This window comes from Paenibacillus qinlingensis (genome assembly GCF_031455095.1).
In the GTDB taxonomy this organism is placed as follows: Bacteria; Bacillota; Bacilli; order Paenibacillales; family NBRC-103111; genus Paenibacillus_E; species Paenibacillus_E qinlingensis_A.
Map to the genome: position 1 here is coordinate 230,687 of NZ_JAVDSB010000005.1, position 115,343 is coordinate 346,029.

The window sequence follows — 115,343 nt, forward strand, 5'->3', positions numbered from 1 at the left end:
ACAATCAAGCCATCCGATTAACGGAAACAGATTATTGTTTAATCCTCAATCCAGATGTTGTCCTTGAACCAGATTATGTACTTAACATGGTTCGTGCGCTTCAAAATAACCCGGAGGCAGGCAGTGCAACGGGCAAACTACTTTTCAAGGCGGCTCCTCACAACATCGACAGTACCGGACTTATTATAAACAAAGCGCGAAGGGCCTTTGACCGCGGCGCGCATCAGTCTAGCGATTTATTTCAACAAGCAGAAGAAGTGTTCGGAGTCTCGGGTGCAGCAGCTATGTACAAACGAGAAATGATCAATGACATAAGCCTGAATGGAGAGTTTTTTGATGAAGACTTTTTTGCCTACAAAGAAGACGTGGATGTTGCTTGGCGAGCGCAATTACTAGGCTGGAAAGCACTATATGAGCCAACAGCAATTGCCTATCACGAACGTGGGTGGAAGGAAGGCGGCAGGAGCAGTAAACCGCTTTTTGTAAGAAGGTTATCCTATATTAATCGCTATAAAATGATGGTAAAGAACGATAACATTAAATCCATGATAAAACACATCATTCCATTGTTGGTGTATGAATGCCTTAGTCTTGTATATGCTCTTGTTCGTGAACCTAAGTTATTAGGGGCTTGGTTGGATTTTTATCGCAAGTATCCCGAACTGAGAAACAAGAGAAGCTTAATTCGTTCTAAACAAAGACAAGCATCGTCCAAAGTATATAAATGGTTCGTCAAATAATTCTCTAAGATTAGCAGCTGCTAGTCTTATTTTTTAGGCAAAATTTAATATTCCCGTGCTATACTAGGGGTAATTAATTAAAAAATGAGGTCATCCCTTGGATTTATCCATTATCATCGTGAACTACAAAACGAAGCATCTAACTCTAGCCTGTATTGAATCGGTTTTCTCGTCGATTACATCATACAAATACGAGATCATTCTTGTTGATAACGCATCAAACGATGGAACGATACTGGCTGTCAATGAGCAGTTCCCACAGGTAGTCACTATTGCCAATTCAGACAATGTAGGCTTCTCCAAAGCCAACAACCAAGGCATACGAATCGCGAAGGGCCGCTACGTCCTGCTCTTGAACTCCGATACCATCGTCCAACAAGATACGTTTCAGACAATGCTCTCTTTCATGGACGAAAACCCCATAGTCGGGGCCAGCGGCTGCAAAATCGTATTACCCGACGGTTCACTCGACAAAGCCTGCAAACGGGGCTTTCCAACGCCATCGGCCTCCTTCTACTATGCGTTCGGATTTGCCAAGCTATTTCCTAAAATTCACAGATTTAATCAATATCAGCTTGGTTATCTAGATCCTGACCAACAATACCCCATCGACTCTCTTGTCGGTGCCTTCATGCTAATCCGCCGCGAGGCCATTGACCAAGTAGGCATGCTCGATGAGGAATTTTTCATGTATGGTGAAGATATTGATTGGTGTTATAGAATCAAGGAAGCTGGTTGGGTAAACTATTATTACCCTAAGACACAAATTGTCCATCACAAAGGGGCAAGCAGTCGACGTAAGCCGTATAAAATCATCTATGAGTTTCATCGGGCGATGATCTTGTTTCATAATAAGCACTATCGTAGGAAGTATTCATGGCTGACAAATGCGATGGTTTATGCAGGTGTAGGTGTGAAATTTAGCCTTGCACTAGCGAAAAATAAATTACGTCCGGCGAGGTGATCCCGTTTGATCCGTCAGAGTCAAGGATTCTTGACCCAACTATACGCATTGGCTGATTTCATATGTATCCAGCTTGTGTTTCTCTTTTCATGGTGGCTAAAATTTAAAAGCGGTTGGATCCCATACGGGTCACCTCTGCCATTTAAACACTACGTCATGTGGAGTATTACTTACGCAGTTATCGCGATTTTCATTAGCTATTTGGTGAATTTTTATACGCCGAAGCGGAGAAAAAGGTTCTCTTTCGAGGTTTTGAAAATTATTCAAGTACATGCATTCAGTTTGCTAATGCTATTAAGTGTACTTTTTATCCTTAAAGAGGTCGACGTCTCACGTTCATACCTATTGCTGTTCCTAGTGAATAACATCCTAATCATAAGTTTTTATCGTTATATGATTAAAATCTCGCTCAAACGCGCCCGTCAAAAGGGTTACAACAAGCAATTCATTCTTATCCTAGGCGCTGGCTCGCTGGGGCGACAGTTCTATACAAAGTTGAGACAGCATCCTGAACTGGGCTATGAAGTGGTTGGTTTCCTTGACGATTACCAAGAGAAGCACGAAATACCTTACCAGAACTATAAACCAATTCTCGGCAAGATCGAAGAACTGGAATCCATTTTGACAGATCGCATCGTAGATGAGGTTATTATCGCGCTTCCTTTGGACGCTCATCAGAAGTTCGGAAGTATTATTAATGTTTGTGAAAAAATTGGCGTCAAAACGCTGATTATCCCTGACTTTTATGATTTCTTGCCATCACGGCCGTATTTTGATAATTTTGCAGATATGCCATTAATTAATGTGCGTGATATCCCGTTAGACGAGTTCCGCAACCGTTTGTTCAAACGAATTTTCGACATCGTATTCGCATCTGCTGCGATCTTGGTAACATCCCCCGTTATGCTCGCGGCTGCAATTGCCATCAAACTGAGCTCTGACGGTCCTATTATTTTCAAACAAGAACGTGTGGGCCTGAACCGTAGAAACTTTAAGATGTACAAATTCCGAAGCATGAAAGTGCTAGGAGACAAGGTTTCGAATACGGAGTGGACGGTAGAAAATGATCCGCGGCGAACGAAGGTCGGCACATTTTTACGTAAAACAAGTCTTGATGAATTGCCTCAATTCTTCAATGTGTTGTTTGGCCATATGAGTGTTGTTGGCCCGAGGCCGGAGCGTCCTTATTTTGTGGAACAGTTTAAGGAAGAAATACCGAAATATATGGTCAAGCATCACATAAGGCCTGGGATTACGGGATGGGCGCAGAGCAACGGTTTACGCGGTGATACATCGATTGAGGAACGGATTAAGCATGATATTTTCTACATCGAAAATTGGACTTTTTTATTTGATATCAAAATTATTTGGAGAACGATTGTAAAAGGTTTTATTAATAAAAACGCTTATTGATAAAAAATTTCTATTCACCCGCATGATTCGCCAACATTTTCCCCATACTATTGCATATACTGAGTAGGCGGGGAGGTTTTACTATGATCGATCATGAAGACGCTTATCAGGATGATCATTTGTCGATCGGCAAAGGTTTGATTGTCGGTGTGGTCTTCGGTTCCCTGATATGGGCAGGTATAATTGCGGGTATCGTGTATATATGGTAGTTGTATCACATAGGAAGAGGCTGCTGGGGCTGTGAAGCCCTTGGTGGCCTTTTTACGTTCTAACAGACGCACCTGTTCACCGATCTCTAAACCATTGCCTGAGGCTTTCTACGGCTCTCTTGCATATATTAGAAACAGAGGTGAGAGAAAGTATGAAGATTACGTCGACAACATTAGCGGGATTAGTGATCGTTGAACCTGAGGTCCATTCGGACCATCGGGGATTTTTTATGGAAAGTTATCATGCTAGGAAACTCGCAGAGCAGGGGATATCGATAGATTTTGTACAAGACAATCATTCTCTCTCCGAAGAAATCGGTGTGCTGCGTGGATTGCATTACCAGCTGAATCCGCATGCGCAGACGAAGTTGGTCAGAGTTATATCCGGTTCCATTTACGATGTGGCGGTTGATATTCGTCCAAGCTCTCCTACGTTTGGTCAATGGGTGGGTGTTACGCTCAGCGCATCCAATAAGCGGCAGTTGCTTGTCCCACAGGGCTTCGCGCATGGTTTCTGTACACTAGAGCCAAAGACGCAGGTGCTGTATAAGGTGGATGCATATTATTCGCCGCAGCATGACCGTGGAATTTTGTGGAGCGATCCAGCAATCGGCATAGAGTGGCCGACGAGCGAGCCTATTTTATCAGCGAAAGATGAAAAGCACCCTTTGTTAAAGGATGCCGAGAATAATTTTTGACGGAATTGAGTCCTTTGTTGGAAGTCGAAAGATGGTGCTTTTTAATATGAATCTGAGTTATTATAAGATAAAGTTATTGTGAAACGGAGCGTATAACATGGCTGAGATGACGGATCGGGAGTTCTTAAGTGCAATACTTGGTAGAATTAATGAAATTGGTGCAATTGTTACAGTGATGAATGATCGACTTGAAATTATGGATAGAAGATTAGGTCGTGTAGAGGACTCCGTACAAGAAGTCAAACAAATACAAACTCAACAAGGTGAGCAAATTGCCGGCATTGCAGTAACAACAATGATGGAACACGCGGCAAGCATTCGAACTTTAAAATTAGTCAAATAAGAGCAGGATTAGAGATTATTCTAATTCTGCTCTTTTCTTTCAAAACCACTATGCAACTCTTTTCCGTCCAAGCCCCAACTCGTCTGCATAATCGAACAAGTCCCCTCATATGCATGTACTATGTTGATGTTAATCATGAGTGAGGGGATGATCGAATGCGCCGGGTCACATGGGTTGTAGCAGTGGTAATGTGCGTAGCATTGGTTCTCGCAGGATGCGGGATGGGTAAAAAGGATGCAGGATCTATCGTAAAGGACTTGGATCATGTGATGGGCAAGTCGAGCAGCTATCAAGCATCAGGCAGCATGATTCTAAACACAGGGCAGCAGCCACAAGAGTATGCAGTTGAGGTGGCGTTTTCGCCGGAGCATTTCTACCGGATTTCACTGACAAATGCTACGAAGGATGTTACTCAAATTGTTTTGCGTAATGAAGAAGGTGTGTTCGTCTTGACGCCGCATTTGAAGAAGAGCTTCCGCTTCCAAAGTGATTGGCCGGAGAATCAAGGTCAGGTGTATCTGTTCCAATCTTTAGCGAAAAGTATTATTGCGGATAAGGATCGCCAATTTACGACGGACAAGGACTCCTACGTGTTCGATGTTGCCGCAAATTACCAGAATGAACAGCTTTCTCGCCAGAAGATCTGGCTGAATAAGAAAACACTCGCACCTGCGCAAGTTCAAGTGTCAGATGCGAATCAGAATGTATTGGTGCAAGTGAATTTCACGCACTTTGAGTTTGATACGGATTTTGATAAGGATTACTTCCAAATGGAGCGCAATATGACCAGCTGGAACTTGCAGCAAACGATGCCTACGTCAGCTGACGTTGCGGTGACTGATGCGGATCACCCTGCGGCAACTGGGGGCAAATCGGTAACGGACAAAAATCTGTCCGCAACAGGCGGCCAATCCGATCAATCTAAAGCTACGGGCACTACGACGAAACCAGATGCGTCGAAAACGGCACCAGCAACGGCCAAAGCACAAAGCATTGGCATTGTTGAGCCATACTACTTGCCAAAAGATGTTGTGAAACAAGACATCACGGATATGAAGTTGGGTGAGGATGCCGCGGTGCTTTTACGATACAAAGGCAAATATAGCTTCAATTTAATTGAAGTTAGACCGCAAGCCAAATCGGTTTCACTGCCTCCAGGGGACATTGTTGACCTCGGGTTCACGGTAGGGGTACTTACAGGGAATGGATCGAAGGATGAGCCGAGAACGCTGACTTGGACAAATGATGGTGTTGAGTTCCGCATGTTCACAGGCGATATGCCAGTTAATGAAATGATTCAAGTTGCGATGGCGACGGATGGACAGTCTGGGAAATAATCTCGATTTTGTGTCAAAATGAGAAGGCTCTGCACCCAAGGTGCAGGGTTTTTTCGCGCTATTAGCCACTATTTTCACAATAATTTTAAAAGAAGATTTATCCAATCCCCACGAACGGGCGTTTTTTTGGTATAATGCAACTTTGGAGCGAATAGATAATTGGAGTGTTTAAGATGAGTACAATTGATAATTTAACAATGGAAGAGCAGATGCTGTTCTGGGAAAATGAGACGATTGCCTTCGGGAAGCATTTAACGGACGAAGGTAAATTGAAAACAGAAACTACCGAAAAGCATGTGGATCGCATACGTTTTGTGACGACAGAGTATATGGTTCGTTATGACATCAGTTATGAGGATCTGCAAGGTGAAACGATTGTTGATTTCTTAGGTCGCTTTGCGATCAGTCATGTCTTGAATAGTACAGAGTCGGATATTACAGCTTATTTGACTGCATTGAAAAAATGGGTGCAATATCTCGGGCTTACATCCAAAATTTCGAAGGAACAAATCACATCACTGAATGAGGTATGTAAGCAAAAAACGTACTTCTTAGAGCGTTTTGATCAATATATGAAAGCAGATAGTGACTACGCATTGAAGCGTTGGTTGAACTCGAATGACATTGGGGCGCACCTATCCCCTGTTAAGGCAGCGTCGAAAAAAAAGCTGAACCCACTCGTGGTTGACGAGAAGCTGTATCAGCTTTGGATGGATGGTCGGACAGCTGTCCCGCAAATCGTTCAGGAGTTCAGAGCTTTTCTCGATGCTGTGCAGGCCGGAAAGAACGTAAAGTTGTCTGCTGCGCGCAAGCATTTGCCGCGTAAGTTCTGGAGTGAGTTCGATGAGGGGCAGGATTTACAGCTATTCCGTAAGCCAACGTTGAATCAAGACCAAGAGCCGGTGTATCAATTCTTTTTCTATGTAGCGTTAGTACTGGGAGTGACAGAAGAAGGAACACAGCTTACAGTGAATGCGAAGCAATTGGCGAACTACTTGGCCCTTTCGGAGCAGGAGCAGGCAGTCCTCTTACTAAACACACTTTGGAACAAGTTAGCATGGGGGATTCTGGAGGAAGTCAATGAAGGCGGACGTCCGGAAGATATTCAGGCTTGGAGAAGAGCCATTGCAAGTGTGCTTGCAAGCTGGACAGTCGGACTTGCGTATGATGTGAAAAAAGAATGGGATAAACATCGCCAATCCGGAATCCTTTTGGATACAAGCGCTGATGTATTCTTACACGCGGTAGCAACAATTTTGGTGCGTTTTGGCTTGATCCAAGCTCAATTCCTACCAGATTCCGAGATGAAATACGGTTTTGAGAGAAAGCCAGTCACGATGACCGTGCAAGAATCAGGTAACCGAGTATTCCGTTATTTTGTAAATGAAGCGGCTTATATATTAAAAGGTGCCCCTGTTTCTGCCTCTGAGCAAAGCAAAATTGGACGTAATGATCCTTGCCCATGCGGCAGCGGCAAAAAATATAAAAAGTGCTGCTTGTAAGCTAATTACGAGAGTTAACAGCATTTTGATATCGGGCGTAATATAAATTTACTTGGAAGTGGATAAAAGAGGTGAACGCTGGTGGATGCTTTTTATCGGCCCACGTGGGTAGAAATATCGTTAGATGCGCTGCGAAGCAACATTGAACATTTTCAGAAGGTACTGCCTGCGGGTATGAAGCAGATGGCAGTCGTTAAAGCGGATGCTTACGGACACGGGGCTGTAGAAGTATCCAAAGAGGTTCTCGCCGCTGGCGTGGATTATCTAGGGGTTGCCTTCTTTGATGAAGCGTTGGAGCTCCGAAATGCAGGCATTACTGCGCCCATTCTTGTACTCGGCTACACGCCGCCAGAGGGGATTAATCGCGCTCGGGAACTCGATGTGACGATTGCGGTATACAGTCGTGACGTATTGGAAGCACTGCGAGAGCAGGGTCATAAGCAAGAAAATGCATCGCAGAAAAAGCTGAAGATCCATATCAAATTGGATACAGGCATGGGTCGACTCGGTTTGCACACGGAAGCGGATGCAATTCCTTTTATAGAGGAAGCATTATTGCTGCCCAATGTGGATGTAGAGGGACTGTTTACACATTATGCGAATGCAGATGAAATCGATAAAAGCTACACGCTACAGCAATACGGTCGGTTCGAGCGGATTGTGAGCTATTTTACGGATAAAGGGGAGACGTTCCCTTATATTCACGCGGGGAATAGCGCGGCAGCCATTGACTTGCCGGGTTTGACCTATTCGATGGTACGCCTCGGAATCTCGATGTATGGTCTTTATCCTTCTAGAGAAGTGGATCAATCGAAGATTGAGCTTAAACCGGTGCTGAGTCTCAAAACAGGGATTGTTCATCTCAAAACGTTGCCTGCAGGTTCGGGTGTTAGTTATGGAACGATTTATCACACCAAGGGTGATGAGCAAATTGGGACATTGCCGATTGGTTACGCAGACGGGTACTCGCGCATGCTTTCCACAAAAGCCGAAGTGTTGGTTCGTGGCAAAAGAGTGCCGATCGTCGGCCGGATCTGCATGGATCAATGTATGATCAATGTATCTGATGTGCCTGATGTAGCTGCTTTAGATGAGGTTGTCCTCATCGGAGAGCAAGGTGAAGAACGCATTACCGCGGAAGATGTGGCTGATCAACTAGGGACGATCAACTATGAAATCATCTGTATGATTTCACACCGTGTTGCACGTGTCTACGTGCGAAATGGCGAACGAGTTGAAGCTCTTAATCCTCTCATGCGTCACCGTTACTAGTAAAGTAACCCTACTGCATGAATTTACCATGTAAATTTTGCAGCAATTGGAGAGGATTTTCAGAATAGGGTATAGAATACTATGTATTAACAATCTTATATCTTATGGTGTAACATATTTGATATACCGGAGGCATATATTCTATTGTATAATTTGGTTTTTGGAATGACATACTGGTAATATTGTCTTTGTATCGTTTCTGGGGGTGCGAGAGTGTGAGTAATGCGCATAATACGAAAAGGATCATGATTAGCTTGCCTGACAATCTGTTGCAAGAAGTGGACGGAATTGTTGAGAAGGAAAACTCCAATCGGAGTGAATTCATTCGTCAGGCAATGAAGCTGTATTTAATTGAACGCAAAAAGCGCAGTCTACGCGAATCCATGCAGCGTGGGTATATGGAAATGGCGAAAATAAATCTCAGCATGGCATCTGAAGCTTTTCAAGCGGAGGAAGAAGCGGACGGAACGCTTGATCGCTTAGTAAGCGGGGTGTAAGACGTGATTGTGAAACGTGGCGATGTATTTTTCGCAGATCTTTCGCCGGTCGTAGGATCGGAGCAGGGAGGAGTCCGTCCTGTTCTAGTGATCCAAAATGATATCGGCAACCGCTTTAGCCCCACTGTGATTGTTGCAGCGATTACAGCTCAAATCCAAAAGGCAAAGCTTCCCACGCATGTGGAAATCGATGCGGAGACGCACGGTTTCGATCGAGACTCGGTCATTCTGCTTGAGCAAATCAGAACAATCGACAAGCAAAGACTGACGGACAAAATTACGCATTTGGATGAAGAAACGATGCGAAAGGTTGACGACGCTTTGCAAATTAGTGTGGGACTGATAGAATTTTGAATAAGGTCTGGAACGGACGAGGGAGGAAAAGTACCCTCGTTTTTTGGTTTGTACATACATACACATACGATCAATAGAAGAGAGGTATGACTGTGGCAAATGTGGAGACAGAAGGACTAAAGGTAAAAGCAAGCGCTGGAGCGGCAGAAGGTCAAGCGGCGGAGAATATAGCAAACCCAAAAGCAAGTGAGTACGAGGAACCGAAGGAGAAAATCCAGGTTTCTGCAGAGAAGAAAGCGGAGATCCAGGAACGGATCCTGAAACAAATCTCCGCTGAATTACAGCTGCCTGCCGGCAAAGTAAAAACGACGATGGAGCTGCTGGATGAGGGCAACACGATTCCGTTTATCGCACGTTATCGGAAAGAGATGACGGGCGAACTCGACGAGAATCAGCTGCGGGATATCGAGGAGCGCTTGCAGTACTTGCGTAATCTCGAGGATCGTAAGATCGAGGTTGTTCGTCTGATTGATGAGCAGGGCAAGCTGACGGATGAGCTGCGGAGTTCAATTGAACGTGCTGTGAAGCTGCAGGAAATCGAGGATCTTTACAGACCGTACCGCCAGAAACGGAAAACAAGAGCCAGTGTTGCGAAGGAACGCGGATTGGAGCCGCTTGCAGCGTGGATTTGGAAGCAGCCTCGTCAAGGCTCGCTAGAAGAAGAGGCATCGCGTTACATCAACGCGGACAAGCAGGTTGGAAGCGCCGCTGAGGCGATCCAAGGCGCGATGGATATCCTAGCGGAGAATATCGCGGATGATGCGAAAATACGGGCCTGGGTGCGTCGATACACGCAGGATAACGGCATTATACGGACAGAGGCTAAGGATGCGAAGGCAGAGTCGGTCTATGAGATGTACTATTCCTATCAGGAGCCTGTGAAGCGCCTGCCGCCGCACCGTATTCTCGCGATTAATCGCGGGGAGCGGGAAGAGATCCTGAAGGTTGGTCTAGATGTCCAACCGGATAAAATACACGATTTCATGGTGCGTCAAATCGTAAGAGGCGATTCGGTCGTAAGAGATGTACTTCGTACGATTGTCGAAGACGCGTACAAACGACTGCTGGCGCCTTCTGTTGAGCGCGAGGTGCGCGGTGAAATGACGGAAGCGGGCGAGGAGCAGGCGATTAAGATTTTCGCGGAAAATCTGCGGAATCTCCTGCTGCAAGCGCCGATTAAGGGCCATGTGGTGCTAGGTGTCGATCCGGCGTACCGGACAGGCTGTAAGCTGGCCGTCATCGACGACACGGGTAAAATGCTTGAAATCGCCGTCACCTACCCAACGCCACCGAATAATAAGGTGGCCGAGGCGAAGGCGAAGTTCAAGCAGTTGATCAGCACATACAGCGTGGAGCTGATTGTGATCGGGAATGGGACGGCGTCCCGTGAAACGGAGCAGTTCGTTGCGGAGCTGATCGGTGAGATCAAGGAGCGGAAGCTCAAGTACTTGATCGTCAGCGAAGCGGGCGCGAGCGTGTACTCGGCGTCGAAGCTGGCGCAGACGGAGTTCCCTGAGCTCGACGTGGCCGAGCGCAGCGCGATTTCGATCGCGCGGAGGCTGCAGGACCCGCTCGCGGAGCTTGTGAAGATCGAGCCGAAAGCAATCGGCGTCGGTCAGTACCAGCATGACGTTTCGCAGAAACGTCTGGACGAGAACTTGAAGGCCGTAGTGGAATCGGCCGTTAACCATGTCGGGGTGGACTTGAACACGGCGTCCCCGTCCTTGCTTTCGTACGTGTCGGGGGTCAATGCGACACTTGCGAAGAACATCGTGAAGTATCGCGAGGAGAACGGCAAGTTCAGCTCCCGCCAGGAGCTGTCGAAGGTTCCGCGCCTTGGCGCGAAATCCTTCGAGCAGTGTGTCGGGTTCATGCGGATTGCCGGCGGGCGGAATCCGCTCGATAACACCCCGATCCATCCGGAGTCTTACGACGTGGTGGATCGGTTGTTCAAGGAGCTGCGCATCGAGCTTGCGCAGCTGGGCTCTCAGCAGCTGCTAGCGCTGCTGCAGACGTTGGAGCCAGAGGAACTGGCTCCTAAGCTTGGCGTGGGTGTCCCGACGATGCGGGACATCCTAGACAGCCTGCAGCGGCCTGGGCGGGATCCGCGGGACGAAGTTCCCGCGCCGATCTTCCGCACAGACGTGCTGCAGCTGGAAGACCTTGTGCCGGGCATGGAATTGACCGGCACGGTGCGTAACGTCATCGACTTCGGCGCGTTCGTCGATATCGGCATTAAGAACGATGGGCTGGTGCACATCTCCCAGCTCAAGAACGGCTTCGTGAAACATCCGATGGATGTGGTTTCCGTTGGAGACATCGTCCAAGTGTGGGTACTTAACGTGGACCAGAAAAAAGGCCGCGTCGGTTTAACGATGAAGAAACCGCAATAGCAGGTTGATAAGCGCGGTTGATTATGGCAGTTGGGCGTTCGCTCCCAACTGCTTTTTTGCGTGCAACTTGAACCTATTTCTGAGCACCACCCACCTCCTTCACCAAATAAGTCATCGTATGCTGCTGACCAGCAATAAGGGAGAGCGTTCCTTCGGTAGAGAGGCGAATGAGCCACTCGGCAGCGACACGTATATTCACATTGCACTCGGCAGCGACATCGACAAGCCGAACTTTGCCATTACGCCGATTGGCGATCTGAAGGATAAATTGTTTCCGCAACTCCCACACGTCCGCTTCAAGCTCAGTGATGCTTGGGGGCTTTGCATGATATGTAGTGGTTTGTTCCAAAAGGAGAACATTATTTCTAACTTTCAGTTGCTCATGCTTCTCCACCTGCTCTACTCCAATTAACTTTGCCTGCAACCCTACTATTCGACGATGCTTCTCACGCATTCTGCGTAACCTTAGGCTGCTATTTTGCTCCATGTCCCGAATCCTCCTTTTTTACCAAAAGCAAAAAAAACACAAACGAACTGCAGATCAATCTGCAAGTTCGAGTGTGCTTCACTCAAGGTTTGGTATTATGTTCTATCTGGTTACTTTTAATTACATTTATTTACAGTATAGAGGGCACATTTCAAATATGCAACTGTTTTTTCTGGATCTTTCTACAAGTCAGGTATCCTATGTTACTCTTTCAATCTGGGTTCTATGTACCCACGGCAAAAAAGCCAGCACTTGTGGCACAAGTACTAGCTTTTTTATCAAAATTTACGCTTACTCGGTCCGTCCGTCGATTGGCTATCAGGCCACTCCTCTTGTGAGCGGCGAGTGCGGTAAAAGTACCAGCTATCGTTCAATAATCGAATTTGTCTGCGGTTTTTGTTCTGGAAGGCACGCATTAATTGATTACAAAGCCATTGTGGCATATGCCCATCCCCTTCTTCGCCATGTACTTATAGCATATGAAGAATGAGGGAAATGGGTGCAGGTCCCGATTGTTTAGAGATCAAATTCCTCTTCGTACCATTGCTCAAGCTGAGCTTGCAACGCACGAATTTCAGTCAACAAGGAGATCAACGGGTACGATTTCTCTTGGATACCAGCGAACGTTTTCTCCAAACCATTGATGTAGTCTAGACCTTGGATAAGCGTATACGTCGTACCGATCAATTCCAAATCGTCACACTCCGCAATAACACGTGGGAGCTGGGGCACATGGTCAGCGGTTAACTTGTCTAATTCTTTGTGTAGACGTTGGTTCAAAGCCGTTAATTGATAGGAATAGGAGGAAGGCATTTCGACGAACTCTAGCTGTTGGTCAAGCTTCAAAATCGCATAGCGCATTTGTGGCATGAGGTGTTCAAATCCTTTCTGTATAGAGCATTCGATCTTCTTTTCTACTTGACAGTATAGCCGTACATACGGTACAAATTCAAGTAAGAACTTGTCTTTTGAAGTATTTATGTGTTGGTATTCAAAGTATTTAAGGCTTGTCATGAGTCCTGTTCCTGACTTGTCATTGGGAGTGTTCGTTATGGAAGATCGTGAGCTGCAGCAATGGATCGAGCAGATTTCAATGGAATCGTTCGGCAGGCCCTTCGTTCATCAGGCACGTTTTAACCGAAGATTACGATCGACGGGTGGGCGTTATTTTATGAAATCACATGATATTGAGATCAGTTGGAGTCAGTGGGAGACCTATGGGCGGGATGAAATCGAGAAGATCATCAAGCATGAGCTTTGCCATTATCATTTACATATTTTGAAGCGAGGCTATCAGCATCGGGATCAGGATTTCAAAACTTTGCTAGCCCAAGTCGGAGGTACCCGATATTGCCAATCCTTACCGCGCCCCCGGGCGAAACAGCCCTATAAATATAGGTTAGAGTGTGTGAATTGCAAGACAGAGTATTTTCGCAAACGTAAAATGGATGTCCGTAAATTTGCTTGTGGAAATTGTAGAGGGAAATTGAAATCGTACACACTTGACTTAACAGCGCCTTCATAATAAAATAATACTTGTTCATTCCCTGATAGCTCAGTTGGTAGAGCACTCGACTGTTAATCGAGTTGTCACAGGTTCGAGTCCTGTTCGGGGAGCCATATGGAGAGATACCCAAGTGGCTATAAGGGGATCCTCTGCTAAGGGATTAGACTGCGTAAGCGGTGCGAGGGTTCGAATCCCTCTCTCTCCGTCACGAAATAAGTTCAATGGCATTCATGCTGTTGGGCTTATTTTTGTTCATATCAAACTCAACCTATTCTAACAATTTTCTAATAAGTGTTAAATGTTTGTCCTCTATAGTGGAAAAAAAGCTTCACGATGGAGGATTCTGCTATTGATTCCTTCCCTTTTATATTTAGGTACGAGTGTGTATCTATTGCAGCTAAACAAATCGAATACGGATGCGCTGAGCTCCTCCTTGTATGAGACGACGGAGAAGAGTACCTCTTTCATTTTGAATGCTGATCGTGATATGTACCAAGCTTTAACGGCCTATCAATTGTTGGTATCTGGCACTTTGACTGCGGAGGAGAAGACAAGCCAGTTGAAGGTGTTGAAGGATAACATTGATCAAACGAATACAAGAGTCGGAGAGGCAATTGCGATTTTAAAAAGTAAAGAATTGTTGCAAACCGCACATACCGAGTCAAAGGTGACGATTGAGCAAAGCGCAGCGAGCTTCCAAGCGTCCTTCGATCAGTGGAGCAAAGAGGCAAATGCTGTTGTTCAAGCAGGGAATGTTGGTAAAGGGGTATTAAATGAAACGAAGTTGGCCGCTACCTTTGAAAAGGGACGCGAGGGTCTGAATGTTATTGGAGAAATTCTAGACGCCTATGCCACCCAAAGTATCAGTGATATTAAGCAGCAAAATAGTAAAACGGCACAAGGCGTCTATGCAGGTGTGGGAATCATCATTGTCCTTCTGTTTGGAGCTGGCGGATGGGTGATTAAGAAAATTATACTTATGGTTCGCAGAATTTTGACGATTACAGGCAAGGTTGCTGCTGGAGATTTGCGTCATGAGCCCCAGGCAACCTACTCGCAGGATGAATTGGGACAGATTTCAGAATCGGTTGATTATATGGTTGCGAAAATGAAGGGCTTAATCGGCACGATCGCGCACAATACGCAATTCGTGCATGATGCTTCGGTGGAGCTTTCGGATAGCTCCAAAGAGTCTGCCCATGCTGCTGAGCATGTGGCTTCGAATATTCAAGAAATGACCCAGGAAGTCGAAATACAGGCAAGAAGCAGTGAAGAGACCAGCCGAGCGATTGAGGAAATGGCGATTGGGATTCAACGCGTTGCTGAGAATTCAAGTGTAATGGCGGATCATTCATCCTTAACCTCTCAGCATGCAACACTCGGGGTTGCTCTCGAAGCTGCAGCATCAAATTGTAAATATGTTGAGCTCAGTCGAGCAGTTGTCGATGACGGTACAATCGCTAACTCGGAAGTCGGATGAGATAGGACAGATTGCATCTAGCATTACGAGCTTTGCGAATCAGACCAATCTCTTGTCGTTGAATGCTTCCATTGAGGCAGCTAGAGCTGGGGAGCATGGCAAAGGGTTTAATGTCGTTGCACAAGAAATCCGCAAACTGGCCTCACAATCCATCGAATCTGCTGACGGGATCAATCAGTTAATTTATGAGACGCGAGTCGAGATTGAGAGCGTATCACAATCAATGAACGCGACGAAGCAGGAAGCGAGCACGGGCTCGCAAATGATGCAGGAAGTGAATCAGAGCTTTGAGACGATCATGCAATCTGTGACGCATATTGTCACGCAGATTCACGAGACCTCGGCCATCACACAGCAAATGTCGGCTAGCTCGGAAGAAATCTCGGCGACCATGGATCAGTCAGCTTCAAGTTCGTCACAGATTCTCGTGCGATCTCAGACCGTAGCAGCAGCAACAGAAGAGCAGCTTGCCATGATGCAGAATATCACTGCTGCGTCGGAACAGTTGAAGTCTGTCGTGGATACTTTGAACGAATCTGTGTCTTATTTTAAAATTAAATAAGTGTGGAGCAGGGGGTTCTCATGGTTTTTGTAGCGAGGGCATGGGGACTCCTAACTTGTCTGTTATAACTGGCTGTATTTCCAAGAATTAGGCTTGTCAAAGAGGTAAGAATCCTTTATAATAACAGTTGTCGTCCTTAACGGGCTGAAATGTTCAATTGACTTTTGTTATGGCCCGTTGGTCAAGTGGTTAAGACACCTCCCTTTCACGGAGGTAACAGGGGTTCGAGTCCCCTACGGGTCATTGTTTTATTCTCTCATGCGGTCGTGGTGGAACGGCAGACACACCATCTTGAGGGGGTGGCGCTCACAAGGCGTGGGGGTTCAAATCCCCCCGACCGCATCCCAGGTTTATAAGAAAGAACCCTTGGTTATCAAGGGTTCTTTTGTTTTATACAGAGAGTGCATCGGCGTTGGGTTGTTCTTTGGCGTAGTTAGGTATTGGTCTTCTTCAACTTATTTCCCAACTTTTCTCAAATGGTGGAATAATGGCACATGTCATGGTTATTTGGTGATATTCATCCCTTTGTCTGGACCGTATACTAAGGTTGCACCAATGTCCACTTGCGGGAGGACCTTTGGTTTACCTTACTATTAGAGGAGAGAGACAAAGATGGATCCCTTATCTATGCGTGGCATTATTACGGTTTTGAACGCCCCTTTTACCATACAGAACGAGCTTGACGAAGTATCACTGCGGCGCAATGTCAGATTAGCTATGGAAGCAGGAGTCGTGGGCTTTCTTGTACCAGGTCTAGCTGCGGAACTGTATAAGCTTACGCCGGAAGAAAGGCTTCGTATGACCCGTACTGTCGTCGAAGAAGCTGGTGGACGTGTTCCTGTCATCGGAGGAGTGACAGCTGCTTCATCTGTAGAAAGGCTGCATTTTGCCGAGCAATTTATTAAACTGGGTTGTACCGGTATTCTGGCAAATATTCCGTATCAGGATGAGAATCAATATGAGCGGGATGTGTGGGAGATGGCAAGTGTTAAGCCAGGTTTTCTGATGCTGCAAGATTGGGACCCATCCGGATTCGGTGTGCCTGTGCCGCTCATCGCCAAGTTGTTCCGTGAAATTGAGGTTTTCCGCAGCTATAAAATCGAGGTCCTTCCTGCTGGCGTAAAGTATAGTCAGGTCCTTGAAGCGACCGGCGGCGGTCTGCATGTGGCTGGAGGATGGGCGGTGACACAGTTTATAGAAGGCTTGGACCGTGGCATTCATGCTTTCATGCCCACAGGCATGCATGAACTGTATACCGCAATATACAGATTGTACAGTGAAGGGAACAGAGCGCAGGCTGTACAGCTTTTTTATCGGTTATTGCCTGTATTGGCGTTTGCGAACCAGCATCTGGATGTGTCGATTCACTTTTTCAAACGACTCTTATATATGCAAGGCATTTATAGTACCCCTCTTGTTAGAGAGCCAATTTTACCGTTCGACCCTTACCATGAGCGTGTTGCGGATGAACTCATTACTTATGTCAAGCAGTTGACAAACGAGCTAGACTCTTTCTATAATTTTAATTAACATAATGATTAAGAAAATAGATGAGGGTGAATAAAATATCGGAACCAACAAAATGATTTACCTGCAGCAAGTGAAACAGCACAATCTTTCAGTCATTTTAAAGGATATATGGAAGCACAATCAGATTTCGCGGATAGAGCTGGTGGAGAGCACAGGATTAACCTCGGGGACTTTAACAAACCTCACCCATGAACTCATTGAAGCGAAGGTCATTCGCGAATATCAGTCGGTGTCGGGGACAGGGTCAGTCGGGCGTAAACGGGTATTGCTTGCCTTCGATCCGCATTTCTACCGAATCATTGGTTTGGATATTGGTCGAACCTCTTATGAACTCGTTCTGACTGATCTCACTGGTACCAAATTACAATCGAAGAACGGCAATATCGATGCGGCATTGGGCCCGGAAGGGTTCATGGCCATCATCGGGCCTCAACTGGAATTACTCAAGAGTGAAGTCTTAGCTGACGGGAAAAAAATATTAGGTTTGGGCGTTGGCATCCCTGGACCGATCGATTACGCGAGAGGAAGTCTGATTCATCCTCCCAATTTCGAGGGGTGGGACGGTTATCCTTTACAGCAAGTGCTCGAAAGCCGCTATGGCATACCGACGATCATCGAGGATGATGCACGAACATCTGCGCTTGCCGAAGGCTGGTACGGGTTCGGGAGAAACGGCATGAACCTTGTTAGTATTACCATGGGGATCGGCATCGGGGGTGGTGTCATTTCTGGAGGCGGGATTGTACGCGGTGCGAATGGCTTGTATGGGCAGGTCGGACATATGACCATTGAACCGAACGGCATCCGCTGCGAATGCGGTAATAAAGGCTGTTGGGAAACGGTGGGATCGATCCCAGGCATTCTTCGCCGCTGGGGGGGCAGCGATATGGATGCGTTCATGCGCGATGTCCGCGATAACAAAGCGGATGCTTGTGCATGTATAGAAGCGACTCTGCAGTATTTAGAGACTGCGCTTGTGAATATCTTTAATATGTACGATCCAGAAGTGATCATCCTAGGCGGTCGATTATATCCGTATCTGAACCCCTATTTGGCACTGATCCAAGATCGGATGAGGAACCGGATTTACGCCTTCGCCAAAGAGCGCGTATTATTGCGGCCATCAACGTTTGGCTCATCGCAAAGCGCGATGGGGGGGACAGCTGCTGTGTTTGAGGCCTTGATTTCAAGGCCTGTGGAAATTCTTGGCTACGTGAAATGAAGGTTTAAAATAAAGGTTTCACAAGGACGGCATAGCCGTTTATTTTGAAATGGACATTACGCATGAGGCGGAGTACAAGACATTGGAATGACGTTAGTCAAATATTTCCTGACTAAATCGGCGAAATCGTGCGAAAAAACATGAATAGTTGGATTTTACACAACTAAATGACCATTTTTCGCTGATGACGTCCGTTTGGGGCGATTTAGTTCGGCAAAATCGGAATAATGAAGGATTATAGCCGCCGATAGTGAAAATAGATCGGCAAAATCGGACTAATGGAGGTGGCGGCTGGAAACCCTCGGTCCGATATTTCCGAACAGGACTACGTATCCCTACTGTCCTTTGTTTTACAGTGAATTTTCAGCAAGGACGGCATAGCCGTTTATTTTGACTAATTATTTTAATCATTAAGAAATTATTAGGGAGGCCAACTATGAGTCAAATACTTGATCAACTGATTGTGAAATACCCTGAGCTGGAGACCTGTCTACTCGATATCCAGCGAGCAGTGGAGCTCATAAGCGATTGTTATCGCGGAGGCGGAAAAGTGCTGGTCTGCGGCAATGGCGGAAGCGCTTCAGATAGCGAGCACATTGTTGGAGAACTCATGAAAGGCTTCATGTCTAAAAGGCCGATATCGTCTCAAATTCGGGAACAATTGGAGAAGTGTTATCCCGGTGAAGGACATTTTCTTGCTGACCATCTGCAAGGGGCTCTGCCTGCCATATCGCTGGTCAGTCATACGGCACTTGCGACCGCATTTTCCAATGATGTGAGCGCCGAAACGGTATTCGCACAGCAGGTTTACGGTTACGGAGTGAAGGGAGATGTTCTACTCGGCCTAAGTACGTCCGGGAATTCTGCTAACGTCGTGCGTGCTATTCAGGTTGCGAAAGTCCAAGGCTTGACGGCAATCGGCTTAACTGGTCAAAGCGGCGGCAGGATGAATGAACTGTGTGACGTGACCATTCGTGTGCCGTCAGATCGCACACCGGACATTCAGGAACGGCATTTACCGATCTACCATGCCATTTGCATGTTGCTGGAGGAGGAATTTTTTCAATGATGAGCTACTTGGCCGGAGTCGATATTGGAGGGACGAAATGCGCGCTCAGCTTAGGAAGAGCGAACGGGGAACAGATTGAGATTGTCGAAAAAGTTAAATTCGCAACGCCGTCAACACCCGAAGCGACAATTGCTGCTTTTATCTCGGCCTTGGACGAAGTCCTGCTGAAGCATAGCATTCATAAATTAACAGCGATCGGCATCAGCTGCGGAGGACCGCTGAATAGCAGGGCAGGACTCGTACTGTCGCCGCCCAATTTGCCAGGTTGGGACTCGATCGACATTGTAAGTCCATTTCGTGAGCGATACGGTGTGCCAATAGGTCTGCAGAATGATGCCAACGCTTGCGCATTGGCCGAATGGAAGTGGGGCGCGGGGCAGGGTACCAGCAATATGGTGTTTCTTACATTTGGCACAGGCATGGGGGCTGGCCTTATTCTTAACGGCAAATTGTATGCCGGAACGAATGATATGGGCGGAGAGGTCGGCAACATCCGACTGGAGCCGGACGGGCCAGTCGGCTACGGCAAGGCAGGCTCTTTTGAGGGTTTTTGCAGCGGAGGCGGGATTGCGCAATTGGCGAAGTCGATGGCACTGCAAAGCCTGCGCGAGGGAGGTAAGCCGACGTTCTGCCCCACGGAGGCGGATGTGAACGGCGTAACTGCGCAGACAGTAGGCGAAGCTGCACAGCATGGTGATCCGCTGGCGCTCGACGTGTATCGCGTCGTCGGCAAACAACTCGGACGCGGCCTGGCCGTGCTTGTCGATCTGCTCAATCCAGCGTGCATCGTAATCGGCAGTATATTCGCTCGCCAACAGTCGATACTTGAGCCGATTTTACTTGCGGAGCTGCGGCGAGAGGCGATTCCACTCTCCCTGTCTGTCTGCCGCATCGTTCCGGCTGGACTCGGCGAGCAGGTAGGTGATTACGCGAGTTTATCGGTGGCGTTATATACGTTGCAGAATGAATAAAGATAGGGGATAGACAAGGATGACAATAAAAGCTGTATTATTCGATTTTGATGGCACACTGTCTACATTGCGAGCTGGATGGGAAGAAGTTATGGTTCCTTTTATGAAGGAAAGCATTGTTGGGAACCAGCAGTTAACGGAGGAGGAGAATGTCCGAATGGACAGGGAGATCGCTGATTATATTGATCAATCGACTGGTATTCAAACGGTGTTCCAAATGCGCTGGTTGAAAGAAAAGACGACGGCAGAAGGTTGGAATCCTGAGGTGCTGGACGAATGGGCTTACAAGGCGGAGTATAACCGCAGGCTGCTTCTTTCCGTACATGAGCGAATCAATCGCATGGCGTCAGGTGAGCTTAGACAAGAGGATTATTTAATGAAGGGCTCGCTCGCATTTCTGCAGCTTCTTCAAGATCGTGGCGTGGAGATGTATGTGGCAAGCGGGACAGACCATCCGGATGTCGTTAGGGAAGCGCAAGTATTAGGCGTCTCCTCCTTCTTTCGAGAAATATGGGGGGCTCCAGTAGGTAAGGCGGAATGCTCTAAGGAGAAAGTGATGATGGACCTGATTGAGAATAAAAAACTGTCAGGACACGAATTTGCTGTTGTTGGAGACGGGAAAGTCGAAATTCGCTTAGCGAAAGAAATCGGAAGCTTGGCTGTTGGGCTTGCAAGCGATGAAACCGTTCGTGAAGGCGTGAATCCGTTGAAGGAGAAAAGGCTGCTGGTGGCCGGAGCGGATGTTATTGTCGGCGATTTTACAAATATTGATCAATGGATCACATGGCTTGGCCTCTAGACGATGAAAGCGAAGAATAAGATTAGGGAGGCGAACAATGGAGGAACAACGCATATCTTTCGCAGATGTGAAAACGAATTCTGTCTATAACCGAACAAATCTTGTAACCATTAAGAATATGGCCGATCCTTTTGCGGACCCATTGCCTGATTGGCAGATTTCAAAGCGTATGCAGGAGCAGTTCGATGCGTTGATCGAAAGCATCGTATTGGCAAGGGCTGCCGGTCGGCCAGTTATTTGGTCGATGGGCGCACATGTGATTAAGAACGGTTTGTCGCGTTATATCATTGAAATGGTGCGGGCCGGAATTCTGACCCATGTATCCGGCAACGGAGCGACGAGTATTCATGACTTCGAGCTCGCATTCCTAGGGGAAACATCGGAGGATGTGGCGCGCTCGATAGAGGATGGCTCGTTCGGCATGTGGGAAGAAACGGGACGTTATATGAATGAAGCGATTCAGCAAGGCGCGTCTTTAGGACTTGGCTACGGAGAGAGTCTATACCGGTATTTGGCACGGCAACCGGAACAATTCCCTTATTTCGACGATTGCTTATTTGCGCAGTGCCAGGTTCTAGGCGTTCCTTATACCTGCCATATTTCAATCGGTACGGACATTATTCATCAACATCCGATCGTCGATTTTGAGGCGTTAGGACGAACAAGCGGAATCGATTTTCATAACATGTGCGAATCTGTTGCAGGTTTGGAACATGGCGGCATATTTCTTAATTTCGGCTCGGCAATTTCAGGTCCAGAAATATTTTTGAAGGCATTGAGCATTTGTCGCAACGCGGGACTGGACATGGTGGACATTACAGCAGCGAACTTCGACATTTTGCCGGTCTACGCTGATATCCAGCCAACGGAAGAGGAGTCGGAATACTATTACCGGCCACGGCGTAATTTTATGGACAGATTGGGACAAATCGGAGGGGCGGGCTACTTGTTTAACGGGCTTCATCAAATGACCATACCGCATTTGTTTCATAGCATTATGAAACGGAAGCAAGAGCTGGGCATTTCGTTTCCTCCAATTATGCGCAACCGTGCTGCGAAATTAATGCCTGAACGGCTCAAGCTGCACAACATACAACATCGGGTAAACCGCCTGCGGATCGAAGATTTGCCTGCACTTGATAGCAATTCTTATGAGGCATGCCAGACTGTCCCCGATGAAGTAGAGTTCCATGATTTTATCGGACGCTGGACAGAAGCGCGAGCTAAGAAGTCCGGGGTCCTTGTTTCCTTGGGCGGCAACGTGATTGGCAGCGGTGTGAATCGCTATTTGATCGATCTGTTGGAGAATGGTTGGATCACTCATCTTGCTGTGAATGGCGCATGCGCATTCCAAGATTTTGAATTGGCGGCTTTCGGCGGAACCGAAGAAGCCGATGATGGAGAATTGGCTGCAGGTCGTTTCGGCATGTGGCGGGAGCCAGGTGAGTACCTGCATGAAGCGCTACGGCTTGGCTATGCGCAAGGCTTAGGTTATGGTCGCAGCTTGATAGCGTATGTGCAGTTGCATCCGGAAAGGTTCCCTTATTTGGAAGCAAGTTTATTGGGAGCCTGTATGAGGCTCGATATACCCTATACCGTTCATATTACGATAGGCACAGATGCAGTGCAGCAGCATCCAACTGCTAATTTTTCCATTCAAGGCAAGGCCAGCGGCTTGGATTTTCAAAGCTATACGTATGCCGTATCGCAATTGGAGGACGGTGTGTTCGCTAATTTCGGCTCGACGGTTACTGGTCCGGAGGTCTTCCTCAAAGCGCTATCGATTTCGCGAAATTTGGGTTATCCACTAGAGAAAATCACAACGGCAAACTTCGATATCGTGAAGCTTGGCGACTACCACCGCAAGGTCGGGTACGAGGACTGGGACTACTATTACCGTCCGCGCAAAAACATTATTCACAGGCCAACTAGTCTGGGGGGCAAAGGATTTCATTTTGAGGGCTTGCATCAAGCGATGATCCCGGCGATTTGGTCAAAGCTCGCAGCCAAATAACCTCGCATACAAGGAGTTGACAGACATGGAGTTACATTATTTAGGGATTGAACGGTACACTGGATTGACCAGCAGTGGTGCGGAGCGCATTTTGGAGCACATTCCTCGCCTGAAGGCGGGCGTGATCGGCGATGGATGTCTGGATATCTACTGGCATGCAGATATGACCAAAAGCGAACTTTCACGGGAAACGCCGCATTACCCGCTGCCGATTGTGAAAGAAATTTTTTCGCCTGGGGCGGCTGGAAATGTGGCGGCAAATGTAAAGGCCCTTGGCTGCAGCGAGGTGTATTTCTGCTCTGTATTCGGAAATGATTGGCGGGGAAGCCTGCTCAGGGACACTTTCCAGCGACTCGGAATTGATGACCGATACTCGCTTTATGTAGACGAATGGCTGACACCGGCCTATTGCAAACCGATTCGGCATGGCATGCAGGGGGCGTCCCAAGAGGATCCTCGGCTTGATTTCAATAATCATCGGCCTCTCTCGGATGTGCTAGTTAGCCAGTTGGTGGTGCGTTTGGATCAGATGGCAGAAGTTGTCGACATTATAGCGGTAACAGATCAATTGCATTTTGGCGTCGTAGGTGAAGCTGTGCGAGAGCGGCTCGCCTATTGGGCGGAGCAGGGGAAAATCATTGTGCTGGACAGCCGCGATCGGATCGGAGCGTTCAAGGGCATCATTGCCAAGCCGAATGAAATCGAAGCGCTTCGCTGGGCGGAGCCGAGTCTAGATCCATACGACGGTAGTTGGAGTCACTGGCTGTCTGCTGCACGGAAGCTATCCGAGCACACTGGGGCTCCATGCTGTCTAACTTTGGGAGATAAGGGATCGCTCTGGGTTGAGAAGGGCCGTGCTTATTGGACAAATGCACGTAAGACAGAGCCCCCGCTCGATATCGTCGGGGCTGGTGATTGCTTCGCATCCGCGTTATTGTGCGCACTCGGGGTCGGCTCAAATGGCATGGAAGCCATGGCTTTCGCACATGCTGCCGCTGCAGTTGTCGTCCGCAAGATTGGGATGACCGGGACAGCGACGCCGCTTGAAATATTAGAAAGTGTGAGGTTGGATCCAGCATGAGACTATATGGGGAAAAATGGACGAGGCGGGAACTTGAAGCAAGGGTTGGCCGTATTGAGCAAGTCGGCGGGATTCGCAGATTTCAGCTTTCGGAAGGAACAGAAGCTGGCACAGAGCAGATTCAAGTAAGGACAGGGGCTGGCTTATGCTACTATGTGTCCGCTTCGCGAGGGCTGGATATATCGCTAGCGGAGTATGCAGGGGTTCCGCTGAGTTGGCAATCGCCCAACGGTGATGTCCACCCCGCCTATTTCGATGCGCGCGGTGTAGAGTGGCTGCGAACGGCAGCAGGCGGACTGCTTATGACCTGCGGGTTAACGCAGGTGGGATCTCCTTGTGAAGATGAGGGGGAAGCTTGCGGCCAGCACGGTCGTATTCACCATCTTCCGGCGCGGCAAGTGTCGGCGGAGGGCAACTGGCATGGTGATGACTATGAGATGCGGATTCGCGGAGTCGTCGAGGAGAGTTCGATATTCGGACATCAGTTATGTTTAACGCGTGAAATCTGTAGCCGTTTGGGTGACAATCGAATTGTGATCCGCGATCGTGTGGAGAATCGGGGATTTAAGCCTAGCCCGCACATGATGCTGTATCATTTTAATTTCGGTTTTCCCCTGATGGATGAGCATACGACGATTTCATTCCCTAACGGGCAGGTGCGAGCCCGAGAGTCAGAACTGCCACTGGAAGGGTATGATACGTTTCAGGAGCCAGGTGTAAATTACCGGGAGCGCGTTTATTATCATACGCCAGATATGGCGGGGAGACAGGACGGTAAGGCATCCGTTGTCATTCGCAATCCTAACTTCCCGTTAAACGCTGGTAATCCCGGAATTGAGGTGGCTCTTACCTGGTCAGCCGACACATTGCCCCGTCTCGTTCAGTGGAAGATGCCAGGTGCAGGTACTTACGTGCTAGGCATTGAACCCGCTAACTGCTGGGTGGAAGGACGTGCAGCGGAGCGAGAGAGAGGTTCCCTCGTCACACTTGAGCCTGGGGAATCGGTAAGATATGAATTGGCGTTAGAAATACGAGGAATTTAAAGTGCATAAGTGTATTGAAACTGGGAAGAGTTTCTACTAAACGGTCTATAACCCGCTCCATAAAGGAGCTTGGGAATAGACCGTTTTTCATTCTAGATGTGAATACGCCAAAATGACTCAACCGATGAGGTCAAATGAATCTAGTAGAAATATGAACCATGAGGTGGAGATATGGAACATACCTATGGAGGCACTTTCTACAACGAGGAACGGCATTTTGTATCATAGCGGAGAAATGAATCAAGGCTTAAATAGTGGAAAAACGGTACTTTAAACGCCGATTTGGATATTCAAATGCTCAAAACTGCTGTGCTATGATCCTCGTGTAAAAAACAAACCAATCACATAGGGGGATTCAGTCTATGGAATCAAACTAGGGAATTGTGGAGATTCTCTGATTCAGATGTAAACGTTTACAGGTTCAGAACACTATGAAAGGGCGTGCCCCAATTTGAAGAAAATGAAATGTTTAGGCCTCCTATTAACTGTCAGTTTAGCTTTTGGTTCATTTAGTACTGTAGTTGCGGATGCAGCAGTGCCGCCAGTACCGGAAGGCATTACTCATTCTAAAATGATGCCATTCGACACGATTGCCAATCACGGTTCCACCATGGTGGAATTGCCGGATCACACATTATTCTCTGTATGGTTTAGTGGAGCTGGAGAAAGAGACGGGAATCAAACGAAATTACTAGGTGCTCGCTCAAATGATGGCGGAGTAACTTGGACACAACCATTTGTCGTTTATGATACATGGGATTTCCCAGATAACAATCCGGTCCTTTTTGTAGATAGCCAAGCGAGATTATGGCTGTTCTATGGTGTCATATACAACGGACAATGGGTATCTACACAAACGAAATATATGTACGCAGATCCAGGCAGCTATGAGTATACCGTTCGCGATGGCGGCAATCCAAAATGGCACTTCCCGCAACCTTTGTACACGAATGTTGGAGATCCAATGGTTGGCAAATCGACTGGCTTCTCTGGTGGCAAGTGGAACTATAATATCAAAGGTTCTGAAATCAAATATGTACTGCCAAGTCAAGTAAGTACGACAGTAACCGACGCTACTTATCTTGATCCATCCAAGTATGTAGCCGTAACTTCGAAATTTAATCCTACTGATACGCGTTATATTACAGACAGCTTTGTTGTCTCGATGCGAAATAAATATGATCAGTATCTTTCCTATTTGGAGTCAGCGAAGCCTTACGACGATATTTATACAGGTAGAACGAATGAAATCATCAATTTGCTTACCACGGGGGTTTTTACATCGAATGGCAGTGGTGGCTATTCCAAATATGAGCCGCCAGCGATTAAAAATTCAATCGAACGCGCTGCGGGTGCGGATAATAACGTTGCTGCTTTTGGAGCAATGTACCGTAGACTTGGATGGCAAACCAAAAATAAACCAATTGAAGTGTCACTTGGAAATGGCAAAACGAGATTAATTTTACCTCTATATTCCGATTCATTATCCAATTCTGTATGTGCATATACCGATGATCGAGGGATCACTTGGAAATTTAGTGATGCCATTGTAGGATCAGGTACGATTCAAGGCTCGCTGATTGAAAAGGCTGATGGTACCATTCGCGGTTACTTTAGAAGCGGAAAGTTAGATGGCAGAAACGGTCGCATGGCATGGCATACAACATATTCAGAGTCAATCGATAAGGGAGCAACGTGGAGTGTTCCGAAAGTCGATCCAAATTTGAAAAACGATGGCGGCTTTGAACTTGCCAAGCTTTCGAATGGCGACTGGCTGCTCGCTACAAATCAAGAGACTGCTCGTGGCGTAGTCAAGGCTCAACAAGACGGAAATAGAAGCTCTTTTACATTGTTACGCTCTACTGACGAAGGTCAAACTTGGAAGCAAGTTATGATTAAGGACGGTATGAACAACGGAGAGACCTATGAATACCCATCGGTTATGGTTGATCATAATGGGAACGCATTGTTTAACTACACGTATAAACAACCTGGTCTAGCATCGATTGGCTTCTCCAAAATTAAGAGCAACGAAATTGTAACACTAGTTGATTCTGTCATATCAGCAACTTACGGTGCTCAGCAATCTCCTACTACAGTGGATGTAACTTTACCGACGATTGGACTGAACGTAGGAGGTACGACAACACTCAATTACGACCTAACCATAGGCGGGAGCACATCAGCTGCAGCGATCAATACACTTACTTTGACTTCCGACGCACCTGCAGTAGCTACAATTAATCCAACAACTGGACTTGTAACTGCCATTAAAGCGGGCACTGCTATGATAACGGCTGTCAGCAACAAATACGGAACCATTTATAAATGCATCATTGAAGTTAGATAAGCTAGCTATTGAAGGGAGTCATGTAGATGAAAAGAAAATTCAAATTACTAACTACACTTACAGTTTGTGCAGCGATCTCAGTTACAAGTATTGTGCCAGCTGCCTTGGCTGCTGCTCCTACGGGAACATTTAACTATTCGGATAAAGCTGTAAGTATTTTCAATCCAATCAAGGATAATGGGGCCGCAGGAGATCATATACATGGTTCTAGTATTGTAGAATTGCCAAGCGGAGAGTTGTTATGTGTATGGTTTCAAGGAAATGGCGAACGAGATGCGACGACGACACGCATTATGGGAGCGCGCTCTGCTGATGGCGGAAGAACATGGAAAACACCATTTGTCGTGACCGATGCACAAGATATTGCTGATATTAATCCTGTCGTCTACATAGATTCCGGCGACCGACTTTGGTTCTTCTGGTATCCTGTATTGGCTGGTAAATGGGAATCTTCCCAACCTATGTATGCTTACGCCGAAAAAGGCAGCTACGAGTTTGACAAAGTTGGAAATGCCAAGCCGAACTGGACATTTTCCGATAATGTTGGGATTAAAATTGGTAAAAATATTGGCGGTGTAGTTAACCCAGATAGTCCGGATGATAATATTAGTATTTCTTTTGATGAAAGATCTGGTGTTTTACCGCAAAATAGACCATCTTGGGCTTCTGCCCCTATTGTAGGGCGTCCGGAGTTGGCGAAAAGTTTCGTGAAAACGGTAAAAGACAAGCTTGCTGAGCAAAAAACGTATTTATTTAAACCAGTTGCAGAAGGCGGAGCTGGTATGAGCCGTAAGGCGAATGAACCTGAATTTGATGGGCTATACGCACAGACGATGCAGCTTATTGGCGGCGACCCAACGAAATATTTGTACGCTCCGACTGTTGCTGACGTCATTTATCAAGATCGTTCAGGTTACCCGTATGCACGTCGTTTCGGCTGGCAGACCAAAGATAAGCCATATGAGGTAGCTCTGGGCAACGGTAAAGTTCGTTTGATTCTGCCATTGTATTCAGACTCTGTAGAATTAAGCATCATGGCATTCACGGAATACGATCCTTCCAAACAGCTTGCGGACAACTCGGTTCGTTGGGAAATGAGCGAGCCTATTGTCGGGGTAGCCAATATTCAGGCGACGATGGCACAAAAGAGTGACGGTACACTTGTTGCTTATATGCGAGATAACGGTCCAAGACCTTATCGTGTGGTCGCTTCCGAATCGAAAGATAAGGGATTGACTTGGTCCACGGTTAAGGACGTACCTGAATTGCAGGATCCAGGTGTAGGGCATGACCTTTTGCAGCTTAAGAACGGAAATTGGGCATTTGTTCACGTCGATACAGAATCCAGTCGAAACACGTTGGCTGTCGCCCTTTCCGACGATGAAGGTAAAACGTGGAAATTTAGAAGACATCTTGCCCTGGATACAAGAAGCAGTATGGGAAGTTACCATTATCCTGCGATTACGCAAGCAGATAACGGGGATATCCTGATCAGTTACAGCCGGTTCTACTCTTCGCTTGATAGTGACGTCAATAATCCAAACTTGTCCAGTTTTAAAAATATTGCCTTCGCAAGAATTACGGAGGACTGGATTAAGCAAGGTGATGTTGTAAATATCATCAGAGAATACGAAAGCATTGATCGTGAAATTGCTGTTCCTGCGTCGATAAATAGTAATTCGTCGGATGCAGAACTCAAAGCACTGTTCCCATCCACAGTTAAAGCTTACCTGTCGTACAAGTCGGGGGCAAACAATGCGATTCTGCCTTCCGTAGAGTTGCCGATTAACTGGGATGTTGCGTCGATTAAAACGAATATCGGCACGAAGAATACGTTACTTGATAAAAAGATCAAGGGCACGATTGATGTTAACAATCTTCCGTCAGGCGTAACAGCGGATATGCTTCCAGCGACTGACCCTGCATTCCGTGTCTATCTCTATGCTGCAGTTGCTGCAACAGGAGTTAGTCTGAGCACAACAAGCTTGAGCCTAACAGAAGGACAATCTAGTACACTAACTGCTACAGTAGCTCCAAGTGAAGCAACCAATAAGAAAGTAACCTGGACTTCAAGCAACGAGAACATTGCGCGAGTAAATAACGGTGTAGTGACCGGCGTAAGTGCAGGACAAGCAACGATTACAGCAACAACACTGGACGGAAGCTTTGTGGCGTCAGCGACAGTGAACGTTAGCGCATCAGATAGCGGTAGTGGAAGTGGCACAGGATCTGGAACTGGGTCGGGGTCTGGAACTGGAACTGGAACTGGAACTGGAACTGGAACTGGAACTGGAACTGGAACTGGATCAGGCACTGGCACAGAAACAAATCCTAAACCTGAAGATAAACCTACAACTCCAGTGGAAACGCCAGTATTCACAGATGTTGCTAACGGTTACTCATGGGCCCAAGAAGCGATCAACGAACTCGCTGAAATTGGCGTCATTCAAGGAACTTCTGAGCATACGTTCTCACCTGAGAAAAATATCTCCAGAGCCGATATTATGACAATGGTCGTTCGTGCTCTAAAACTGGATGCGAAAGTTGATTCCAACTTCGATGACGTTGACCAAAATGCTTACTACGCGCAGTCACTAGGTGTAGCCAAAGCATTAGGCATCATTGAAGGTTCTGGTTATAACAAATTCAATCCGACTGAAGAGATCAGCAGACAAGATTTGATGGTGCTTGTTTACAGAGCATTGAAAGCACAAGGGAAATTGCCAGTAACAGGCACAGGGGAAGATTTGAAAAAATTCAATGATATTTCTGACATTTCCGATTATGCTCTGGAAGGTGTTGCGACGCTTGTGAAAGCGGGAATTATTGAAGGCAGCGGCGACGAGCTTAATCCAAACGGAAAAGCAACGCGAGCTGAAGTTGCCATCATTGTGCACCGTATTTTGAACAAAATGAAGTAAGCAGTAAGCGCCCTCACCGCCTGTAAGACTTTTACTGGGCAGGTGGGGGTTTCCATTTATTTTCCATTAGGAGGTATTCACATGATTCTAGGAGATATTCGCTATTATGCAGAAGAAAGGCATTTATATCCTGCTTGCATTCAAAAAGGAATCGATTGGGTTATAAGCAGCAATCTGTGCGAAGCGGTAAACGGGAGGTACGAGCTGGATGGTGAATGGATGTTTGCCAACGTACAAGAGACGAATACGCAGGATCCATCCTCTTTCAAGCCGGAGTCTCATCAACTTTACGCTGATATTCAATTTCTAGTATCGGGCGAAGAAAAAATCGGTGTTTCTCGTTTGTCGCCGCAACATCAGATTGTAGAGGACAAATTGGATTCACATGATATCGTGTTTTACGATGATAGCGTTAAAGAAGAATCGGTGCTTCATTTGCAAGCTGGCATGTTTGCGGTTTTCTTCCCAACCGATGTTCATCGCCCATGCTGCCTTGCAGGAGAAAGCTCTGAGATCAAGAAAATCGTGGTCAAAATTCATAAGAAATATTGGCACGGAATAACGAGCAGCACCATTTGACCCCCTGTTTCATTTCTCCACTGACCAAGAAGCTAAGCGGTTAATCCCCGTTTAGCTTCTTTCCTTTTTGAATCCGTGATGGGATGGATTTTTGCATCATAGAGGAGAAATGAATCATGCGCTAAAAAGCGGAGAAACGGTACTTTAAACGCCGATTTGGCTATTTTAGAGAGCAAAAACGGTGTGCTATGATTCGAAATGTAAAGCAAGCCAAACACATAGGAGGATTTGTTCAATGAAAGTTAAAAAGGGGATTATGGCAGTAAGCGGATCACTTCTCTTGGCATCAACCGTATTAAGCGCATGCGGAAATAGTGAATCGACATCTTCTACTAGTACGACGGATCCTAAATCAACGACAGCAGCTGCGGGCACAACGGCACCAGCGGCGCCGCTAACACTAACGTGGATGAGATATGAGCATCCTTCCCAAGCAATCGTGGCCAACTCGAAAGCCGTACAAGAAATTCAGAAGCGTAAGAATGTGAAATTGGAACTCCAAAGCGTTCCGCAAAGTAACTATGATGATAAGAAGAAAACGTTGATTGCAACGAATACGCTGCCAGACGTCATGCTGGTTAAACAAGATGATATTCAAAACTTTGCAGATGCAGGCACATTCCTTGATTTGACACCTTATTTGGATAAAATGCCGAATCTGAAAAAAGTCATCGCTGCCCAGCCTGAGATCAACAAAAACAAAATTGACAATAAGCTTTACGGATTCCCGCTTGTTGCGAACTGGCAGCAAATCGGCGGCCAGCTTCCAATGATGCGTATGGACGTATTGGAGAAAACAGGTTTGCAAAAGCCGAAAACATATGATGAATTGTATCAAGTATTTAAGAAAATGAAGGAAGCCAATCCGGATTCCTATCCATTCACAGCTCGTGCTGCAAACGGTCTAACAGGAACAGAGAACTTAATCAATCCGATTGCTTTTGGATTTGGAAGCGGATACACCACATTTAATGGAACAAAAGTATACTACGAGCCAAAAGATAAAACGTACAAGTTCGGCCCATCCATGCCGGAATTTAAAGATGCTGTCACTTACTTGCGTAAACTCTACAAAGAAAAACTGCTTGATCCGGATTATGCAACTGCAACATCCCAAATCTGGCAAGAAAAGCTGAACTCTGGTAAAGCTTTCTACTTCCAAGACAATAACGGTTTCGGCACTACGTTTACACAAAATCTTCAAAAGAAGGATCCAAATGCGAAGTTTGACATGCTGGATACGATGTCATCCCCAAGCGGTACGAAGCGCAATCTGATTTATGCACTTGGCCACTTGTCTGAATCCTATGTGATTAATGCGAAAGTAAAAAATCCTGAGCAAGTTGTACAATTCATGGATTGGTTCTACGGCCAAGAAGGTATCGAGATTACTAACTTCGGTATTAAAGGCGAAGACTTCACTGGCGATAATGGCGATTACAAGTTGACTGACGCGATTGTGAATAAGTACAAAGACAAACAACCAAGCCCTGTATACGCTTACCAATCCGAATATGGCGCTGGTTACCTTGGTCTTGGTATTAGCAACGACGATCATGTCTTGCTTCCTTGGAACCGTCCTGAAGTAACAGAGTGGAGTGCAAAATCGGCTAAAAATCTAGCTGCAGGTGAAAACGTTGCTTTCGTGAACGATCCTCCGTTTACAAAAGATGAGCGTGAGAAACTAAAACAACTTCGTACACAACTTGACGCTTACCTGGCACAAAACATGGATAAGTTCATCACGACAGAAGGTGCACTGAACGATTGGGATAATTTCGTGAAACAATTGAAATCCAAAGGTGCAGACGATATCGTGAAAATTTTCAACGATGCCTTAGCACGTGTGAAGTAAGAAAAATATCAGTGAATGGGCAGGTTACCACGGATACCTGGGCAGCCTGCCCTCTTTATATGTAGAAAGGAGTGGAGAAATATGTTACCAGCTGTGGAAGTAAAAAAGAGAATTCGTAAAAGCATGCCTTTGTATCTGATCTTTTTATTACCATTTGTTTATTTTCTCATTTTTCACTATGCACCGATGGTCGGGAATTTGATGGCTTTTGAAGATTACTCGATCGTGAAAGGATTTTTTGGAAGCCCATGGGCGGGAACGAAGTATTTTCGTCAATTTTTGACGGATCCATATTTCTGGAGCGTCGTTCGCAACACGTTACTTATTAACCTGTATTCACTCATTTTTAATTTTCCTTCTTCACTCATCTTTGCCTTGTTACTAAATGAGCTAGCGCAAAAGTATTTCAAACGAATTGTGCAAAGCGTTACGTATATTCCTCACTTTTTATCCACCGTTGTCGTTGTTGGTATGTTGGTTAACTTTTTATCCATCGATGGTTTATTTAATGAAATCATTAAGTTTTTTGGCGGGGAACCGCAAACCTTTATGTCGATGCCGCAATGGTTCCGAACTATTTTTATCGGTTCCGGCGTTTGGCAAGATCTCGGTTGGAACGCGATTATTTATTTGGCGGCGCTCACAGCCATTGATCCACAGCTTTATGAAGCTGCGACTGTAGACGGTGCTAATCGTTGGCGCAAACTGCTTCACATCACATTGCCGGGTATTTCGACGGTCGTGACCATTATGCTTCTTTTAACATTAGGCAAAATGCTTTCCGTAGGTTTTGAGAAAGTTCTACTCATGTACAGCGGACCTACCTATGAAACCGCAGATGTGATTCAAACTTATGTGTATCGTCGAGGCTTGATTGACAGCGACTTTAGCTTCGCTTCGGCTGTTGGTATTTTCCAATCCGTAATTTCATTTATTTTGGTCGTTTCCGCCAATGAAATTGCAAAAAGAATTAATGGATCAAGATTATTTTAGTGGGAGGGCATCAAGATGCGAAGCAAGAAAATCAGTCTTTTCGATTCGATTAATATTATTTTCATGTTGCTATTGATCTTTGTTACCCTATATCCACTTTATTATATGGGCATCATTTCAATTAGCTCAGGGTCGGCAGCCAGCAGCGGTGAAGTATTTTGGCGTCCGGTCGAAATCGACTTTAAAGCCTATCAGGTTATTTTAAATGACGCATCCATTGTGCGTTCATATTTCAACACCATTTTCTACACGGGTGCAGGAGTAATTGTAAATTTGCTGATGACGGCGCTTTGTGCCTATCCGCTTTCACGTAAACATATGTATGGACGCTCTTTTCTTGCGCTGTTTGTCGTGTTTACCATGTTCTTCGATGGCGGGTTGATCCCGCGTTATATGGTGGTACATTCCCTAGGCATGGTGAATACGGTTTGGGCCATTTTAATTCCGACCGCGATCAATGTCTTCAATATGATTCTGATGCGAACTTTTTTCGAAGATATTCCGGAAGCGCTGCATGAGTCAGCTGTTATTGACGGATACGGCGAGTTTAGAATTTTTTATAAAATCGTACTTCCACTCTCGCTGCCTGTTATGGCTACCATGTTCCTGTTTTACGCAGTCGCACATTGGAATAGCTTCTTCCCAGCGTTGATCTATTTAAACGAGAAACAGCTGTACCCGATGCAAATCATTCTACGCAATATCGTTATTGCCGGCGACATGGCTTCACAATCAGCTGCGCTTGGCTCGGCAGAGGCGGGCTTGTCCGTTATGACAGAAAACATCAAGTATGCCTGCGTATTCGTTGCGATCTTGCCTGTCCTTATTATTTATCCGTTTGTGCAAAAGTATTTTGTGCAGGGCGCCATGCTTGGCTCTGTAAAAGGTTAATCGTTAAACATCATGACGAACGAAGGGGATAACATGACAGTCGAAACGAAGCTGCACTTAATTGGTAATGCCCATCTGGATCCAGTATGGCTATGGCGTTGGCAGGAGGGATACGCAGAGATCAAAGCGACATTCCGTTCTGCTTTGGATCGATTGAACGAGTTCCCTGATTTTGTCTTCACATGTGCTTGTGCCGCTTACTACAAGTGGATCGAAGAAAATGCGCCTGAAATGTTTGCCGAAATCAAAGAGCGGGTTGCAGAGGGGCGCTGGGTCATTACAGGAGGCTGGTGGATTCAGCCAGACTGCAACTTACCGTCGGGCGAGTCATTTGCAAGGCATAGTTTATATGGACAACGTTACTTTTTGCAAAAGTTTGGTGTTATGGCAAATGTCGGCTATAACGTCGACTCGTTCGGTCACCACGGCATGATGCCGCAGATCTTAAAGCAAAGCGGGATGGACTCCTACGTATTCATGCGCCCTGAAGCGCATGAAAAGGCGTTGCCACATGACTTGTTCTGGTGGGAGTCGGAAGACGGCAGCCGCGTGATGACTTTCAGACTTTCTAACAGCTATGGCAATTGGGCAAAGAACGGCATGGAGGATAAAATCGTAAACCACAGGAATACGGCCATATCCGACGGACATGCCATCATGTCCTTCTACGGTGTCGGCAATCACGGCGGTGGACCTACGATAGAGAACATTCATCTCATCCATGAAATTCAGCAGCGTCCTGATATGGACGGTATTCGGTTGAGCTCGCCTAACCATTACTTCAAAGAAATGATGCAGATCGGGCCGGATATTCCTGTCGTGAAGGATGAAATGCAGATGCATGCAGTTGGATGCTATTCCACGCATTCGGAATCCAAGGCGGCTAACCGCCGCGTTGAGCATCGGATGCTGACAGCAGAGAAGTTTGCTACTCTGGCGAATATCATGCTTGGTTTGCCTTATCCATTGGAAGCGCTCAATCGGGCTTGGGAAAATGTCATGTTCAACCATTTTCACGATATTATGGGCGGCTGCAGCATCAAGGAAGCCTATAGCGATGTACAAGAATTTTATGGCGAATCGTTAAGCATTGGCGCCAAATCCATCAACGCTGCGTTGCAGAAGATGTCCTGGTCGATCAACACGATGAAGCCAGGCGTCAAATCATTAAATAAAGAAAAGGACTGGCAGCTATGGGAGCAAGGCAATCTCGGCACGCCGCTAGTCGTCTTTAACCCGTTATCTTGGGAGGTTGAAGCCCCAATTGCCATCAATAAGAAACTTGCTGGCGTAACTGACGCAGCGGGTAACCCGCTGCCGCTGCAGACGGTTAGGGCGCCCCAAACGAATATCGCTGATAAATGGGATACGTTAATATCCGGTCGAATCCCGGCATTTGGCTATCAAGTATTCTGGGCCTACCGTGATCAAACGTTCGAAACGAAGGCACCAGAAGGCGCTGCACATACTTCGGGCTGTATGCTGGAGAATAATCAGCTTTACGTCGAGCTTCATGCGGATACCGGATACATCAAGCGAATCATAGACAAGCGTAATGGATTCCGGGAAGTATTCGCTGGAGACGGAGCGGTGCCGATCGTTCTGGATGAGACCCACAGTGATACCTGGGGACATGGTCTAGCGCAGTATCGGGATGAAATTGGCCGATTTAATAAAGCGGAATTGAAAGTGATTGAAGAGGGACCGCTACGGGCGACGATTAGGGTCATTAGCCATTATGGAAACTCTGTTCTTCGTCAAGATATCAGCTTGTTGCATGATAGTGCGGATGTGCATGTGAAGGTGAAGCTGGACTGGAGAGAACAGCACAAAATGCTGAAGCTTGCCTTTCCTGTCAATGTCACAAAGCCTCGCGCGATATTTGAAATTCCTTACGGTTTCATTGAGCGTCAGACGAATGGACACGAGGTGCCCGGCCAAATATGGGTAAATGTATCGGGGCAAGAGTCTAGTACCACTGAAGGCAATGAACTGTCAACGTTCGGTCTCTCTCTGATCAACGACACCAAATATGCTTATGATGTGCTCGGCAACGAATTAAGAATAACTGTCGTACGCAGTCCGATTTATGCGGATCATTTTGGTGAACGCGATGATCAAGTGGAGTTTATGGATCAGGGCGTACAAGAGTTCAACTATGTTCTCTCCCCTCATGCTGGCTCTTGGCAGGATAGCGGGGTCGTACGCAAAGCTTACGAACTGCATGCGCCGCTTATGCAAATTTGGGAAACGTACCACGAAGGTGCGCTGCAGCAAGTATCGGAGGGCATCACGATCTCTTCGGACAATGTGATTGCTGTCGCATTTAAACCTGCGGAAGAGGGGAACGGATGGATTCTACGGTGTCAAGAGACCTATGGAAGAGAAGCGGTGACGCAACTGTCCATTCCAACGTTGAATCGCAGCTGGCAAACCACGTTTGGCAAATGTGAGATTAAGACGTTTTTTATCCCAAATGGTGAGCATGATCCTATCCAAGAAGTGAATTTTGTGGAATTGACTAAAAACAAATGAGAGTGAGAGATATCCTATGAAAATTAATAATCCTAACGGCGTTTGGCCAACGATGATTACTTTATATAACGAGTCCGGAGAAATCGACTATGAGGCGATGGGGCGTTTGGTCGAATGGTTTATTCAAAACAAGGTAGACGGACTATTTGCCGTTTGTCAATCCAGTGAAATGTTCTTCCTAAGTTTAGAAGAGCGCGTGAAGCTGGCAACTTTTGTTGTCGAGAAAGCTGCGGGAAGAGTTCCCGTGATTGCTTCAGGACACACGGCAGACGCCATTGAAGACCAAGCGAAAGAGTTGACGGCGATGTCAGAGACAGAAGCCGAGGCAGTTATCCTGATCTCGAACCGCCTGGCCAATGAGAATGAATCTGACGATGTGTGGATTGCTAACGCCCAGAAGCTTCTGGATCTGCTGCCAGCTCACGTTGCGCTTGGTATCTATGAATGCCCATATCCGTATAAACGTCTATTAACACCAGCTACTTTGAAATGGTGTGCGGATTCCGGCAGATTTTTCTTCTTGAAGGATACCTGCTGCGATACAGCGACAATCAAGGAACGACTTGAAGTCATTAAGGGGTCTCCACTCAAGCTTTTCAACGCGAATTCAGCTACTCTTCTAGAGACGTTGAAGCTTGGTATTGACGGTTACAGCGGGGTTATGGCTAATTTCCATCCAGACCTGTACGTGTGGCTCATGAAGAATTGGGAAAAGCAGCCGGAAGAAGCGGATCGCTTGATGAATTTGCTGAGTGTGGCTTCATTTATTGAACGTCAACTGTATCCGATAAATGCTAAATACTATCAGATGAAGGAAGGCATTAGTTCAAATTACACCTCGCGAGCAAGAAATCACGACGAGTTTACAGCCACGAATAAAGTGGAAGTTGATCAACTTTACCGTCTTTCAAAGGAATTATCTCAACAATTTTCAGTTACTGCTGAATAAGAACGAATAGAGGAATGAGGTAAATCCATGCTCCCTAAAAACTTCCATTTAGCTGATAAGAAATTGGAAAAACGAATTTTTGAATTGGAACAATATCGATATATCGATCAAAGACTGATCTCCAGCTATCAATTTTGGGTGGACGAAGAAGCGAACGTAGCGGCTATGCCGCCTACGAATGCGGAGTGGCGTACCATCCTTCTTGGCGAACGTTGGAGTGGATGGGATATGACCGCTTGGTTAAAAACAGAGGTAACGATTCCAGAGGAGTGGAAAGGGAAGAAGTCGCTAGGGCTATTCGATTTCGGCAAAACGGGGGCTGGGCACAATTCAGGGTTCGAATCGCTCATTTATCTGAATGGAGAGCCGTATCAAGGAGTTGGCGGCAACCATCCTGAAGTGTTTTTTCCAGAGAAGCTGATAGGACAAAAGGTTGAGCTGCTCTTTAAAGTGTGGACTGGTTTAAACGGCATGACCGGTGATAAGAGTGAGCTGGAGCATCGTATCCAGGTGTCTAAGCTTGCTCTTCTTGAGGAAGATACGGATGACCTGTATTACACGGCGAGCACGGTTTTGCAAACAATTCAATTGCTTAATGAGAACAGCTGGGAACAAAAAAGCCTGTTAAGTGCGCTAGACAGAGCCTTTCACCTTATTGATTGGCGTGTTCCCGGAGATGGGAAATTTTATGTCAGTGTGAAAGAAGCGAATGCTAAGCTAAAGGAAGAGCTAGCTCTGATTCCTAAACATAGCGAAGTCACAGTGAACTGTATTGGGCATACCCATATCGACGTTGCTTGGCTCTGGCGTCTAAAGCACACCAGAGAGAAGTCAGCACGATCCTTCTCCACGGTCCTGCGCTTTATGGAACAGTTTCCAGAATATACGTTCTTGCAGACACAGCCGCAGCTTTACAATTATCTGGAGTCGGACTATCCCGAGCTTTACAGCCAAATTTCCGAACGGATTAAAGAAGGCCGCTGGGAAGCAGGCGGGGCGATGTGGTTGGAATCGGATTGCAACGTTCCGTCAGGCGAGTCGTTAGTTCGTCAACTTTTGTATGGAATGCGCTATTTCGAACAACAGTTTGGGGCAAAATGTGAATATTTATGGCTTCCCGACGTGTTCGGCTACAGTTGGGCCCTTCCGCAAATTTTGCGTAAGGCTGGCCTACGTTATTTCATGACGACGAAGATTAGTTGGAATGTGTACAATCGATTCCCGCATGATACATTCTACTGGCAAGGGATTGATGGCAGCAAAATTTTGACGCATTATATCACGACGACAGCGCCGGATGCTGAGCCTGGCACCACGTTCTATACCTATAATGGGCTAGTTACGCCGGAAACAGTAACCAGTGTCTGGGAAAACTACCAGGATAAAGAGCTGAACAGTAATATGCTGCTCGCCTTTGGTTATGGAGACGGCGGAGGCGGGCCTACCCGATCGATGCTGGAAGTAAGACGAAGATTAGAACATATGCCGGGCTTGCCTAAGGTAACGATTGGCCGTGCAGACGAGTATTTCAAGCAACTAGAAGAAACTGTTGCCAGTACGGATCGCTATGTGCACAAGTGGGACGGGGAGCTGTACTTGGAGCTTCATCGCGGCACTTATACGTCTCAAGCATACAACAAAAAGATGAACCGACGAATGGAAAATTTGTTGCATGACACGGAGATAATTTCCACTTTCTTAGGTTCTCTGGCGGGCTTCTCTCATTATCCAAGTACACAAATCTATGATAGTTGGAAGATTGTGCTGCGCAACCAGTTTCATGATATTTTGCCAGGCTCATCGATTGCAGAAGTGTATGAGGACTGCCGGGTCGAGTATGCGGAGGCCGAATCGCTGGCTTTGGAGGCGAAAACGGGAAGCTTGCAAGCACTTGCCGGACGTATCAGCGGTGGGACTTCTCCAAGCTGGGTCGTCATGAACACGTTGCCGTGGGAGCGTAAGGATCATATGGCTCTGACATGGGAGACGCAGTTCGAAGGAAAAGTTTGGTATGATGCAGAAGGTCGCGAACTTCGGACGCAGAAGACTGTCGATCCCAACCTTGGGAACATTTTGCTGATTGAGGTCGACCGTATTCCGGCTTTCGGGTATACTACGATTCACTGTAAGAACAACACGGAGGATGTAGGTGTGGTTGAGAATTTGATTCGTGCTACGAGCTGTTCAGCTTCAACACCTTTCTATGAAATCGAGTGGAACCTACAGGGACAACTGACTCGGTTGTTCGATAAACGGGTGTTTAGGGACGTGCTCCTGCCTGGCGAGCTCGGTAATCGATTCGACGTTCATGAGGATAAACCGCTTGCCAACGATGCTTGGGATATTGACATTTTCTATTACGAAAAGGTGCGAAACATTACGGATTTGACTTCGGTCGAAATTATAGAGCAGGGCAATCTCCGCACCGTCATCCGGTTTGCATGGAGGTATGAGCAGTCCCAACTGGTACAAGACATGGTACTTTATCCGGACAATCCTCGCATTGATTTCAAAACATGGGTTGATTGGCAGGAGCGGCAGCAATTGTTGAAAGTAGCATTTCCTGTTGATGTACGGGCTACTAAAGCAACGTATGAGATCCAATTCGGAAACGTGGAACGTCCGACGCACTGGAATACTAGCTGGGATTTGGCCAGTTTTGAAACGTGCGCGCATCGATGGATTGACTTATCAGAAAGAGGGTTTGGTGTGAGCCTCTTGAATGATTGCAAATACGGTCATGATGTGCGGGACAACGTGTTGCGCTTGACATTACTTAAATCAGCGATCAATCCCGACCCGACGGCTGATCTTGGCGAACATACATTTACGTACTCCCTCCTGCCGCATGACGGTGACTGGTATACAGCTGGAACTTCACTCGAAGCACACAAGTTGAACATCCCAACTTCTGTTGTGAAACTGCCTGAGTGCAACGCGGATTCGGAACATGCAATGCCGGCTTCAATGAGTTTCTTTGAATGTGATGGTGAAAACGTAATCGTGGATACAATCAAAAAGGCGGAGGATTCTGACGCATGGATTGTTCGGTGTTACGAATTCGGAAACAAGCGTGGAACCGTAAACTTCAGATCAGGTTTCAACATTGCCAAGGTGGAGGAAGTTAACCTCATGGAACGTGAAGAACAAGCTATTTCACATAGTGACATAGCATTTACCGCATGTTTCAACCCATATGAATTGAAAACGTTCCGTATTTTCTTGGCCTAATTCAACCATAATTAGTAAAATTCATCCCATACAAACGCAGTGACTATGCACGTTGGTCTCTGCGTTTTCTACTATGTCCCAGAAATTGCATAACCTTCTAAACAGGACTTATTTAGTCTTTGGTGAAAATATGATATATAGTTAATTTGCAGATGCTAACTTGGCGCAGCCTTGGCCCTATCCATCTCTTATAGGCGGCACAGTTTTTATATATGAAATCATTGGGGGAATTTGTTTTGAATTGGATGCATCTGAAGCAATCATGGACTAAAAATAGACTTTTTTTTAAGATTCTGCTTTATTTCGTCTCTTTGCTAATTCCAATTGTCATTATTGGTATCATCGCCTATTTTAACGCAGATCAGATCATAAAGAAGGATACTTCTGAGAAACTGACAGATAACTTGAGTGCCTCTTCCAAAACCATTGATATTTATTTAAGCATGGCTCAGTCCACCAACAATAGTTTGCTGCTCAGCGAGACGATCCAGCAATCATTGCGGCCGTATCCCCTACTATCGGATGAAGAGAAAGTCAAATTGCCATCCATTTTGAGAGCGATTGCAGGGAATCGAAATCCGATCAGCCATTTTGTCGATAGTATTTTTATTTTTGTAGATGATCAACGTATTTATCTCAGTGATGGTATCGCTGATTTTGATGTGTTTTTTGACAAGTTTTATAAATTTGAGGACTTCAATAAAGATTTTTGGCGAGAACGCTTACACCAAAGCAGCTTATTCGAATTACTGAAACCTACCCGAGTGGTCAATGCAGATATGAATACGTATCGCGAAGTAATACCAAGTGTAACAACACAGTATTTGAGTGGACATTTGGCAACGATGGTAACCACCATCTCGATTCCTACGATCCAGACCACCTTGCAGAACAACTCTATTTTCGCGGCTACCCAATATATGGTGTTAGATAAAAATAATAACGTCATTTTGCATAGCAGCGGGTTAGATGAGAGGGCAGAAAATGATATTATCGCTTTAGCTTCACCAGAAAAACAAAGCAATCGTGCGTTTAAGAACGGTGATGAGCAAAGCTGGCTCGTTCAGACCACTTCCGATTACGGTTGGAAGTATATATCCATTACTCCTGTACATGCCTTTAATCAGGAGTCTTCCAGCATTTTAACTTTGATCATATGGATTTGTATCAGCTTACTTGTCATTGGCGTGGCTTTCTCTTTCATTTTTAGTTTCCGCTTATATAATCCAATTAAAAATATTCGAGATATTTTGCAAAAAAACGATAACGTGGATGAATGGCAACAGGAAACTCGCCGCAGCGGCGAGCTTCAAATGATTGGAAACAGCGTCAATCAACTGATCCAACGGCATATGGATGACAATATTAAAATTAGTACGTTTTCGGAAGAAATTCTCGAACAGTTTTTCACCAATTTGCTAAAAGGATATCGAGGACCGCATCCGTATTCCGTGAACACGATCTTAAAAGAAATTGATTTCCAAGACGGCAGTTATTTATGCTGCTGCTTTATCATTGATTTTAAGGATCGATTTTACCATGAGATTGTGGAAGCGGATCGGTTATTAATTTTGGAAAAGATGAAGCGTTTGCTTCTGGGCATTATGAAAAAATACGTGAACTGTTATTTAACCGAATACGAGCCTAACTTATATGTGTGTATGGTCAATTTAAAGAGTGAGGAAGATCGTGAGCAACTCGAACAAGGACTTGATATGGTCAAAACGACTTTCGCATATGACATGATTTATTGCGAGCTCATTATTGGTTTAGGTAAAACGTATGAAAAAATCGAAGAGTATTCCAAATCTTATAGCGATGCGATTACTGCAATTGATAAGCGGACCGACGCCTCCAAGATGGACATTCTGGATGCGAATCACTTTGAGATCGAACAAAATTATTATTACTCCTTCCTAGATGAAAATAAAATCGTCAACGGCTTGAAATCAGGCGACATCGAGGGTGTTAAGGCTGAGTTGGAAGGCATCATTGCTTTGAACAAATCAAGAGGTGTGTCTTTTCACTATCTCGGGGCTTTGCTTGTGGAATTTTTTAAAACGGGTAATCGCTATATAACGGATAAGAAACAGAGTGTCTACGATTTTCTTGATGACCATGAACATGCAAGCTTGAGCCAGCCGGAACTATTGCCAAGCGAGCTGGATCGCAGATTGAAACAGATCATTGATTTTTACGATAAAATCATTGCCAAGACATTTTCTAAGCCTGAAAGCAAATCGGGTACATTAGTTTCATTTATTACTGATTATATTGAGAAGCATTATGAGCAAGATTTATATCTTGAAGTGATCGCGGGTGAAATCGGACTATCCGCGAAGTATGTCTCCCGCATGTTTAAAGAGTCGACGGGGACGAATATCTCGGACTATATCAGTTTGGTTCGGATTGCCAAAGCGCGAGAATTGCTAGTGAACACAGATATGAAAATCAGTGATATCGCGGATAAAATCGGCATATTCAGCCGAACAACCTTCCTTCGCTTATTCAAAAAATATGAGGGGATTTCGCCCAATGAATATCGCAGTGCTCACGGAGTTAAAGAAAAGTAGGCGTTATGTGGTTTCTTGAACCATAAGGGAATAATGAATCATCGTGATGGATGTGGAAATACGGTTCATTTCCTGCTGTTTTGGTTCTTTCCTTGCACGTAGATAAGCACGTAAACTAGCACTACCAGTGCAAATTCAAGATTTTGAGGGGGGACAACGTGGCTATTCACATAAGAAAAATGCTTTCCGCTTGCTGTTCACTGGTAGTAGTCGGAAGTCTAATGGCAGGTTGCAACAACACGGACGATCTATCCTTGTCTAAGCGTACGACAGATTCAGCTAACAAGAGAACGCTCTCATGGATGAGATATGAGCACTCTTCTCAAGCGTTACATGTAAACTCAGTCATTTTAGAAGAAATCGCAAAACGAAAAAATGTCAAGCTAGACTTACAAAGTGTGCCGCAAAGTAACTATGAGGACAAGAAGAAGACACTTATTGCGACGAAGGCTTTGCCTGATGTAATTATGGTCAATCAGAATGATTTATTGAATTACGCGGATTCAGGTGTTTTCCTCGATCTCACGCCTTACTTGGATCGGATGCCTAATTTTCGTAAGCTGATCAGCCAGAAGCCTGAGATCAATAAGACCAAAGTCGATGATAAGTTGTACGGCTTTCCGCTGTTAACCAAATGGAGTTTACAGTCCGGTCTGCTTCCGATGATTCGTACGGATTTGTTGGCCAAACATAATATAAAGACGCCGACAACGTATGAGGAACTCTATGAAGTGCTCAAAAAACTGAAACAGGCTTATCCTGATTCTTATCCTTTTACTAGCCGCGCAGCGAATGGAAAAACAGGCACGGAGAATTTGATTAATCCGATTGCTTTCGGTTTTGGCAGCGGATATACCAATATCGCGGGGACTAAAATTTATTTCGAACCGACTTCCAAGAAGTATAAGTTTGGGCCATATTCACCCGAGTTCAAGGAAGCCATTACTTTTCTGCATAAGCTGTACAAGGAAAAACTGCTAGATCCGGATTATTCCGTTGCTACCTCGCAAGCGTGGCAGGAGAAATTAAGCACCGGCAAATCGTTCTTCTACCAAGACAACAACGGCTTTGGTGGTAATTTCAACAAGACACTCCAGTCTCAAAACCCTAGTGCCAAGTTCGAATTATTGCCAGCTATGGCAAGTTATACAGGGGGCAGACGTAATTACGTTTACCAACTTGATCATCTGGGTGAAATGTATGCGGTCAATGCCAAGGTGAAAAATCCGGAAGAAGTGATCCAGCTGATCGACTGGATGTATGGCGACGAGGGGACGAATCTGACGAGCTTTGGTGTAGAAAATGTTGATTACACGCTTGTTGGCGGGGAATATAAGATTTCTGAACAAACGCAAGCCAAGTTCAAGGATAAGCAGGATCCATTCCGAGCGATGCAATCTGCGCTTGGAACGGGTTACCTCGGTTTAGCCTTGCATTCGGATGATCATCCGCTTGTGCCTTCTTCCTCCCCTGATCTCATCAAGTGGTCTGAGAAAGCGATCAAGGATCTGGCTGACGGCATTAATTTCAGAGAAGTGAATGATCCTCCTTTTAATAAAGAAGAACGAGAGAAGCTGAAGCAGCTCCGCACGCAGTTGGATACGTTTGTCACGATGAATATGGACAAGTTCATTATCCATGACGAATCCTTAAATGATTGGGATAGTTTTATCAAGCAATGCCAAGAAAAAGGCGCATCTGAAATTGAAAAAATTTACAACAATGCATTGGCAAGAGTGAGTAAATAACTAGGATGGTGTGTTGGCGATGACGAAAAAGTACGCGATTGGTATCGATTACGGAACGGAATCCGGACGAGTACTTCTTGTGGATATTGAAAATGGGGAAGAAATAGCGGCGCATGTAACGCGGTACCCTCACGGTGTGATCGACGAGCGTCTGCCGAACTCTGATATCGTGTTGGAACCCGATTGGGCGCTTCAGCAGCCTGACGACTATTTGGCTGTACTAAGACATTCGGTGCCGGCTGTACTGCAAAGCTCAGGTATTGATCCGAAGCAAGTGATCGGAATCGGGATTGATTTTACTGCGTGTACAGTACTTCCTGTTGATGAAAAGGGAGAGCCATTATGCTTCCAAGAGGAGTTCCGGAATGAGCCTCACGCTTATGTCAAGCTGTGGAAGCATCACGCGGCGCAGGAAGAAGCCAATCGGATTAATGAAACAGCGGAGCGCTTGGAAGCTTCCTTCTTAAGCCGTTATGGCGGAAAAACCTCATCCGAATGGATGGTAGCCAAAGCGTGGCAAATTTTGAATGAAGCGCCAGTGATTTATGATAGAGCGGATCGCATCATGGAAGCGGCAGATTGGGTTGTTTTACAGCTAACCTCGAGTTCTATTCGAAGCAGTTGCTGCGCGGGTTATAAAGCTTTGTGGCATAAGACAGAGGGCTATCCGTCTAAGGACTTCTTTCAAGCTTTGGATCCTAGACTTGAAAATTTTGTCGAAACGAAATTGCAGGGTGAGATTTGTACGCTTGGCTCCAAAGCAGGCGAGCTGACTGCGGAATGGGCAGCCTTGCTAGGACTTGAACCTGGCACTGCGGTAGCGGTGGGGATCATTGACGCACATGCTGGCGCAGCGGGTTCAGGGGCTGTGCACGCAGGCCAAATGGTGATGGCGATGGGCACCTCTTTATGTCACATGCTGCTGAGCGATAAAGAAATTCATGCCGAAGGCATTTGCGGCGTCGTCGAGGATGGGATTGTTCCTGGGTTGTTTGGCTATGAAGCGGGACAACCAGCAGTCGGTGATCTGTTCGGTTGGTTTGTTGAGCAGGGCGTACCCGACTATGTGAAGGTAGAAGCTGCGAGAGAAGGCATTAGTGTACATGCGTATTTGGAGAAACTGGCAAGGGAGTTGAAACCCGGACAGACAGGTTTGCTTGCCTTGGATTGGTGGAATGGCAACCGTTCGGTACTCGTCGACGCGGATTTGAGTGGACTGCTGGTTGGGATGACCTTGCAGACAAAGCCGCAAGACATCTACCGATGCCTGTTGGAAGCGGCTGCATTTGGAACACGCAAAATCATTGAGACCTTTGAGCAAGCTGGAGTAAAGGTGAACGAACTGATTGCATGCGGTGGTCTGCCTGAGCGCAATCGATTGCTCATGCAAATCTTTGCAGATGTAACTGGCCGTGAGATCAAGGTGGCTGATTCAACGCAAACTACAGCACTTGGTGCAGCTATATTTGGTGCTGTTGCTGCAGGTGCGGAACGTGGCGGCTATGAGAGTATTGTGGAAGCAGCTTCTCGTATGACTCGTGTTCGTCAAGAAAGCTACAAGCCGAATCTTGAACATAGCTATGTATATGATGAATTATACATGGAATATAATCGTCTACATGAACTGTTCGGACGAGGTGGTTTTGATGTGATGAAGGCATTGAAGCGAATTCAACTAAAGCAAGAAGAACTCGCATCGCCATAGTTGTAGCTGCTCTCAAAAATAACCTATCGAATGAACATTCGATAGGTTATTACAGATTTTTGAAAAACAAGAAGTGCAAGTTACACTGACTTTGCCTCTATTACTTTAAAGTCCACAATTTAGGGTTAATACCTACTGCTTTCATAAGCAGTTCTAGATAATAATAGTCTCCCCATATGGTATAGCTATGCATCTCACCTAATGTGGAATCCCGCACAAAACAATTTGGCAAAATGCCCTCCACCGTCCAATCCATAGCTTTTGAATAGTTGGTTCTCAAGGATTCTAGAATTTTGTAGGCAGATGCTTCATAGAATTGCGATTTTTCAGCGTCAGGCTCCAAGGCTGCGATGTCCAGCATTCCGGAAGCAGCGATCGAAGCGGCTGAAGCATCCTTCAGGGCATCCGTAAAGTCGGGAAGCTTGAAATCCCAGTAAGGGATGACATCTTGCGGCAGGTTGTTCAGGTAATAGTCCGCAAGGTTTTCTGCCGCTGTTAGGTACTTGTCTAGGCCGGTATGTTCATAGGAAAGGACAAAGCCGTAGATTCCCCAGGCCTGGCCTCTTGACCAAGCGGATTCGTCGGCATACCCTCCTTCATTGAAGCCCCCGACAGGTTCGCCGGTGTAGGGATTGAAATCATAGGTATGGTACGTTGAATTATCTTCGCGTATACAATAGTGACAGGTGGTATCCGCGTGACCTTCTGCGGCCAGGAAATATTTGATCTGCCCTGACATTTCCGAAGCACAGTAGAGTAGCGGGAGATTCATCATGCAATCCATGATGAGCTTTCCTTTACGATCTTCTTCCTCGAGTCTTCCCCATGCGCGTATAAATTTTCCTAGGGAATTATATCTTTTCAAAAGTTCTTCCCCAGCTTGCACGGCTAGCTCTTTCGCCTCTTCGTTTCCTGTGATTTTATACAAGGCAGTAGCGTACAACTGATACAAAAAGCCCAAATCATGGTCTTTGTAGCCGGTTTCCAGTCTTTGACGGAATACAGGCATATAATTGAATAGATAATCCAAGTATTTCTTATCCTCTGTATACACATAGGCGAGCAGTACCATCCCCGTCCAAAAAGACCCGGTCCAGTTTCCATCCAAATTGAGAGAATCTGAGTAATTTCCAGTGGCTGATTTATGAGGAAACTTGTTTTGAAATTTAAGCATATTGGTATCAATTTTTCGAATAATAGCTTCAATTTCTGCTGTAATCACTTTTTTATCTGGCATACGCACTGTGACGCTCATGATCATTCTGTCCTCCAAATCTATTTAAAATGTTCGAGACGATTGCCTGTATTAAAAGGAAAATGCAGCTTCATACGTCTTGCCGATAGAACCTACGGTATCGATCTCTACTCGAACCCCGGAAGCTGTTGCTGTAACCGTCATAGAGTCATCTTTGGATACAAGTTGAAGTGAAGGCTGGTTAATCTCAATTACAATCTTTTGCTGTTTTTGCGTGGGATCGGATGCCGAAAAGACAAGCTTGTTATTGTCCATCTTTAAACCTACAGCCGCAGAATTGTAACTGTGAATGATGCCCTCTTGGCCAGGCTGCCAGAAGATATACGCTGTCGTATTGGTGTTGTCCTCATGAACGGCTTGAACATTCGCATCATTCCTCAGAATCTGGATATCCGGATCTGCAGCATATTGTGCTGTCTGAGCGGCAGTCTTGTTCGGCAGAAGAACATAGGAATAGCTGCTGTTCGTAGGCTGCGTGCCATGATTAAACCATATATTCATGTAGTTCTTCGTTTTTGGCGTCGTGCTGCCATAGCTTGTGTTTTTATTAATGTCGGACCATGCACCTGTTCTGGTCTCCCGAAGAAACTGAACGGTACCCGCTTGAGGGAAATAGTAACCGATGTTTGTTCCTGGGGCATTGCCCTCCAAGTTTGCCCACACCGTATTTGCAGTACTTTCGGAATAAGGGATTGCCGACGATTTCTCAACACCGTTAACGATGAGCTTATTAGCTCCGCTTGCGTTTAATTGACGGTTTTCAACAATGGTTTCAACGGTATAGTTGTCACTGCTGGTGATATCCGCTCCTAGGCTTACGATTTCATCATCGAAGACAAACCACGATTTCTTAGCTTTCAGATTGGAATTATAGGCATCTAATTGCATAGCGGAAGCACCATATAACCCACCGATCTCCACTCCGCCGACAAAATCCTGACCTGTCGTTTTACCGGAGCCTTCGCCATCCGCCTTAGGTCTGTTATCCACCGTGATCCCCGGCAGCCTGTAAGGGTTAATGGTAGGCCAATAATCGTTGGAATATTGCTTCAAATCGTTGTAGAGGTAGGTCATACCTTCATTCTGATACCAGTTCCTGACGTTTTCACCGCTGAAAGATTCGAAATTGCCAATTCTGGAAGACGACATCGTCACAGCAAAGGCGTAGCCATCTCTTCTCATCACAGCTTCATCCATGGCCGCATATTGTTTGTACAGCTCCAACGGAGCTTTCGCCGGGATGCTGGCATCATTCACGATTTTCTTAGCTTCCGTAACGAGATAGAAAGGGGCGGAGGCAAAAAAGTTACGATCCGTGTCTCCCAGGATCCAGCCTTTAGCCATAGATTGAAGCCACGGCTTTAAGCTGTTAGGCGCAAACATGGATGTCGTGACAACACCTCGAATGACCCTGTTTCCAATATAATGGTCGTCGTAGGGCTCTCTTGCGAGTTCACGGCCGCTTGCCATCCACATTCCAACGCCTTGATACATTAAAGGTTCAAAGCCATCGCGAATCCAGTCATAGACGTTATTCTTGCTCGGCGATGAAATTGCAAAGAGGGTATTTTCAAAGAAGTACATCGCACTGGATAAATCAAGCAGCATGGACTTTCCATAGCCCATGGTGTAGGAATGTTTTTGATGCTGGATAAAGGATCCGTCCTCATAGAAACCGTCCCCTTCTGTTGTGTAATCAAAAACAGCCATCAGGGCGTCTCTTCCCGCAATAACCTTATCCACATCCTGGGCAATAATTGCACGGACAGCAATAGCCATCGCGCGCCAAACCAGATTTGCCCCTGCATCGCCATCAGGCACTCTAGGAATGTAATAGTCGATCGCATCCGTATTTTCTTTGATTTGCGCCGCTGTTAAATCATCATACATGAGGACAAGGATGTCATTTAACGTCCCAGGCGTACCGATTTCCCATTCCCACCAGTTATCATAAGGCGGCTTATCTTTTCTGTAGCGATTGTCATTCAGCCATTCAAGCGCAGCAATGATATCAGCTTTCAGTGCTTGGTTCATATACAGCCCACTGCCAACAAGATTATAAGCAATCGCCATTTTTTTAACTCTGTCGTAATTTTGTGTGACAAATTTGGATAAATCCGTTCTTTTGGTGTCGTCGTTCCACAGATAGCTGCGTTCACTGCCACCTTTGATGAGTGAGTCCCATACGCTTTGTGCAGAGTCATTCGCTGCCACGACCATGGCAAGAATATCTGGATCGTTCATATCATGGGTACCGTCACCGATGAGACGATATTTCCATTTATCACGAAGCTGTTCATAGACTGCCGGTGTCAGCTGGCTTACATCAATCGCATTGTAGGTAACAAGTGTATAAAGATCCTTTAAGATGTAGGCGTCCTTCACAGGGTCAAAAATATTCACAGTGGAGCTGAAGATGATTAAATCTTGACTGCTGATAAATAATTGTTTACCGATGACTTGTGCAAACTCCGCTGCCGGCACCAAAACAGCACCATCACCGGCGATCGCTTCGACAGAGAAGCTTCCGCTGTTCCCGTTATATGAATAGCTCTTGCTGCCTGCTGTGGCGATAAAACTTCCGCTCACATGAAGCTTCTCCATAAGGAACTGAGCAGGGACGTAAATTTTTCCGTCTTTGCTTATAGGCGTTAGTAAGGAATTCGTGGAAATCACGGTCTTTACATCATCGACATAGGCATTTTCCGATCTAGGAACCATGACGACGGCATGCTTGATTTTGTTATGCATGATTTGCTCATCTGTTAATCTTTCGTTCTGCCTGGAAAGCAAGGTGGCAAACTGTTCAGCCGTAAGCGGCGCTGAGCTCTCATACATTTTGATATCATCATAGAAGGAGATTCCGCGATTCCAGGACTTGAAAGCGACTGAGAAGACATTATCAATAGCTGGCTCTGGGAATGCATAATCGGTAAGAATCCTTACACCATTCATATAGAGGTCAAATTTCTTCGAATCAAGCTTGGCAACGATGTGAAAAGTGGTCCATTTCTTCGCTTCATAGGTAGCCACTTGAACCTTATCAGGCATCGTTTTCACTTTGCCGTCTTTATCAAGCAAAAGGAATATATTCTCTTTGCCAGCTGCATCCTTGACCGCATAGAGAACGCGTTCACTGATTGTATCGTCAGGATATACGCTGACTTCCATGACCACATTGCCGTTTAGCGGCGATTTAAAAGATTTCAGAATGTTGACGTCCTTGGTATCGGTAGTGGGTTCCGTTCTAAAGCTGATCCCATGAGCGGTGTCAACGGTGGAGGGAGACATTTGAGAACCGCCAGTGGCCTGCCATCCTGTAGGCGCGCCGCTTGCATAGCTGGTGAATCCCTCATTTAAATAGACGGCAGCGACCGCCTGACCTCCAGGATTTCCGACGCCAGCGGTTGTGAATTTTAGCGTGCTTGGGACTGCTTTGTACCCGAGCAGATTCTTCACGCCGTTTGTCAGTGACAGCGTATAGGTTGTTGCCGGCTCAAGAGAAGATAGGCTCAGTCTGCAGGTGTTTCCTGAACAGCTGTAAGTCGCTGTGCCGGGCACTGTAGGTGAAATCATCACCGTACCTGAATTAAAAGTACTTGGATTCATGTTCGCTTCAGAGAACACGATGTCTACGTAAGTTCCGGTAGTCGGCACGCCGATATTGCCAACTGCCGCTGCAGCGGTGCCATTAATCTTGTAGCTTGCAGTAATGGTAGAATCGGATGTTGTAAAAGAAAAGCTGCTTGGCGTTGCGCCTTTCCCATAGCTACTCTTCACGCCATCGGTAACCGAAACGGTATACGTTGTAGCCGAATTGAGTTCCGTAAAATCAAGTCGAAGGTGATTATCTGTCACTGTGTAAGATACGTTCCCTGGAGATGCGGGAGATACGGTGACCGTACTATTGTTTATCGTGCTTTCCGTTACATCCCAACCACTGAAGGCAATATCAACATAAGTACCAATAGGGGGCAACCCGGTATCCCCACCTGTTGATGCTGCGCCATTCAGCATATAACTGGATAAAATGGGAGGATCCACCGTTGAAAAGGAAAAGCTTTTTGGCGTCACTTTTTGCCCAAATACATTCTCCACCCCGTTACTGACAGATACGGTGTACGTTGTTGCAGGCTGGAGAGTCGCAAAGCTGATTTGGTAGGCACCATCCGTACCAATGGAAGTTACTGCACCAGGCGAGGCTGGAGAGATCGTAATATGGCTAGAATTGAAAGTGCTTTCATTCATATGCAGATCACTAAAAGCGACATCGAGCGTAGTTCCTGTGACGGGAATATCAGACGCGCCGCTTGTGACACTATTACCATTGAGCTTAAAGCTTGCGTCAATAGAGGTTTCTGGTGTGTACCGGATTAATTTGAAATTATCGATATCAAAGGAGGGACCAGCAGAGTTAATAAATTGCACACCTTGCAAGGTTCCATCGATAAGAGGGATCTTTGAAGATATTGCCTTTCCATCAAGAAATGCTCTTGCGCCGAATGTACTCCGGTTGTTCAGATCTAAGGCAACCTTGATGTTATGCCACTGGTTATTGAGAACGTATACCGATGAAGCAACCGAATTAAAAGCATCGGCATCGAAACTTTTAATGACACCTGTTGAGAACAGCTCAAGGGGCTGGTACCAGGTCGAGCTTCCAACTTTAAAACCCAAAGCTTTTCCCGTAAAGGGGGATCCCATTTTTACATCCGCACTCAAGATGACTTTTCCTGTTGAAGCATTGAGTGGCGTGTAGAGGGGAAACCCTGATCGAATCTGAAAATCTCCTGCTGTACTGGCGATTCTGGCAACCTTATTCGTCGTGGAGCTTTCCGTTTCAATTGTTGTTCCATTTGCACGCCCCCAGGCGGCGGCAGCTTCCGTTTTGGATGGGTAGTCAAAGGTGTCTGAAATCGCGATCGTCGTTGCACCAAGAACACTTATCGGCAAGGATGACATTAATAACAAGCCTGCCATTATGGTTGCAATACACTTTTTCATCATAATACCTCCACCATCATAGAGTTTGAAAATGTTGAATCTCCGAGCGCTTAACCTTTCATCGATCCATCGGATACGCCGGAAATAATGAACCTTTGCAGGAAGAGATAGAGCAGCAAGGTGGGAATGAGGACCGTTACAATGGCAGCCGACATGACTGGCCAATCGGTCGCATTTTCGCTGGAAAAGGAGTTAAGAGCGACGGTGACTGTTCGCAAAGAGGTCTTCGGCATAAACAAATATGGATTCAGAAAGTCGTTATAGATAGAAATCGTCTTTAGAATAATGACCGTTGCGATGCCGGGCATCATCTGAGGCAGAATAACGGACCAGTAGATGCGGAAGTAGGAGGCACCGTCTATCTTAGCGCTCTCGTCCATATGCTTCGGGATCTTCTCCAGGAACTGAAGGAAAATATAAATGCCCACGACATCCGCGCCTGTATACAGTAGAAAACCTGCCTCTCTTGTATTGAACAACCCCAAGGATTTGATAACCATGAATGTAGACACGGATGTTAGCACATGGGGAATCAGGACGGAAGCGACAAATGCTGTAATGATGATTTTCTTGAAGCGGAAATCAAAACGGTTCAGGACATACGAGGCCATGGAACCAAGGAATACGCTTCCGGTTACACCTACCGCAACTTGGACTGAGGAATTTACGAAAGCTGATAGCATTTTACCTTGCTTGATTGCCATGATGTAGTTATCGAAGTTAAACAGATTGTCAGGTAAAGCCATAAAGCCTTTCAGCCCATACTCCTCACTGGTTTTCAACGAGACGTTTAGGATGATGAAGAGCGGCAACATAATAATGGCCACCCCGATCAAAGCCATGGCATAATTGAACAGCTTTAGAAGAGGGTGGCTAATTTCCAGCCCGATGTCGGTAGCATGTTTCTTCATATCTGCCGCTCTCCTTTCGATAACCATAATCTTTGCAGGCCAACGACGATAGCTACAATGATTAGCATGACCACAGCCATTGCAGCGGCTTTACCATAATTGCTGAATTCGAAGGCGATGGCCAAGGACTTGGAGACGAATGTGTCGCTCAGGCCGTAAGGACCGCCTTTTGTCAGGACAAAGGGTTGGAAGTAGGCTTGCAGTGCACCGTTAATTCCGAGGAACAGATTAAGCTCAAACACGGTGATGATGTTAGGAATAATCATATAACGAATCATCTGATGAAAGCTGGCTCCATCGATACTGGCTGCTTCATAGACGTCCTTTGGAATGGACTGTAAGCCGGCCAGATAGACGACCATACACCAACCTGTGAACATCCATGTGCCGATGAAGGCAAGGGAGAAGTTGATCAAATAATTCTCCGGCAGCCAGTGCACGGGATTCATGCCGATCCACTTCAGAGCAGCGTTTAGTGGACTGTTGGTGTAGTTGTACAAATAATTGAACATGAATGCGATCGCGATGCCGTTCAAAATATTAGGCATAAACAAAATGGAACGAAAGAAATTTTTTCCTTTCATTTTGGTGCTGAGGATGATAGCAAAATACAAACCAATCACGTTCTGAACGAGCATGGCCACAATATAAGCCCCATTGTTTTTGACCGAAATCCAGACATCGGTATCTTCGAATACATCTAAGTAGTTTTTGATCCCGACAAACTGCATATCTGGGGAGATGCCATCCCACTTCGAAAAACTCATTTGAAACAGTTTAAGGGCAGGCCAATAGGTAAATGTAATTAGGAGCACGACCGGCAAGACCAAAAACGCCAGTATGGTCAAACCTTTCTGATAGTCGTATCTACGTACCCTTCTGAAGGTGTTCTCTCTCATAACTCCATCCTTCTTTATCCAGATTTTAAAACAAAAGATGGATCCAAGTTGAACCCATCTTCTGAACGGTGCACTTACATTATTTCCCTAGAACTTCCATGCGTGCCTTTTGCCATTTCTCATTGTACTTTTTCACGACATCGTCTGTATTTTTGCTCAACATAAATTCTTGAACGACCTGCGATAAATTGATTTGGGATTTGTTCAAGGTTTCTTGGAATTTGATATCAACCGCTGTGTCTTCAATAATAGGCAGCTTGGATGACAGCAATTCTTCTACGCCTGGAATGACGGCTTTATCTTGCTTGATGGAAGAGTTCACACCACTTGCCTGTGCATAACGGCTGTTGGTGAGCATGAATTTGACGAACGCTTTACTGGCCTCCGGGTATTTCGTGTTCTTGGATACAACAAATGGTTTGTCTGGTCCGACATATACGGCTTTCGATCCTGGGTGAGGGAACATGCCGACTGCATCGGATTTAGCACCTAGGTCGATTAACTGTGGAACAAGCCAATCCGCCATAAACATCATACCGACTTTGCCTGCCGCAAGATCCTTCTTCGTCTGTTCCCAGTTCGCCGACATCAGATCAGGTTCTGTAAAGCCCTTCTGATAAGCGTCCCTTGCCAGATTGAAGCCTTTCAAAAACTCGCTGTTGAACAGATCCCCAGCTTTGGCAATCAAGTCGTTTCTCCAATTCGCGTTACCTGTGCTCACATGTGTGTATTGGAAGAAATAAGGATCCAGTGTAAACGCGTCTTTAAAACCCGTACCTAGAGGAATAATGCCTTTGTCCTTCAGCTTTTGGAAGGCAGCGAACAACTCATCTGTGGTTGTCGGCGTTTTCGTAATTCCTGCCGCCTGGAAGGCGGTCTTACTGTATACAACACCTAGGTATGCCGCACCGGAGTTGACCTTGTACAGCTTCCCGTCATCACCTAAACCGCTTGCATGAAACCACAGGTTATCCTTGTTATAGCCCAAATCGTCCAATGGCATATAATACTTAGGTAGATCAGCCTTCGTAATCTCGGGAAGGGCAATCGTAACATCCGGTAATTCACTGGCAGCCGCACGCGTCTTTAAGATTTGCTTCCAATCTTTATAAGATTCAATCGTAACTTGAACCCCTGGATTCGCTTTCATAAACTCGTCTGCAAGCGCTTTAATTTTAGTTTCGGCAATATCCGTTCGATGGGTACCAAATACGATCTTGCCCTGCAAATTAGCAGCCTCAGTAGTCGGCTTGGCAGCGGTTGCAGGTGTGGCTGCTGGTGTGGAAGCGGGGGACGCGCTTTGGCCATTGCCACAGGCGACGATCGGCACAACTAAACTGAGAGAAAAAACGAGACTGAGTAATCTTTTCATAGTGACCTCCTTGTATGTCTGTTCTTGTTCAACAGGATGCATCCTCTGATACCCTTATTTTAAGCGTTTTCAGGAGACCAAATGAATGACCGGATATTGGATTTCTTAACAGATCATTTGATTGGTCGTTTACTTGATCTTTTTTCTGTATTCCGTAGGGGAAACGCCCACTAATTTCTTAAAGGCTCGGCTGAATGATTCAGGTTCCTCATATCCAACCATTCCTCCCACTTCGTATACCTTAATTTCGGGCATAGCCAGCAGTTTCTTAGCTTCCTTCATGCGAGCTTCTATGAGAAAATTCGTAAAGCTTTTTCCAGTCTGATCTTTGAATAGCTTACTGAAATAAAATGGATTTAAACATACCCGGTCCGCAACGCTTTGAAGCATCAAGTCCTCGCGGAAGTGCTGCTGAATATATTCCTTGGCGATTTCGATAATGCGAATGCTTCTCTCGCTTTTACGATTCTGAATCGTGGTTGTCCGATCCGTGAAATCCTCGGCGAGCAGGCCGATCAGATCCTTCATGGTGGGAACGAGATCGATAGCAGCAAACAGATCTTGCCCGTTCGCCGTCTTGTTGGAGGAGGCTTCAGCAAATTCCCGACATGCAACTTCCATGCGGGTAACCATTTTTTTGCAGACATCCTTCACGTTTACAGGTCTCGCCTGAAGCATCTCCAAACGAACCAACAATTGCATCAGTACATCCTTGGCCTGGTTAAAATCCCCAAGCTCCATGAGGCTAGTAATTTGTTGAACCTCTGGCTCCCAGGGAAACGATGCAATCGTTGACATGTTCGATTCATCTTGCGAAGTAAGAAATTTCGCGCCTGCATTTTCGTAGAAGCCAGTCTCCAGAGCACGCTCCGCCTCCTTAGCTCCATTGGGCAGTTCATCTAGGAGTGTAAATACATCACTAATGCCGCACGAAACTTTAGTATCTGGTACTGATTTCCAGTTGTCTGCCTGTATGTTCAGTGCGTCCTGCACCACATTCTTGAAATGGACGAATTCCTTATTTCCGCAAAAAACAGCAATAACCTGAGTACCACGTAAAGCAAGCATGACACGAACCATTGGGGCCATTTGTGGTACTAGTGAGAGCACATCGTTCTTGATTGTTTCAAGAATTAAAGGATTATTCTGGTGAACCTGTAGGATGGCGATCAGAAAATTCCCGCTGTCTGCCAGTCCACAGTCTCGCAGCTTTTGCTTACATGGCTCTACATCTTGTGCTCTAGCATGGAGGAATTGCAGCAATGCTTTCTCCTCGACTAACAGCTGCGCTTCCTCCGATCTATCCTTCAGCAGCCCGTCCCGCCGAGAGGATTCCTGCTCCAGCGCATGGTCATCCCTGATCTTCTGCAGCAATGCCACAATATCCGGTGTGGGGATCGGCTTCAATAAGTAATCCACTGCACCCTGACGTAAGGTCTCCCTGACATACGGGTATTCACCGAACCCGCTCAGCACGATGATCTTCATCCTATCCAGTGGATCCTGTTGCGCCTTCACCTTCCGAATCAGCTCCACGCCGTCCAGAACAGGCATCTTGATATCCGTAATTAACAAGTCCGGCTTGCACACCAAGATGTCCTCGTAGGCCTGTTGTCCATTCGACGCCTCACCGATGACCGTCCATTCCGGGCAATTTTTCTCGATAATTTTTCTCAGACCGGTACGAATGATTCTGTCGTCATCTGCAATGAATACGTGATACATCGTTTAGCCTCGTTTCTAAAATGGTCTAGGTCATGATGGGAATTTGAAAAAATACCGTCGTTTGAACCTTCTCCACACTTCGAATTTGTAAACCATATCCGACTCCATAATGCAAGCCAATCCTTTGATGGACGTTTTTCATCCCAATACTACCAGGCGATTCATTCATTCCGTTCAAGTCATCCATCGTTTGTTTAAGTTTGTCTACGGAGAAGCCGCCCCCGTTATCTGTTACCTCGAAAACAACATGGTTCTCAAGCTTTCTTACAGATATGGTTATGAGTCCGCCATCGGAGGTATATTTCAAACCATGGTTGATTGCATTCTCCACCAGTGGCTGTAGGACCATCTTGGGAATTGGAACATCCTCAATTTCTTCCTCGACATGGATAACGATTTGAAATAAGTCGCCGTATCTGACTTGCTGAAGCAAGACATACTCCTTCAGATAATGAATTTCATCCCGCAATTGCACCTTGGACAAAGGGTCGGTAATGCCATATCTCAGAATGCCGCCAAGGGCAACAGCCATCCGGGATGCTTCATCGTCATCATTGATTTCTGCCATCATCCTTATCGATTCAATGGTGTTGTACAGAAAGTGGGGGTTGATCTGGTTCTGAAGGCTCTGAAGTTGTAATTCCTTCTTCCGTAGTTTGTCTATGTATACTTCCTGAATAAGATCTTGAATTCTGTCTGTCATTCGGTTGAATGACGAGCCCAAGGCACCAATTTCATCCGCTCTGTTATCTTGGACTTTTACCCCAAAATTGCCTTTCTCGAATTTCTTAATTGTATTAATAAGTGTTCTAATCGGATTCACAATTTGTCTGGAAATTATAAAGAGAAAGAAAAAGGAACCCGCGATGGCTAGAAAGGTAAAGAACATCGTCACTTTGCCTGCTTGATTAATCTGCCGGAACAATTCACGCTCCGGGATGATGGTTAGAATCGTCCATTCGTTCACTTCGGAAGTAAAGCTTCGGACAATGGAATGCGTACCATCAATGTTGCTTGCCTGACTTAGCCGTGCTTTGGCTATGTTTTGCAGATTCATATCGGCGGGACTGCCAATATTCGGAGAGTGGGTATCGTATATGGTCTGACCATTCTTATCCACGATAACAACCCTTTGGTTGGGAAAAAGCATTAAATTTTTAATTTGTTCGGCCAAGTAATCAACCTTTGTATTGACAAGCAGCACTGCCGCTACGGCTCCTGCATTAACGTCCACAAGTCCTCTAGCCACTCCGAACACTTGAATGGGCCGAGTCCTCTGATCGGATACATTGGGTAAGTGATAGGTGGAGACGATCTGCGGCCTGCCGAAGCTCTCGATGCTTTTACGGAACCAAACTTCTCGAACAGGATCAAACGGGCGCAGCAATGCCGTATCCAACACCTTGTATTCGCTCATTCCGTTCAGGTTAAACAAGAAAATGGAGTGGATGTCTTTTTTGAACAGAAACATCTTATTGAATATCATGTCAGCTTCCCGCTGAAAATCCAGGCTGACTTGATTATTCTGAAATGATTTCAGGTTCTGAAAAAAATTATCTTTCGAATTCTGTTCCATGAGAGGGATGATGGTGATAGAAGACAAATCCGCCAAATAAGAGTCGATTCTGCCCATTGTTTGCTTATTGGCCAGATCGATTGCTTCCAGCGATACAGCTTCCTTATCCTTCTTGTAATTCATAAAGTGACCATAAGACAGAAGAATCATAAGAAATGACAGGAACAAGAAACAGATGCTCAGTTTATAAAATAAAGGAATGTTGGACAGCTTCCACATTTTCCTATTAAAGGGAGTGAACTTGCGTTTCTCCACAGCCATACGCCCCCATCTATCATGTTGTCATCCCACAGTGAAAACGCCTACAAGATGCCCTAGTAACAATAGTGATAATACCCCCTTTCCAGAAAACCCGCAACAGGCTGAGCAACGATACAAGTTAGACAGAAGAGGGCACTGCTTTTTTTTATCCGAACTGCTGAATCGGCAAAAACGGCACAAAAAAGCAATTTCATTTCTATATTTGCCGCTGTTTTCGTGTAAAGATGGGTTCGCAGCAGGAAATTGTAAAACGCAATCGCTTACATGATTACGTTAAATGAGTTTTAACGCCTAGCTACATTTCGGAAAGGGGAATAACAAGATGAAACCTGCAACGAACGACGCCATGCCCCAGACGCTGATCCGGGTACCGATGGCTGCGGTCAAGCGGCACAAAACCTGGAAAAAGATGAAACGCTTCATTCCGCTTTACCTTTTATTCTTACCCGTGCTGGCCTATTATGCCATCTTTCATTACGCACCGATGACCGGGGTCATCATTGCCTTCAAGAAGTACACGTTCATGGACGGCATTTTCGGGAGCGAATGGGCGGGACTCGCACATTTTAAAAGATTTATTGAGAATGGTGACTTCTGGATCATTTTCCGTAACACACTGCTTTTGGCTTTCTACCGCCTTTTATTCGGATTTCCGGCACCGATTCTATTCGCACTGCTAATTAACGAATTGCGTTTTACGAAATGGAAGCGTTTTTTTCAAACCGTCTCGTACCTACCGCACTTTGTATCCTGGGTTGTGGTATACGCACTACTGTACAATTTATTCTCGGAAAGCGGATTAATCAATCTACTGCTTAAATCTTCGGTTGGTCACACCTTTGAATTTCTGTCATCCACCGAATATTACCGGATGATGTTTGTAGGCAGTGCCATATGGAAAGAAATCGGTTGGAGCGCCATTATCTTTTTGGCTGCTTTAACGAGGGTTGATCCCGATATGCTTGAAGCCTCGGCGATTGACGGTGCAAATCGGTGGCAGCGCTTATGGCATATCACCTTGCCAAGTATTAGAAGTGTAATCAGCATTATGTTTGTGCTGAGCTTAGGCGGCATTCTCAGCGTAAGCTTCGAACAGACGCTGGTCATGATCAATCCGCAAGTAGCGCCAGTAGCTGAGGTCATCGACTACTATGTGTACCGCATTGGTCTGCTCAATACGAATAATTACAGCTACGCAACGGCCGTTGGTCTGTTCCGTTCAGCGATCGCGCTTGTTCTCGTATTGGTTGCCAACTATGTATCTAAGAAAATTGACGAGGAGGGGGCGATATGGTAAACGGAAAGTCCAAGTCATTATCCCAGCCGGGAATCGTCGACTATATCATCTGGTTCTTCTTGGTTCTGCTCTGCGTGAGCACCCTGTACCCATTTCTGAATGTACTCATTGTATCGTTCGCTGACATGAAGGATTACGTGAAGCAAGGAGGGATCCTGCTCTATCCACGCTCGATTCATTGGGATAGTTATCGTTACGTGCTTCGCCACTCTGGGCTGGTTGATGCCTATGGCGTCACCATCTTTATTACAGTTGTTGGTACGTTAATCAATTTGATTATGACAGCCCTAGGCGCTTATGTGCTATCCAATCGCGAGTTGCCAGGGCGCAATGTGTTAATGACGATTATCGTCATTGCGATGTTGTTTAATGGCGGATTGATTCCTACCTATTTGGTTGTCCGTTCCCTGCATATGGTTGACTCCGTATGGGCTCTGATGATTCCATTCGCAATCAATGCCTGGCTGTTGATCCTCATGCGCAACTTTTTTCAGGGCATTCCAGTTAGTCTTAGCGAATCGGCCCGATTGGACGGCTGCTCAGAGGTCGGTATACTCGTTCGCATCATGCTGCCGTTGTCTCTTCCAATCGTAGCCACGCTAGCTCTGTTCTATGGGGTGGGACACTGGAATGAATATATCAATGTCATTATTTATATCAACGATCCGAAGCTTTCGACGCTGCAACTGATCTTACGTAAAATGTATACGGTTTCGATTGAACAGCTCGACGGCGACAGCCTGCCGCCGCCTGTAGAGACGATTCGTGCCGCTACGGTGATTCTGTCAGCTTTGCCCATCATCATTGTATACCCGTTCTTGCAGAAGTACTTTGTGCAGGGAGTTATGGTCGGGTCTGTGAAGGGCTAAGCATGGACTTATCATAAGAAACGATCCAAATAACTAATCAAAGGGGAGACACAAAACAATGAAAAAGCAATCAACTAAACGCATTATTGCATCCTTATGTACGGTTTCGGTGGCAACAGCAATAACCGCAGCTTGTAGCAGCACGGAAACGAGTAAACCGGCAACCACTGGGGAAAGCACCAAGGCACCCGCAACGGCAACGGCATCCGCTGCCCCTGTAACGATCTCGCTTACACAGCCTGATGGAGGTCGTGTCTGGAAAGACGACAATATAGCTACCAAAGAAATTGAAAAGAAAGCTAATGTCAAATTGAACGTAACCATGCTGCCTAATAACGACTTTAACGCTAAGTTCAATGTACTTGCCGCTTCTGGCGACATTCCAGATATGAGCAGACTCGGCGCATTCGACTATCAGAAGTATGTGGATCAAGGCCTGTTCCTTGATTTGACGAAGTTAATCGATCAATATGCGCCGAATTTGAAGAAGAACCTGAAGCCTGAGCTTTGGGAGCTAACGAAGCATAAAGGCAAACAATTCGTTATCCCTTATGAGAATGGGGCAGGCAAGGAAGTACCTGCGGTTCGGAAAGACTGGCTGGACGCTATGAATATCAAAATGCCTACCAATCTAGACGAATTTGAGCAAATGTTGAAAGCGTTCACGTTCAATGACCCAGACAAAAACGGCAAAAACGATACGTACGGTATGGGCATGGCGAACAGCTTCGCGGAAACGTTTATGCCGATATTTGGCGCATACGGCATTGCACCAGGTATGTTCGCTAGTAGTGTGCCTATGAACAGTTATCTGAAAGACAACAAGATTGTACCGGTTGCTGTATCCCCTGAATACAAGGAGGCAGTGACGTATATCAAAAAGCTTTGGGACGCTAAGGTAATTGATCCAGAACTTTTCACAATTAAAGCGGATCAGGCGCAGCAGAAAATAGCGCAAGGGAAAATCGGCTACTTTACAGCTTGGTGGTCCACAGCTCCTCAAACGCTTATTCAGCAGCTCAAAATGAAAGAGATTGTGCCTAATGTGAAATGGGATCCAATCGCTCCTGGCATCAAGGGGCCTGATGGAAAGAGCGGTATGCTATCTTTCGGTAATGTAGGTGCAACGATCGCGGTTTCTGCTAAAACTAAAAATCCTGAAGCGGTATTAAAATTCCTTGACTACATGTCCACAGACGAGGGCTGGGAGCTTAACCACTACGGTATCAAGGGTACGCATTATACGAACATTAATGAGGCGCGTACACCTGAGGGTCAGAAAGCGTTTGACGAGAAATGGCTAGATCCGCTGAGCCAGATCGTTTCCCGTGTCGATATTCAGAATAAAATCAATGCCGCTACGAAGGATCCCGTTGCCATTGAAAACAACCGCTTTATTGATGCAGCAGCTGGCTATACTTTGATTTCAGATATCTTCTACGGCATCCCGGCAACGGATGAGCAAAATACACTAGGACCAGATGTTGCCAAATATGAAGTGGAGATGTTCTTGAAGTTCGTCACAGGCGCAGAGCCGCTGTCAAACTGGGATGCTTATGTAGATGGATGGAAGAAGAAGGGCGGCAAATCCTTATTGGATTCCAAAATCAAAAAGTATAACGAACTGAAATCAAGCAGTGTTAGCGCTGGTATCTAATCATGAATTGTAGCCCAATATCGTCACCTATACTTCTAAAAGGAGATCACAGGCGAGCTTATCGAGACCCATGTGCGCTTTATCAGGATGGCATTTGGTGGCTATATTATACCCTTGTGGAGACAGAAGAGGATGGCCGAGTCTTCTTGTATATGGCGATGAGCCGGAGCGAGGATCTTCGGCAGTGGAGCGAGCGGCTTCTTCTAACTCCGAGGGGTCAGAACCTGAATTTCTCCAGTCCTGGTAATCTGATTTACGTCGATAACCGATGGCGGATGTGCTTGCAATCCTATCCACGTCCCAATGGTGAGAAATATGGCAATGGGGATTGCCGTATTTGGATGATGGAAAGCGAAGATCTAGTTAACTGGACGGCTCCTGAACTCCTTCGCGTCAAAGGGGAACATGTGGTAGTAGAGGATATGGGTCGGATGATCGACCCCTATTTCATCGCGAATGCCAACAACCCCGGGGAATGGCTATGTTTTTACAAGCAAAATGGCGTCAGCCTATCGAAAACAAGTGATTTTCAGCAATGGATTTATTGCGGCTCCGAACAGGCGGGAGAAAATGTGTGTATCATCCGGCACCAAGAGGAGTATGTGATGTTTCATTCTCCTGAAAATGGGATAGGTATGTTGAGATCGCACGATCTAGTTCATTGGCATCAGGAGGGCGACTTACTCACATTGGGTCAGCAGCAGTGGGAATGGGCGCAAGGGCGGTTGACCGCTGGATTCGTCCTGGACCTCAGAGGTACGAAAGGCATAGAGGCATTTGTGATGTTTTTTCACGGCAGCGGTCCTGAAGATGAGAGTGTGTTATTTGATACGCATGCCTCGATTGGCATAGCTTGGAGCCGAGACCTGAAGATGTGGGATTGGCCGGGCAAAGTGTAAATGATATCCGTGCATGGACAAAGAATGGAGTCATTAGTTGGTCAAAGGGCTGCCGCCATGGCAGCCTTATGATCAAAATTATTTTTCTTAGGAGATTGTAAGCGTTAACATGAAAGTGGGGAAATTGTGCTAGAGGTCATACTGAATACCTAATGAGTTGGAGGAGAAGATCTGTGAAAAAACGTTTGTCATTGATATTGTCATATCTATTTGTATTCATGCTTATTCTTCAAGCAGTTCCAGCGTTTGCTTCGGGTGAAACAGTGACAAGCCCAGAACAAATTGTTGTTAGAGTTGAGGGGGAGAATTATACCGCCAAAGTTGGAAACGAGATAACAGGGACAAAAGAAAATTATTTGAATATCCCTCGGAGCACGCTGAGCAATGGTGACTTTTTGTATATCAAAAGCTTAAGTGGTGTCCCCGTGTCAAATTACAAAGTTGACTATCAAGTGACCGTTTCCGTTCCCGGTATTTATGGGATGGAGATCATGTCGAGCCCGATTAACTTGACCTCTTTCCCACCTTATGAAATGAAAATTAATGACGGCAATTATGTTACTGTAAATAGCACTTTAGCCACTAAAATTGGGCAAATTGATACGCCGGCGAATGTGCTCCATAAGTTCAATCTAGGTCCGGTGACGCTTAAAGCCGGTAGCAATACAATCTCCTTCCGCATCCCGAACGGGAGAGCACAGGACGGGCGCATCTATTTTTACCTTGATTATATGCAATTTACGAAGCTCCCGTGGGGACTGAACAAGATCACAACCAATGCACCTAACAACCTTTTTGAAGAAAGTGACGTGAAGGAGTTATCCATCGAATTTACCGATACCGCCAGCAAGGGGCATGTCGTTGCATATAAGGTGGAAGATTATGATGGGAGTGTCGTTGTTCAAAATAGCGTAACGATGGACGTGTATGCGCCATCTTATAAGGTTACGTTGCCGCAACTGCAACGGGGCCATTATACAATAAAAGCGGAGGCAGATCAGAATGGCAAACCAATCATCGACTATTTCTCTGTCGTGATGAATGCTTCTGATCGCCATACAAGCAATAACCCCTTTGCCCTGGATGTGGCGGGAGGTTCTCTGATTCCTGTCGACCAAGCGGCGAATTACGCTCGGGCGGTCAGGCTGACCGGAGTCGATTACGTGCGGGAACGAATGCACTGGAATTCCATTAGCAGCGCAAGTGGCACCTACGATTTTAGTAAATATGATCCTTACAACAGCGCCTATGCGGCTAACGGCATTCGAGTCCTGGAGTTAAACCATATCGCTCCGACATGGGCGAAGGATACAGGCAAAAACCTGCCGCGCAACCTGCTGGATGCCTATCAACTAGCCAAAACAAGCGCTACGCATTATGGGGCTCAGTCGGATTGGGAGTTTTGGAATGAACCGGATATCAGCTATACGACCGACAGCGAGCCAGCCGATCAATATGCCGCATTCCTGAAGGCGACTACGATCGCAGCGAGGGATTCGGGGTCAGGCACTCGGGTAGCACTGGGAGGGATCGCCTATCCGCCAGGGGGATATACAGAGCTTCTCATGGAGAACGATGTCGCTCCTTATATGGACATTTATAACTATCATGGTCACCGTAGCGATAGTGCGAGTCAGAAGATATTGGATATGCCACCTTCCTTCGCGGCACATACGGAGTTTATTCAAGGCTACGACCTGGATACGAAACCTATTTATGTGACAGAAGCAGGGGTAGCCCAAACGTTCTCCGACAGCACACAGACACTGTACGGTGAGCAGTTGCGGACGCAGGCACGATACTTGACCACCTCCACGATTCAATCTATCGCTTCTGGTGTGGATAAGCATTTCTGGTTCGTGTTTCCGAATTATCAGGAAACCATTGGGAACTATGGCAGCTTCACTTCCAGAGGAACGCCATACGCTGCTGTGAATGCGGAAGCTGCGATGACGCATGCGCTAGGTGAAGCCGTTTATCTAGGCAAGCTAACTGGATTGCCTGACGGAGTGGCGAATTATGTGTTCAAGGACGGAACGGACAGTGTTGTTGCCTATTGGAGCGAGCATACGACACCTCTGAACGTGACTACAGGTACCGGCACAGCGTTATTGACAGACATTATGGGGAAAGAGCAGCAGCTGACATCCACAAACGGCAGTTATCCGCTGACGTCGGGTCCAGACATCCATTATTTGCGGATTGCCGGCAGCATTCAAAACTTGACCACGTCCGTGTTTGCAGCACCTGTGCCTAAAGCTGCTGAACTTTCAACAGCGGACCGGATGGTCATCACGCAGAAGTATCCCGAAGCTACAGCTGCTAAAGCTAAGTCCAAGGGGTATCTGCTAGATAAGAACACAGCAACAGACATTCAGGTGGATGTTTATAATTTTAACTCGTCAGCAATGAGTGGGACAGTCAATGGTTCCGTAAATGGCGGATGGAGCTTAGTGTCGCCTTCCCGAACGGTAACGGTTGCTCCGTATTCCAAAGCGACATTGACCTTTACCCTGACAGGAAGCCAGGAAATAGCGGCAGATGTGAAGTTCCCGGTCATATTCCAGGGTACATTCAGCGGGGAGGCTACTTCCAAGTCGGTGACGATGATTGCCTCGAATGAAAACAAGGCAGTAACGCCAAGTCTGCTCCTACCGGATTATGATAATCCTGCCCAGTGGGGGGAGAATATTTCGCCAGGCTCCACCGCCACGGTGACTTCACCATCTCCTGGGGAGATCCAGTTCAACTATCTCTTCGGCAGTGGGGATAAGTGGACATATCCTAATTTTTTTGTACCTCAAAATGTGACATTCGCTGGATCAGAAGGGGTGACCTTTGATGTGTACTTCCCAGCTCCGATCGAAGGCGTGGTTGTTCGAAGCTTTATCTATGAAAGCAATGGTTCCGGCTATTTCACTGGAACGGGGGTTACACCTGTAGGCGGCTGGCAGCAAGTCAAATTACCTTGGTCGGATTTTGCGGCGTTTGGAACGCCAGATGATAATTTCCATCTCGATTCCGATCAGATCACTAGGTTCAGTATCGGGATAAATTCCAGGACGGCAACCGATGTTTCGTTCAAGCTGCGGAATGTCGGCATCTATACCCAGCCTGACACAGGTCTGTACAGTAAAATCGTCAATTTGGTTCCTGCAAATAATCAGGAACTTGTCGCAGGAAACGTGACGATTTCCGCCGATTTGGTGCAAGGCGAGATTCCTATTGCAGCGGGTAGTGCTGAGCTTCTGGTGGATGGAGCAGTAGTTCCTTACTTGATGAACGGCCAAACCCTTACGGCCTCTACGGTGCTAGCCCCTGGCACTCACAGCGTGAAACTAAAAGCCTTCGATGCGATCGGACGACTGATGTCCGTTAAATCCAGTGTGAGCGTGATTGCAAATACCGTAAAACCATTATCCAACGGAGCTCCAGGTATACCTGTTTTATCCTCCGACAACGGTTATTCTGGTTTAAAAGATGGCAACTACACAATTACGATGAACATGTGGTATGGCAATAATGGTACATTGTTCAAACTGTACGAAAATGGTGTTCTCATTAATATGAAAACACTATCGGATGCTTCCCAATCGGCACAACTCGTCAAAGTGGGAGTATCTAATAAACCCAACGGCACTTACACCTACACCAGTCAACTTATCAATAAATTTGGTACAACAACCAGTCATCCTCTTGTTGTCACAGTCACAGATGTGTCACCAGGTAAACCTGTTTTATCGCAGGATAACTGGGATGGAGATGGCAACTATACAATTACAATGAACATGTGGTGGGGTACCAACGCGACAGGGTATCGCCTCTATGAGAATGGTGTGATGATTGATAACCATAGCTTGCAAGCCAATTCTCCTCATGCTCAAAGGGCAGTTACAGCCATTTCCGGCCGCACAAATGGTGTGTATCAGTATCGCGTCGAACTGTTCAACGCCGCAGGCGTGATCTCCAGTGATATGTTAACTGTGAAAGTCACGAAGTAAGAGGAACAAACAGGCACGGTCTACGCAATGAGTTAAACTATACTTGCCAGACTTTCGGCATATCCGGAGGTCAGGCAAGTATTTTTATTTTCAATGAAAAGAATCGCTTTTTTTTATCCAAACTGACGAATCGGCAGTACGGGCACAAAAAAGCACATTGTCATCTATATATGTAATCGCTTTCGTGAAAAAATAGGGGTACAAAGTTTTACTTTGAATCGTGGTGCAGTTTTTGAGAATGGGAAAGTCTGTGATCCTAGACAGATTTGGCTTATAATAAACCAAACAGGACAAAAGGGGGAGATGACGATTAATGAAAACCAATTCAACTAAGCGTGTAATCGCTTTGCTAGGTATGGTTTCGTTGGCCGCAGCTCTGGCCACAGCCTGCAGCAGCACAGAAACCAAGAATCCGCCGGCTAGCGGTCAGGCATCGGCTTCTCCAGTGACGCTTTCGCTCATACAGCCAGATGGAGGCAGGGTTTGGAGAGATGATAATCCAGTTACCAAAGAAATAGAGAAGAAGGCGCAAGTAAAGCTCAACGTTAATATGCTGCCCAATAATGATTTCAACAGTAAATACAACGCACTTGCCGCTTCTGGAGAAATTCCAGATATGAGCAGGCTGGGCTCGTTCGACTACCAAAAATTTGTGGATCAAGGCTTGTTCCTAGATTTGACTCCCTATTTAAACCAATACGCGCCTAACCTGCTGAAGAATCTGAAGCCTGAGCTGTGGGAGTTGACGAAGCACAAAGGTAAGCAGTACGTTATTCCTTATGAGAATGCGCCAGGCAAAGAGGTTCCGGTAGTCCGCAAGGATTGGCTGGATGTCCTGAATATGAAGATGCCCACCAATTTGGATGAATTTGAGCAAATGCTGAAAGCGTTTACTAAGAGTGATCCTGATAAAAATGGCAAGGATGATACGTATGGTATAGGTAACGCTAACACGTATGCGGAAAGCTTTATGCCAATTTTTGGGGCATTTGGTATTTCGCCCGGGATGTTTGCCAACAGTGTGCCGATGAACAGTTATCTGAAGGAAAACAAGATATCCCCCGTTGCTATTTCTCTCGAATATAAGGCTGCTTTGGGTTATATCAAGAATCTATGGGATGCCAAAGTCATCGATCCTGAGATGTTTACGATCAAGTCTGATCAGGCGATACAAAAGGTGGCACAAGGGAAAATTGGTTATTTCAATGCTTGGTGGTCCATCGCTCCACAGACGCTGGTTCAGCAGCTTAAAATGAATGAAATTGTGCCAAATGCGCGCTGGGAGCCGATCTTTCCGGGCATAAAAGGGCCAGATGGCAAAAGTGGTATGTTGTCCTTCGGAAATCTAGGCGGAGTGATAGCCATTTCGTCCAAGACAAAAAGTCCGGAAGCTGTCCTGCGGTTCCTCAATTATATGTCGACTGACGAGGGTTGGGAGCTTAGTCATTACGGGATCAAGGGTGAGCATTTTCGCGACATTACAGAAGCACGGACGCAAGCAGGACAAAAGGCATTCGACGAGAGATGGTTAGACCCGCTGAGCCAGATTATTTCGAGACAGGAACTCGTAGAGAAAGTGAGCGCAACATCCAAGGATCCAGTACAACTTGATAATAACCGATTTTTAGAGAAGGCAGCTCAGTATACCTTGTATCAGGATGTCTTTTATGGGATTCCACTGACCGATGAACAAAAATCATACGGCCCCGATGTAGCCAAGTACGAAGAGGAGATGTTTATCAAGTTTGTTACGGGTAAGGAGCCGTTGTCCAAATGGGAGGAATATGTGGCTACATGGAAAAAGAAAGGCGGCAAAGCCTTGCTTGAATCCAAAATAAAAACATATAACGAGCTGAGATCGGGCAATGTGAGCCCAGGTATCTAGTGTGGGGGCAGTAATAATGAAAGAAAAACGGTTCATGAAGAGCAGCTTATTTGAGTACTTCAACTATTTTCTAGTGCTTTCATTGTTAGTGGCGGCAATTTCTGGCGGGGCATTGTATTATTCATCCTCGTCCTTACTTTGGAGGGATGCGATCCAGAACAGCAGTAATACGCTTCAGCTACTTAAGAATGGGCAGGAAATTGTCCTTGCTGAAGTCGACAAGGCCATGGAATCAGTATTCTTAGATTCATCCTTTCTTCATTATATGGATTATTATGAGCAAGCCGATATCTACATGCAGCTGCAGCTGAGGCAGCGTCTCGAGAATGTTGTCTTATCCAGTGACTACATTCACTCCGTTTCCATTTACTATACCAGCTCGCAGTTAATTCTGTCCTCGCTTCAGGGGGCTGTGCCGCTCAGCGGTTTTCAGGATAAGGATTTCATCCGCTCGATGGCAGGGCAGACACCGAGCAAATCGCTCGTCCGTACGCGAGCTTTGCCAGGAATTTCTTCAGCCAAAGAAGAAACCGTCATCTCCATGGTCAAGACGCTGCCCATCATTCATGCAGGTACGCCATCTGCTTATGTGGTGATTAACATCAAAGGAGACTACTTGGCCCAGATTATGCAGTCATTGAATACGAATCCCGATGTTCAATTGATTGTAACGGACCAGGAAGGACATATTCTTTCGCAGAAAGCAGCAGAAGAGGGGATGTTCGATAACAGTCAACTCCTTAGCGACTTGGATATTTCCCAATTTAATGGGTCATCAGGCAGCTTGATGACCCAAGTTCGCGGGATAGACACGTTGGTTTGCTATGTTACATCTGTAACGAGCGGCTGGGTGTATACGTACATGATTCCGAAGTCCGTGGTGACTCACAGTCTTCACTTATGGAGCCGGATGACGGTTATCATCAGTGTGATGGCGGTAGTACTCAGTCTGATCGGTTCGCTGCTGCTGTCCAAAAGAATTGTAAACCCGATGAACCGGCTGTTAATTATGATGCGTGGCACGGATCAAAAACCCGACGATAGGAAGGCTGAACATGCCAAAGAGATCGTTCAGATAGAACGCAACGTAAGCCGTCTGATGGATCAGAACCGGGATTTAACGACCCTGCTGAAGGACTATGAGGTACAGAGCAGGAACAAATTTCTACAGCGACTGGTTTGCGGTGACGAGCAGATATCGACGCAGACGATGGAACGTCTGGCTTACTATGGCCTAAATCTGCCTGAGAGAGGGGATTTCGTAGTTGTACTCGTCTCTATGGATCAGTACACGAAATTCTCACAAGAGGTTCACGAATCTGAGCGGAATACGCGGCTTTTGCAGTTGTCCGAAGGACTGCAAGAAGAGGCTTTTGGACAGCAAGGGTATCAAGGCTATCTGGTAGAAGCGGAGCCGAATGAAATGGTGCTTGTCCTCCATTTAGGCAAAGAAGAGAACGAATCGGAACTGCTTCCTGACAGCCTGCGCACTTGGCTGCGCCAGCTTTTGGTGTTACTGCGCAAGGAGTCAACGATGACTTTCACGATTGGTGTAAGTGCCTTGCACACGTCCATTGAGGAGCTTAGTGATTGCTATCAGGAAGCGGGCTCGGCTTTACGACAGAAACTCGTGTATGGCGGCAATACGGTCATTTATTATGAAGCTGTCCGGCCGGAAGCGGGAATTGTCATGTATCCACTGGGTCTTGAGAAGCAATTACTAACGCATTTCAAGACGGGTAACCGGGAAGGGGTCACAGCTGCCTTACATGAGTTTGAAGCTCATATGGTTGAGCACCATGCGAGGCAAATCGAGGTTGTTCGGCATTACTTCCTGCAGTTGTTCTCCTCGTCGCTGCGCTGTGTTTACGAAATTGATGCCAATCTCGGCTTTCAGCCGGTTATTCAGCAGTTGAGGCATACTGATTTATTAGAGAAGGAAACGATGCAAAGCATGGTCGGATACATGCAGTCGCTGTATGAGCTCGTACTTGATCAGCTGGAGCAGAAACGATCACTAAAAAATCAGGAATTAGCGGATGGCATTACAGCCTATATTGACGCGCATCTTGCGGATGACTTAACGATCGAACGCTTGAGCGAAATTTTTGCCATTAGCACTTCGCATATGCGTAAAATCTATAAGGACGAAACCGGTATGACGATTAAGGACCGCGTATCGGAACGCCGGCTTGCAGCAGCCAAAACGCTTCTTGGCGACCAGCGCCTGAAGATCCAGGAGATTGCAGATCAAGTAGGTTACTTGACGGTTCAGTCATTTACAAAAGCGTTTAAAATGGAGACCGGTAAGACGCCCGGGGAGTATCGCTCAGAGCTGTTGCGAATCCATGCGTGACCACGCTGGTCTCCCCCAAACATTGTAGTCTGCAAAATAAATAAAAGAACGCGAGCGGCCCATACAAGCTGCTTGCGTTCTTTCTATTATCCGACTAGGACGACGGATAATAAATTAATGTCTTGTACACGGCTGTCGAATCCGACATGTTCGTATACGTATGTGTCCGATCGGCAGTGAAGTGCAGGGCATCCCCAGCGCCAAGGAGATAGCGTTCGTCAGCCAGCGTGAGCTGCAGTTCACCGGACACCATCAGGATGTACTCCTCAACGCCATCATTATGCGGTTCAGAGACGTGAATGCAGCCGGACGCCATCTCCACCGTGTACACTTCAAAGCTTTTCTGCGGATGAAAAGGGAACAATGGAAAGGCTTTGTACTGCCCGTCCTCTTCCTCAAAAGCGGTGAGCTCCGCTGCGCGGATAACCGTGACCGTTGGCTCGTCATCTTCAATTAAGCTGGTAAATGAAATCTGCAGGCCATTCACAATTTTCCAAAGCACCGAAATCGTTGGATTCGAATCGCCGCGCTCAATTTGCCCCAGCATAGCCTTGCTGACACCTGTTAGTTCAGCCACTTGGTCTAAGCTTAAGCCCCTCGTTTTACGAATAGTCAAAAGCTTCCTGCCTACTAATTTATGTATGGGTTCGTTCATTTCAGTCACTCCTTCTGGGTCTAAACCACGATCAAAAAATGCCTATTTACAATATAACATACATTCGTGTAATATCATAAACATAAAATAACGCACGAACGTATAATATATTGGACAAAGATGAGGGTGATGAACATGCAGGCGACGATGATGGGATTGGTGAAAGAGCATCGTGGACCAGGGGCCAGCTTGAAAGAAGTACCTGTTCCGACGTGTGGTGCTGATGAAGTGCTCATTCAGGTTAAAGCAACCTCGATCTGTGGAACAGATGTGCATATCTACAAATGGGATGCCTGGGCAGACAAAACGGTACTAACCCCGAATGTGTTCGGCCATGAGTTTGCTGGTATCGTTGCCCAAGTAGGGGAAAGGGTAACTGGTGTTGGGATTGGTGACCATGTTTCCGCAGAAGGGCATATGGTTTGTGGAACGTGCAAAGCGTGCCGAACTGGAAATGCCCATGTATGCAAAAATACGAAGAGCTTTGGCATAACGGCACCGGGTTGTTTTGCTGAGTATGCCGTAGTGAAGGCTAGTAATATTATTCAAAATGATCCAGCGCTGCCCTTTGAAATCGCCTGTCTGCAGGACCCGTTGGGGAATGCCGTGCAAACCGTTTTGTCGGGGGATATTGTAGGCAAAACAGTGGCCATTATCGGCGTAGGACCGATTGGACTTCTCGCAATCAAGGTGGCTAAAGCTTGTGGAGCTGGAGCTGTGTATGCGGTGGATATTAATCCGAATCGTTTGCAAATGGCGCTGGACATGGGCGCGGACGACGTTGTTAACGCGTTGGAAACTTCGACTTCGCAGGCTTTGCGTGCTTTTACCGATGGGGAGGGCATCGAAGTCGTACTGGAAATGTCCGGGAGCCCGAAGGCGATTGTGGACGGATTTGAAGCTGCGGCGAATGCGGGAAGAGTGTCCCTACTCGGCATTCCGACCAATGAAGTCAGTATTGACGTTACGAATCATATTATTTTCAAAGGGCTGAAGGTAGAAGGGATTACGGGGCGGAGAATGTACCAAACCTGGTATCAAATCAAAGGGCTATTAAATCAAAAGCGAATCGATCTTGCATCCGTCATTACGCATCGATTTACACTTGATCAATACGAGGAAGCGTTTCAACTAATGGCGTCTGGACAATGCGGCAAAATTGTATTCATTCACTAAGGAGGATCCTATGAGCTATTTAACTGATTTGGCAACGGATATCGAGAAATTAAAACAGGACGGAAGATACCGTCAGATAAAAGTGTGGGAGAGCGGTTCCGATACGTGGATGCATTTAAAGGGCCGACGGATTCTCCAGCTCTCATCGAATAATTACTTAGGACTTACCCATCATCCGAAGCTAAAAGAAGCAGCAATTGCTGCTATTGAGAAGTATGGCGTTGGCAGTGGCTCTGTACGGACGATTACGGGCACGCTTGATATCCATGATGAGCTTGAGATGGAATTAGCCTCCTTCAAAGGCACGGAAGCAGCGCTTGTGTTCCAATCCGGCTTTACAACGAATCAGGGCGCGCTGTCCGCGATTCTAGGTGCGGATGACGTCGTCATCAGCGATGAATTGAATCACGCCAGCATCATTGATGGTATCCGGCTAACCAAGGCGAGCCGTAAAATTTTTGCGCATAAGGATATGAATCAGCTTGAAGCAGTTTTGAAAGAAACGCAGCACCACAGGAAACGCGTCATCGTTACCGACGGTGTGTTCAGCATGGATGGGGATATTGCTCCGCTTCCGGACATCGTTCATTTGGCCGAAACTTATGATGCCATTGTGTATGTGGATGATGCGCATGCGAGTGGTGTTTTGGGCAAAAACGGGAAGGGCTCGACCGATCATTTTGGTCTGCATGGGCGTGTGCACATTCAGATCGGCACCTTGTCTAAAGCCATCGGTGCTGTAGGCGGCTATGTGGCAGGGGCTCAGCTGCTGAAGGATTATATGATTCACACAGCGAGGCCGTTCCTGTTCAGCACTTCACAAACGCCAGCGGTTGCTGCGACTTGCCTGGCAGCTATCCGAGTGCTGAAGGAGAGTCCCGACCTTGTCGCGAAGCTTTGGGACAATGCCAATGGCTTCCGGGCGAGCTTGCAGCGCTTAGGTTTCGATACAGGAGCAAGTGAAACGCCGATTATCCCAATCATTGTCGGCGATCCGGCTCAGACGATGCGCTTTTCAGACCGACTGCTGGAGGAGGGGATCTTCGCGCAGGGGATCGTTTATCCGACGGTTGCCATGGACAAAGGCCGCGTTCGCCTGATCGTGACGGCGCAGCATACGGAGGCGGATCTTGCTTTTGCCTTAGCTACGTTAGAGAAGGTTGGCAGGGAGTTCGGGTTGATTTGATGCCGTGCCACAAAGTCGTAATGTCCACTGGCGTGTTGAATAGAGCGCCGTTTGCAGTAACGGCCGTCATTCATCTTATGAATATGGAGAGACATGATGCCCAGAAGGTCGTCGTTGAGGTGTGGGATTGGTCGACTTGTGCGACCCCTTCACGTGTTACGTTGCGGATGGGGGCAGATGAGCCAGCTATGTTGCCCTTCCATCTTGAAGCTCAGAGCCTCGCAGTCCTGTATGCCGAAATAGATGAATCCATTGAGCTGTACGAAATTCGTCTAGTTGATTGGGAAGAGCAGCAAGTGATGACTAGCGTTTGGAAGAAACGTTCTCAAGGGCATGAATCCTATTTATTTCAAGAAGGACACAAATCGTTACAGCCTTGTTAGCAAAAAACAGTAAAATCTCATATAATCGGGAGTATACAATCCGCAACGCGTTAACAAAGGAGCACCCGATGGATTCCAAAGTGAAACAAACTTTAGATACTATGCTGCATAACTGGCAGACCATGACCGCTTATCAAAGCGATGAGAAAGAAGCTGTGGCTGATCAATTTCAGTCTTCGTTCTATGTATTCATTGATGCCGTCCGCGATTGGGCACTCCGTCTAGATCCCATGCCTCTTACGCTAGATGAAATGCTTGAAATGGCGATGATCCAAGAAATATTCGACGTATTGCCTGCTCCGCTGCATTTGAATTTGGAGACGGAATTAGAATTGATATTAGACGGTGTAGAACGTGAAGATGAAGAAAAATACGATTGAGGAGTGACTCGACCCTAGCTGTGTAGGGGTCGAGTCTTTTTTATTTCGAAGGCCGGGGAGTGCTCCCGTAAGTCGAAAAAATCGACTTAGGGAGCTCGAAAGGCCGAGGAGTGCCCCCGTAAGTCGAAAAAATCGACTTAGGGAGCTGGAAAGACCGGGCAGAGCTCCCGTAAGTCGAAGAAATCGACTTAGGGAGCACGAAAGGCCGATCAGCGCCCCCGTAAGTCGAAAAAATCGACTTAGGGAGCTGGAAAGGCCGATCAGCGCTCCCGTAAGTCGAAAAAATCGACTTAGTGAGCTCGAAAGGCCGAGTAGCGCCCCCCTAAGTCGAAAAAATCGACTTAGGGAGCTCGAAAGGCCGAGGAGCGCTCCCGTAAGGGCTGCACATTTTGGTGTAAGGCGCTCGCCGTTGACCAGATGGAAGGTAAGATTGGTGAGGTCATTTGAGTAATTTTTATATTTTCCATTGGTTGTAATTTTTAAAAAAGTGGTTGTAAATCTTCAATTAATCCTAGGCCATCACATGTATTATAAGGATAACGCTTTCATTTGTAGAAAGTGAAAATTAAATAAAGGGGCGCACCTGATGAGTATGATATCTACCTCAACACCTGTTCAATTAAAGAACGTGATCATCCAGGATAACTTCTGGTCCCCTTATATTTCATTGATTCGCGATGTTGTCGTACCTTACCAGTGGGAGGCATTGAATGATCGAATCGAAGGCAACGAGCCGAGTCATGCCATCCAGAATTTTAGAATCGCTGCTGGATTGGAGCAGGGCGACTTCTACGGAATGGTATTTCAAGATAGTGACGTGGCCAAGTGGCTCGAAGCCGTTGGTTATCTTTTGGAGCAAATGCCTGATCCAGATTTAGAAAAAGTAGCGGACGAAGTCGTCGATCTGATCGCTAAGGCGCAGCACGCAGACGGATACGTAAATACGTATTTTACACTGAAAGAAAAGGCAGGCAGATGGACGAATCTCGCGGAGTGCCACGAGCTCTACTGTGCGGGACATCTGATCGAAGCAGCAGTCGCCTATGAGAAGGCAACGGGGAAGGGCAAGATTTTAGAAGTGGCTTGCAAATTGGCTGACTGCATCGATGCGACGTTCGGGCCAGAAGATGGCAAGATCAAAGGTTATGATGGGCACCAAGAAATTGAGCTGGCGCTTATGAAGCTCTACAGAGCCACCTCTAACGAGCGATATATGAAGCTGGCGAAGTTCTTCTTGGACGAGAGAGGGCAGAGTCCCCACTTCTACGATGTAGAGTTCGAACGCCGGAATGGCGAGACTCATTTCCAAGCGCTGAAGATAGCCAAGGACAAATCTTACAGCCAAGCGCACATCCCGATTCGCATGCAGGAGACGGCTGAAGGTCACGCGGTGCGGGTCGTATATATGTGCACAGGTATGGCCGACGTCGCGGCAGCGACCGGAGATGAGGATTTGTTGAAGGCATGCCGGGCACTCTGGCAGAACATCGTGAATAAGCGGATGTACATTACAGGATCGATTGGCTCGATGTCATACGGCGAATCATTTACGCTCGATTACGATTTGCCGAACGATACGGCTTACGCTGAGACATGCGCATCGATCGGTCTCATCTTTTTCGCCCAGCGCATGCTGCAGATCGAGCTGAGAAGTGAATACGCGGATGTCTTAGAGAGAGCGCTTTATAACACCGTTATCGGTGGAATGTCTCGCGACGGACAACACTTCTTCTACGTGAACCCGTTGGAAGCTTGGCCAGAAGCTAGTGGTAAGAATCGTAATTTTGATCACGTGAAGATGGAAAGACAACGATGGTTCGGCTGCGCTTGCTGCCCGCCGAATATCGCTAGGCTGCTTGCCTCTCTTGGCAACTATATCTACTCGTTCCATGGGCGTGCCTTATATGCTCACTTATATATTGGGAGTGAAGTTACGGTGGATGTGGATGGCGGCGCTGTTGGGATTACCCAGCATTCCGAGCTGCCTTGGAACGGTAACATCACATTCAAGCTAACGATGGATGCGCCCAAAACCTTCTCCTTAGCTCTGCGGATACCAAGCTGGTGTGGGTCTTGGGAGGTCAAGGTGAACGGGCAACCGGTAGCGGAATCCCATATGCGCCTAATTAACGGATATCTGCATCTGGAACGGACATGGAACGCAGACGATATCGTCGAGTTAGTTCTACCGATGAAGGTCAGCCCAATGAAAGGCAATCCGGATATTCGCGAGACTATCGGCATGGTCGCCATTCAGCGGGGGCCGATGGTGTACTGCTTGGAAGAAGCCGATAATGGCAAAGGGCTGCATAAGCTGATCCTCCATCCGGGCTTTAACAGTCAAGTTAGCTTCGACGAAAACTTGTTAGGCGGATTGCTCACCATTGACTTAACGGCTTATCGAATTGGAGACGAGGGCTGGAAGGATCGACTGTACCGAGTGAAAGGCGAGGATCATCTAGAACAGACGACAGCCCGATTTATCCCTTACTTTGCTTGGGCGAATCGTGGAAGTGGTGAAATGCGAGTGTGGATCAGAGAAAATACGGTTTTACCCTCATGAGGTGCAAGGATAGATGTCAATGGTGGACTCTGGTCAAGGAGGGAAGGGAGCAGACGACTCGATAGCAGTCCTTATAGACAGACGAAATATTCCCTGCCAAGGCGGGAGGAATTAAGGATTGACGTTGAATTATATATGATGGAGGGGTTAATGTGAAAACAATGAAAAAAGAATTCATGTTTAGCGTGTCTATGGTATTAATTTTAAGTTTGGTCGCTGGATGCTCCACAAATACGAATACGGATAAACCAAGCGCATCGCCTGCGGGTGAAACAGCTACAAAAGCACCAGAGAAAACGGCAGCTCCTTCCACGGAGAAGGTTAAAATTACTTATTCGATGTGGGGAAGCGAGGCTGAAGGAAACGAAACCCAAAAAGCAGCGGATAAGTTCAACGCTTCTCAAAACAGAATCGAAGTCAAAGTGCAAGCGATTCCTTGGGAAAGCTACATGACGAAACTAAACACGCAGGCAACGGCAGGTCAATTACCGGATACAGGGATATTAAAAGAGGATGCCGTCATCCAGTGGTCCTCCGATGGTATGCTCAAAGATGTTAGTGAGATGTACGCGGGAAGTGACAGCAAGCCTCTAGATAGCTTGGCTTATAAATATCAAGGCAAAACGGTAGCCTATGCCGCTGCCAATGAAATTCTACTCCTTTATTACAACAAAGACATGTTCGATAAAGCGAAAGTACCTTATCCGCCAAACGTTCTAGATAAAGCATGGACATGGGACCAATTCGTTGCAGCAGCCAAAAAGCTGACAGTCGACAAGAGTGGCAAACATGCTGACGAGGCTGGATTTAATCCGCAGAGTATCGTTCAGTACGGCGCATCCGTCGAAAATCTGGCATGGCAATTGGAAACCTGGGCGCTCAGCAATGGCGGCGGCTTCTATAACAATGATGGTACAGCGGTGAGAATCGGGGAAGACGCTAGTATGGAAGCGATTCAGAAAGTCGCGGATCTGTACTTGAAAGACAAAGTTGCTCCGTTGTCGGTTGGACAGACGGATGATGGCATTCAGCGTACGATCATCGCGGGAACGGTCGCCATGGCCACGAACGGCCAATGGAACATCGGAACTAGCTTGAATGCAGCCAAGGAAGCAGGATTGAAATATGGTGTTGCCGTATTGCCTTACATGAAGGAAAAAGTTACCCTCAACACGGGCGGTGCCAATGTCGTATTCTCCCAAACCAAGCATCCGAAAGAAGCGATGGAATGGTTGAAATGGTACACAGCTGAAGAGAACAACTGGGGACTGATCTCATCCGGTATTTGGATGCCAACACTGAAGAAATGGTATACAGATGAAACACTTACACATAAGTGGGTCGATAACAAGAACTTCCCTCCGTATGCCGAATACAAGTCCGCTGTCGTCGATTATGCGCAATCATCAGCAGCAAGACCAGCTTCTTGGTTCTTTACGAATCATACGACGGATTTTAACACCTTGCTAGGATCGGCTTTAGGGGATGTATGGACGGGTAAAGCTACCGCGAAGGATGCCATTACCAAGAATCTCGAAGCTTTGAAAGCAGCCAATAAAGGAAAAAAATAACGTATCTGGAGGATGGCCGCCAATGTTAGAGCGCGGTGGCCATCCTTCACATATGAGGTGGGGGGCAAGATATGGAAACCTTTAACAAACCTCAGCAACGCCGTTCCCGCTTTTTTACTAGCGAGGCACGTGTTGCTTACATATGCTTGATTCCAGCAATACTCGGATTAATCTTCCTGACCTATCTACCTCTTCTCGGCGTGTTGGGCATTAGTATGACGAATTGGACGGGGCTGAAGAACCCTGAATTCATCGGCTTCAGCAATTACATCACGCTATTTACCACCGATCCTTACATTAAAGATTCCATTATCGCGACGCTGTATTTTGCCTTTTTATCCGTAGCTGGGAGTATGATTTATTCGCTTTTCATTGCGATGCTGTTGAACCGTAAAATCCCCGCAAGAGGTTTTTTCAGAGCGGTATTCTATGTGCCTTTTGTTCTGCCTGCTGCCGCTATATACGTAGGCTGGTCCTGGCTGTACGAGGCGAACTTTGGTTTCTTCAATTATCTCCTCTCGGAAATCGGGTTGAACAAAGTTCTCTTTATAGCTGATTCCAATTTCGTAGTCCCATCACTTTCACTAATTGCAGTCTGGTTGTCGGGGAATTTAATCGTTATCTTCTTGGCTGGGCTTCAGAGCGTTCCAAGCGTCTATCATGAAGCGGCTGAAATGGATGGCGCGAACGGATGGCAACGCTTCCTACATGTCACTTTGCCTTGTATGACGCCGATTATCTTTTACAACCTGTTGCTGAGTCTGATCGCCAATCTCCAAGTCGTTACGCCGGCTCTTGCACTGACCAATGGAGGTCCGGGGAATTCCTCCCGATTCATGACTTATCTGATGTATGATCAGGCTTTTGTTAATTACAAGCTGGGTTATGCCTGCGCGACGACCTTTATTATTTTCGCCATTCTTGCCGCTTTTACTGCCGTGTTGTTTAAGACGTCCAAACGGTGGATCTTTTCCGAAGGAGACGACGATAAATGAGCGAAGTCGCATACGCCAGTTATAAGAGCAAGAAACGCAATGAACGAACAATGAACGTGCTTACACTGATAGTCGTCATTGGATTTGCCCTGATCGTGTTCTTCCCGATTTGGTGGATATTCCGTACGTCACTGATGACGAATCCCGAGATTTACAAGTATCCGCCGTCTCTCATACCGCAGAACTGGTTGTTCTCTAATTATGAAAAAACATTGAATGTATTTAAATTCTGGAAGTACTTATGGAATACGATGATCATTATCGTGCCTTCCTGCTTGGGGGGGACGTTCACGGCTACCTTGTGCGGGTATGCTTTTGCGAGGTTGCGGTTTAGAGGCAAACAATTGATTTGGATGCTTTGCGTCGGGTCTATGCTCTTGCCTGCCATGGTTACGCTCATTCCCCTCTATATCGGATGGACACGGGGTCTTGGGCTCCACGACAGCTATCTGCCATTGATTTTGCCCTATTTCTGTGGCGGAGGCGCTTTCAATATCTTTCTGATTAGGCAGTTCATTCTCTCCATACCGAGAGAACTCGACCAAGCGGCGACGATTGACGGCGCAGGGTACTTCCGAATTTTGTTCAGCATTATTATGCCAGCAATCAAGCCTGCGATGATCGTCGTCGCCTTGTTTATTTTCATCGGACTATGGAATGATTTGCTCCAACAGATGATTTACATTAATTCAAGCGAGAAATTTACGATAGCGTTGGGGCTTACCAATTTTAAAGGTCAATTAAAGCAAGATTGGTCGATGACGATGGCAGCCACGTGCCTATCCTTTGCGCCAGGCGTTATTTTCTACCTAATCGGTCAAAAGTATTTTGTAGAAGGAATCACGTTGACTGGTATGAAAAGTTAGTATTCAGCCATATGAAACGAATTTGAAAACCCCCTTAAAGGTCAATCCTTTTGGGGGTTTTTAGGTTGATATTTTTAAAAAAAGTTCGAGGTAACTTTAGTTCATATACTGTAAAAATAGGTTGTAAAAATGAAATTAAATCGCACAAATTTTAGATATGATAATAAATGTAAGCGCTACAAATTTTATGAATGAAAGGATGTGCGCCGCAAAGAATGACAGCACGATACAGCCAGGATTGAAGCTCAATGGTAAGAAGAATCCCTGCTAGATGTCGAGTTAATTTAAAATGAGAAAGAGAGGCTATCTAATGAAGCAAATGCTTAGTCAGTATTGGAATAAGATGTCGAAGTCACAACGCTTGCAACTGTTTGCAGCTTCAACGATTACTGCAGCAGCCATCCTGTTGGTGCCGCAACTCGCTTCGGCTAATACCATTACGAATAGTAATTTTACGGTACAGACGGGCACGAATGGCGAAATTACTTCTCTACAAATTGGCGGAGATACGTATCCAACTAACTATGTCATGAATGCAACGAATGCCCCTAATCAGAATACGGCCGATCATCAATGGGTCGGGGAGCTGATGTTTACGTACAAGCTTGGAACGGGTGCTTGGACGCAAGCGCTATCGAGTAAATCAGCGGATGGTAGAACGGTCTCCCAAACTGGCAATACCGTTAACATTACATATCAGAATTCTTCCAATAGTGCAGGTATTAAAAACTTTAAAGTGGATGAATCATATTCCCTCGTGAGTGATTATTTGAAATGGGGAATCACCGTTACGAATACGAGCACGCAAACGTTGGAAATCGGAGATTTCGGCCTCCCGCTCCCCTTCAATGAATTTTTCACTGCTGGCAATAATGATCCCATTTATGAAACACGTGTCATTACACATGCTTTTATCGGTAACAATAGCTCTTATATCGTGGCGCAGCGCCCTAGCGGCATCGGTCCTTCCTTGCTCATGGTGCCTGACACGACGACGGGAGCGGGGTTCGAGTATCAAGACAATTGGCGCGTTCAGGAGCACCCGGGCAGCATGTGGGCAGCGGATCAAGGCGGTTATGCGAAGGGGCTGAATGTCTACTACATTCACTCCAATGTGATTAAAAGCAACGGTCGTGGCTATTTGCCGAACACCAGTTTGACACTTGCGCCAGGCGCTAGCAAAACGTATGCCTTCAAATTTTTTAAAGCTGCAGATGAGTATGCCGTTCAAGACAGGTTGTACAGCGAAGGAATGGTTGATTTCAATGTGGTCCCTGGCATGATTGTGCCAACCAATCAGACGGTTAAATTTGATTTACACACGTCGAAAACAATCACGGCTGTTACGCCACAATATCCATCTGAGACAACGATTACCTCTTTAGGTACGACGGGTACAAATCACAAACTATATCAGATGACGATGACTCATTTGGGACAGAACAATGTAACGGTTACGTATGGTAGTGGAGAAAAAACAGTTCTCCAATTCTATGCTATTGAACCTATCGATGCGGCTTTACAGCGGCATTCGACGTTCATGGTGAATAATCAACAATGGAATGTGCCTGGAGATATTCGTGATAAAGTGTTTGACGACTGGATGATGCAGACCAAAGCGAAGCGAAACAATTTCGCAGGATACTGGGGCTGGGGAGATGATTGGGGGCTTACACATGGTCAATTCCTTGCTGAGAAGAATGCTTTAAACCCAGTCGCTTCAGAAGTGACAGCGGTGGATAATTATTTGGAAACGGCGGTATGGACGAATCTGATGAATGGTCATCATACCGATTATCTTGTACCCGACTTCCTAATGGCACAGCCGAACACAACACCTACCTATCGGGGCTATGCGTATCCGCATATTTATAACACGTACTTCAGTATGTATAAAATCGCAAAGCTTTACCCGAATCTTGTCACTTACAAGAATCCTAAGAATACGTATTTGCTGCGTGCCTATAATGTGTTCAAAGCCCTGTATGATGGACCTGTTGCTTACAACTGGGAGACAGGGTTAATGGGTGAGTTAACAACGCCAGACATCATTAAAGCACTGCAAGACGAAGGTTATACAACACAAGCGAATGATATTATTAGCAAAATGGCAACGAAATACAATAATTTCTCGGCAAATGCTTATCCGTATGGCTCTGAATACAGCTACGATAATACAGGGGAAGAATCTGTCTATATGCTGGCTAAGATGAATAATAACAATACCATTAAGAGTAAAATCAATGCCAAAACGAGAGCAGCACGTGGTCATATGCCAGTGTGGTATTACTACACAGATCCTGTAACAATTACGGGGGACAACTGGTGGAATTTCCAATACAGTACGTCGCTTGCAGGCTATGCAATGGATGACTGGATTCGTTCAAATTCTACGACACCTGAGAGAGAACAGCGGTTATCCTATGCGGCCAAAATAGCGAATATCAGTGCGATCAATTCCGGTCAAATCAGTAGTGATCCGGCGAATATCGGTGCTGTGTCTTGGACGTATCAAGCAAGTAAAGGAAATAACGGCGCGCTAGGTCTAGATGGCGGTCCTCTATTCAATGGCTGGCGCGGGATGAGCGGAGAGGCAGATCTGGGGTTGTTCGGTGCTTTGAAAATTCTAAGTGCAGATGTGGCCGTTGACCCGATCTTTGGCTTGTATGGCTATGGGGCGGATGTTACCTCAAGTAATGGGAAATACACGATCACACCGAAGGATGGTTTGTTCAAACGATTGCATCTCATTACGGAGAGGTTCTCCATGGAGCTTGAGCGTGACCAATATACATCAGCTATTGTGGCCATAGCGAAGAATGACGTTAATTTTACGTTGAAAAATTCCATGACAACAGCTGCCCACACGACGAAAGTTACCTTCACGGGGCTTGCAGCAGGTACGTACAATGTACTTGTGAACAACGTGCAAGCCGGCACCGTAACGGCTGCGTCAGGTGCTAAAACGATTGTGAATCTCAGCATTGGAACGAATGCTACGTATGATGTGAAACTGCAAGTAGGTACACCGTCAGGTCCTCAGGATGTTGCACCGCAAGGGACAGCGACGACTTCGTTCGTATCTTCGTGGGAAAGCCTGGCAGGACTGAACGATGGGTATGCACCAACAAGTTCAAATGACAGAGGGCACTCCGTGTATGGAAACTGGGATAATCCAGGTACGACGCAATGGGTTCAATACGATTTTGCATCTGCGAAAACATTATCCAGTACAGCGATTTATTGGTTTGATGATGACCAAGGTATCGATCTACCAGCTTCCTACACGATCCAGTATTGGAATGGAACAGCATGGGTCAATGTAGCAAGTCCATTGGGTCTAGGCGTTGCAGCTAATCAATACAACACGACGACATTTACACCTGTTTCTACGACCAAAATCCGTGTCAACATCACGGCCAAATCGACCACATCTACAGGCATTGAGTCCTGGCGAGTATTCGGAACCTAATTCAGTTATGAGCAGCTGCCCCTCAGATCTTCGTTGATCTGAGGGCAGCTTTATAGGAGGAAGAGAGAGATGACGACCATATTAAAGGCGACGATGAAGTTGGATAAAGACTTTCGAAGGGCTGAAGTCGATGAGCGTATGTACGGATCTTTCATCGAACACTTGGGACGCGCAGTTTATGGCGGCATTTATGAACCTGAACATCCGGCAGCAGATGAGCAAGGTTTTCGGCAGGATGTTAGGAAGATGATTGAAGAAATCGGTGTCCCTATTGTTCGTTATCCTGGCGGGAACTTCGTCTCTGGGTACAACTGGGAGGATGGTGTCGGACCAATTAGTGGAAGACCGGCCAAACTGGAGCTGGCATGGCGTGTTCTAGAGCCTAATTTATTTGGAACCAATGAGTTCCTAGCGTGGACCAAACAAATCAAAGCGCAAGCCATGATGGCCGTTAACTTAGGTACGAGAGGGATAGATGATGCCAGAAACTTGGTGGAGTATTGCAATCATGCCGGTGGTTCGTATTGGAGTAATTTAAGAAAGGCTCATGGTTATCAGGAGGCTTATGGCATTAAGACGTGGTGTTTAGGGAATGAGATGGATGGTCCCTGGCAAATTGGTGCCAAAACGGCAGACGACTATGGTCGATTGGCGAATGAAACAGCGAAAGCGATGAAATTCGTTGATCCGACGATCGAGTTGGTGGTATGTGGGAGTTCTTTCCGAAGTATGCCAACCTACGTGGATTGGGAAGCCACCGTGCTGGATCATACGTATGAGAATGTCGATTATTTATCCTTGCATACCTACTATGGCAACGCAGACAATGATACTGCTAATTACTTGACCAAATCGCTGGATATGACAGCTTTTATACAAGAGATCATTGCGGTGTGTGACTATATAAAAGCCAAAAAAAGAAGCAAGAAGAACATGATGCTTTCCTTCGATGAGTGGAATGTATGGTTTCATACGTTGGAATCTGATAAAAAGATGGAACCATGGCAGTTTGCACCTCCGCAACTTGAAGATGTGTATACGTTGGAAGACGCGCTGATGGTAGGTACGATGCTGATCACGCTATTAAAACATGCGGATCGCGTGAAAATTGCCTGCTTAGCGCAACTAGTGAATGTCATCGCCCCTATAATGACACAAACGGGTGGACCTGCTTGGCGTCAAACGATCTTTTATCCATACATGCACACATCCGTTTATGGAAGAGGAACCGTGCTGCATTCGTTTGTAGAGGCTCCTAAATATGATACGAAGGACTATACGGACGTACCTTTCCTAGATACGGTTGCCGTTCATCAGGAAGAGAAGGAAGAACTTACGATATTTGCAGTTAATAAAAGTTTGGATTCTTCCTTAGTATTGACGTGTGACTTGCGCAGTTTTGATGGATACCGTGTGGTGGAGCACATTGTATTGGAAAATAAGGATGTGAAAGCCGTGAATGCGATGAATCAACCTAATCGCGTTACACCGCATAGTGGTGGCGATGCTGCCATTTGTGACGATAAGCTGAGGGGGACATTGCCAAGCTTGTCTTGGAATGTAATACGACTGCGGAAATGATAGGAAAGCAAATAGCCAGTAACCTTGAGATGTCTAGGTTGCTGGCTGTTTTTGTATCCAACGTTAGGGTATCGAGTGTCCACGCATATCGGGCATGACGGTCATGAATGGCCTGTATAGTTTTTGCGAAAATTTAATGGTGAGATCCCTTCTTTGGTCGAGAAGCAGTGTGAGAAGTAGGAGGCATGCTGAAAACCACTCTCTTCCGCAACTCTGGCCATAGTCCAATTCGTTTGAATTAACAGCTTCTTGGATTGTTCGATACGAAATTGCAGCAAATAATCATTAGGGGTCATCCCGAACACTTTCAACATACATTTGGCAATGTAGTTAGGATGATAATTAAGATGCTCTTGCAAGAGGGAGTTGGATATTTTTTTCGTATAATTCTGGCGAATAAATAGCTCGACTTTCTCAGCTAAATGAAACGCAGTCATGTCGGTTGTTGATATTAATTCACGGTTAATATGCTGCATAAACAATTGAAACGTATTCTGTTTCCGCCAGTTGCGTTGGGAGCGCGATTCCTGTTCCAAATCGAAGAAATATTCTAAGATTTCTAAGGCTTTGTTGTTGAGTTTCATATATTTGGGGATGAATATGGAATTCACTTCAGCATGATTGAGGAAAGCCTTTTGTTTGTGATCCTCAATCAGAGTGTTTTGATTCTCTAAACATGCATCCATATCCATGTACTCATCCCAAGCACCATACGTATGGAAATGGATCCAAAGGATTTCGGATTGTTGCTCACAAGGAGCAGTTCCAAAATGCGAAAGATCGGGTCTTAGAATGATGGCATCATTCTGTTGGAGCGTCCACTCATTCGTACCTTCGCCGATGAAAATAGTGCCCTTCTTGACGACGATGAGGTCGAAAGCACCGATGTTAGTTCGACTTATATGACTTTCCCCGATATCGTAGTAAGCGCTTCCGCAATCTAAAAAATAAGGAATCGGTGGAGCGATGAAGTGAAGAACGGTTGGTTTCATAGCTTACCTCTATAAGATCGATTTTGTATCCAACGTGAATGTGATGGATATGCTTAGTTATATTTTACGTGATGTGCCCTGTGAAAGGAAGAAGTTTTGGCGATATATACGAAGAAGTTGGGGGGATGCCCACTTGACATCTCCATTTAATATGTCATAATGATAATATCAAAACGACATTAGTACTGTGAAAGCAGGTGCCACAATGGACACGAACGAAAAAGAGTCAAATTACTCCTCCCATAAGTATCGGACACCGGACGGTGCACCGAGTGATATTGTTATTTTCACCATTACCTCAACGGAAAAGAACACAACCAAAAAGGCGCTGCCGATTAGAGAACTAAAGGTTCTGCTCATACAAAGAAAACAATGGCCATTCGAGGGCCAATGGGCTTTACCTGGCGGGTTTTGCCAAGAGTCAGAGAGTATGTACACCTGTGCTAAGAGGGAGCTCCAAGAGGAGACGGGCGTCGCGGATGTTCATATGGAATATTTAAACGTCTACAGCGAACCTGGACGTGATCCCAGAGGATGGATCATTTCCCACGCTTTCTATGCTTTAGTTCATGAGAAATTGTTGGCTGAAAGGCGTGCCGATACAGATGCGTCTGATGTTCACTTATTTACGGTGGAGGAAGCGCTTGGGCTGACGTTGGCTTTTGATCATCGGGAGATATTGACGGATGCGTTGCATCAGATTCAGAAAAAGATGCTAACGACGACCATTGCCAAAGAATTTCTTCCGGAAGAGTTCACCATCGGTGAGCTGTACCAAGTGATTCAAACGGTCGTGCCGCAATTTGAGGAAAGTAACTTCATTCGCAAAATCACCTCAACGCAAAGCCGCAAAGGCATTATTGAAGAAGCGGTGGATCGAGGCGGAGAGCCGAAACTCTCCAATCGGTACTCGCAGAGAGCTGCACAGCTTTATCGTTTCACGGATCTGACGCCTCAGCTGTCCATTTATAGCTAGGCGGTTCTCTTTTACCTTTTGATAATGTCATATTGATAGTATTATTTGCTGGGAGTTAAACTTAAGGAGGCGTTATGTATGAGAAAAGCATGGACATTTGTGGCCTTATTCCTTGGTATGGTTGCCATAGCAATCTACACGTCATCAACCGCAATCGAAATCATCGCGACGACGACAGGCTTGTTGTGCGTATGGTTAACAGCAAAGGAAAACATATGGTCATGGCCAATTGGACTGGTCAATGTAGGTTGTTTCTTCGTAATGTTTGGGGAAGCAAAATTATATGCGGATACGATGCTGCAGGTGTTCTTTTTCATATTAAGTGTGTATGGTTGGATTATTTGGTTAACGAAAAGAGAAGGTACTAAGGTGCGTCCGACTAGAAAAATAACCAGGAAACTCACGTTTACATTAAGTGTATGTATGGTAGTAATGACCCTGTTATGGGGCTATGTTCTACAAACATACACGGACGCCTCAATTCCCTATGCGGATGCTTTCATTGCTACGTTAAGCCTTATTGCCCAGTATCTGCTTTCGTCCAAAGTGTTGGAAAACTGGCTCATCTGGATGACTGTCGACGTGATGTCGGTAGCGATGTACGCGTATAAAGAATTGTATGCAGTGGCCTTCTTATACCTTATTTTCTTGTTCATCGCTGCTGCAGGATATGTTGGATGGAAACGGGCGTTACACATGGAGGATCGGAGGAATCTCATATGTCAGAACACAACAGAACAGGTTTAACTTTAGGTAAGTTTGCACCCCTGCATGCGGGTCATCAATTTATGATTGAGACTGCAATCCAAGAGATGGATGAAGTCATTCTTGTCATCTACGATTGCCCAGAAACGACGGATATTCCTTTACCTGTGCGTGCGAATTGGATTCGTACCCTTTACCCGCAGGTGCATGTTATCGAAGCGTGGGACGGTCCCGTTGAAATCGGCGATACGCCAGCGATTAAAAGAATGCATGAGGCCTATATCCTGCAGAAGCTGGAGGGGCGGAAGATCACACATTTTTATTCCAGTGAGTTCTATGGTGATCACATGAGCGCCGCTTTGGGGGCAGTGAATCGCCAGGTGGATCCAGATCGGAACACGTTTCCGGTCTCGGGCACGCAAGTGCGGGGAAATCCTTTTGACAATAGAAAATTTCTGAGTCCAGTTGTATATAAAGATCTGATAGCGAAGGTCGTATTTCTTGGCGCACCCTCGACAGGAAAATCCACACTTACCGCTCACATGGCGAAGCAGATGCGAACAAGTTGGATGGCGGAGTACGGACGGGAATATTGGGAGAAGCACCAGGTAGATCGCAGATTGTCGTTAGAGCAGCTGGAGGAGATTGCGGAGGGGCATTTGGAAAGAGAAGAGCTTCTAATCAAGGAGGCACGAGATGTTCTCTTCGTGGATACCAATGCGATTACAACGTATATGTTTTCCCATTATTATCACGGTACAGCTACGCCACGGTTAACTCAACTGGCTGTGGATGCGGCGTCGCGGTATGATCTGGTGTTTGTATGCGATACGGATATTCCCTATGACGATACTTGGGATCGTTCGGGGGAGGTGCAGCGGTTTGTGTTCCAGAAGCAGATTATTGCTGATCTCAAAATGAGGCAAATCCCCTATTTCCTATTACAAGGAACTCTTGAGGAGAGAGCGGTACAAGTAAGTAAGATTATGAGGACTTATCATAAATATCATAGTTTGAGCGAATGTATAATGAAGCCAAACAGGTAGTGGGGGAAGGGAGTAATCAGCATGAACGAACACGACTTGTTGAATAAAATCAAAGGCGGTCTCTACGGCGTCGCAATCGGTGATGCGTTAGGCGGCACGACCGAGTTCATGAATATCCGAGAAATCCAAGCGAGATATGGGTATTTGACGGAGATCATTGGCGGGGGCGTCTGGCGACTGGAGCCTGGTGAAGTGACGGACGATACGATGATGACGTTGTGTGTGGCTGAGGGGATTTTGGAGAAGCCACAAGACCCTTTGGCTGCGATCGGTGAGCAGTTCATGACATGGTATCAAACGAGGCCGAAGGATATCGGAAATATCATCAGACATACATTTGAAAATGTGAAGGAGAGTTGGTTTGAGGCGGCATACATCACGCATATTGAGATGGGCCAAAGTGCGGGCAATGGGTCACTCATGCGTTGCTTGCCAGTCGCGCTTGCGTATACAGACTGGAAGGATATTGAGCGAATTTCCCATATGCAGTCGAAAATGACGCACTATGACGAGAGATGCAATGAAGCTTGCATCCTCTATAACCGCATTGCTTATCGCCTGCTGCAGGGAGAAGAGATGAAAACAGTGATTCAGCAGGAGCTGATCGGAACGGAGTATGAACGTATACTTACGTCCGAGCCTGGTTGTGAAGCGACAGGTTTCGTTGTGCATACGTTCTGCTGGGTGCTCCATCTTTTGCTGGAAGCTTCCGACTTTAGCGATGTTGTTCAAAGGGCGGCCAATTTGGGCGGAGACTCAGACACCATAGGTGCCATTGCTGGTGGGCTGGCGGGTATTTATTATGGCTATGAAGGGATACCGGCTGCGTATGCGGAAGCGATCCTGATTAAGGAGCGGTTGGATGAGATTGCGGTGAGGTTGGTTGGGTTGAGGGATGGGTTGTAGCGAAATGCAAATAACTTACGGACAAAGTGAAAGCACCTGAAAAAGGTTGCGCTCACATATTGTCCTTTTTTCTCAGGAAATAGATGTAGAAAATCCAGTTAATCACCGTAACCCACCCAGACCGGAAGAGGTAAGTTGGCTATAGGGCATAGAAATGACCCAATTCCCCACCTACTTAATATCTTGTAAGAAATTCTAGAAATCACAGAAATTTATCCGATTAGCGGATGCTAAGATACACATATAAACAAAGACGAGGTGATGACATGCAAGCAAAATTGGCAACGGACACCATTCCCACCCCGAAAAAGCGGGATTCATGGATAAGAACGATAAGCAGATACAGAGTCATGTATGCGCTCTTATTTCCGGCATTAGTGTACTTTGCCGTGTTCAAATATATTCCGATGGCAGGAATCATTATTGCTTTTAAAAACTATAACCTAGCTTTGGGACTATGGGATAGCCCATGGGTGGGACTTAAGAATTTCAAAGATTTTATCAATGGCGTTTATTTCTGGGACATTATGCGAAATACGATCATCATATCGCTGTATAAGCTATTGTTCGGTTTCTCTGCGCCTATCGTACTGGCTTTACTTCTTAATGAAGTGTATACCCAATGGTTTAAGAAAATTGTGCAAACGATCACATATCTACCCCATTTTCTATCATGGGTCATTGTTTATGGACTGATGGTTGCGTTATTAGCCCCAGGGGATGGCCTATTTAACATGATTTTTAAGCAAAATGGGATTCAGCCGATCTCCTTCCTAACGGAACCTGCCTGGGGTAGACTGCTGATCATCCTATCTGAAATATGGAAGGATATTGGCTGGGGAGCGATCTTGTACCTTGCCGCATTAGCGGGCATTGATCCAAGTTTATATGAAGCAGCTCGCATGGATGGAGCTTCCAAGTTGAGACAGTTATGGCATGTCACATTACCCGGCATTCGAGGTGTCATTATTCTGATGCTGATCCTGAAATTAAGTCATATTCTGGACGCTGGATTTGACCAAATATTCATGTTTGCCAACAGCTTTAACCAGGAAAAGATCGATATTATTGACACATGGGTATACCGTGAAGGGTTGGAGCGTCTGAAGATTGGTTTGGCTACGGCTGTGGGATTGTTTAAAGCGATCATCGGATTTGCTTTAGTTTTGGCTGCGAACAAGATTGCCAAAAAATTCGATGGGCAAATTTGGTGAGGTGGTTGTATACATGATTAATCTAACCTTCGGGGAAAAAATATGGCAAGTAGTCGTCTATTCTATTCTTATTATACTAGCACTACTTTGCTTACTTCCCTTTTTATATGTGATTGCAGTATCCGTGACGCCAGAATCGGAAGTAGTAAGAAAAGGGATTGTGATCATACCAGAATCCTATACGTTCTTAGCTTATAAAGAGGTATTCATTTCGCATGGTATAGGGCAGGCGTATCAAATTACGCTATTTCGAACGATCGTAGGCACGGCGCTTAATGTGCTTTTTACGGTACTAGCGGCTTATCCATTATCCAAAAAATATTTGCCAGGGCGCAGCACATTTTTAATCTTCATTGTGTTTACGATGATGTTCAGCGGAGGATTAATTCCGACGTATTTGTTAATCCGCTCACTGGGATTGTTAAACAGTCCATGGGTATTAATTATTCCGACTCTAATTAGTGCATTTAATTTGGTTATTATTAAAGGCTTTTTCGAGCAATTACCTGCTGAAATTGAGGAATCGGCGAGGGTTGACGGTGCAAGTGAACTTCAGTCGCTTTGGAGAATTATTTTACCCCTCTCAATGCCCGTCCTTGCCACGATATCCTTATTTTACGCCGTGAGTCATTGGAACAGTTATTTCGATGCCATTGTTTATTTAAATGATGCGAACTTAATGCCACTGCAAGTTGTCTTGCGCAACATTCTGCTTAACATTGCATCAGAAAGCGCTGAATCGATGGCTAATTCCGGTACGGTGAGCAAGTTTGCTGTGCAAATGGCTGCTGTCGTCGTGACGACGGTTCCGATCTTGATTGTGTATCCATTTATGCAAAAGCATTTTACTAAAGGTGTACTTATGGGATCCATTAAAGGGTAAAAGGCAATTCCTACCTAGGTTGTTACGGGGACACCGTGATAATATAGATACAAGCAAAAGGAGAGGTCAATATGCAACGTAAGAAGATTACATTTACTGTTCTGGCTGCTGTAGTAGGGCTCGGAACGCTATTGTCAGCATGCGGGAGCCAAGAAGAAGTTAAGCCTGCAGCTTCGAGCAGCACACAAACCGAGGCTAACAAGTTTGCGAACAAAATAAAAATTTCGATGTTTAACCAAGGTACGTTCAATGCTGCCGCTCCAATACCTCCACGTGAGGAGGATATTCAACGTCAAATGCTGGAAAAAGCGATGAACATCGACTTGGATATGACGATTCCTCAAGCTGGGCAGGCGACTACCAAACTGAATACCCTCATTGCAGGTGGGGATATTCCTGATTTGCTCTTCTTGAAGAGTCGATCCGATCTAGCGCAATATTATGACCAAGGCGTTCTTGCGGATTTGACCCCATACTTGGATCAATTTCCGGAATTGAAGAAGCGTTTTGCTAAAGATTCCTGGGAGGCGACATCTTATCAAGGTAAAACGATTGGGATTCCCGGTTATGATAATGTAAACGGTATCAGTCGTAGCTTCTTCATCCGTAATGATTGGTTAAAAAAGTTAGGCTTGAAAGTGCCGACAACCCCTGACGAATTGTTCGAAGTGATGAAAGCCTTTACGGAGAAAGACCCAGATGGAAATGGCAAGAACGATACGTACGGATTCATAGGCGGTATGAATAAAGAAGGCAATCTGCAAACCTATGGTTTTGATAGCTTAATGTGGATGTTTGGCGTTAATCCTCCCTCCGCCATTGATGTGAAAGATAACAAACCAGTGTACTTATTTATTGATCCTAAAATGAAGGAAGCACTCGCTTACATCAATAAAATGATGACAGCGAAAGTGGTGGACCCAGACTGGGTGACGATGAATACCCCTGATCTATTGGACCAGAAGTTATTTAAAGGTAAAGTTGGCTTTATGATTAGAGATGCCCGCAGATTGGAACCGGATTATCAGCAGAAAATGAAAGAAATCGGCGGAGAGGTGCCAGAATGGATCGTTATTCCTCCAATGAAGGGGCCTTACGGGGATCAAATCGTAGAGAGAAAATCGTTCCAAGGCAATTCATGGGCTATTTCCAAGAAAGCGGATAAGGAAAAAATTACTCGAATCTTGTCTATGCTGGAATATATGTTTACGGACAAAGAAGCCTATCCGTATTTCGCATACGGCGTTAAAGGGATTCAATGGGATATCGTAGACGGTAAGGTCAAAAATAAAAACTCTGAATTATCCAAGGAAGTAAAAGAGAAATACTTATGGGTGGATCATTACAGAATGCCGCGCCGTGGCGATGATGCCGAGTACTTCTCCTTCCAGAATCCAAAGACGGCAGAAGCTTTCACGAACAATCAGCAATATGTCGGTCTTACTTTGCCTGGTAACTTGTTGACGGCAGATCCGAGTGATTCTTTGGCAGCTGACCGCACACGTTTTATTAATGAAAGTTTAGTCAAATTCATGTCGGGCAAAGATCCTCTAACCAACTGGGACAATTTCCTCAAAACATTGGATACGAAGTTCGACATGCAGAAATATAAGGATACAGCTGTTAAACAATTTAAAGAAGCAGGTTTAATTAAGTAAGATGAACGAAGAGAGTGGCGATAAATCGCCCCTCTCTTTGTTGTCCTATGCTATGCTTGGTTTAATAAAGATGTAAAAGGAAGATGACCGATGCGAAGAAGAATCAGCTTGCCTATTAAACTATTTATGATCGTGTTCGCGTTCGTATTAAGCTGCATCATCTTAATAAGCCAATTGTCCTATCGCTATGTCCAAAAGGAAATCAGAACCAACGATATTTTTTACACAAATCAAATATTGGATAAAGTTGACCAGTACTTAACGGTTAATTTTTCCTCCTTCCAGACAATCATGTTCTCGGTCGAAACATCGGTGAAAGCCAACATAAATACGACAGAAGTGATTAAAAAGCAATTAAGAGAGCTCTATGAACTCAACAGTAATTACGTTAGTGACATTTACTTGATCAATAGTGATTTATCCATTCTAGGCGGAAGTATGCCTACAAGAATTTTCGATGAACCTTTATCGGATAGAAAACCTTTATTTGATGCGGCTGACAAGAACAGAAGGACTACCTTTGTCAGTGATCCTTATAAATCGAAGTATTCCGGCTGGACAGTTACAATGGTGCGATATCTGAACGGCACTCCGACTCCTATGGCGATTGCTGTGGATTTGGATCTCAATGCGATTGAGGAAACGTTGTTTAAGATTAATAAAAAAGAACAAATGAATCTGGCTTTAATTACCACATCGGGTAAAATCATTGCTGGATTTTCGGAAAATAGAGGCCCTCTCAGTATTCAAGATCATACTTTCGCAATCGGAGACATGTCAGCAGAACAAATTCTAGATACGACGGGAACTAGCCTTCAACTCCATACCAAAGATGGCTTACCCGTCTCCATTCTGAAGAAGCCGACGGAGAAATTCAACTGGTTCCTCATCTCGATGAACGATGAATCACGCTTGGAAGCGGCGTTGTCCAGATTGGAAAATTATTATCTCGGACTTCTCGTTGCAGGCCTGATCTTAAGTTTGTTCATATCCTTTTTTATCGCCAAATATATAAGAAATCCGCTCTATGCACTCAAAACAACGATGAAGCGGGTAGAGCAGGGAGATCTGACTACGACCGTTATCATTAAGCGAAATGATGAATTCGGGGACCTTTCCCGCGCATTCGATCGCATGCTGCAGCAGATTGTAGAGTTGATTCGTCGAGCAGAGCTTCATAATGAGCTGGAGAGGAAACTGGAAATTCAGGTGTTGCAATCGCAAATAAACCCTCATTTTCTATATAACACACTTGGATCCATTAGCAATGTCATACGTCTCGGACAAATAGAGAAAGTAGATGTGGTGATCGGGTCTCTCATTTCCTTATTGGAATACGGAATCGCCGACGCTGCAGAGAAGGTTTCACTACGTCAGGAGTTGCGCAATGTATCCGACTATATCAAGATTCAGAACATCCGTTATAATAGGCACTTTGACTTAGTTGAGCAAATTGAAGACGGGTTATTGGACTTTCCAGTGTTTCGCATGCTGTTGCAGCCCATTGTGGAGAATAGTATCTTCCATGGCTATAACGGAGGGGGAATCGAAGGCTCAATTACGATTCATGCCTACAGGGAGGGCAGCTTCGTCATCATCGAAGTCATTGATCAAGGCGAGGGTATTCCTGCGGATCGTATCCCACATATTTTAAAGGAAGACCCAAATAACCCCGAAGTAAAAAGGAAAAGAATCGGGTTAAATAACATTCATGGACGAATAAGACTTCACTACGGGGAACAGTTCGGGCTCCAAATTATAAGCAAGCCTCAGGAGATAACCAGTGTCCGCGCCGTATTCCCGGTAGGTTCGTTTAAAGGAGATGCATGAAACGTGAGAGATTACACCTGCTTCATTGTCGACGATGAGGATCTCATCATTCAGCGATTGGAATTATTTTTTAGCGAGCTCGCTCATAAAGAAAGGAAATTTCATTTAGTGGGCAAAGCGAATAACGGGCAGAAGGGGATCGAGGAGATCCTCAAGCTTAAGCCGGATATCGTCATCTCCGATATCGTTATGCCGAGAATGGATGGCATAGCCATGATTGAGCAGTTAAAGCCCGAGCTGCCTCATACGCAATTCATTCTTTTGACCGCCTATTCCACATTTGAATATGCACAGCGAGCTATTCATGCCAACGTATTGGAGTACATTGTGAAGGTCCCGTTGAATGAAGCGGATTTGGATAAAGCGTTGGGTAAAGCAGCCGGAAATTTGGATGAGTTTAAGAAAAAAGAAGAGGAATTTCAATCGTTAAACGTATCCATTCTTGAAAATAAATACAGGGTCCGCAAGCAATTTTTTAATGAACTGATTAGAGGCGAAATACCTTCTCATCGCGTATCGAATTTTGCGGGGAGCATGGAGTCCCAGGTCTTTCAAGCTAACTACTGCTGCTTTATTGTTGAAATGAATTTATATGAAAATTTTCGCAATGAATATTCGGCGGTTGACCAAAACATCTTGAAATATGCGATTACGAATGTCATCGAAGAAACGGTGATGAACTGTGGCAGGGGTGTAGCTACGGATCTATCCGATAATCGGTTTATTGGTTTTCTTGCTTGGGAAAATAATCGAAGTAGCATGGATACGGAGTATGCCTGCCAGACTTTGGGAAGTCAGATCGTCTCCCATTTGCAGCAGTTTTTGAATCAAAGGGTATCTGTCGCTTTTGGGGGTCCGTATCGAGGTTGGGAATCCATCAAACAAGCTTATACGGAAGCTCGTAATGTGAGTGAGGATTTCTATTATCATGGGGAGAAAGTAGTCAAAACCCCTTCGCATCGCTTTCAATATCAAAATGACAGAAGAGTAGATTTTCAACAGAAACTGACTGATTTTCTAGCATGGGTGCAAAGACAGGTTTCCAAGGAAGAGCTGGAGAAACAATTTGCTGATTTAAACCAATTTGCTTCCGATCATAAAATCCATAGGTCCATCATGGCGCCTATGCTTCGAGACTTGTACAGGGACATTGTTATGAAATTTAAATCTGGGAACATATCGACCACGGAAATAGCCGAATTTCCGATTGAATTTATGGCATTTCGCGAGCAGCTTGCGTATATCAGCGACTTCACATTTGAATATGTACACGCTGGCCAACTTGTACATCGGGCAGAAATCATGAGAGCCATGAGGTTTATCGAGAATAATCTGAAACAGCGTTTAACGCTGGAGGCCATCGCTGAGGATGTGAACTTAGCGCCATCGTATTTTAGCAGCCTATTTAAGAAAACAATGAATGAAGGCGTAATTAGCTACATCAATCGTAAAAAAATCCAATTGTCGCTCGAATTGTTGAAAGTACAGGATTATTCGATACTGGAACTGTGCGAGGAAGTGGGCATTGTCAATGAAGGGTATTTCTGCAAACTGTTCAAAGAATACACGGGTGATACACCTAAGCAATATCGGATCAAAATGACACGGTATGAATCTAAATAAACTATGAGTTTTTCTAGAAATCCTGTAAGAAAAACGGGCTTAAAAAGACTACCATGATAGATGTATCTTATCATGGAGGTTATCAAAATGGAGCTTATTAAAGCGGATGTAACTGTCGTCGGCGGGGGGATTGCGGGGATTTGTGCTGCGATTGCTGCTGCTCGTCAAGGGCTGCAAGTGTCACTTATTAATGATCGACCAGTGCTTGGAGGAAATGCCAGCAGCGAGGTTAGGGTTCATATTAACGGGTCGGCTTATCTCGGTAAAAGTCCATCCTATTATGCACGTGAGGGCGGGTTAGTGGAAGAACTCAAGTTGAAGATCTTTCACTATAATCCGTTATATAACAAAAAGCTTATGCTCTCCCTTTCGGATACGGTCTTGTTGGATATGGTTTATGCGGAGCCTAACATTGCGCTATTTCTGAATACATGCGTGCATGAAACAGGCATGGAGAACGGTAGAATCGCATGGGTGGAGGGTATTCAACTAGCTTCTGAAAGGAAGTTTCGTTTTGAGAGCCGAACCTACATCGATTGCTCTGGCGACGGGATCGTCGGATTTCAGGCAGGTGCTCACTTCCGATGGGGAAGGGAAGCGAAGCATGAGTATAACGAAACCTTGGCGCCTGAAGTGGCGGATCATTACACCATGGGAGATACGATTCTTTTCCAAGCCCGTGATGTAGAATATTCCGTTCCTTACAAGAGGCCCGGCTTTGCGTATGATATTACGAAGCTGCCTTTTTTTGAAAGTATCCGAAGGGGTTTGAATCATCGAGCATTCCCTAGGAAGATCAATGGTCTTGGCGGATTGTGGTGGCTGGAGTACGGCGGGCATATGGATGTTATCGCCAACAATGAAGACATCGCACTGGAGCTGCGGAAATTGGTATACGGGATTTGGGATTATATCAAAAATAGCGGCGAATTTGATGATGTCGATAATCTTATCTTGGATTATGTGTGTCCCATTCCGGGCAAGCGCGAGTCGAGGCGGTTTATTGGCAATCACATGTTGTCTCAGAATGATCTGACCACAAAGCCGCATTTCGATGATGCTGTATCCGTGGGTGGCTGGTATATGGATTTACATGCAGCTAAGGGCATCTACGATGAAGGACCCGCTACAGCATGGAATTTCGTGCCTGGCCTGTACAATATTCCGTTCCGCAGTTTATTTTCGCAAAATATACCTAATCTCATGTTCGCTGGTCGCAATATAAGTGCTACCCATGTTGCTTTTGGTTCTACAAGGGTAATGGCAACCTGCGGTTGTATGGGGCAGGCCGTTGGAACGGCTGCTTCTTTATGCCTGAAATATGAGGTAGACCCCGCAGATATCGTCGAAAGGCATATGGGAGAGCTGCAAGCGTTGTTGCTTCGAGATGGGCAAACGATTGTAGGGCTTAAAGAAGAGTTGGATCCTTACTTCGCTGATGGATTAAGCGTAAGTGCCTCATCTCAGCGCAGCTATGACAATCTTCATCCGACCGAAGCGATTTTCTTGGAGCAAGGGGTATGCTTGGTTCTGCCGATTCAGACCGCTGTAGCGGAGAGTGTACAGATTAGAGTTAAAAATAGTTCCGAGCATGCAGAAACGCTGCATGTGAAACTGTTCGGCGGGGATCGGAAGGAAAACTACATTCCCACCAGCCATTTGAAAGCGTACAGTGTGGATATTCCTGCCGGCTATGACGATTGGATCACGTTGGACTTGGGGTGCGTGAAGCCAGCGGACGATAAAATATACATCGTACTGGAAGGTACGGCGAGCCTTGCCGTATTCGGTAATGAAGAGAAACTAACAGGAGCGGTCTCTTTCCATTATAGGCCGGAAGAGCCGTCCAGGCTGAAGAAGTTTAATAAGAGCATCTGCTTCAAGGATCTGCTGCCAGCGCAGGATATGTACAATCCTGAAAATGTCGTCAATGGTTACTCCAGACCGTATGGTCTGCCGAACGGCTGGATTTCCGAACGTACGGAAGGACAGGAATGGTTGGAACTCTGCTGGGCAAGCCCTAAGAATCTCGATGAAATGCATCTCGTTTTCAATTCACAGTTGGATTTAGAGCATTTTGACGATCCAATCGAACCGCTTATGCAAGATTATGAAGTGACCTTGATCTTCGAAGATGGAACTGAGAGGGAAATCAGTATCCGTGGTAATTATCACACGTTGAATAAACATAAGGTTGATGCGAAAGGTGTAACTCGAATCCGAATTCATTGCTGCGCAACTTACGGTTCACCTTATCATGAAGTGTTTGCTGTCAAATTGTTTGCACCTAAAAATGCTCAGTGAGGTCAGGTGAAGTCGTGATGCAGGAATTTTTCCCTCGAAGAGGGTTACCTAATGTCATTCAGAAGTTGGAAAATGGGGAAGCCGTGACAATCGTCTATTTTGGCGGCAGTAATACACGTTCTCAGGGATACAGGGTCATGACGGCGGACTGGCTGCGGGGGCAATACCCCAAGGCAGATATCCGCACTGTGAATGCAGGCATTGACGGTACTGGATCGGATTTGGGCTGTGCCCGTTTGGAGACGGATGTGCTAAGCCATCAGCCTGATCTGGTATTCGTTGAATTCGTCGGTAACGATGGCGGAGTGCCCGAGTCCAAGGCGCGGATCGAAGGCATTGTCCGTCAAATTCGCAAACAGAGTCGGTTTACCGACATTCTATTTGTTTATACACTGAAGGAGCGGGATGTGGCCGGATTTCAAGCTGGGGAATACCAGAAGGGAGCTCTTATGCAGGAGGAAGTGGCCGATTATTATGGTATTCCCTCCATTCATTTAGGCGTAGCGGTCAGTCAATTGGTGACGGAAGGCAAGCTCGTTTTCACTGCAAAGGCAGGAGAGTCCTTTCCCGGGGCTATTGTTTTTACGCATGATGCGATCCATCCACTAATCCCTGAAGGACATCAGATTTACACGGATACGATCACTCGGTCCTTTGAGCAGATTCGTGAACTTGGGGATAGCTCGGGAACTGTTGAACATAACCTGCCAGAGGAACCGCTGGTTCCGGCCAATCCGTGGGAGTACGCTGCTATGCGGCCGCTGGAAGGGCATGCTCAATTATCTTCAGGGTGGTCTTACGTGACGCCTGATGAATTTGAGCTAGCCCGCAAGTACGATTGGTTGTTTCCCGGCCTGTGGCGAGCAGTCGATCCTGGAGAGGCAATCACGGTGCAGTTCACAGGCACGCACATCGGACTGTTCGATATCGGAGGACCTGATTCCGGTAGATTAAAGGTGACGGTGGATGGTGGGGAGCCCTTCCTTGTCGACCGATTCACCTTCTACAACGATCATAATCGCAATCAGTTTGTGTTTTTACCAGAGCTTCCGAATGGGAGTCATACGGTTCGTTTCGAGATCGATTCGGAGAAGATAGACAAAGCGGCTGTGTTTGCGGCAGCCGGCAATGAGCGGAGCAAGCAGCATGTTCAGGAGCATCCGGATTGGTACGATCAAACGGTGATCCAGCTTGGGAAGTTGTTGTTGGTGCAGCCGCCACTATAATTTGTTGGAAACCTACATGGTGTTTGACTGCTGCCCAGCAGTCTAATCACAAGTAGGTTTTTCTTTTTGCGCTAGGGCAGGGGATCCTAGATACCTTATTAGGCTGGAGTCGGCTGAAATTGAATCTAAGGGGAACGTAGATGCGCTAATTGGTTGAATTGAAGTTATTTATCGTGGTTTTCGGCAAAATAGAGCATTGTAGTTCCTCTCCGGTGATGATTGCGCCTATTTATCCGCAAATAAGACATCCACGTTCCCTTTCGTGGGAGAACATAAGGGACATTTCACTTAAAATCTTATAAGAAATTCTAGAAATCAAAGAAATTTCACGCTGAGGTTACATGCTATGCTAAAACGGACGGAGGAGATTTAGCCTGACAGATAGGGCTTATTGCTTCTTTCTCATCATTTCAATAAAGGAGGAAAATATTGTTTTGAAAGCGCTGTCAATAAATGGGAGGAAGTGAGTTATATGATAAAAAAGAAGCTGCTCTTAATCGTTTTGATGATAACGATGATAATGCCACTAAGCTTTTTTGGAAAAGGAACTGCTAGTGCAGATACCTTACCGTATAAGACAATCATCATCGATGACGGGAGCATCACGGTTGATGGTGTTGTGACCCCTGATGCGGATAACATGAATAACGGATACTCGGCTCCGAATTGGACCACAAGTACCGGTGTGAAGGGGTATGCGAATTCCAGCTCCAAATATACAAGTACAGTAGGCAGGACGATATCGTGGAATCCGCGATTAGACGCAGGCACGGCGAGAATATCATTATACAAGCTAGATTGGGCGGATAAAGCAGATAGCAATGTGAAAATTGAAATTGTTCATAACGGCACGACGGATGTTCAATTTATAGATTTGAGACCTTCATTCGGGGCGCCTGTAGGATGGGTTGACCTAGGAGAGTTCTATTTTTCAGGGATTGGTGAAGAATATGTCAAGTTGACTCGGTCGACCAGCAGCACCAGCACCATACTTACGCGAGCTGATGCGGTCAAATTTGAAGGAAATATTGGGCAAAAAGAGCCGCATAAGACAATCATTATTGATAATGGCAGCATCACAACGGATGGTGTGGTTACTGTCGATGTGGAGAACAAGAATAACGGATACTCCGCTCCATATTGGAGCACAAGTACAGGCGTGAAGGGGTACAACAATTCCAGTTCCAACTTTACAGATGCTGTAGGAAGAACGATTACATGGAATCCGCGGTTGGAAGCGGGTACGGCGAAAATATCATTTTATAAGTTGGATTGGGCGGATAAAGCAGATAGTAATGTGAAAATTGAAATTGTGCATAATGGGATGACGGATGTCATGTTTATGGATCTAAGACCTTCATCAGGTCCCGCCGCGGGTTGGGTCGATTTGGGGAGCTATTACTTCAGCGGTGATGATACAGAGTTTGTTCGGCTGACGCGAACGCAACCTACGACGGGAACGATTATTACGCGGGCTGATGCGGTCAAGTTCGAAGGGAATATTCGGCAGCAAGCGCCACCGTTGCCTCCGCTGCGCAGCCGTACACTGGCGAATCTCAGTTATACGGAGAAAGGCAGTATTGAAAACACTAACTATAAGGCGACTTTCTATGAAGCCGCTTGGGATGGCGGGAAATCCATCGTTCGTGATCTGTTCTACAAGGACACGGGTACGGGGAACTGGGTACCTATCAATAATGTGGCAGAAAGACTGGAAGAACAATGGGTCTTATTGGATGGGAATGCAGGGAGTCGAACGAATTACTACGATACGATGAATACACGTTGGCTTACATTTGACGGGATTACTTTTCCGGATAGCCAGACTGCCGTATTAACCGATTCGTTGCATGGCAGCGATTACGATTTTCAGGTGAATTGGTCTATGTCAGGGGATAAACCGGATGTTTCTTACAACTTTACACCTCGTCGGAATGGCAACTATGTGATTGGCTATCAGTCTTTCACAACAGAGTCAGTCTCTGGTGTCAATGAAGTGTTAAATGGCTTCAGGTCGCATGCCAAAATGGTAGGTTCGGTCGAATCAACTAGCTTGCGTGAGCTAAGTGCTCCGATGAGTCTGGTTGAGAAAAATGACGGAGCGGGAAATGCACTGACGTATGGCGTATTTGTACCATCCGAGCAGCTTCCGGTTGAGTTTGAACCGACAGGAGGTGTCTCCCAGCAGCGGCTTGGGATGAGTCTTGTCAATAATGAAGGCAGTGTACAGCCGATTATTTATGCGCCACAACTAGGGACGTATTCGCAAATGACTGCGGAAAGCACGTATCAGTTCCATATAGGGTTAATAGCTCAGAAAAGCAAACTGTATGATGCTTACGAGGACATTCTCCGCACGGAATACGAATATATGGCATATCGGGAAAATGTGGCCGATCATTCGCTTACTGACGCGATGTTCAATATGATCGATCTGCTCAAGATAGAGCCTCAAGGGGACGATTCTGTTAATTATGTCCCTTCGCCAAGCGGATGGTGGAGTAGGGCCAAGGGTTTCATCGATATCGAGAATGAGGATAGTGTACGAACTACATCGAATGCGGCTCTGCTTGGGGCTTATTATTTGACCGGAGACGACCAGCTTTACGATAGTAGGGCGTTGCCGTTGATCCAGTACGGGGTATCACGTAATGGTATCGGCTGGTCGCCGACACAGAAGCCTGTATACAGCGTTCCCTCATTATGGAAAATGGCAACCTTGCCGTTCGATTTTTCAAGTGTAGCTGCTGTCAATCAAATGCTGGGCACTTCGGCAGGCATTGGGGCGCTGGGTCAGGAAGAGTACCTTGTGCGAGATCCTGAGCAGAAGGACAGAGGGCCGGTCATTCAACCCCTTATGATGTATCGCATGACAGGTGATGCCCAGTATCTACAAGATGCTAAGGATGCGGCCGACAGCTATATCGCTCAAAATATCGATATACCTGCAACCACGAATGTGAGTAAAAATGAGTTTATTTATTATTATAGCAAGCTGTGGATGGAGATCTTGGAGCTGTATGAGGAAACGCAAGATCCTAAATACTTGAATGCTGCATACAAGGAAGCCAAACAGTACGCCACGATGTTCGTGGCTCGTCCGGTTCCCGAAGGCACTGTGACGATTCCACAGCCGGAGACGTATAATTACGCGGAGTCGTTCCACTGGCCGGAAAGTGGGAAATACGACTATCCTAGAAGCAAGCTCCCTGAAGATGTAGCCGGAGGCGTACAAGCGGAAAGTTGGCTTGTTTCACCCAATGGGTTGACGTTTGAAGCGGGGAGTACAACGGGCTATTATCGGATGAATGCGCAGGAGGCTCCGTTTATGCTGAGGTTGTCGCTCTATACCGGCGATAAACTACTGCAAGATATCGCTCATAATGCGGTTATCGGGCGCTATTCCAACTATCCAGGGTATTACTATAAGGGCTTCGCCGTAAGTCAACTGGAGCCGGATTTTCCACTGGAAGGTCCAAGCGGAGCTACATCCATCTATTACCACCATATGCCGGCGCAGCTCGGGCAAACGATGGATTATTTGATCACCGAACAATCGCTGAAATCGAATGGAAGTATTACATTCCCTTCCGTATTTGAAACGAATTTCTTATGGTTCAAATATCACCTCTATGGGAATAAACCAGGCCAATTTTACGGCAATTCCAACGTGTGGCTCTGGATGCCGAAGGGGATTATTCAGACTAACCATCCGCAATTAAACTGGATAACGGGAGAAAGCGGAAATAAATTCTACATCAGTCTAAGTAACGAATCGACATCTGAGGTACAGACTCCGATCCAATTGAATGCGCAAATGATCGGGTTCAACCCAGCGCAAGATTATAACGTCACCATTATCCGCGATAACGGGGCACCACAGCAAGCGGTTATGAGTGGTGGAGTCATTCAGGCAACAGTTTCGGCCAAGGGAATAACAGCCCTCATCGTGGAAGGACTCGACATTGATGTGCCGCTGCATCAGGTTCGAACAGCCGATACATCGGATGCAAGCTATTTCTTCGATGTGCACAGTCCAATCGATGCTGTGAAAGGCATGCTCATCGTCAAGCCAGATGAAACGTCCTACGATGCTTACGTGGAGGCCAAAACGACAAAGCCAGCGACAATCCACTACTCCTTAGATGGCGGCGCCACCTACACGACTGTTCCAGATACGATTTATCCCATGGAATGGTCGATACGGGTAAATGATTTATCAAAGACTTTCACCTACTATGTGGAATCGGACGGCAAACAGACTCGCAAGCGGACGCTATATCTAGCTGATCATGTTGCAGCAACGCCGGTTCAACCGGAATGGCAGGGTGGCTCATCCATCATTGTTGATAATACGGAGGCGGATACAGAAGGCGTCTGGATACGAGATACCACCGCCAATGACTACTACTACGATAACTATGTATATGCCAAATCGACCACAGGCACAGCAACAAGCACAATGAAATGGCGGCCAGAGCTGCCAGAGAGTGTTACTTATAGCGTGTATTACATGTTACCGCAAATAACAGCCACAAGCGAAAATTGGGCAACCAATGCTTCTTTTACCGTGTATTATAGCGGTGGTTCGGAGACGGTTACCGTTGATCAGACAACGGCCAGTGGGGCGTGGGTGTTCCTAGGCGCTTATCCTTTTGCAGCAGGGGATAGTGGGTATGTCGAATTAACGAATAAGGCTAACAAGTCCAGAGTAGTTGCCGATGCCATGATGTGGGTAGACCCGAATAGGACACTGCAATTGGAGTCCGTGGTCATCCAATCAGATCGGGACGAACTGCAAATGACGCAAGCGGCTCAACTGAGTGTAACCGGCTATTTGGACAACGGATTGATCGGTGATTTGACACAGGCAAACGTGCAGTATTTTGTTGATAGAACCGATCTGGCTACGGTGGACAGTAACGGTTTGGTGACCCTTCAAAGCTTGGATGGTGTAACCGATCACATCGAGGTGTGGGCCACAGTGACGTTGGATGGAGTGACCTTATCAACACCACATTTGACCATAGCGATCAGGGATCTGACGGTTATCGTCGACAGCACGAATACGGCAGGGTTATACACGACAGAAGGATCTTGGAGCCAGAGCAATTTAGCTGGTTACAAAATTGGCGTGAAATCCCGTTACTCAACCGTTCAAGGATCGTCGGCGACATGGAAAGCTCAGTTTCCAGAGGGGAGATATACGGTTTCTATTTACAAGCTCGTCCATACAACGGCCAACGATAATCATGTCAAAGTCGAAGTGAAGCATCAGTCGGTGACTGAGGTCACGTATCTCGATGCGACAGTCGGCTCGTCGGGCTGGGTTAATCTTGGTACGTTCGATTTTACAGGAGACGGCAGCGAGTATGTTCGTTTGACTAGGGAGACTGCGACTACCGTAGATCCCCCAACACTTCCTGCGGATATGATTTATACGAGGGCTGATGCCGTTAAGTTCGAGCGGCAGTCGTTTAGCTCAGCATATGCCAACAACGTACTCGCACCAGCTAAACCGATACTATCGGACAACAATGTTGTTGCGACAGGCTTGCAGGATGGAAATTACGAGATTACGATGAATATGTGGTGGGGGAATAATGTAAAATAACCCGAAGAGCTGAGTGGATGAGTATGATCCATTCGGCTCCTTTGTTTTTTTAAAAGAAAATATTGACAATAAGAAAATGGATGGTATTATATACCATCTGGAGTAACTAAATAAGTCTGGGAGGTATGTCATTGCAAAAACAACTCTCTACTGCGAACAAAATGGCATGGGAAACGAAAGCGTATCAAGCATGGGTTCAACATTTTGGAACACCAGAAGAACTTGCAGCGGAATTGAAACTAGAACACAAACATCATTTGCGTTACTGGCTAAAGTATATGGGTGATCCAGCAGGAAAGCGCGTTCTTAACCTTCTAGGCTCACACGGTAGAAAGGCAATTTCTCTGGCATTGTTAGGTGCGGAAGTGACCGTGGTGGACATATCGGAAGAAAATCGGTTGTACGCGATGCAGGTTGCTGCAGCTACTGGGGTTCAAATTGATTATATCTGCTCGGATGCTTTGGATATCCCCAACGAAGAAACGCTAGGCCAATTTGATATCGTGTTGATGGAGTTTGGTGTTTTGCATTATTTTACAGATCTCCATGCTATTTTCAGCGTGGTTCAACGTAGACTAAGGAACAAGGGCCGGTTTATTTTGACCGACTTTCATCCTTTTGCACGGGCATGGCTGAATACATATAACCTGCCAGAGCCAACTGGCAACTACTTTGAGGATCGCATTAAGGAAGGACAAGTGGCGTTTGCTAAGCTGCTTCCCGAGGAAGAACGTTCTGAGCTGCGTAATGTGTTAGTACGAAGCTGGACTGTCGGTGAGATTATAACTGCGATTAGTGCAGCGGGACTATGCATTCGAACATTTGAAGAGATCGCAAGTAAAGCAGATCCAAGATTTCCCGAGTTCTATACGCTAATTGCTGATCGAATCGATGTGGAGTTATCTCCGCTATATCCTTGAGTGGAAGATGTTGCAGACCGCATTCGTGATTAGATGTATAATCTACAGCTAATTTGCTCGTATTTACCGTATTTTCGTGATTAGATGTATAAAATACATCTAATTTGGTCGAAATTTGAAGAGTCGAGCAGATCGAGGAAATTTAACTACAGAAAATACAGGTAATCTTACAAATTCGATAAATTCGCTACAATTAGATGGAGAAAATCCAGTTAGATTGCGGGAAGCGGGGATACTACTATTACGCGTCGGTCATATGCAAAAAAGAGGCTATTTCATAAGGTCTAAATTGACTTTTGAGATGGCCTTTTTAATTTTTGCTCTTTAGAGAAACGGTGAAGCAAAGTTTTTAACAATGCGTAATCTCACAAATTCGTGTCAGAAAATGTTCAATAGAGAGCCACATCAGGAAGAGCCCTCCTGTAAGTATAAAAATGGCTCCCGCAATCGCAATCCAAATATGCGACTTGTTTCTTCCGATTTTGTTTGTATGGCCGTTATCCCTATCATCCGCAGGTTTTATATAGCTCCCTCCTTGTCCTCGTCGACCGAGCTTACTCCGTAACGCGCCAAAGCCTTCGTCGCCGACTCCAGCATACGTCTTTTCAGAAAATCCCCCTCGACCACACGAACGCGCTTTCCAAGAAAACGGACCTTGGAAAGCAGATACTCCGTTTCGTCCCCAAGAATAGTTACCCTGACTCTATAGATATCATTTTCGGTATCATAGGCAACGTCTTTTTCAAAACTGGAAAGGGCATATAGAATACGAGACAGCTCTCTATTGTAATCACGAACGACTTCAAGGAGGGTTTCGCCTTTTCTCGCATCTAGAGCTTTTTTGCTCTTCATCAGAATGCTATCTGCATCCTCTGTTTTCAATGCCTCAGCAGTGACACTTATAATTTTGTCTAATTTAGTGCGCATGATTGTGTGATGCCGAAAATCATACCAAAGCAGGTACCATTCTCTTTTGACCATGGAATATTCTAATTTATAGGGAAGCCCAGATTGATCTGATTGCATGCGTCCGCTTTTAATCTCATAGGTTAAGCGTATTCCAGTTCTCTCCGAAATAAGCCTGCGTAAAACCCGTAAGAGGGGGTGGTAAACTTGTTTCTCCCTACTGCGGGCTTTTTCAATGAGGTGGTCCGAGGTGTCCATAACCTGATCTTGACTTAGGATTACTCGTAGTTTATCCAACGTTTCGGAATTGAAAGCCTCATTAGCTGCAGGATGCCCAAGCATCGTCTTTAGCCATGCCCTCTCGTGTGAAGTGACCATGAACGTACCTGAATCCTCTAGCCGGGAAATAATCTGGTAATTAAAAATTTTCTCAAACAGATTCATAATAAGCTTGAATCTCCTTCCATTCGGCAATCATTTCTCTGCGGAATTGAGCAGGTTCGAGTATTTCACAGCTAGACCCGAAACTGCGCAGCCATGGCTTAATTTCTGTCGTCCCGTTCACCAAGATCTCATAGATAAAAGAGTGCTCGTCCTCTTGCACGATTTGTCCCCATTGACCTTGCAGCATGACTCGCTCCCTAACAAAGTTAGGCGCCGAACCTTCTGGATTGTAAAATCGAGCACGAACCGTCACAGGCCGCCCCGTATCAATCAGCCAGCTATACTGAATTTTCTCCTGCAGCTCGTTCATTCTAGTCTCAAAAGCAACCTCGTCCACGGATTCATCCTCTTCGATCTGCGTTAACCCTTCTAAGCGATACTTTCGTACGCCTTCTCTGCCACTTCCGAGCAGATACCATCGCCCGTACTGATGATCATAGACCACTTTCAGCGGGATCGTTTTCTCCACTTTTCCGTTCGTATCCCGCTCGAATAGCGGATTGGTGTTCTTAGAGGCGTAGCTTTTTTCAGATTTCGGTGAAAAATAAAGGAATTGAACCTTGCGCCGGTTACGGATTGCACGAAGGAGCGTGAACAAATGCGCTTCATCTAGGATTCTAGAATAATAGTGATATTTATATAAAAAAGGCTCAATCGCGTGTTTCTCCGCTTGTTGGCGAACAAAATGCTTCTTCAAGCCATCGCGCAGCAAATAACCCTGAACAGAAGGGACCTGCGTGTTCGCCATGACATCTACAAAATCATAGAGATCATAAAGCTCATCGTCCGTCAGTCCGTGGATCAAATCGTTTTGGATACGGTAGCGATAGGGACGAGCACCTGCTTGTCTTGCAATGACACCAACTTCTTCCAAATACTTGAGGTCAGAACGAATGGTTTTCTCATCAGGCAAGGATAGATCGGATGATTGACTGGTACAACAGATGTCCAATAGTTCCATGGCTGTCAGAGCTCTTTCGTTCATGGCGGCTAAAAGCAAAGAGATTCTCTGCGATTCCGATTCTTTCAGCGATTTGGCGCGAAATAAAAACAGCAGCATCGGATCGGTGGACTCGTAATAGCTGAAGCGAATCGTTTCGGCGAACTCTTTGCGCTCCTCCTGCGGTAAGTGCTGATACGTCGAGCTAACGATCTCTTTTAACCGTCGAATCGTCTTGTCAAAGGTATGGATAGAAATGCCCAGTCGCTCTGAGAATTGCTGTCTATTGTAGGCGCCACTCGTCAACACGAGCATGCGAAGAAACTGGATTTCTTTATCAAAGCTTTCCTTAGCCACCCTACTCCTCCGTTCCATCTACATCGTATTTCCATTGTAACAGGGGATGGAATTGGGCGAAATGGGAAACTTTCTCTGTTGTCGTAATACTTTCGCCATGTTCGATGGGATGAAAAAGAGCGAAGATAGGTACATAAGGCCGACGCGATATTTAGAATATTGGAAATAATTAACAATGTTTGATTGAATACATACATGTACCAAAGGAGGAAGAATCATATGTCCGATGTTCATCAACAAATCCTTGAAGAATTGAAAATGATCGAGAAGGAAGAAGGCGTCCGCATCTTGTATGCACCACTATTTGCACATGGCGAAAGGGAATTATCGGGAATATTTGCAGGGTGATCATGTTAAAATTAAAAAGTATTTCTATGTCCTGCGCCCGATCTTGGCCTGTGAATGGATTGAGGGGCACAATACGATGCCACCTATCGCGTTTCAAGAATCCGCCATGCAAGTTGGTGAAGGTGGTCAGGATAGCGAGCTTGACGCATTATTTCGAGCAGCATTGAAGGAAGTATGGGGATAGGAGTTTTAATTTTCACTTACAGGAGATGAACAACATGGCGTATCAAAATATAAACGGCGTACGAGTCTGGGGACAACCCGATGAGGGCGCTTTGTCACAGGCAAAAACATGTTCAGAAACAGGAAGAGTCGTTCAGACACTCCTCATGGCTGATCATCATAAAGGGTATAGCCAGCCGATAGGCGGAGTTGTTGTATACGACGGTCAATTATCGCCATCAGGCGTAGGCTATGATATAGCCTGTGGAAATAAAGCAGTAAGAACCAATCTCATGGCTAGCGATTTGAAGCCTCGCATGGCGGGCATGATGGATCAAATTGCACGCAAAATTTCCTTTGGTATCGGTCGTGTAAACAATGAGAAGGTTGATCATGATTTGTTCGATGACCCGGATTGGGATGTGTATAAAGCAATTGGTAAACAAGAGCACGACAAGTTAAAGGCACTTGCTCGTGATCAGCTTGGAACCGTGGGCAGCGGCAATCATTTTGTGGATGTGTTTGAAGAAGTGAGCACGGGTCGGGTGTGGGTGGCGAATCATTTTGGCAGCCGTGGGTTCGGTCATAAGACAGCGAGCGGTTTCATCAATCTGACGGCTGGCCGTGACTTTCTGGGCAACGCACCAGGTGAAAAGATGGACCAACCGCCGATTCTTCTGGATTTGTCGAGCGAAATGGGAGACATGTATTACAGGGCCATGACGCTGGCAGGGCGGTATGCCTATGCGGGGCGAGATTATGTGATCGAGCAGGTGCTCGTTATTTTAGGAGCAGAAGCGGATTTCGCGGTGCATAATCATCATAATTTTGCGTGGAAAGAGGTCCACAATGGTAAGGATACAATAGTAGTTCGAAAAGGGGCTACGCCTTCTGCCCCAGGGCAATTAGGCTTTATTGGGGGGAGTATGTGCGATATCTCCGTGATCGTTAGAGGGAAAGATACCGATGAGAATCGGGATGCTTACTACAGCACGGTGCATGGCGCCGGCAGGGTGATGAGCCGGACACAAGCGGCGGGCAAAATGAACTGGAGAAACCGCACCCGAAGCGGCGGACAAATTACACCAGAACGCATGATGAATGCGGTCAAGGATTACGGTGTGGAGCTTCGTGGAGCGGGAACGGACGAGAGTCCTTTTGTGTATCGTAAGCTGGAAGATGTGCTGCGTGCGCATGAGGAGACGATTGAGGTTCTGCATGTGTTGAAGCCGATCGGTGTTTGTATGGCTGGTGCCGATGAGTTTGATCCGTATAAGGATTAAGAGAGCAACCATAAACAATAAAAAAAGCAGTCCCCAAGTAGTAACCTACTTACTTCGGGGACTGCTTTTTAGTCATTCAACGCATCCTCTAATTCCCACGTATCGCCGATGCCGCTCACTTTGTAGCAAGAACCCTCTAACGAAATGCAAGCTTCCAGACCAAGTTGCGGGAAAGTTAATAACCAGCTTTCCTCGTTGTTCTCGTATGCAATCGGGAGCACGTCATGCAGGTGCCGGATGAAATCGAAGATGTTCGTGTCATCGCCTGTCCCTCGCTTGAAGTCAACCCAAGCTCCCGTGACCTTTCGATCGCTCACCGCGGTGAGGAGATCGATTAACCAAGAAGGAGCTGCTCCCGCTTCTTCAAGCTCATTTTCTGCAATGTGCTCCGCTA

Annotated in this window: 82 protein-coding genes, 4 tRNA genes and 2 pseudogenes (2 of these 88 running past the window's edge); 73 read left to right on the forward strand and 15 right to left on the reverse strand. The window is 46.0% G+C overall.

Features of this window, described 5'->3' with window-relative positions; all coding sequences use genetic code 11:
- The 12 genes from J2736_RS16835 to J2736_RS16890 all read left to right on the forward strand — a co-directional run.
- Nucleotides 1-740: the 3' portion of a glycosyltransferase family 2 protein gene (locus J2736_RS16835; protein ID WP_310499759.1), read on the forward strand. 211 nt of this gene lie to the left of the window's left edge; the window shows 740 of its 951 coding nt (coding positions 212-951); its start codon lies off the left edge, out of view; it ends in the stop codon at nt 738-740.
- 97 nt (nt 741-837) lie between these two features.
- Nucleotides 838-1,704 (forward strand): glycosyltransferase family 2 protein, encoded by an 867-nt coding sequence (locus tag J2736_RS16840; protein WP_310499760.1) that lies wholly within the window; start codon nt 838-840, stop codon nt 1,702-1,704.
- Between the two features lie 6 nt (nt 1,705-1,710).
- Complete coding sequence (locus J2736_RS16845; protein WP_310499761.1) at nt 1,711-3,117, forward strand: undecaprenyl-phosphate glucose phosphotransferase; 1,407 nt, start codon at nt 1,711-1,713, stop codon at nt 3,115-3,117.
- An 83-nt stretch (nt 3,118-3,200) separates the two neighbouring features.
- On the forward strand, nt 3,201-3,326 hold the full coding sequence (locus J2736_RS16850; RefSeq protein WP_310499762.1) for a hypothetical protein: 126 nt from the start codon (nt 3,201-3,203) through the stop codon (nt 3,324-3,326).
- Between the two features lie 152 nt (nt 3,327-3,478).
- Complete coding sequence (gene rfbC, locus J2736_RS16855) at nt 3,479-4,024, forward strand: dTDP-4-dehydrorhamnose 3,5-epimerase (RefSeq protein WP_310499763.1); 546 nt, start codon at nt 3,479-3,481, stop codon at nt 4,022-4,024.
- A 97-nt stretch (nt 4,025-4,121) separates the two neighbouring features.
- The gene (locus J2736_RS16860; RefSeq protein WP_310499764.1) at nt 4,122-4,367 is read left to right on the forward strand and encodes a hypothetical protein; all 246 of its coding nucleotides are present in this window, start codon (nt 4,122-4,124) and stop codon (nt 4,365-4,367) included.
- Nucleotides 4,368-4,522: 155 nt separating this feature from the next.
- Complete coding sequence (locus J2736_RS16865) at nt 4,523-5,704, forward strand: LolA family protein (RefSeq protein WP_310499765.1); 1,182 nt, start codon at nt 4,523-4,525, stop codon at nt 5,702-5,704.
- A gap of 173 nt (nt 5,705-5,877) precedes the next feature.
- The gene (locus tag J2736_RS16870) at nt 5,878-7,206 is read left to right on the forward strand and encodes a YecA family protein (RefSeq protein WP_310499766.1); all 1,329 of its coding nucleotides are present in this window, start codon (nt 5,878-5,880) and stop codon (nt 7,204-7,206) included.
- Between the two features lie 81 nt (nt 7,207-7,287).
- Nucleotides 7,288-8,478 carry an alanine racemase gene (alr, locus tag J2736_RS16875; RefSeq protein WP_310499767.1) on the forward strand — a complete coding sequence of 397 codons (1,191 nt, stop codon included), beginning with the start codon at nt 7,288-7,290 and terminating at the stop codon, nt 8,476-8,478.
- A 215-nt stretch (nt 8,479-8,693) separates the two neighbouring features.
- Nucleotides 8,694-8,975 carry a CopG family ribbon-helix-helix protein gene (locus J2736_RS16880; RefSeq protein ID WP_028553892.1) on the forward strand — a complete coding sequence of 94 codons (282 nt, stop codon included), beginning with the start codon at nt 8,694-8,696 and terminating at the stop codon, nt 8,973-8,975.
- Nucleotides 8,976-8,978: 3 nt separating this feature from the next.
- Nucleotides 8,979-9,329, forward strand: a complete 351-nt coding sequence (locus J2736_RS16885) for a type II toxin-antitoxin system PemK/MazF family toxin (protein WP_028553893.1) — start codon at nt 8,979-8,981, stop codon at nt 9,327-9,329.
- 212 nt (nt 9,330-9,541) lie between these two features.
- A complete protein-coding gene (locus J2736_RS16890; protein WP_310499860.1) occupies nt 9,542-11,722 on the forward strand; it encodes a Tex family protein in 2,181 nt (726 codons plus the stop codon).
- Nucleotides 11,723-11,795: 73 nt separating this feature from the next.
- Here the strand turns inward: J2736_RS16890 and J2736_RS16895 are convergent, their stop codons facing one another.
- The 3 genes from J2736_RS16895 to J2736_RS16905 all read right to left on the reverse strand — a co-directional run bounded on the left by J2736_RS16895 (nt 11,796) and on the right by J2736_RS16905 (nt 13,079).
- The gene (locus J2736_RS16895; RefSeq protein ID WP_310499768.1) at nt 11,796-12,209 is read right to left on the reverse strand and encodes a hypothetical protein; all 414 of its coding nucleotides are present in this window, start codon (nt 12,207-12,209) and stop codon (nt 11,796-11,798) included.
- A 278-nt stretch (nt 12,210-12,487) separates the two neighbouring features.
- The gene (cmpA, locus tag J2736_RS16900) at nt 12,488-12,652 is read right to left on the reverse strand and encodes a cortex morphogenetic protein CmpA (protein WP_141692697.1); all 165 of its coding nucleotides are present in this window, start codon (nt 12,650-12,652) and stop codon (nt 12,488-12,490) included.
- 73 nt (nt 12,653-12,725) lie between these two features.
- On the reverse strand, nt 12,726-13,079 hold the full coding sequence (locus J2736_RS16905; protein ID WP_310499769.1) for a hydrolase/acyltransferase: 354 nt from the start codon (nt 13,077-13,079) through the stop codon (nt 12,726-12,728).
- Nucleotides 13,080-13,260: 181 nt separating this feature from the next.
- On the opposite strand from J2736_RS16905, the gene J2736_RS16910 reads away from it, so the two are divergent.
- The 27 genes from J2736_RS16910 to J2736_RS17040 all read left to right on the forward strand — a co-directional run bounded on the left by J2736_RS16910 (nt 13,261) and on the right by J2736_RS17040 (nt 47,817).
- Nucleotides 13,261-13,734, forward strand: coding sequence for a SprT family protein (locus tag J2736_RS16910; RefSeq protein ID WP_310499770.1), 474 nt, complete (start codon nt 13,261-13,263; stop codon nt 13,732-13,734).
- Nucleotides 13,735-13,753: 19 nt separating this feature from the next.
- Nucleotides 13,754-13,829: transfer RNA gene (locus J2736_RS16915), tRNA-Asn, on the forward strand.
- Between the two features lie 3 nt (nt 13,830-13,832).
- Nucleotides 13,833-13,921: transfer RNA gene (locus tag J2736_RS16920), tRNA-Ser, on the forward strand.
- 144 nt (nt 13,922-14,065) lie between these two features.
- Nucleotides 14,066-15,196 carry a methyl-accepting chemotaxis protein gene (locus J2736_RS16925; RefSeq protein ID WP_310499771.1) on the forward strand — a complete coding sequence of 377 codons (1,131 nt, stop codon included), beginning with the start codon at nt 14,066-14,068 and terminating at the stop codon, nt 15,194-15,196.
- The gene (locus J2736_RS16930; protein WP_310499772.1) at nt 15,135-15,758 is read left to right on the forward strand and encodes a methyl-accepting chemotaxis protein; all 624 of its coding nucleotides are present in this window, start codon (nt 15,135-15,137) and stop codon (nt 15,756-15,758) included. The genes J2736_RS16925 and J2736_RS16930 overlap by 62 nt, the downstream gene beginning before the upstream one ends.
- A gap of 171 nt (nt 15,759-15,929) precedes the next feature.
- Nucleotides 15,930-16,001, forward strand: a tRNA-Glu gene (locus J2736_RS16935).
- A gap of 17 nt (nt 16,002-16,018) precedes the next feature.
- Nucleotides 16,019-16,100 (forward strand) — tRNA-Leu (locus tag J2736_RS16940).
- 270 nt (nt 16,101-16,370) lie between these two features.
- Nucleotides 16,371-17,288 carry a dihydrodipicolinate synthase family protein gene (locus J2736_RS16945; RefSeq protein WP_310499773.1) on the forward strand — a complete coding sequence of 306 codons (918 nt, stop codon included), beginning with the start codon at nt 16,371-16,373 and terminating at the stop codon, nt 17,286-17,288.
- A gap of 52 nt (nt 17,289-17,340) precedes the next feature.
- The gene (locus J2736_RS16950; protein ID WP_310499774.1) at nt 17,341-18,510 is read left to right on the forward strand and encodes an ROK family protein; all 1,170 of its coding nucleotides are present in this window, start codon (nt 17,341-17,343) and stop codon (nt 18,508-18,510) included.
- Nucleotides 18,511-18,946: 436 nt separating this feature from the next.
- Nucleotides 18,947-19,579 carry a D-sedoheptulose-7-phosphate isomerase gene (locus tag J2736_RS16955; protein WP_310499775.1) on the forward strand — a complete coding sequence of 211 codons (633 nt, stop codon included), beginning with the start codon at nt 18,947-18,949 and terminating at the stop codon, nt 19,577-19,579.
- Nucleotides 19,576-20,550 (forward strand): ROK family protein, encoded by a 975-nt coding sequence (locus tag J2736_RS16960; RefSeq protein WP_310499776.1) that lies wholly within the window; start codon nt 19,576-19,578, stop codon nt 20,548-20,550. The genes J2736_RS16955 and J2736_RS16960 overlap by 4 nt, the downstream gene beginning before the upstream one ends.
- A gap of 19 nt (nt 20,551-20,569) precedes the next feature.
- The gene (locus J2736_RS16965; protein ID WP_310499777.1) at nt 20,570-21,349 is read left to right on the forward strand and encodes an HAD family hydrolase; all 780 of its coding nucleotides are present in this window, start codon (nt 20,570-20,572) and stop codon (nt 21,347-21,349) included.
- Between the two features lie 37 nt (nt 21,350-21,386).
- A complete protein-coding gene (locus tag J2736_RS16970; RefSeq protein WP_310499778.1) occupies nt 21,387-23,363 on the forward strand; it encodes a GSU2086 family protein in 1,977 nt (658 codons plus the stop codon).
- Nucleotides 23,364-23,388: 25 nt separating this feature from the next.
- Nucleotides 23,389-24,444 carry a bifunctional heptose 7-phosphate kinase/heptose 1-phosphate adenyltransferase gene (locus J2736_RS16975; protein WP_310499779.1) on the forward strand — a complete coding sequence of 352 codons (1,056 nt, stop codon included), beginning with the start codon at nt 23,389-23,391 and terminating at the stop codon, nt 24,442-24,444.
- Nucleotides 24,441-25,487, forward strand: coding sequence for an aldose 1-epimerase family protein (locus tag J2736_RS16980; RefSeq protein ID WP_310499780.1), 1,047 nt, complete (start codon nt 24,441-24,443; stop codon nt 25,485-25,487). The genes J2736_RS16975 and J2736_RS16980 overlap by 4 nt, the downstream gene beginning before the upstream one ends.
- 460 nt (nt 25,488-25,947) lie before the next feature.
- Complete coding sequence (locus tag J2736_RS16985; RefSeq protein ID WP_310499861.1) at nt 25,948-27,837, forward strand: exo-alpha-sialidase; 1,890 nt, start codon at nt 25,948-25,950, stop codon at nt 27,835-27,837.
- 26 nt (nt 27,838-27,863) lie between these two features.
- Nucleotides 27,864-30,758 carry an exo-alpha-sialidase gene (locus J2736_RS16990; protein WP_310499781.1) on the forward strand — a complete coding sequence of 965 codons (2,895 nt, stop codon included), beginning with the start codon at nt 27,864-27,866 and terminating at the stop codon, nt 30,756-30,758.
- 81 nt (nt 30,759-30,839) lie between these two features.
- Entirely contained in the window at nt 30,840-31,337 is a 498-nt protein-coding gene (locus J2736_RS16995; protein WP_310499782.1) for a NanQ anomerase/TabA/YiaL family protein, read from the forward strand.
- A 235-nt stretch (nt 31,338-31,572) separates the two neighbouring features.
- Complete coding sequence (locus tag J2736_RS17000) at nt 31,573-33,192, forward strand: extracellular solute-binding protein (protein WP_310499783.1); 1,620 nt, start codon at nt 31,573-31,575, stop codon at nt 33,190-33,192.
- A gap of 81 nt (nt 33,193-33,273) precedes the next feature.
- On the forward strand, nt 33,274-34,185 hold the full coding sequence (locus tag J2736_RS17005; protein WP_310499784.1) for an ABC transporter permease: 912 nt from the start codon (nt 33,274-33,276) through the stop codon (nt 34,183-34,185).
- A gap of 15 nt (nt 34,186-34,200) precedes the next feature.
- The gene (locus J2736_RS17010; protein ID WP_310499785.1) at nt 34,201-35,076 is read left to right on the forward strand and encodes a carbohydrate ABC transporter permease; all 876 of its coding nucleotides are present in this window, start codon (nt 34,201-34,203) and stop codon (nt 35,074-35,076) included.
- Nucleotides 35,077-35,109: 33 nt separating this feature from the next.
- Nucleotides 35,110-37,611, forward strand: a complete 2,502-nt coding sequence (locus tag J2736_RS17015; RefSeq protein ID WP_310499786.1) for an alpha-mannosidase — start codon at nt 35,110-35,112, stop codon at nt 37,609-37,611.
- Nucleotides 37,612-37,627: 16 nt separating this feature from the next.
- The gene (locus J2736_RS17020; RefSeq protein ID WP_310499787.1) at nt 37,628-38,560 is read left to right on the forward strand and encodes a dihydrodipicolinate synthase family protein; all 933 of its coding nucleotides are present in this window, start codon (nt 37,628-37,630) and stop codon (nt 38,558-38,560) included.
- An 84-nt stretch (nt 38,561-38,644) separates the two neighbouring features.
- Nucleotides 38,645-41,791: an alpha-mannosidase gene (locus J2736_RS17025; RefSeq protein WP_310499788.1), complete on the forward strand. Its 3,147-nt coding sequence runs from the start codon at nt 38,645-38,647 to the stop codon at nt 41,789-41,791.
- 245 nt (nt 41,792-42,036) lie between these two features.
- Complete coding sequence (locus J2736_RS17030; protein WP_310499862.1) at nt 42,037-44,364, forward strand: helix-turn-helix domain-containing protein; 2,328 nt, start codon at nt 42,037-42,039, stop codon at nt 44,362-44,364.
- A 158-nt stretch (nt 44,365-44,522) separates the two neighbouring features.
- Entirely contained in the window at nt 44,523-46,112 is a 1,590-nt protein-coding gene (locus J2736_RS17035; protein ID WP_310499789.1) for an extracellular solute-binding protein, read from the forward strand.
- Nucleotides 46,113-46,131: 19 nt separating this feature from the next.
- Nucleotides 46,132-47,817: a ribulokinase gene (locus tag J2736_RS17040; protein WP_310499790.1), complete on the forward strand. Its 1,686-nt coding sequence runs from the start codon at nt 46,132-46,134 to the stop codon at nt 47,815-47,817.
- Between the two features lie 100 nt (nt 47,818-47,917).
- Here J2736_RS17040 and J2736_RS17045 read toward each other — a convergent pair whose 3' ends face one another.
- From J2736_RS17045 to J2736_RS17075, 7 genes are all read right to left on the reverse strand, one after another.
- On the reverse strand, nt 47,918-49,072 hold the full coding sequence (locus J2736_RS17045; protein WP_310499791.1) for a glycoside hydrolase family 88 protein: 1,155 nt from the start codon (nt 49,070-49,072) through the stop codon (nt 47,918-47,920).
- Between the two features lie 51 nt (nt 49,073-49,123).
- A complete protein-coding gene (locus J2736_RS17050) occupies nt 49,124-54,079 on the reverse strand; it encodes a polysaccharide lyase family 8 super-sandwich domain-containing protein (protein WP_310499792.1) in 4,956 nt (1,651 codons plus the stop codon).
- Between the two features lie 47 nt (nt 54,080-54,126).
- Nucleotides 54,127-54,987, reverse strand: a complete 861-nt coding sequence (locus J2736_RS17055) for a carbohydrate ABC transporter permease (protein WP_310499793.1) — start codon at nt 54,985-54,987, stop codon at nt 54,127-54,129.
- Entirely contained in the window at nt 54,984-55,886 is a 903-nt protein-coding gene (locus J2736_RS17060; protein WP_310499794.1) for a carbohydrate ABC transporter permease, read from the reverse strand. The genes J2736_RS17055 and J2736_RS17060 overlap by 4 nt, the downstream gene beginning before the upstream one ends.
- A 79-nt stretch (nt 55,887-55,965) precedes the next feature.
- On the reverse strand, nt 55,966-57,258 hold the full coding sequence (locus J2736_RS17065) for an ABC transporter substrate-binding protein (RefSeq protein WP_310499795.1): 1,293 nt from the start codon (nt 57,256-57,258) through the stop codon (nt 55,966-55,968).
- 129 nt (nt 57,259-57,387) lie between these two features.
- Nucleotides 57,388-58,983 (reverse strand): response regulator, encoded by a 1,596-nt coding sequence (locus tag J2736_RS17070; RefSeq protein ID WP_310499796.1) that lies wholly within the window; start codon nt 58,981-58,983, stop codon nt 57,388-57,390.
- 25 nt (nt 58,984-59,008) lie between these two features.
- Nucleotides 59,009-60,814 (reverse strand): cache domain-containing sensor histidine kinase, encoded by a 1,806-nt coding sequence (locus J2736_RS17075; protein ID WP_310499797.1) that lies wholly within the window; start codon nt 60,812-60,814, stop codon nt 59,009-59,011.
- Nucleotides 60,815-61,142: 328 nt separating this feature from the next.
- Between J2736_RS17075 and J2736_RS17080 the strand changes: the two genes are divergently transcribed.
- The 7 genes from J2736_RS17080 to J2736_RS17110 all read left to right on the forward strand — a co-directional run bounded on the left by J2736_RS17080 (nt 61,143) and on the right by J2736_RS17110 (nt 73,784).
- Nucleotides 61,143-62,117, forward strand: a complete 975-nt coding sequence (locus J2736_RS17080; protein WP_310499798.1) for an ABC transporter permease — start codon at nt 61,143-61,145, stop codon at nt 62,115-62,117.
- The gene (locus J2736_RS17085; protein WP_310499799.1) at nt 62,111-62,986 is read left to right on the forward strand and encodes a carbohydrate ABC transporter permease; all 876 of its coding nucleotides are present in this window, start codon (nt 62,111-62,113) and stop codon (nt 62,984-62,986) included. The genes J2736_RS17080 and J2736_RS17085 overlap by 7 nt, the downstream gene beginning before the upstream one ends.
- Before the next feature lie 58 nt (nt 62,987-63,044).
- Entirely contained in the window at nt 63,045-64,643 is a 1,599-nt protein-coding gene (locus J2736_RS17090) for an extracellular solute-binding protein (protein ID WP_310499800.1), read from the forward strand.
- Nucleotides 64,644-64,759: 116 nt separating this feature from the next.
- A complete protein-coding gene (locus J2736_RS17095) occupies nt 64,760-65,542 on the forward strand; it encodes a glycoside hydrolase family protein (RefSeq protein WP_310499801.1) in 783 nt (260 codons plus the stop codon).
- Nucleotides 65,543-65,715: 173 nt separating this feature from the next.
- Nucleotides 65,716-69,543 (forward strand): hypothetical protein, encoded by a 3,828-nt coding sequence (locus J2736_RS17100; protein WP_310499802.1) that lies wholly within the window; start codon nt 65,716-65,718, stop codon nt 69,541-69,543.
- A 313-nt stretch (nt 69,544-69,856) separates the two neighbouring features.
- Nucleotides 69,857-71,428: an extracellular solute-binding protein gene (locus J2736_RS17105; RefSeq protein WP_310499803.1), complete on the forward strand. Its 1,572-nt coding sequence runs from the start codon at nt 69,857-69,859 to the stop codon at nt 71,426-71,428.
- A 16-nt stretch (nt 71,429-71,444) separates the two neighbouring features.
- On the forward strand, nt 71,445-73,784 hold the full coding sequence (locus tag J2736_RS17110; protein WP_310499804.1) for a helix-turn-helix domain-containing protein: 2,340 nt from the start codon (nt 71,445-71,447) through the stop codon (nt 73,782-73,784).
- Nucleotides 73,785-73,878: 94 nt separating this feature from the next.
- Here the strand turns inward: J2736_RS17110 and J2736_RS17115 are convergent, their stop codons facing one another.
- Complete coding sequence (locus J2736_RS17115) at nt 73,879-74,439, reverse strand: helix-turn-helix domain-containing protein (RefSeq protein ID WP_310499805.1); 561 nt, start codon at nt 74,437-74,439, stop codon at nt 73,879-73,881.
- A 135-nt stretch (nt 74,440-74,574) separates the two neighbouring features.
- Between J2736_RS17115 and tdh the strand changes: the two genes are divergently transcribed.
- The 11 genes and pseudogenes from tdh to arfA all read left to right on the forward strand — a co-directional run bounded on the left by tdh (nt 74,575) and on the right by arfA (nt 88,612).
- Nucleotides 74,575-75,615, forward strand: coding sequence for an L-threonine 3-dehydrogenase (gene tdh, locus J2736_RS17120; protein WP_310499806.1), 1,041 nt, complete (start codon nt 74,575-74,577; stop codon nt 75,613-75,615).
- Nucleotides 75,616-75,625: 10 nt separating this feature from the next.
- On the forward strand, nt 75,626-76,801 hold the full coding sequence (locus J2736_RS17125; RefSeq protein ID WP_310499807.1) for a glycine C-acetyltransferase: 1,176 nt from the start codon (nt 75,626-75,628) through the stop codon (nt 76,799-76,801).
- Nucleotides 76,802-76,821: 20 nt separating this feature from the next.
- Nucleotides 76,822-77,184 carry a hypothetical protein gene (locus J2736_RS17130; RefSeq protein WP_310499808.1) on the forward strand — a complete coding sequence of 121 codons (363 nt, stop codon included), beginning with the start codon at nt 76,822-76,824 and terminating at the stop codon, nt 77,182-77,184.
- Between the two features lie 68 nt (nt 77,185-77,252).
- On the forward strand, nt 77,253-77,564 hold the full coding sequence (locus tag J2736_RS17135) for a hypothetical protein (protein WP_310499809.1): 312 nt from the start codon (nt 77,253-77,255) through the stop codon (nt 77,562-77,564).
- Nucleotides 77,565-78,150: 586 nt separating this feature from the next.
- Nucleotides 78,151-80,127: a glycoside hydrolase family 127 protein gene (locus J2736_RS17140; RefSeq protein ID WP_310499810.1), complete on the forward strand. Its 1,977-nt coding sequence runs from the start codon at nt 78,151-78,153 to the stop codon at nt 80,125-80,127.
- A gap of 161 nt (nt 80,128-80,288) precedes the next feature.
- On the forward strand, nt 80,289-81,698 hold the full coding sequence (locus J2736_RS17145; protein WP_310499863.1) for an ABC transporter substrate-binding protein: 1,410 nt from the start codon (nt 80,289-80,291) through the stop codon (nt 81,696-81,698).
- Nucleotides 81,699-81,769: 71 nt separating this feature from the next.
- Nucleotides 81,770-82,693 carry a carbohydrate ABC transporter permease gene (locus J2736_RS17150; protein ID WP_310499811.1) on the forward strand — a complete coding sequence of 308 codons (924 nt, stop codon included), beginning with the start codon at nt 81,770-81,772 and terminating at the stop codon, nt 82,691-82,693.
- The gene (locus tag J2736_RS17155) at nt 82,690-83,559 is read left to right on the forward strand and encodes a carbohydrate ABC transporter permease (protein WP_310499812.1); all 870 of its coding nucleotides are present in this window, start codon (nt 82,690-82,692) and stop codon (nt 83,557-83,559) included. Before J2736_RS17150 ends, J2736_RS17155 begins: the two co-directional genes overlap by 4 nt.
- Before the next feature lie 343 nt (nt 83,560-83,902).
- A pseudogene (locus J2736_RS17160) lies at nt 83,903-86,573 on the forward strand (DUF5695 domain-containing protein); the annotation flags it as partial.
- 140 nt (nt 86,574-86,713) lie between these two features.
- Entirely contained in the window at nt 86,714-87,031 is a 318-nt protein-coding gene (locus J2736_RS34370; protein WP_463675859.1) for a galactose-binding domain-containing protein, read from the forward strand.
- A 69-nt stretch (nt 87,032-87,100) separates the two neighbouring features.
- On the forward strand, nt 87,101-88,612 hold the full coding sequence (gene arfA / locus J2736_RS17165) for an arabinosylfuranosidase ArfA (RefSeq protein WP_310499813.1): 1,512 nt from the start codon (nt 87,101-87,103) through the stop codon (nt 88,610-88,612).
- 101 nt (nt 88,613-88,713) lie between these two features.
- On the opposite strand, the gene J2736_RS17170 is transcribed toward arfA, so the two are convergent.
- The gene (locus J2736_RS17170) at nt 88,714-89,604 is read right to left on the reverse strand and encodes a helix-turn-helix transcriptional regulator (protein WP_310499814.1); all 891 of its coding nucleotides are present in this window, start codon (nt 89,602-89,604) and stop codon (nt 88,714-88,716) included.
- A gap of 205 nt (nt 89,605-89,809) precedes the next feature.
- Between J2736_RS17170 and J2736_RS17175 the strand changes: the two genes are divergently transcribed.
- From J2736_RS17175 to J2736_RS17235, 13 genes are all read left to right on the forward strand, one after another.
- The gene (locus J2736_RS17175; protein ID WP_310499815.1) at nt 89,810-90,580 is read left to right on the forward strand and encodes an NUDIX domain-containing protein; all 771 of its coding nucleotides are present in this window, start codon (nt 89,810-89,812) and stop codon (nt 90,578-90,580) included.
- 78 nt (nt 90,581-90,658) lie between these two features.
- Entirely contained in the window at nt 90,659-91,327 is a 669-nt protein-coding gene (gene pnuC / locus J2736_RS17180) for a nicotinamide riboside transporter PnuC (protein WP_310499816.1), read from the forward strand.
- The gene (locus J2736_RS17185) at nt 91,300-92,331 is read left to right on the forward strand and encodes an AAA family ATPase (protein ID WP_310499817.1); all 1,032 of its coding nucleotides are present in this window, start codon (nt 91,300-91,302) and stop codon (nt 92,329-92,331) included. Before pnuC ends, J2736_RS17185 begins: the two co-directional genes overlap by 28 nt.
- Nucleotides 92,332-92,352: 21 nt before the next feature.
- Entirely contained in the window at nt 92,353-93,237 is an 885-nt protein-coding gene (locus J2736_RS17190; protein ID WP_310499818.1) for an ADP-ribosylglycohydrolase family protein, read from the forward strand.
- A gap of 266 nt (nt 93,238-93,503) precedes the next feature.
- The gene (locus J2736_RS17195) at nt 93,504-94,451 is read left to right on the forward strand and encodes an ABC transporter permease (protein ID WP_310499819.1); all 948 of its coding nucleotides are present in this window, start codon (nt 93,504-93,506) and stop codon (nt 94,449-94,451) included.
- Between the two features lie 13 nt (nt 94,452-94,464).
- Nucleotides 94,465-95,334, forward strand: coding sequence for a carbohydrate ABC transporter permease (locus tag J2736_RS17200; protein WP_310499820.1), 870 nt, complete (start codon nt 94,465-94,467; stop codon nt 95,332-95,334).
- Between the two features lie 71 nt (nt 95,335-95,405).
- Complete coding sequence (locus J2736_RS17205) at nt 95,406-96,992, forward strand: extracellular solute-binding protein (protein WP_310499821.1); 1,587 nt, start codon at nt 95,406-95,408, stop codon at nt 96,990-96,992.
- A gap of 90 nt (nt 96,993-97,082) precedes the next feature.
- Nucleotides 97,083-98,822 carry a sensor histidine kinase gene (locus J2736_RS17210; RefSeq protein WP_310499822.1) on the forward strand — a complete coding sequence of 580 codons (1,740 nt, stop codon included), beginning with the start codon at nt 97,083-97,085 and terminating at the stop codon, nt 98,820-98,822.
- Nucleotides 98,823-98,825: 3 nt separating this feature from the next.
- On the forward strand, nt 98,826-100,445 hold the full coding sequence (locus J2736_RS17215) for a response regulator transcription factor (protein ID WP_310499823.1): 1,620 nt from the start codon (nt 98,826-98,828) through the stop codon (nt 100,443-100,445).
- 87 nt (nt 100,446-100,532) lie between these two features.
- Complete coding sequence (locus J2736_RS17220) at nt 100,533-102,749, forward strand: FAD-dependent oxidoreductase (RefSeq protein WP_310499824.1); 2,217 nt, start codon at nt 100,533-100,535, stop codon at nt 102,747-102,749.
- Nucleotides 102,750-102,766: 17 nt separating this feature from the next.
- Nucleotides 102,767-103,975 carry a GDSL-type esterase/lipase family protein gene (locus J2736_RS17225; RefSeq protein WP_310499825.1) on the forward strand — a complete coding sequence of 403 codons (1,209 nt, stop codon included), beginning with the start codon at nt 102,767-102,769 and terminating at the stop codon, nt 103,973-103,975.
- 505 nt (nt 103,976-104,480) lie between these two features.
- On the forward strand, nt 104,481-109,589 hold the full coding sequence (locus J2736_RS17230; RefSeq protein ID WP_310499826.1) for a golvesin C-terminal-like domain-containing protein: 5,109 nt from the start codon (nt 104,481-104,483) through the stop codon (nt 109,587-109,589).
- Between the two features lie 131 nt (nt 109,590-109,720).
- Nucleotides 109,721-110,509 carry a class I SAM-dependent methyltransferase gene (locus tag J2736_RS17235; protein ID WP_310499827.1) on the forward strand — a complete coding sequence of 263 codons (789 nt, stop codon included), beginning with the start codon at nt 109,721-109,723 and terminating at the stop codon, nt 110,507-110,509.
- Nucleotides 110,510-111,028: 519 nt separating this feature from the next.
- Here the strand turns inward: J2736_RS17235 and J2736_RS17240 are convergent.
- Entirely contained in the window at nt 111,029-111,859 is an 831-nt protein-coding gene (locus J2736_RS17240) for a WYL domain-containing protein (RefSeq protein ID WP_310499828.1), read from the reverse strand.
- Entirely contained in the window at nt 111,846-113,156 is a 1,311-nt protein-coding gene (locus J2736_RS17245; RefSeq protein WP_310499829.1) for a helix-turn-helix transcriptional regulator, read from the reverse strand. The genes J2736_RS17240 and J2736_RS17245 overlap by 14 nt, the downstream gene beginning before the upstream one ends.
- A gap of 219 nt (nt 113,157-113,375) precedes the next feature.
- Here J2736_RS17245 and J2736_RS17250 point away from each other — a divergent pair, with 219 nt between their 5' ends.
- The 3 genes and pseudogenes from J2736_RS17250 (at nt 113,376) to J2736_RS17260 (ending at nt 114,949) form a co-directional block, all read left to right on the forward strand.
- The gene (locus J2736_RS17250) at nt 113,376-113,504 is read left to right on the forward strand and encodes a hypothetical protein (protein ID WP_310499830.1); all 129 of its coding nucleotides are present in this window, start codon (nt 113,376-113,378) and stop codon (nt 113,502-113,504) included.
- Nucleotides 113,443-113,688, forward strand: a pseudogene (locus tag J2736_RS17255) (DNA polymerase beta superfamily protein); the annotation flags it as partial. The gene J2736_RS17250 and the pseudogene J2736_RS17255, both read left to right, overlap by 62 nt.
- A 34-nt stretch (nt 113,689-113,722) precedes the next feature.
- Entirely contained in the window at nt 113,723-114,949 is a 1,227-nt protein-coding gene (locus J2736_RS17260) for an RtcB family protein (RefSeq protein WP_310499831.1), read from the forward strand.
- A 68-nt stretch (nt 114,950-115,017) separates the two neighbouring features.
- Here the strand turns inward: J2736_RS17260 and J2736_RS17265 are convergent, their stop codons facing one another.
- On the reverse strand, nt 115,018-115,343 hold the 3' portion of the coding sequence (locus J2736_RS17265) for a hypothetical protein (protein WP_310499832.1). Its footprint extends 97 nt past the window's final position; the window shows 326 of its 423 coding nt (coding positions 98-423); its start codon lies beyond the right edge, outside the window; it ends in the stop codon at nt 115,018-115,020.

Coding starts and splice junctions, on each gene's coding strand:
- J2736_RS16850 (WP_310499762.1), top strand. CDS start 3,201: ATGATCGATCATGAAGACGCTTATCAGGATGATCATTTGTCGATCGGC.
- rfbC (WP_310499763.1), top strand. CDS start 3,479: ATGAAGATTACGTCGACAACATTAGCGGGATTAGTGATCGTTGAACCT.
- J2736_RS16860 (WP_310499764.1), top strand. CDS start 4,122: ATGGCTGAGATGACGGATCGGGAGTTCTTAAGTGCAATACTTGGTAGA.
- J2736_RS16865 (WP_310499765.1), top strand. CDS start 4,523: ATGCGCCGGGTCACATGGGTTGTAGCAGTGGTAATGTGCGTAGCATTG.
- J2736_RS16870 (WP_310499766.1), top strand. CDS start 5,878: ATGAGTACAATTGATAATTTAACAATGGAAGAGCAGATGCTGTTCTGG.
- J2736_RS16895 (WP_310499768.1), bottom strand. CDS start 12,209: ATGGAGCAAAATAGCAGCCTAAGGTTACGCAGAATGCGTGAGAAGCAT.
- cmpA (WP_141692697.1), bottom strand. CDS start 12,652: ATGCCACAATGGCTTTGTAATCAATTAATGCGTGCCTTCCAGAACAAA.
- J2736_RS16905 (WP_310499769.1), bottom strand. CDS start 13,079: ATGCCACAAATGCGCTATGCGATTTTGAAGCTTGACCAACAGCTAGAG.
- J2736_RS16910 (WP_310499770.1), top strand. CDS start 13,261: ATGGAAGATCGTGAGCTGCAGCAATGGATCGAGCAGATTTCAATGGAA.
- J2736_RS16930 (WP_310499772.1), top strand. CDS start 15,135: ATGTTGAGCTCAGTCGAGCAGTTGTCGATGACGGTACAATCGCTAACT.
- J2736_RS16945 (WP_310499773.1), top strand. CDS start 16,371: ATGGATCCCTTATCTATGCGTGGCATTATTACGGTTTTGAACGCCCCT.
- J2736_RS16950 (WP_310499774.1), top strand. CDS start 17,341: ATGATTTACCTGCAGCAAGTGAAACAGCACAATCTTTCAGTCATTTTA.
- J2736_RS16955 (WP_310499775.1), top strand. CDS start 18,947: ATGAGTCAAATACTTGATCAACTGATTGTGAAATACCCTGAGCTGGAG.
- J2736_RS16960 (WP_310499776.1), top strand. CDS start 19,576: ATGATGAGCTACTTGGCCGGAGTCGATATTGGAGGGACGAAATGCGCG.
- J2736_RS16965 (WP_310499777.1), top strand. CDS start 20,570: ATGACAATAAAAGCTGTATTATTCGATTTTGATGGCACACTGTCTACA.
- J2736_RS16970 (WP_310499778.1), top strand. CDS start 21,387: ATGGAGGAACAACGCATATCTTTCGCAGATGTGAAAACGAATTCTGTC.
- J2736_RS16975 (WP_310499779.1), top strand. CDS start 23,389: ATGGAGTTACATTATTTAGGGATTGAACGGTACACTGGATTGACCAGC.
- J2736_RS16980 (WP_310499780.1), top strand. CDS start 24,441: ATGAGACTATATGGGGAAAAATGGACGAGGCGGGAACTTGAAGCAAGG.
- J2736_RS16985 (WP_310499861.1), top strand. CDS start 25,948: ATGAAATGTTTAGGCCTCCTATTAACTGTCAGTTTAGCTTTTGGTTCA.
- J2736_RS16990 (WP_310499781.1), top strand. CDS start 27,864: ATGAAAAGAAAATTCAAATTACTAACTACACTTACAGTTTGTGCAGCG.
- J2736_RS16995 (WP_310499782.1), top strand. CDS start 30,840: ATGATTCTAGGAGATATTCGCTATTATGCAGAAGAAAGGCATTTATAT.
- J2736_RS17000 (WP_310499783.1), top strand. CDS start 31,573: ATGAAAGTTAAAAAGGGGATTATGGCAGTAAGCGGATCACTTCTCTTG.
- J2736_RS17005 (WP_310499784.1), top strand. CDS start 33,274: ATGTTACCAGCTGTGGAAGTAAAAAAGAGAATTCGTAAAAGCATGCCT.
- J2736_RS17010 (WP_310499785.1), top strand. CDS start 34,201: ATGCGAAGCAAGAAAATCAGTCTTTTCGATTCGATTAATATTATTTTC.
- J2736_RS17015 (WP_310499786.1), top strand. CDS start 35,110: ATGACAGTCGAAACGAAGCTGCACTTAATTGGTAATGCCCATCTGGAT.
- J2736_RS17020 (WP_310499787.1), top strand. CDS start 37,628: ATGAAAATTAATAATCCTAACGGCGTTTGGCCAACGATGATTACTTTA.
- J2736_RS17030 (WP_310499862.1), top strand. CDS start 42,037: ATGCATCTGAAGCAATCATGGACTAAAAATAGACTTTTTTTTAAGATT.
- J2736_RS17040 (WP_310499790.1), top strand. CDS start 46,132: ATGACGAAAAAGTACGCGATTGGTATCGATTACGGAACGGAATCCGGA.
- J2736_RS17045 (WP_310499791.1), bottom strand. CDS start 49,072: ATGAGCGTCACAGTGCGTATGCCAGATAAAAAAGTGATTACAGCAGAA.
- J2736_RS17050 (WP_310499792.1), bottom strand. CDS start 54,079: ATGATGAAAAAGTGTATTGCAACCATAATGGCAGGCTTGTTATTAATG.
- J2736_RS17055 (WP_310499793.1), bottom strand. CDS start 54,987: ATGAAGAAACATGCTACCGACATCGGGCTGGAAATTAGCCACCCTCTT.
- J2736_RS17060 (WP_310499794.1), bottom strand. CDS start 55,886: ATGAGAGAGAACACCTTCAGAAGGGTACGTAGATACGACTATCAGAAA.
- J2736_RS17065 (WP_310499795.1), bottom strand. CDS start 57,258: ATGAAAAGATTACTCAGTCTCGTTTTTTCTCTCAGTTTAGTTGTGCCG.
- J2736_RS17070 (WP_310499796.1), bottom strand. CDS start 58,983: ATGTATCACGTATTCATTGCAGATGACGACAGAATCATTCGTACCGGT.
- J2736_RS17080 (WP_310499798.1), top strand. CDS start 61,143: ATGAAACCTGCAACGAACGACGCCATGCCCCAGACGCTGATCCGGGTA.
- J2736_RS17085 (WP_310499799.1), top strand. CDS start 62,111: ATGGTAAACGGAAAGTCCAAGTCATTATCCCAGCCGGGAATCGTCGAC.
- J2736_RS17090 (WP_310499800.1), top strand. CDS start 63,045: ATGAAAAAGCAATCAACTAAACGCATTATTGCATCCTTATGTACGGTT.
- J2736_RS17105 (WP_310499803.1), top strand. CDS start 69,857: ATGAAAACCAATTCAACTAAGCGTGTAATCGCTTTGCTAGGTATGGTT.
- J2736_RS17110 (WP_310499804.1), top strand. CDS start 71,445: ATGAAAGAAAAACGGTTCATGAAGAGCAGCTTATTTGAGTACTTCAAC.
- J2736_RS17115 (WP_310499805.1), bottom strand. CDS start 74,439: ATGAACGAACCCATACATAAATTAGTAGGCAGGAAGCTTTTGACTATT.
- tdh (WP_310499806.1), top strand. CDS start 74,575: ATGCAGGCGACGATGATGGGATTGGTGAAAGAGCATCGTGGACCAGGG.
- J2736_RS17125 (WP_310499807.1), top strand. CDS start 75,626: ATGAGCTATTTAACTGATTTGGCAACGGATATCGAGAAATTAAAACAG.
- J2736_RS17130 (WP_310499808.1), top strand. CDS start 76,822: ATGTCCACTGGCGTGTTGAATAGAGCGCCGTTTGCAGTAACGGCCGTC.
- J2736_RS17135 (WP_310499809.1), top strand. CDS start 77,253: ATGGATTCCAAAGTGAAACAAACTTTAGATACTATGCTGCATAACTGG.
- J2736_RS17140 (WP_310499810.1), top strand. CDS start 78,151: ATGAGTATGATATCTACCTCAACACCTGTTCAATTAAAGAACGTGATC.
- J2736_RS17145 (WP_310499863.1), top strand. CDS start 80,289: ATGAAAAAAGAATTCATGTTTAGCGTGTCTATGGTATTAATTTTAAGT.
- J2736_RS17150 (WP_310499811.1), top strand. CDS start 81,770: ATGGAAACCTTTAACAAACCTCAGCAACGCCGTTCCCGCTTTTTTACT.
- J2736_RS17155 (WP_310499812.1), top strand. CDS start 82,690: ATGAGCGAAGTCGCATACGCCAGTTATAAGAGCAAGAAACGCAATGAA.
- arfA (WP_310499813.1), top strand. CDS start 87,101: ATGACGACCATATTAAAGGCGACGATGAAGTTGGATAAAGACTTTCGA.
- J2736_RS17170 (WP_310499814.1), bottom strand. CDS start 89,604: ATGAAACCAACCGTTCTTCACTTCATCGCTCCACCGATTCCTTATTTT.
- J2736_RS17175 (WP_310499815.1), top strand. CDS start 89,810: ATGGACACGAACGAAAAAGAGTCAAATTACTCCTCCCATAAGTATCGG.
- pnuC (WP_310499816.1), top strand. CDS start 90,659: ATGAGAAAAGCATGGACATTTGTGGCCTTATTCCTTGGTATGGTTGCC.
- J2736_RS17185 (WP_310499817.1), top strand. CDS start 91,300: ATGTCAGAACACAACAGAACAGGTTTAACTTTAGGTAAGTTTGCACCC.
- J2736_RS17190 (WP_310499818.1), top strand. CDS start 92,353: ATGAACGAACACGACTTGTTGAATAAAATCAAAGGCGGTCTCTACGGC.
- J2736_RS17195 (WP_310499819.1), top strand. CDS start 93,504: ATGCAAGCAAAATTGGCAACGGACACCATTCCCACCCCGAAAAAGCGG.
- J2736_RS17200 (WP_310499820.1), top strand. CDS start 94,465: ATGATTAATCTAACCTTCGGGGAAAAAATATGGCAAGTAGTCGTCTAT.
- J2736_RS17205 (WP_310499821.1), top strand. CDS start 95,406: ATGCAACGTAAGAAGATTACATTTACTGTTCTGGCTGCTGTAGTAGGG.
- J2736_RS17210 (WP_310499822.1), top strand. CDS start 97,083: ATGCGAAGAAGAATCAGCTTGCCTATTAAACTATTTATGATCGTGTTC.
- J2736_RS17220 (WP_310499824.1), top strand. CDS start 100,533: ATGGAGCTTATTAAAGCGGATGTAACTGTCGTCGGCGGGGGGATTGCG.
- J2736_RS17225 (WP_310499825.1), top strand. CDS start 102,767: ATGCAGGAATTTTTCCCTCGAAGAGGGTTACCTAATGTCATTCAGAAG.
- J2736_RS17230 (WP_310499826.1), top strand. CDS start 104,481: ATGATAACGATGATAATGCCACTAAGCTTTTTTGGAAAAGGAACTGCT.
- J2736_RS17240 (WP_310499828.1), bottom strand. CDS start 111,859: ATGAATCTGTTTGAGAAAATTTTTAATTACCAGATTATTTCCCGGCTA.
- J2736_RS17250 (WP_310499830.1), top strand. CDS start 113,376: ATGTCCGATGTTCATCAACAAATCCTTGAAGAATTGAAAATGATCGAG.
- J2736_RS17260 (WP_310499831.1), top strand. CDS start 113,723: ATGGCGTATCAAAATATAAACGGCGTACGAGTCTGGGGACAACCCGAT.